Annotated in this window: 95 protein-coding genes and 1 pseudogene (2 of these 96 running past the window's edge); 66 read left to right on the forward strand and 30 right to left on the reverse strand. The window is 60.8% G+C overall.

Annotation, left to right across the window (positions count from 1 at the left end; translation table 11 throughout):
- From C8C94_RS22925 to tal, 3 genes are all read left to right on the forward strand, one after another.
- A protein-coding gene (locus tag C8C94_RS22925) for an ABC transporter permease (protein WP_370449771.1) crosses the window boundary here: on the forward strand, window positions 1–1,718 show its 3' portion. Its footprint begins 421 nt before the window's first position; the window shows 1,718 of its 2,139 coding nt (coding positions 422–2,139); its start codon lies beyond the left edge, outside the window; it ends in the stop codon at window positions 1,716–1,718.
- A gap of 132 nt (window positions 1,719–1,850) precedes the next feature.
- Entirely contained in the window at window positions 1,851–2,933 is a 1,083-nt protein-coding gene (locus C8C94_RS22930) for an ABC transporter ATP-binding protein (protein ID WP_121422351.1), read from the forward strand.
- A 7-nt stretch (window positions 2,934–2,940) separates the two neighbouring features.
- Window positions 2,941–3,888 (forward strand): transaldolase, encoded by a 948-nt coding sequence (gene tal / locus C8C94_RS22935; RefSeq protein WP_121422352.1) that lies wholly within the window; start codon window positions 2,941–2,943, stop codon window positions 3,886–3,888.
- Between the two features lie 926 nt (window positions 3,889–4,814).
- Here tal and C8C94_RS22945 read toward each other — a convergent pair.
- Both C8C94_RS22945 and C8C94_RS22955 read right to left on the reverse strand, forming a co-directional pair.
- A complete protein-coding gene (locus C8C94_RS22945; protein ID WP_121422354.1) occupies window positions 4,815–6,209 on the reverse strand; it encodes a sensor histidine kinase in 1,395 nt (464 codons plus the stop codon).
- 280 nt (window positions 6,210–6,489) lie between these two features.
- Window positions 6,490–7,209 (reverse strand): response regulator transcription factor, encoded by a 720-nt coding sequence (locus tag C8C94_RS22955; RefSeq protein ID WP_055395176.1) that lies wholly within the window; start codon window positions 7,207–7,209, stop codon window positions 6,490–6,492.
- A 224-nt stretch (window positions 7,210–7,433) separates the two neighbouring features.
- On the opposite strand from C8C94_RS22955, the gene C8C94_RS22960 reads away from it, so the two are divergent.
- From C8C94_RS22960 to C8C94_RS22990, 7 genes are all read left to right on the forward strand, one after another.
- Window positions 7,434–8,684: an ABC transporter substrate-binding protein gene (locus tag C8C94_RS22960; RefSeq protein ID WP_121422355.1), complete on the forward strand. Its 1,251-nt coding sequence runs from the start codon at window positions 7,434–7,436 to the stop codon at window positions 8,682–8,684.
- 123 nt (window positions 8,685–8,807) lie between these two features.
- Window positions 8,808–9,926: a carbohydrate porin gene (locus C8C94_RS22965; protein ID WP_121422356.1), complete on the forward strand. Its 1,119-nt coding sequence runs from the start codon at window positions 8,808–8,810 to the stop codon at window positions 9,924–9,926.
- A 129-nt stretch (window positions 9,927–10,055) separates the two neighbouring features.
- Window positions 10,056–10,937, forward strand: coding sequence for a carbohydrate ABC transporter permease (locus tag C8C94_RS22970; RefSeq protein WP_121422357.1), 882 nt, complete (start codon window positions 10,056–10,058; stop codon window positions 10,935–10,937).
- On the forward strand, window positions 10,927–11,796 hold the full coding sequence (locus C8C94_RS22975; RefSeq protein ID WP_121422358.1) for a carbohydrate ABC transporter permease: 870 nt from the start codon (window positions 10,927–10,929) through the stop codon (window positions 11,794–11,796). Before C8C94_RS22970 ends, C8C94_RS22975 begins: the two co-directional genes overlap by 11 nt.
- 12 nt (window positions 11,797–11,808) lie before the next feature.
- Window positions 11,809–12,885: an ABC transporter ATP-binding protein gene (locus C8C94_RS22980; RefSeq protein ID WP_121422359.1), complete on the forward strand. Its 1,077-nt coding sequence runs from the start codon at window positions 11,809–11,811 to the stop codon at window positions 12,883–12,885.
- A 201-nt stretch (window positions 12,886–13,086) separates the two neighbouring features.
- On the forward strand, window positions 13,087–14,064 hold the full coding sequence (glk, locus tag C8C94_RS22985) for a glucokinase (protein WP_121422360.1): 978 nt from the start codon (window positions 13,087–13,089) through the stop codon (window positions 14,062–14,064).
- The gene (locus C8C94_RS22990) at window positions 14,061–14,501 is read left to right on the forward strand and encodes a VOC family protein (protein WP_121422361.1); all 441 of its coding nucleotides are present in this window, start codon (window positions 14,061–14,063) and stop codon (window positions 14,499–14,501) included. The genes glk and C8C94_RS22990 overlap by 4 nt, the downstream gene beginning before the upstream one ends.
- A gap of 77 nt (window positions 14,502–14,578) precedes the next feature.
- Here C8C94_RS22990 and C8C94_RS22995 read toward each other — a convergent pair whose 3' ends face one another.
- The 6 genes from C8C94_RS22995 to C8C94_RS23020 all read right to left on the reverse strand — a co-directional run bounded on the left by C8C94_RS22995 (window position 14,579) and on the right by C8C94_RS23020 (window position 20,141).
- The gene (locus C8C94_RS22995; protein WP_121422362.1) at window positions 14,579–15,583 is read right to left on the reverse strand and encodes a transketolase family protein; all 1,005 of its coding nucleotides are present in this window, start codon (window positions 15,581–15,583) and stop codon (window positions 14,579–14,581) included.
- Window positions 15,580–16,434 (reverse strand): transketolase, encoded by an 855-nt coding sequence (locus C8C94_RS23000; RefSeq protein WP_121422363.1) that lies wholly within the window; start codon window positions 16,432–16,434, stop codon window positions 15,580–15,582. The genes C8C94_RS22995 and C8C94_RS23000 overlap by 4 nt, the downstream gene beginning before the upstream one ends.
- A gap of 37 nt (window positions 16,435–16,471) precedes the next feature.
- Entirely contained in the window at window positions 16,472–17,731 is a 1,260-nt protein-coding gene (locus C8C94_RS23005) for a TRAP transporter large permease (protein ID WP_121422364.1), read from the reverse strand.
- A 29-nt stretch (window positions 17,732–17,760) separates the two neighbouring features.
- The gene (locus tag C8C94_RS23010) at window positions 17,761–18,276 is read right to left on the reverse strand and encodes a TRAP transporter small permease (RefSeq protein WP_121422365.1); all 516 of its coding nucleotides are present in this window, start codon (window positions 18,274–18,276) and stop codon (window positions 17,761–17,763) included.
- Window positions 18,277–18,360: 84 nt separating this feature from the next.
- Entirely contained in the window at window positions 18,361–19,347 is a 987-nt protein-coding gene (locus C8C94_RS23015; protein WP_121422366.1) for a TRAP transporter substrate-binding protein, read from the reverse strand.
- Between the two features lie 44 nt (window positions 19,348–19,391).
- Entirely contained in the window at window positions 19,392–20,141 is a 750-nt protein-coding gene (locus tag C8C94_RS23020; RefSeq protein ID WP_121422367.1) for an SDR family NAD(P)-dependent oxidoreductase, read from the reverse strand.
- Between the two features lie 177 nt (window positions 20,142–20,318).
- Between C8C94_RS23020 and C8C94_RS23025 the strand changes: the two genes are divergently transcribed.
- The gene (locus C8C94_RS23025) at window positions 20,319–21,203 is read left to right on the forward strand and encodes a LysR substrate-binding domain-containing protein (protein ID WP_121422368.1); all 885 of its coding nucleotides are present in this window, start codon (window positions 20,319–20,321) and stop codon (window positions 21,201–21,203) included.
- 50 nt (window positions 21,204–21,253) lie between these two features.
- On the opposite strand, the gene zwf is transcribed toward C8C94_RS23025, so the two are convergent.
- Window positions 21,254–22,708 carry a glucose-6-phosphate dehydrogenase gene (zwf, locus tag C8C94_RS23030; protein ID WP_121422369.1) on the reverse strand — a complete coding sequence of 485 codons (1,455 nt, stop codon included), beginning with the start codon at window positions 22,706–22,708 and terminating at the stop codon, window positions 21,254–21,256.
- A gap of 186 nt (window positions 22,709–22,894) precedes the next feature.
- Here zwf and pgi point away from each other — a divergent pair, with 186 nt between their 5' ends.
- The 3 genes from pgi (at window position 22,895) to C8C94_RS23045 (ending at window position 26,231) form a co-directional block, all read left to right on the forward strand.
- A complete protein-coding gene (gene pgi, locus C8C94_RS23035) occupies window positions 22,895–24,460 on the forward strand; it encodes a glucose-6-phosphate isomerase (RefSeq protein ID WP_121422370.1) in 1,566 nt (521 codons plus the stop codon).
- A gap of 68 nt (window positions 24,461–24,528) precedes the next feature.
- On the forward strand, window positions 24,529–25,758 hold the full coding sequence (locus C8C94_RS23040; protein ID WP_121422371.1) for an AGE family epimerase/isomerase: 1,230 nt from the start codon (window positions 24,529–24,531) through the stop codon (window positions 25,756–25,758).
- A 41-nt stretch (window positions 25,759–25,799) separates the two neighbouring features.
- The gene (locus tag C8C94_RS23045) at window positions 25,800–26,231 is read left to right on the forward strand and encodes a GNAT family N-acetyltransferase (RefSeq protein WP_121423041.1); all 432 of its coding nucleotides are present in this window, start codon (window positions 25,800–25,802) and stop codon (window positions 26,229–26,231) included.
- Window positions 26,232–26,321: 90 nt separating this feature from the next.
- Here the strand turns inward: C8C94_RS23045 and C8C94_RS23050 are convergent, their stop codons facing one another.
- A complete protein-coding gene (locus C8C94_RS23050; RefSeq protein WP_121422372.1) occupies window positions 26,322–27,251 on the reverse strand; it encodes an SMP-30/gluconolactonase/LRE family protein in 930 nt (309 codons plus the stop codon).
- 99 nt (window positions 27,252–27,350) lie between these two features.
- Between C8C94_RS23050 and edd the strand changes: the two genes are divergently transcribed.
- The 4 genes from edd (at window position 27,351) to C8C94_RS23070 (ending at window position 32,860) form a co-directional block, all read left to right on the forward strand.
- Complete coding sequence (gene edd / locus C8C94_RS23055) at window positions 27,351–29,120, forward strand: phosphogluconate dehydratase (protein ID WP_121422373.1); 1,770 nt, start codon at window positions 27,351–27,353, stop codon at window positions 29,118–29,120.
- Between the two features lie 161 nt (window positions 29,121–29,281).
- Window positions 29,282–29,911 (forward strand): bifunctional 4-hydroxy-2-oxoglutarate aldolase/2-dehydro-3-deoxy-phosphogluconate aldolase, encoded by a 630-nt coding sequence (eda, locus tag C8C94_RS23060; RefSeq protein ID WP_121422374.1) that lies wholly within the window; start codon window positions 29,282–29,284, stop codon window positions 29,909–29,911.
- A 222-nt stretch (window positions 29,912–30,133) separates the two neighbouring features.
- On the forward strand, window positions 30,134–30,433 hold the full coding sequence (locus tag C8C94_RS23065) for a DUF805 domain-containing protein (RefSeq protein ID WP_121422375.1): 300 nt from the start codon (window positions 30,134–30,136) through the stop codon (window positions 30,431–30,433).
- Between the two features lie 321 nt (window positions 30,434–30,754).
- The gene (locus tag C8C94_RS23070; protein ID WP_233573551.1) at window positions 30,755–32,860 is read left to right on the forward strand and encodes a TonB-dependent siderophore receptor; all 2,106 of its coding nucleotides are present in this window, start codon (window positions 30,755–30,757) and stop codon (window positions 32,858–32,860) included.
- Between the two features lie 148 nt (window positions 32,861–33,008).
- Here C8C94_RS23070 and groL read toward each other — a convergent pair whose 3' ends face one another.
- Entirely contained in the window at window positions 33,009–34,661 is a 1,653-nt protein-coding gene (gene groL, locus C8C94_RS23075; RefSeq protein WP_055395159.1) for a chaperonin GroEL, read from the reverse strand.
- A 170-nt stretch (window positions 34,662–34,831) separates the two neighbouring features.
- A complete protein-coding gene (locus tag C8C94_RS23080; RefSeq protein ID WP_055395161.1) occupies window positions 34,832–35,122 on the reverse strand; it encodes a co-chaperone GroES in 291 nt (96 codons plus the stop codon).
- 395 nt (window positions 35,123–35,517) lie between these two features.
- Here C8C94_RS23080 and C8C94_RS23085 point away from each other — a divergent pair, with 395 nt between their 5' ends.
- The 17 genes and pseudogenes from C8C94_RS23085 to C8C94_RS23155 all read left to right on the forward strand — a co-directional run.
- Window positions 35,518–35,889, forward strand: coding sequence for a DUF2304 domain-containing protein (locus C8C94_RS23085; protein ID WP_121422376.1), 372 nt, complete (start codon window positions 35,518–35,520; stop codon window positions 35,887–35,889).
- Between the two features lie 4 nt (window positions 35,890–35,893).
- Complete coding sequence (locus C8C94_RS23090) at window positions 35,894–37,381, forward strand: mannose-1-phosphate guanylyltransferase/mannose-6-phosphate isomerase (RefSeq protein WP_121422377.1); 1,488 nt, start codon at window positions 35,894–35,896, stop codon at window positions 37,379–37,381.
- A gap of 5 nt (window positions 37,382–37,386) precedes the next feature.
- On the forward strand, window positions 37,387–38,184 hold the full coding sequence (locus tag C8C94_RS23095) for an ABC transporter permease (RefSeq protein WP_121422378.1): 798 nt from the start codon (window positions 37,387–37,389) through the stop codon (window positions 38,182–38,184).
- On the forward strand, window positions 38,184–39,398 hold the full coding sequence (locus C8C94_RS23100) for an ABC transporter ATP-binding protein (RefSeq protein WP_121422379.1): 1,215 nt from the start codon (window positions 38,184–38,186) through the stop codon (window positions 39,396–39,398). The genes C8C94_RS23095 and C8C94_RS23100 overlap by 1 nt, the downstream gene beginning before the upstream one ends.
- Window positions 39,395–41,011: a bifunctional 2-polyprenyl-6-hydroxyphenol methylase/3-demethylubiquinol 3-O-methyltransferase UbiG gene (locus C8C94_RS23105; RefSeq protein ID WP_158603841.1), complete on the forward strand. Its 1,617-nt coding sequence runs from the start codon at window positions 39,395–39,397 to the stop codon at window positions 41,009–41,011. The genes C8C94_RS23100 and C8C94_RS23105 overlap by 4 nt, the downstream gene beginning before the upstream one ends.
- The gene (locus C8C94_RS23110; protein WP_121422381.1) at window positions 41,011–44,700 is read left to right on the forward strand and encodes a glycosyltransferase family 1 protein; all 3,690 of its coding nucleotides are present in this window, start codon (window positions 41,011–41,013) and stop codon (window positions 44,698–44,700) included. The genes C8C94_RS23105 and C8C94_RS23110 overlap by 1 nt, the downstream gene beginning before the upstream one ends.
- Window positions 44,701–45,246, forward strand: a complete 546-nt coding sequence (locus C8C94_RS23115; RefSeq protein ID WP_121422382.1) for an FkbM family methyltransferase — start codon at window positions 44,701–44,703, stop codon at window positions 45,244–45,246.
- A complete protein-coding gene (locus C8C94_RS25520; RefSeq protein WP_147433299.1) occupies window positions 45,219–45,962 on the forward strand; it encodes a hypothetical protein in 744 nt (247 codons plus the stop codon). The genes C8C94_RS23115 and C8C94_RS25520 overlap by 28 nt, the downstream gene beginning before the upstream one ends.
- A 392-nt stretch (window positions 45,963–46,354) precedes the next feature.
- Window positions 46,355–47,302 (forward strand): IS5 family transposase, encoded by a 948-nt coding sequence (locus C8C94_RS23120; protein WP_121422383.1) that lies wholly within the window; start codon window positions 46,355–46,357, stop codon window positions 47,300–47,302.
- Window positions 47,303–47,470: 168 nt separating this feature from the next.
- A complete protein-coding gene (locus tag C8C94_RS23125) occupies window positions 47,471–48,448 on the forward strand; it encodes a glycosyltransferase family 2 protein (RefSeq protein WP_121422384.1) in 978 nt (325 codons plus the stop codon).
- A 66-nt stretch (window positions 48,449–48,514) separates the two neighbouring features.
- Window positions 48,515–48,931, forward strand: coding sequence for a GtrA family protein (locus tag C8C94_RS23130; protein ID WP_158603842.1), 417 nt, complete (start codon window positions 48,515–48,517; stop codon window positions 48,929–48,931).
- Window positions 48,928–49,644, forward strand: a complete 717-nt coding sequence (locus C8C94_RS23135; RefSeq protein WP_121422386.1) for a bifunctional 2-polyprenyl-6-hydroxyphenol methylase/3-demethylubiquinol 3-O-methyltransferase UbiG — start codon at window positions 48,928–48,930, stop codon at window positions 49,642–49,644. The genes C8C94_RS23130 and C8C94_RS23135 overlap by 4 nt, the downstream gene beginning before the upstream one ends.
- 4 nt (window positions 49,645–49,648) lie before the next feature.
- Window positions 49,649–51,694 (forward strand): hypothetical protein, encoded by a 2,046-nt coding sequence (locus tag C8C94_RS25525; RefSeq protein WP_147433300.1) that lies wholly within the window; start codon window positions 49,649–49,651, stop codon window positions 51,692–51,694.
- 137 nt (window positions 51,695–51,831) lie between these two features.
- Window positions 51,832–52,872: a GDP-mannose 4,6-dehydratase gene (gmd, locus tag C8C94_RS23140; RefSeq protein WP_121422387.1), complete on the forward strand. Its 1,041-nt coding sequence runs from the start codon at window positions 51,832–51,834 to the stop codon at window positions 52,870–52,872.
- The gene (locus C8C94_RS23145; protein WP_121422388.1) at window positions 52,869–53,759 is read left to right on the forward strand and encodes an NAD-dependent epimerase/dehydratase family protein; all 891 of its coding nucleotides are present in this window, start codon (window positions 52,869–52,871) and stop codon (window positions 53,757–53,759) included. The genes gmd and C8C94_RS23145 overlap by 4 nt, the downstream gene beginning before the upstream one ends.
- 13 nt (window positions 53,760–53,772) lie before the next feature.
- A complete protein-coding gene (locus tag C8C94_RS23150) occupies window positions 53,773–54,948 on the forward strand; it encodes a glycosyltransferase family 1 protein (protein ID WP_199731338.1) in 1,176 nt (391 codons plus the stop codon).
- 290 nt (window positions 54,949–55,238) lie between these two features.
- Window positions 55,239–55,353 (forward strand): annotated as a pseudogene (locus tag C8C94_RS23155) (IS5/IS1182 family transposase); the annotation flags it as partial.
- Window positions 55,354–55,411: 58 nt separating this feature from the next.
- Here C8C94_RS23155 and C8C94_RS25530 read toward each other — a convergent pair.
- Both C8C94_RS25530 and C8C94_RS23160 read right to left on the reverse strand, forming a co-directional pair.
- The gene (locus tag C8C94_RS25530) at window positions 55,412–55,747 is read right to left on the reverse strand and encodes a hypothetical protein (protein ID WP_147433301.1); all 336 of its coding nucleotides are present in this window, start codon (window positions 55,745–55,747) and stop codon (window positions 55,412–55,414) included.
- 14 nt (window positions 55,748–55,761) lie between these two features.
- Window positions 55,762–58,053 carry a M12 family metallo-peptidase gene (locus C8C94_RS23160; protein WP_121422389.1) on the reverse strand — a complete coding sequence of 764 codons (2,292 nt, stop codon included), beginning with the start codon at window positions 58,051–58,053 and terminating at the stop codon, window positions 55,762–55,764.
- 255 nt (window positions 58,054–58,308) lie between these two features.
- Between C8C94_RS23160 and C8C94_RS23165 the strand changes: the two genes are divergently transcribed.
- Window positions 58,309–59,328 (forward strand): IS30 family transposase, encoded by a 1,020-nt coding sequence (locus C8C94_RS23165; RefSeq protein ID WP_121422390.1) that lies wholly within the window; start codon window positions 58,309–58,311, stop codon window positions 59,326–59,328.
- A gap of 70 nt (window positions 59,329–59,398) precedes the next feature.
- Here the strand turns inward: C8C94_RS23165 and C8C94_RS23170 are convergent, their stop codons facing one another.
- From C8C94_RS23170 to argC, 3 genes are all read right to left on the reverse strand, one after another.
- Window positions 59,399–61,198, reverse strand: coding sequence for a glycosyltransferase (locus tag C8C94_RS23170; protein ID WP_121422391.1), 1,800 nt, complete (start codon window positions 61,196–61,198; stop codon window positions 59,399–59,401).
- A gap of 81 nt (window positions 61,199–61,279) precedes the next feature.
- Window positions 61,280–63,274, reverse strand: a complete 1,995-nt coding sequence (locus tag C8C94_RS23175; protein ID WP_121422392.1) for a tetratricopeptide repeat protein — start codon at window positions 63,272–63,274, stop codon at window positions 61,280–61,282.
- A gap of 213 nt (window positions 63,275–63,487) precedes the next feature.
- Window positions 63,488–64,426 (reverse strand): N-acetyl-gamma-glutamyl-phosphate reductase, encoded by a 939-nt coding sequence (argC, locus tag C8C94_RS23180; RefSeq protein WP_121422393.1) that lies wholly within the window; start codon window positions 64,424–64,426, stop codon window positions 63,488–63,490.
- Window positions 64,427–64,528: 102 nt separating this feature from the next.
- Between argC and C8C94_RS23185 the strand changes: the two genes are divergently transcribed.
- On the forward strand, window positions 64,529–65,416 hold the full coding sequence (locus tag C8C94_RS23185) for a LysR family transcriptional regulator (protein WP_121422394.1): 888 nt from the start codon (window positions 64,529–64,531) through the stop codon (window positions 65,414–65,416).
- Window positions 65,417–65,582: 166 nt separating this feature from the next.
- Window positions 65,583–66,566 (forward strand): IS5 family transposase, encoded by a 984-nt coding sequence (locus C8C94_RS23190; protein WP_121422395.1) that lies wholly within the window; start codon window positions 65,583–65,585, stop codon window positions 66,564–66,566.
- 185 nt (window positions 66,567–66,751) lie between these two features.
- On the opposite strand, the gene C8C94_RS23195 is transcribed toward C8C94_RS23190, so the two are convergent.
- A complete protein-coding gene (locus tag C8C94_RS23195) occupies window positions 66,752–67,459 on the reverse strand; it encodes a TetR/AcrR family transcriptional regulator (protein WP_121422396.1) in 708 nt (235 codons plus the stop codon).
- A gap of 203 nt (window positions 67,460–67,662) precedes the next feature.
- On the opposite strand from C8C94_RS23195, the gene C8C94_RS25665 reads away from it, so the two are divergent.
- The 6 genes from C8C94_RS25665 (at window position 67,663) to C8C94_RS23220 (ending at window position 75,008) form a co-directional block, all read left to right on the forward strand.
- A complete protein-coding gene (locus C8C94_RS25665; protein ID WP_158603843.1) occupies window positions 67,663–67,821 on the forward strand; it encodes a hypothetical protein in 159 nt (52 codons plus the stop codon).
- The gene (locus tag C8C94_RS23200) at window positions 67,821–69,170 is read left to right on the forward strand and encodes an NAD(P)-dependent oxidoreductase (protein ID WP_121423044.1); all 1,350 of its coding nucleotides are present in this window, start codon (window positions 67,821–67,823) and stop codon (window positions 69,168–69,170) included. Before C8C94_RS25665 ends, C8C94_RS23200 begins: the two co-directional genes overlap by 1 nt.
- A 32-nt stretch (window positions 69,171–69,202) precedes the next feature.
- Entirely contained in the window at window positions 69,203–70,516 is a 1,314-nt protein-coding gene (gene preA / locus C8C94_RS23205) for an NAD-dependent dihydropyrimidine dehydrogenase subunit PreA (RefSeq protein WP_121422397.1), read from the forward strand.
- Between the two features lie 222 nt (window positions 70,517–70,738).
- Entirely contained in the window at window positions 70,739–72,196 is a 1,458-nt protein-coding gene (locus C8C94_RS23210; RefSeq protein ID WP_121422398.1) for an NCS1 family nucleobase:cation symporter-1, read from the forward strand.
- A gap of 77 nt (window positions 72,197–72,273) precedes the next feature.
- Window positions 72,274–73,725, forward strand: a complete 1,452-nt coding sequence (gene hydA, locus C8C94_RS23215; protein WP_121422399.1) for a dihydropyrimidinase — start codon at window positions 72,274–72,276, stop codon at window positions 73,723–73,725.
- Between the two features lie 26 nt (window positions 73,726–73,751).
- Window positions 73,752–75,008 (forward strand): Zn-dependent hydrolase, encoded by a 1,257-nt coding sequence (locus tag C8C94_RS23220; RefSeq protein ID WP_121423045.1) that lies wholly within the window; start codon window positions 73,752–73,754, stop codon window positions 75,006–75,008.
- A gap of 79 nt (window positions 75,009–75,087) precedes the next feature.
- Here the strand turns inward: C8C94_RS23220 and C8C94_RS23225 are convergent, their stop codons facing one another.
- The 4 genes from C8C94_RS23225 to C8C94_RS23240 all read right to left on the reverse strand — a co-directional run bounded on the left by C8C94_RS23225 (window position 75,088) and on the right by C8C94_RS23240 (window position 80,180).
- Window positions 75,088–76,125, reverse strand: a complete 1,038-nt coding sequence (locus C8C94_RS23225; RefSeq protein WP_121422400.1) for a bifunctional nicotinamide-nucleotide adenylyltransferase/Nudix hydroxylase — start codon at window positions 76,123–76,125, stop codon at window positions 75,088–75,090.
- 108 nt (window positions 76,126–76,233) lie between these two features.
- Window positions 76,234–77,934, reverse strand: coding sequence for an NAD+ synthase (locus C8C94_RS23230; protein ID WP_121423046.1), 1,701 nt, complete (start codon window positions 77,932–77,934; stop codon window positions 76,234–76,236).
- Window positions 77,935–78,079: 145 nt separating this feature from the next.
- Window positions 78,080–79,276, reverse strand: coding sequence for a nicotinate phosphoribosyltransferase (gene pncB / locus C8C94_RS23235; protein WP_121422401.1), 1,197 nt, complete (start codon window positions 79,274–79,276; stop codon window positions 78,080–78,082).
- Between the two features lie 46 nt (window positions 79,277–79,322).
- On the reverse strand, window positions 79,323–80,180 hold the full coding sequence (locus C8C94_RS23240) for a cysteine hydrolase (RefSeq protein ID WP_121422402.1): 858 nt from the start codon (window positions 80,178–80,180) through the stop codon (window positions 79,323–79,325).
- Between the two features lie 164 nt (window positions 80,181–80,344).
- Between C8C94_RS23240 and C8C94_RS23245 the strand changes: the two genes are divergently transcribed.
- Complete coding sequence (locus tag C8C94_RS23245; protein WP_121422403.1) at window positions 80,345–81,016, forward strand: NUDIX domain-containing protein; 672 nt, start codon at window positions 80,345–80,347, stop codon at window positions 81,014–81,016.
- A gap of 159 nt (window positions 81,017–81,175) precedes the next feature.
- The gene (locus tag C8C94_RS23250; protein ID WP_055399306.1) at window positions 81,176–82,417 is read left to right on the forward strand and encodes a diguanylate cyclase; all 1,242 of its coding nucleotides are present in this window, start codon (window positions 81,176–81,178) and stop codon (window positions 82,415–82,417) included.
- Window positions 82,418–82,451: 34 nt separating this feature from the next.
- Here C8C94_RS23250 and C8C94_RS23255 read toward each other — a convergent pair whose 3' ends face one another.
- From C8C94_RS23255 to metK, 3 genes are all read right to left on the reverse strand, one after another.
- A complete protein-coding gene (locus C8C94_RS23255) occupies window positions 82,452–82,910 on the reverse strand; it encodes a hemerythrin domain-containing protein (protein WP_121422404.1) in 459 nt (152 codons plus the stop codon).
- A 47-nt stretch (window positions 82,911–82,957) separates the two neighbouring features.
- Window positions 82,958–83,143 (reverse strand): DUF1328 domain-containing protein, encoded by a 186-nt coding sequence (locus C8C94_RS23260; protein WP_121422405.1) that lies wholly within the window; start codon window positions 83,141–83,143, stop codon window positions 82,958–82,960.
- A gap of 285 nt (window positions 83,144–83,428) precedes the next feature.
- Window positions 83,429–84,610 (reverse strand): methionine adenosyltransferase, encoded by a 1,182-nt coding sequence (gene metK, locus C8C94_RS23265; protein WP_056060126.1) that lies wholly within the window; start codon window positions 84,608–84,610, stop codon window positions 83,429–83,431.
- Window positions 84,611–84,742: 132 nt separating this feature from the next.
- Between metK and C8C94_RS23270 the strand changes: the two genes are divergently transcribed.
- Together C8C94_RS23270 and C8C94_RS23275 are read left to right on the forward strand one after the other, a co-directional pair.
- Entirely contained in the window at window positions 84,743–85,597 is an 855-nt protein-coding gene (locus C8C94_RS23270) for a lysophospholipid acyltransferase family protein (protein ID WP_121422406.1), read from the forward strand.
- Window positions 85,594–86,463: a lysophospholipid acyltransferase family protein gene (locus tag C8C94_RS23275; RefSeq protein WP_121422407.1), complete on the forward strand. Its 870-nt coding sequence runs from the start codon at window positions 85,594–85,596 to the stop codon at window positions 86,461–86,463. The genes C8C94_RS23270 and C8C94_RS23275 overlap by 4 nt, the downstream gene beginning before the upstream one ends.
- A 52-nt stretch (window positions 86,464–86,515) precedes the next feature.
- On the opposite strand, the gene C8C94_RS23280 is transcribed toward C8C94_RS23275, so the two are convergent.
- Together C8C94_RS23280 and yihA are read right to left on the reverse strand one after the other, a co-directional pair.
- Window positions 86,516–87,421, reverse strand: coding sequence for an alpha/beta fold hydrolase (locus C8C94_RS23280; RefSeq protein ID WP_121422408.1), 906 nt, complete (start codon window positions 87,419–87,421; stop codon window positions 86,516–86,518).
- 50 nt (window positions 87,422–87,471) lie between these two features.
- Window positions 87,472–88,221, reverse strand: coding sequence for a ribosome biogenesis GTP-binding protein YihA/YsxC (yihA, locus tag C8C94_RS23285; protein ID WP_121422409.1), 750 nt, complete (start codon window positions 88,219–88,221; stop codon window positions 87,472–87,474).
- Between the two features lie 72 nt (window positions 88,222–88,293).
- On the opposite strand from yihA, the gene C8C94_RS23290 reads away from it, so the two are divergent.
- The 5 genes from C8C94_RS23290 (at window position 88,294) to C8C94_RS23310 (ending at window position 94,452) form a co-directional block, all read left to right on the forward strand.
- Window positions 88,294–88,923, forward strand: a complete 630-nt coding sequence (locus tag C8C94_RS23290) for a cytochrome c (protein WP_055399289.1) — start codon at window positions 88,294–88,296, stop codon at window positions 88,921–88,923.
- Window positions 88,924–89,082: 159 nt separating this feature from the next.
- The gene (locus C8C94_RS23295) at window positions 89,083–91,236 is read left to right on the forward strand and encodes a cytochrome c biogenesis protein ResB (RefSeq protein ID WP_121422410.1); all 2,154 of its coding nucleotides are present in this window, start codon (window positions 89,083–89,085) and stop codon (window positions 91,234–91,236) included.
- Window positions 91,233–92,582, forward strand: a complete 1,350-nt coding sequence (gene ccsB, locus C8C94_RS23300; RefSeq protein ID WP_121422411.1) for a c-type cytochrome biogenesis protein CcsB — start codon at window positions 91,233–91,235, stop codon at window positions 92,580–92,582. Before C8C94_RS23295 ends, ccsB begins: the two co-directional genes overlap by 4 nt.
- 145 nt (window positions 92,583–92,727) lie before the next feature.
- Window positions 92,728–93,732, forward strand: a complete 1,005-nt coding sequence (gene msrP / locus C8C94_RS23305; RefSeq protein WP_055399284.1) for a protein-methionine-sulfoxide reductase catalytic subunit MsrP — start codon at window positions 92,728–92,730, stop codon at window positions 93,730–93,732.
- 66 nt (window positions 93,733–93,798) lie between these two features.
- Window positions 93,799–94,452 carry a sulfite oxidase heme-binding subunit YedZ gene (locus C8C94_RS23310; protein WP_121422412.1) on the forward strand — a complete coding sequence of 218 codons (654 nt, stop codon included), beginning with the start codon at window positions 93,799–93,801 and terminating at the stop codon, window positions 94,450–94,452.
- Between the two features lie 100 nt (window positions 94,453–94,552).
- On the opposite strand, the gene C8C94_RS23315 is transcribed toward C8C94_RS23310, so the two are convergent.
- Both C8C94_RS23315 and C8C94_RS23320 read right to left on the reverse strand, forming a co-directional pair.
- Window positions 94,553–95,371, reverse strand: coding sequence for an MBL fold metallo-hydrolase (locus C8C94_RS23315; protein WP_121423047.1), 819 nt, complete (start codon window positions 95,369–95,371; stop codon window positions 94,553–94,555).
- A gap of 124 nt (window positions 95,372–95,495) precedes the next feature.
- A complete protein-coding gene (locus C8C94_RS23320; protein WP_121422413.1) occupies window positions 95,496–95,705 on the reverse strand; it encodes a lipoprotein in 210 nt (69 codons plus the stop codon).
- A 12-nt stretch (window positions 95,706–95,717) separates the two neighbouring features.
- Between C8C94_RS23320 and cyaY the strand changes: the two genes are divergently transcribed.
- On the forward strand, window positions 95,718–96,047 hold the full coding sequence (gene cyaY, locus C8C94_RS23325) for an iron donor protein CyaY (RefSeq protein WP_121422414.1): 330 nt from the start codon (window positions 95,718–95,720) through the stop codon (window positions 96,045–96,047).
- A gap of 58 nt (window positions 96,048–96,105) precedes the next feature.
- Here cyaY and C8C94_RS23330 read toward each other — a convergent pair whose 3' ends face one another.
- Entirely contained in the window at window positions 96,106–98,499 is a 2,394-nt protein-coding gene (locus C8C94_RS23330) for a penicillin-binding protein 1A (protein ID WP_055399278.1), read from the reverse strand.
- A 267-nt stretch (window positions 98,500–98,766) separates the two neighbouring features.
- Here C8C94_RS23330 and C8C94_RS23335 point away from each other — a divergent pair, with 267 nt between their 5' ends.
- The 12 genes from C8C94_RS23335 to C8C94_RS23390 all read left to right on the forward strand — a co-directional run.
- Window positions 98,767–99,846 (forward strand): pilus assembly protein PilM, encoded by a 1,080-nt coding sequence (locus C8C94_RS23335; protein WP_121422415.1) that lies wholly within the window; start codon window positions 98,767–98,769, stop codon window positions 99,844–99,846.
- Complete coding sequence (locus C8C94_RS23340; RefSeq protein ID WP_121422416.1) at window positions 99,843–100,451, forward strand: PilN domain-containing protein; 609 nt, start codon at window positions 99,843–99,845, stop codon at window positions 100,449–100,451. Before C8C94_RS23335 ends, C8C94_RS23340 begins: the two co-directional genes overlap by 4 nt.
- A gap of 2 nt (window positions 100,452–100,453) precedes the next feature.
- Window positions 100,454–101,134, forward strand: coding sequence for a type 4a pilus biogenesis protein PilO (locus C8C94_RS23345; protein ID WP_121422417.1), 681 nt, complete (start codon window positions 100,454–100,456; stop codon window positions 101,132–101,134).
- Complete coding sequence (locus C8C94_RS23350; protein ID WP_121422418.1) at window positions 101,131–101,673, forward strand: pilus assembly protein PilP; 543 nt, start codon at window positions 101,131–101,133, stop codon at window positions 101,671–101,673. Before C8C94_RS23345 ends, C8C94_RS23350 begins: the two co-directional genes overlap by 4 nt.
- The gene (pilQ, locus tag C8C94_RS23355) at window positions 101,670–103,811 is read left to right on the forward strand and encodes a type IV pilus secretin PilQ (protein ID WP_121422419.1); all 2,142 of its coding nucleotides are present in this window, start codon (window positions 101,670–101,672) and stop codon (window positions 103,809–103,811) included. Before C8C94_RS23350 ends, pilQ begins: the two co-directional genes overlap by 4 nt.
- Window positions 103,812–103,834: 23 nt before the next feature.
- Complete coding sequence (locus C8C94_RS23360; RefSeq protein ID WP_121422420.1) at window positions 103,835–105,367, forward strand: putative Ig domain-containing protein; 1,533 nt, start codon at window positions 103,835–103,837, stop codon at window positions 105,365–105,367.
- A gap of 438 nt (window positions 105,368–105,805) precedes the next feature.
- Complete coding sequence (gene aroB / locus C8C94_RS23365) at window positions 105,806–106,909, forward strand: 3-dehydroquinate synthase (protein WP_121422421.1); 1,104 nt, start codon at window positions 105,806–105,808, stop codon at window positions 106,907–106,909.
- A gap of 74 nt (window positions 106,910–106,983) precedes the next feature.
- The gene (locus C8C94_RS23370) at window positions 106,984–108,153 is read left to right on the forward strand and encodes a deoxyguanosinetriphosphate triphosphohydrolase (protein ID WP_121423048.1); all 1,170 of its coding nucleotides are present in this window, start codon (window positions 106,984–106,986) and stop codon (window positions 108,151–108,153) included.
- Between the two features lie 71 nt (window positions 108,154–108,224).
- Complete coding sequence (locus C8C94_RS23375) at window positions 108,225–108,854, forward strand: DUF1415 domain-containing protein (protein WP_121422422.1); 630 nt, start codon at window positions 108,225–108,227, stop codon at window positions 108,852–108,854.
- Entirely contained in the window at window positions 108,854–109,810 is a 957-nt protein-coding gene (locus tag C8C94_RS23380) for an SAM-dependent methyltransferase (protein WP_121422423.1), read from the forward strand. Before C8C94_RS23375 ends, C8C94_RS23380 begins: the two co-directional genes overlap by 1 nt.
- A gap of 84 nt (window positions 109,811–109,894) precedes the next feature.
- Window positions 109,895–110,593, forward strand: a complete 699-nt coding sequence (locus tag C8C94_RS23385) for a transposase (RefSeq protein WP_121422424.1) — start codon at window positions 109,895–109,897, stop codon at window positions 110,591–110,593.
- 180 nt (window positions 110,594–110,773) lie between these two features.
- On the forward strand, window positions 110,774–115,343 hold the 5' portion of the coding sequence (locus C8C94_RS23390; protein WP_121422425.1) for a glutamate synthase-related protein. The gene runs 164 nt beyond the window's last position; 4,570 of the gene's 4,734 nt are visible here — the first part of the coding sequence; the start codon lies at window positions 110,774–110,776; the stop codon falls past the right edge of the window.

The raw sequence follows: 115,343 nt of genomic DNA on the forward strand, positions 1-115,343 counted from the left end.
AAGGCGATCTGTTCGTAGCGGCTGCGGTGGTGGGCTGTGGCAGCCTGCTCGCGCTGTTCATCGTGTTCCCGGTGCTCAAGGCGTTGTCGGCTGCGTTTTTTCTGGAGGACGGCCCGTTCTCGCTGGCCGTGGTGTGGGAGCGCATTGCGCACGAGCGCAACTTTGGTCTCTCGTGCCTGGCGGGTGGCCAGCGCTGCGGCGTGGCCTGGAACACGCTGTTCCTGGGGCTGATGACCGCCACCAGCACCACGCTGCTGGGCACTTTCATGGCGCTGATGGCCGAGCGCGCGTCGCGCCGCTATGCGCGGCCGCTGAACATCGTGGCGCTGCTGCCCATCATCACGCCACCGTTTGTGGTGGGCCTGGGGCTCATCCTGCTGTTTGGCCGTGCCGGGGTGTTCAACCAGTTTCTGGAGTACGCGTTCGGCATCACACCCACGCGCTGGTTCTACGGCTGGCTGGGCATCTGGGTGGCGCAGACCTTTGCGTTCACGCCCATCGCCTTCATGATCATGCGCGGCGTGGTGCAGGGCGTGGCGCCCAGCCTGGAAGAGGCCGCACAAACCCTGCGCGCCAGCCCGCACCGCACTTTCATGACCGTGACCCTGCCGCTGCTCAAGCCCGGCCTGGCCAACGCGTTTTTGGTGGGCTTCATCGAAAGCATGGCGGACTTCGGCAATCCCATCGTGGTGGGCGGGCAGTTCTCGGTGCTCTCGACCGAAATCTTCTTTGCCATCGTCGGTGCGCAGTATGACCAGGGGCGTGCCGCGTCGCTGGCCTGGATCCTCACGTTCTTTGCGCTCACCGTATTTGCCATCCAGCGCGGGCTGCTGGGCAAGCAGAACTTCACCACCGTATCGGGCAAGGGCGATGCGGGCATTGCCATGCCGCTGCCCACCGGTGTGCGCCGCGTGGTGCATTCCATCGCGCTGCCCTGGATGGCCTTCACCCTCATCGTCTACCTGTTTGCGCTGGCGGGCGGTTTTGTGCAGACCTGGGGGCGCGACTACACCATCACGCTGGCGCACTTTCGCACGGCGTTCAGTGTGGAGTGGGGCGAATTTGGTGTGGTGTGGGCGGGCACCGCGTGGAACTCGTTTTTCACCACGCTCAAGCTCGCGGCCATCTCGGCGCCGCTCACGGCCACGCTGGGCATCGGCATTGCGTGGCTGCTGGCGCGCACCGAGTTCCGGGGGCAGGGCGCGTTCGAGTTTGCAGCGCTGCTGGCCTTCGCCATCCCGGGCACGGTGCTGGGCGTGAGCTACATCCTGGCCTTCAACGTTCCACCGTTCGAGCTGACAGGCACGGCGCTCATCATCGTGCTGTGCTTCATGTTCCGCAATCTGCCGGTGGGCGTGCGGGCGGGCACGGCGGCGTTCAAGCAGCTGGACCGGTCGCTGGATGAAGCGTCCGTCATGCTGCGCGCAGGCAGTGTGCAGACGCTGCGCCATGTGGTGCTGCCGCTGCTCAAGCCTGCGCTGGTGGCGGCGCTGGTCTACAGCTTTGTGCGCGCCATCACCACCGTGAGTGCGGTGATCTTCCTGGTCACCGCCGAGAACGAGCTGGCCACCACCTACATCATTGGCCGCGTGGGCAATGGCGACTATGGCGTGGCGCTGGCGTACTGCACGGTGCTCATCATCCTCATGTCGGCCTCCATCGGGCTCATTCAGCTGCTGGTGGGTGACCGCAAACTCGGTCGGCGCGGTGGCTTATGACCCCCCCCTGAGTCGCCTTCGGCGCCTTCCCCCCAGGGGGGCGACGCCCTCGCTGCGGGGCGGCCCTTGCTCGGCGTCCCACGCCTGGACCGCGCCAGTTGCCAGGCGCAATCGTCAATTGAAAAGACAACCATGAACAACAACGACGCGGGCATCGTGTTCCGCAACATCACCAAGCGCTACGGCAGCGACAGCAGTGCGGCCCTGGCCGTCAAGGGCATCAGTTTTGAGGTGCCGCGCGGCACGCTCACCACCATCCTCGGCCCCTCGGGCTGCGGCAAGACCACCACCTTGCGCATGATCGCGGGGCTGGAGTCGCCCACCTCGGGCGAGATCTTCATTGCCGGCAAGGACGTGACCACACTCGGCCCCGCGCAGCGCAACGTGAGCATGATGTTCCAGAGCTACGCGCTGTTCCCGCACATGAACGTGGTGGAAAACGTGATGTACGGCCTGCGCATGTCGGGCCAGCCCAAGGAGCAGGCACGCACCAAGGCCGTGGAGGCGCTGCGCGGCGTGGGCCTGGTGGGCTATGACGACCGCCTGCCCAGTGAACTCTCGGGCGGCCAGCAGCAGCGCGTGGCCCTGGCCCGTGCGCTGGTGCTGGAGCCCGAGGTGCTGCTGTTCGACGAGCCCTTGTCCAACCTCGACGCCCGCCTGCGCCGTGAGATGCGCGAAGAGATCCGCGCGCTGCAGCAGCGCCTGTCGCTCACGGTGGCTTACGTCACACACGACCAGGCCGAGGCCATGGCCGTGAGCGACCAGATCATCGTGATGAACCAGGGCTTGATTGCGCAGAAGGGCTCGCCGCGCGCGCTGTACGAAACCCCGCACAGCGAGTTCGTGGCCGGTTTCATGGGCGAGGCGATGCTGTTCCCCGCCGTGGCCGACGCTGACGGCACGGTGGCACTCGGCCCGCTGGTGCTGCGCCCCCGCATGGCGGTGAAGAGCGGCCCGGTAAAGGTGGCGGTGCGGCCGGAGGCCTGGCGTATTCACCGCCAGGGCGCGGGCCTGCTGCCCGCCCGGCTGGACAAGCGGGCCTACCTGGGCGCGGTGCACGAATACACCTTTGACACCACGCTCGGCCACATCTTTGTGGTGTCGTCCGACCTGGATGATGTGCTGGCCGTGGGTGATGACGTGCAGCTGAGCCTGGGTGTCCACGGCGTATCGGTGGTTGGTAGTACCGAAGGTGCCCAACGTGATGCGGAATAATGGCGCCATGAACCAACTCGACGCCCTCAAACAGTTCACCACCGTGGTTGCCGACACCGGCGACTTTCTGCAACTGGCCCAGTTCCGTCCGCAGGACGCCACGACCAACCCTTCGCTGATACTCAAGGCGGTGCAAAAGCCAGAATACGCGCCCCTGCTCAAGGACACCGTCGCCAAGTGGCAAGGGCGCGCCATGGACGAGGTGATCGACCGCCTGCTGGTGCGTTTTGGTTGCGAAATCCTGACCCACGTGCCCGGCCGCGTCTCCACCGAAGTGGATGCGCGTCTGAGCTTTGACACCAGCGCCACCGTCACGCGCGCCGAGCGCATCATCGAGCTGTACCAGGCCGAAGGCATCCACATCGACCGCGTGCTCATCAAGATCGCGGCCACGTGGGAGGGCATCCAGGCCGCTGCCCAGCTGGAGCGCAAGGGCATCCACACCAACCTCACGCTGCTGTTCTCGTTCGCCCAGGCCGTGGCTTGCGGCCAGGCCAAGGTGCAGCTGATTTCCCCGTTTGTGGGCCGCATTTACGACTGGTACAAGAAGCAGGCGGGCGCGAGCTGGGACGAGGCTGCGCGTGCCGGGGCCAACGACCCGGGCGTTCAGTCCGTCACGCAGATCTACAACCACTACAAGCGTTTTGGCATTGCCACCGAGGTGATGGGTGCAAGCTTCCGCAACGTGGGCCAGATCACGGCGCTGGCTGGGTGCGACCTGCTGACCATTGCGCCGGAGCTGCTGGCGCAGCTGGCGGCGAGCGATGCGCCGTTGCAGCGGGCGCTGGATGCTGGCGTTGCGAAGGGGATGGATCTGCCAGCGGTGAACTATGACGAGGCGGGGTTCCGTTATGCGCTGAACGAGGACGCGATGGCGACGGAGAAGCTGGCCGAGGGGATTCGGGCGTTTGCGGTGGATGCGGTGAAGCTGGAGAAGCTGATTCTGGCGGCTTGAGGTCGGAGTTTTTAGTGGTTTTGGCGGCTGGCGCTTGTTTAGTAAGCGCCAGCCGCTATTGTTTTTATAGCTCCTCAGTTTGCCCCATACCGTTCGGGCTGAGCTTGTCGAAGCCTTGGCGCGCTGGTTTGAAAAGCATGCTTGTGTTGAGGGCGGAGGCCGGGTTGTCGCCCCGGCGGGCGACTCACTTTTCTTTGCTTCGCCAAAGAAAAGTGAGCAAAAGAAAGGCGCCCCCCAGTCTGCGACCCCTGCGCTTCGCTACGGGGTAAACCTGCGTCGGGGCGGTTGCTGGGTGCGCCGTGGAACTCGCTTTGCGCTGGCGCGCGCCGCTCGGACAACCACGGCGAGTCAGTTAACGAGGCATGGGCGCTCCGACGCCCATGCTCACCCCCCAACCGCCCCGCCGCAGGCGCAGCCAACAGGGGGTTGGGCAGCCGAACATCCACACGGGCCATTGCTGCGCTCGGCCCAGGTTGCGCAGCAATGGCCCGTGTGGATGTTCTGGGTTCCCTTCTGGATGCGCCTGGGGCGCGCAGGGCGCGGGGTGGCGCGTGTGCCGAAGGACACACGCGCTTCGTGAACTGACTCACCGCAGTTGTTCGAGCGGAGCGCCGCAGGCGCGCAGCGAGTTCTGCGGTGCACCCCGTGACCGAGCACCCTAGGTTGCCCCGGAGCGAAGCGCAGGGGTCGCAGACAGCAGGGTCGCCCTTTCTTTGGTGACTTTCTTTCGGCGACGCGAAAGAAAGTTACTCGCATGCCGGGCGACTCCCGGCCTTCGCCCTTGACCCAAGCACGCTGCATAAACCAGAGAACGAGCTTGCCCTTGCTTTGACAGGCTCAGTCCGAATGGTACGTGCAAGATGCTATGAAAAAAGCAGCTTCCCGCGCTCGTAGGTCAAGCGCCAGACCCCAAAAAAACCAAAAATTCACCCCGCAGGCAGCCGCATCCCAACCCGCAACCCCCTAGGCACCACCCCCTCCGCCACCGTCCGGCCGCCATGCCGCAGCGCGATCTCTTCCACGATCGACAGCCCGAGCCCACACCCCCCCGCCTTGTCCGACCCGCGCCAGAAGCGCGCAAACAGATCGCCCAGGTGTTCGGCTGGCACGCCCGGTCCGTCGTCCTCCACCAGCAGCAAGGCCCAGCGCCCGGGCTCCTCGTGGCCAACACGCACTGTCACCGTGGCGCCGGGGCCTGCGTAGTGCAGTGCGTTGTCGATGAGGTTGTTGAGCGCCTCGCGCAGCAGCACCGGCTGGCCTTGCACGGGCAGGCTGTCGTCACCCTCGTAGCCCAGGTCCATGCCCTGCGCCAGGGCGCGGGCTGCCCATTCGCGAGCGACTTCGCGGGCCAGGCAGGCCAGGTCGATGGCCTGCATCTCCACGTTCGATTCGGAGCGCGCCAGCTGCAGCAGCTGGTGCACCAAGTGGGCGCTGCGCTGGGCGGCCGAAAGCACTTTCTGCAGCCGTTCCTGCACGGCGGGCTCATGGCTTTCGTGCAGGGCCAGCTCGGTCTGGCCGATGAGCCCGGCCAGCGGGGTGCGCAGTTGGTGCGCAGCGTCGTTGAGAAAGCGCTTTTCCTTTTGCTGGCCGCGCGCCACGGTCTCCAGCAGCCGGTTGATGGTGCTGGCCAGCGAATGCACCTCCTGCGGAGCCGAGGTCAGCTCGATGGGGGGCAGCGGTGTGGTGCCAGCCTGCGGCAGGGCGCCGGCGCGCTCGATCTGGGCCTCCAGGCGCTTCAAGGGCTGCAGGCCGCGCAGCACGCCCGCATACACCACGGCGCTCAGCGCCAGGCCCATCAGCCCCATGGGGAACACCATCTGCTCCAGCAGCTCCTGCGCGATGCGCTCGCGCACGGTGAGGCTCTGCGCCACCTGCACGCGCAGGGTCTGGCGCGTCTGGGGTGTGCCGTAGTCCACGTCCAGCAGCGCCACGCGCACGGGGCGGTCGTCCACGCGGGCGTGGTACAGGTAGGGGTCGCCTACGCGCACCTCCACGGGCGGCGGCGGGGGCAACTGGGCATTGCCCAGCAGAAAGCGGCCGGGCGGGGACGAGACCATGTAGGTGATGCGGTCGGCCGGGTCCTGCTCCAGGATGTCCTGCGCGGCCTTGGGAAAGTCCACCAGCAACCCGTCCCCGATCGGCTTGATCTGCCGCGCGAGCGCTCGCACCGACTGCGTCAGCGTCTGGTCAATGCCCTTCTCGCCGTTCTGCAGCGCAATACGCCACGCCAGAAACCCGCCCGACAGCCACAAGACCAGCTGCGGCAGCAACAGCCACAGCAGCAGCTTGCGTTGAAGAGAAACCCCCGGAACGTGGCGCATGAATTACCAATACAAGTTTGTCTGATGGAAGACTTGCCGCAGAGGGAGTATTCGCCCTGAGGTTGTCGAAGGGCTGTTTGCAAAAACACTCCCCGGCTTCGACAGGCTCAGCCCGAACGGTTGGGGGCAATTTGGGTGATGCAGCCAGTCAAGTGAGTTTGCGGCACAGCGGGCGAAACCGGTGCGGCCAGGCCAGGGCCGCCGCGCAAGGGCCGCCCCGCCGCGCTGGCGGCGTCCCCCTGGGGGGAAGGCGCGCAGCGACTCAGGGGGGCACTCCACTTCACGGCCTGTTCAGCATGTACCCCAGCCCCCGGATGTTGCGGATGGCCAGCGGCGAGGTGTCGAGCTTCTTGCGCAGGCGGTGCACATACACCTCCAGCGCGTTGGAGTTGAGCGGGGGCGCGGCGGTTTGTCCGGGCTCCGGGGGGCTGGCGCGCCAGGCGGCCAGCACATCGTCGCGCGTGACGACTTCGCCACAGCGGTTGACCAGCAACTCCAGCAGCTCCCATTCGCGCTGGGTCAGGTCGAGCAGGTCGCCATTGAGCGCCGCCGAATGGCTGGCGTGGTCCAGCACCAGCGGGCCGATGGTGGTGCTGGCGCCCCCTGCGGCGCTGCTGGCCTGGGTAAAGGCGGGCTGGCGCGCACGGCGCAGCATGGCCTGCAGGCGGGCCTGCAGCTCCTGCATGTTGAAGGGCTTGGTGATGTAGTCGTCAGCCCCGGCATTGAGACCCAGCACGCGGTCTTCCACGCCATCGCGCGCGGTCAGAATCAGCACGGGCAGGCCGGCAATGTGGGTGCGCGCCCAGGTCAGAAGCTCCATGCCGTCGGCGCCGGGCAGGCCCAGGTCCAGGATGATGCCGTCCACCGCCTGCGACTGCAGCAGCGTGGTGGCCTCGGCCACACTGGAGGCCGTGTGCACGCCGAATTCCAGCTGCTGGAGCTGGCCAGTCAGCGCGTCCAGCAGCAGGGCATCATCTTCAACAATCAGTATCGTGGCCATGGGATTGAGCATAACAAAGCACCCCGCCAGCGGCTCCTGCAGCACGGCAATGCTTGCACCCGCAGCGGTTGGTAATTCAATAACGGGCCAATGGCGTTGGTATGTAACCCACACCCGGGAAAGCCCTGATATGTTCATTAATTATTGTAATTAAAGTACCGACTGCGCTGAACAGCACCGGATTGCGGCGCACCAACGGATTCAAACATCGAGGAGACACGGGTATGTGGAAGATGACAAAAATCGCCGCAGTGGCGGTGGGCCTGGCGGCAGCGATGTCGGCCAGCGCGGGGGAGGTGGAGGTCCTGCACTACTGGACTTCGGGCGGCGAAGCCAAGTCGGTGGCCGAGCTCAAGAAGATCATGCAGGGCAAGGGCCACACCTGGCGCGACTTTGCCGTGGCCGGTGGCGGTGGCGACAGCGCCATGACCGTGCTCAAGAGCCGCGTGATCTCGGGCAACCCACCGTCGGCTGCGCAGACCAAGGGCCCGGCCATTCAGGAGTGGGCGTCCGAAGGCGTGCTGGCCAACATGGACACCCTGGCCAAGGCTGAAAAATGGGATGACCTGCTGCCCAAGGTGGTCGCCGATGTCATGAAGTACAAGGGCGCTTACGTGGCCGCCCCGGTCAACGTGCACCGTGTGAACTGGATGTGGGGCAGTTCCGAGGCCCTGAAGAAGGCTGGCGTGGCCGCCATGCCCAAGACCTGGGACGAGTTCTTTGCGGCAGCCGACAAGCTCAAGGCCGCCGGCCTGGTGCCCGTGGCCCACGGTGGCCAGAACTGGCAGGACTTCACCACGTTTGAATCGGTGGTGCTCGGCGTGGGTGGCCCCAAGTTCTACCAGGACGCCTTGGTCAAGCTTGACGACAAGGCCATCAACAGCGACACCATGAAGAAGTCGCTGGAGACCTTCCGCCGCATCAAGGGCTACACCGACCCCGGCGCCCCTGGCCGCGACTGGAACCTGGCGACGGCCATGCTGATCCAGGGCAAGGCAGGCTTTCAGCTGATGGGCGACTGGGCCAAGGGCGAGTTCCTGGCCGCAGGCAAGGCGCCGGGCAAAGACTTCCTGTGTGCTCCTGCACCGGGCTCGGCCAACGCGTTCACCTTCAACGTCGATTCGTTCATTCTGTTCAAGCTGAAGGATGCTGCCGCACAGAAGGCGCAGAGCGACCTGGCCAGCGCCATCATGAGCCCGGCTTTCCAGGAAGTGTTCAACCTGAACAAGGGCTCCATCCCCGTGCGCGCGGGCCAGCCCATGGACAAGTTTGACGACTGCGCGAAGGCCTCGGCCAAGGACTTTGTGGACACCGCCAAGAGCGGCGGCCTGGTGCCCAGTGCGGCCCACGGCATGGCAATTGCCCCGGCCACCGAAGGCGCCATCAAGGACGTGGTCAGCCAGTTCTGGAACGACGACAAGGTCAGCGTCGCCGATGCCATGAAGAAGATCGCGGCCGCCGCGAAAACCAAGTAAGCCGTGCAAGACACACGCGCACACACGCACTAAAACCAACCCCAGAGGGATCCCATCATGAAGACAAGAAACCGCCTTACGGCGGTGGCTTTGGCCGCCGCATGCGCGAATGGCGCCTTTGCTATGGATGTAGCAGGCTTTGAGTTCAACGGTTACTCGCGGGGCGGCCCGGTGTTCAACCACTCCGACGGCGTCAAGGGCAACCTTTCGCTGGGTGGCGAGCTGCAAAAATACCGCCTGGGCAACGAGGGTGACAACGGCATCGAAGTCAACTTTGCACGCGGTTTTGAAGCCGGCGGTGTCAAGTGGAAGGTCAACTACATGCCCGCCAAGTGGGGCAGTGGCGACATCAGCACCGAACAGGCATTTGTGGAAATGAGCGGCTTCTCGTTCTCACCCGAAGCCAAGTTCTGGGTCGGTCAGCGCCGCCTGCGGATCCAGGACGTGCACATCGTCGACTACTTCCTGCTGAACTACGGCGACAACATCGGCGCCGGTGTGACCGACGTGCCCGTCGGCGGCATGAAGCTGGGCCTGGGCGTGTTCACCGGCGACAAGTTCGACGGTGGCCTGCCCAACAATGTGAAGGCGCACCGCATCAACGCCGACCTGTCGGAGATCAACACCAACCCGGGCGGCAAGCTGCGGGTGCTGCTGACGGCGGTGGGGGGCAAGGGCCAGGTCAATGGCGGTTCGGGCTCGGGCATCTCCTTCATGCACACCCAAAAGGAATTCCTGCTGCCCAGCATCACCAATACGCTGTACCTGCAAACATCGCGGGGCCATGCGCGCATCGACGGAGAGTTCGAGGCCATCGAGGGCACCAGCGCTGGCAAGCGCGCCACCCGCATCGCCGACTCCATCAATTGGCAAAGCGGCCCGTTTGGTGGTCAGGCCCTCATTGGCTACCAGACCAACAAGGCTGATCTGACGGGCGTGGAGACCAAGGACTTCTCGCTGGGCGGCCGTGGCTCCTATGCGTTCACCAAGAACTTCAAGGGCCTGGTGGAAGTGTCCACCACCACCCGCAAGGGCACTGGTGCCGACCAGCGCCTGTCCAAGGTCACGCTGGCGGGCGCCTTGGCCCTGTCGGAAGACTTCTGGTCACGTCCCGAGTTGCGTCTGTACGTGACCAAAGCCAACTGGAACCAGGCGGCGGCACTGGCCAATGCCGCAACCTTTGGCGCCAATGGCAAGACCTCGCGCACGCTGGTGGGCGTGCAGTACGAGGTGTGGTGGTGATCCGTTGAGTAGGTAGTGAGTTAGCGAGTTAGCGAGTTAGTCAGAGGTTACTTTGTTCATTTGGGGGGCACTCCTGCGTGTCCCCCGCTTTTTTTACATGCAGGACGATGACAAACACATACCGTGGCCATGAGCAAAAACACCTTTGAAACATGGCTTCCCAAGCTGGTCGTGACACCGGCTTTTGTACTGGGCTTTGCCTTCATCTATGGCCTGATGGTCTGGAATGGCGTGCTGAGCCTCTCCGCATCGCGCATGCTCCCGAACTACGAGTGGGTGGGCCTCGCGCAGTACGAAAAACTCTGGGAGATGGACCGCTGGTGGGTCGCGCTCAAGAACCTCGGCATCTTCGGCGTGGGCTACGTGGGCGGGTCCCTGGCCATCGGCGTCGTGCTGGCCGTGCTGCTGGACCAGAAGATCCGCGCTGAGGGCGCGCTGCGCACCATTTACCTGTACCCCATGGCCCTGTCGTTTGTGGTCACGGGCACGGCCTGGAAGTGGCTGCTGAACCCGGGCCTGGGCATCGAAAAAATGGTGCGCGACTGGGGCTTTCCGAATTTTGAGTTTGGCTGGCTGGTGGACACCGAGATGGCCATCTACTGCGTGGTGATTGCAGGCATCTGGCAAAGCGCTGGTTTTGCGATGGCGCTGTTCCTGGCGGGCCTGCGGGGCATCGACGACAGCATCATCAAGGCCGCGCAGGTCGATGGTGCATCCTTGCCACGCATCTACTGGCGCATCGTGCTGCCCGCACTGCGGCCCGTGTTCTTCTCCACAGTCATGGTGCTGTCGCACCTGGCGATCAAGAGCTTTGACCTGGTGATGGCGCTCACCGCCGGTGGCCCTGGTTTTTCCACCGACGTGCCAGCAACGTTCATGTACACCATGTCGTTCTCGCGCGGCCAGATCGGCCTGGGCGCCGCCAGTGCCACCATGATGCTGGCCACCGTGGCGGCACTGGTCATCCCTTACCTTTACAGCGAACTGCGGACCAAGCCCCATGACCGCTAAGCCCTCCCTCTTTCCGTCGCTCGGCCGCTTGCTGGTCTATGCCGTGCTGGCCCTGGCCACCGCGTTCTTCCTGCTACCGCTGTACGCCATGCTGGTCACCTCGTTCAAGGATGCCGAGGAGATTCGCAGCACCTCGCTGCTGGCGCTGCCCGCTGCGCTGAACGGGGCCGCCTGGGGCACGGCCTGGTCCAGCGCCTGCACGGGCGTGGACTGCAATGGCCTGCGCCCATTCTTCTGGAATTCGGTGGCCATGGCCGTACCGGCCGTGATGATCTCCACCGTGTGGGGTGCGCTCAATGGTTATGTGCTGAGCCTGTGGAAGTTTCGCGGCAGCGATGCGCTGTTCGGCATGCTGCTGTTTGGTGTGTTCATGCCGTTCCAGGTGGTGCTGCTGCCCATGAGCCAGGTGCTGGGATGGCTAGGGCTTTCGAGTTCCATCACCGGGCTGGTGCTGGTGCACTGCCTGGCGGGGCTGGCGGGCACCACGCTGTTCTTTCGCAACTACTACGCGGCGATCCCGAAGGAGCTGGTGAACGCGGCGCGCATGGATGGCGCCAGCTTCTTCCAGATCTTCTGGCGCATCGTGCTGCCGCTGTCCACGCCCATCATCATGGTCACGCTGATCTGGCAGTTCACCAACATCTGGAACGACTTCCTGTTCGGTGTGGTGTTCTCGGGCACCGACTCCAAGCCGGTGACCGTGGGCCTGAACAACCTGGCCAACACCAGCAGCAGTGTGAAGGCCTACAACGTGGACATGGCGGCCGCCATCATCGCGGGCCTGCCCACCATGGTGATCTACGTTCTTGCAGGTAAGTTTTTTGTGCGCGGCCTCACGGCGGGCGCAGTCAAGGGTTAAAGGTTAGAAATCATGGCGTCATCACTCGACATCGCAGGCATCAACAAGCGCTTTGGCAAGGGCGACAAAAGCGTGGAGGTGCTGCGCAAGATCGACATCCACGTCGCACCGGGCGAGTTCCTGATCCTGGTAGGTCCTTCGGGCTGCGGCAAGTCCACGCTGCTCAACATCATCGCGGGCCTGGACGAACCCACCGAAGGCGAGATCCGCATCGGTGGCAAGAACGTGGTGGGCATGCCCCCGCGCGACCGCGACATCGCCATGGTGTTCCAGAGCTACGCGCTGTACCCCACGCTGTCCGTGGCCGACAACATTGGCTTTGCGCTGGAGATGCGCAAGATGCCCAAGCCAGAGCGGCAAAAGCGCATCGACGAAGTGGCCGCCATGCTGCAGATCAGCCACCTGCTCGACCGCCGACCCAGCCAGCTCTCGGGCGGCCAGCGCCAGCGTGTGGCCATGGGCCGGGCCCTGGCGCGCCAGCCGCAGCTCTTCTTGTTCGACGAACCGCTGTCCAACCTGGACGCCAAGCTGCGCGTGGAGATGCGCGCCGAGATCAAGCGCCTGCACCAGGCCAGCGGCATCACCAGCGTGTACGTGACGCATGACCAGGTCGAAGCCATGACCCTGGGTTCGCGCATCGCGGTGATGAAGGGCGGCGTGGTGCAGCAGCTGGGCACGCCCGACGAGATCTACAACCGCCCGGCCAATACCTACGTGGCCACCTTCATCGGCTCGCCCACCATGAACCTGCTGCGTGGCGCGGTCACGGGCGGGCAGTTTGGCATCCAGGGCGCGGCGTTGAACCTGGCACCTCCATCCCCCCCACAAAGCGGTTCCAACGAAGTGCTGCTGGGCGTGCGCCCTGAGCACCTGGTGATGCAGGAGACCGCCCCCTGGCGCGGGCGGGTCAGCGTGGTGGAGCCCACGGGCCCCGACACCTATGTGATGGTGGACACCGCCGCAGGCAGCGTCACGCTGCGCACCGATGCGCAGACCCGCGTGCAGCCCGGCGACGCCGTGGGCCTGGCGGTAGAGCCCGCCAACGCCCACTGGTTCGACGCCAAGTCCGAAGATCGATTGACAGGCTGAGCGGTTGGGAGCCCCGGCCCCTGGGTCGCAGCGAGAAGGGGCTTTGGTCTTTGCCTGAAGCGGTAATTCAGGTAAAAAGAGGCTCCAGCGCTTATCTATCAAGCGCCAGCAGCTATATAAATAATAGCGTTGGCGATCCGCAGGCCGCCGTCTGCCGCAGGGCAACGGGGGCGTGTGACCTTTGGTTTTCATATTTTTCCCATGCACCCTCAGCGCCTCCTTGCCGACATCGGCGGCACCAACATCCGACTGGCCTGGCAGAACGAACCGGGCGGCCCCTTGCATGACACGCGCGTGTTGCCCTGCGCGCAGTTCCCCACCGTGGATGCTGCGCTGGCGGCCTATCTGACAGAAGTGGGCGTACCCACCCCGCGCGAGGCTGCGTTTGGCATTGCCAACCCCGTCACGGGCGACGCCATCCGTATGACCAACCACAGCTGGAGCTTCTCGCAGCGCGCGGTGCGCGAGGCGTTTGGTTTTGAGCGCCTGGTGGTCATCAACGACTTCACCGCGCTGGCGCTGGCGCTGCCCCTGCTGACGCCCGACCTGCTGCGCCCCGTGGGCGGTGGAGAGGCCGTGCCGGGCGCCGCCATCGCGCTGCTGGGCCCGGGCACGGGCCTGGGCGTGTCGGGTCTGGTCTTCCCGCCGGGGTCCAGCAACGGTGTGCCGTTGTCGGGCGAGGGTGGGCACGTTTCGCTGGCCGCGCAGACGCAGCGCGAATTCGACGTGCTGGCCATCCTGCAAGAACGCTATGGCCATGTGTCCGCAGAGCGCGCGGTGTCGGGTGCGGGGCTGGTGGACCTGTACCACGCGCTGCGCAGGCTGGCCCAGCGCGGCGGCAAGGAGATCAGTTCGGCCGCCGAAGTGACCGAGCTGGCCCTGCAGTCCAACGACGCCTTGGCGCTGGAGGCGCTGGACCTGTTCTGCGGGTTTCTGGGCAGCGTGGCGGGTAACCTGGCCCTTACCCTGGGCGCGCGCGGCGGCGTGTTCATTGGCGGCGGCATGGTGCCGCGCCTGGGCACGTGGTTCGACAAATCCTCGTTCCGCGCACGGTTCGAGTCCAAGGGGCGCTTTCAGCCCTACCTCGCGTCCATCCCCTGCTGGATCATCGACCCGAGCGCCACGCCTGCGCTGTATGGCGCTTCGCGTGCGCTCGATATTGCCGGCTCTGAAGGATGAGCAGCGAAGTTGCCGCACCGCCCGCGCCGGGGCCTGCACTACAGGTCAGCGGTGTGCACCATGTGGCCATCATCGCCAGCGACTATGTCCGCTCGCGCCGCTTCTACACCGAGGTGCTCGGCCTGCGGGTGGTGCACGAAGTCTTTCGGGCGGAGCGGCAGTCGTACAAGCTGGACCTGCAGTTACCCGATGGAACGCAGGTGGAGCTTTTTTCCTTCCCCCATCCACCCGAGCGCCCGTCGTACCCCGAGGCCTGTGGCCTGCGCCATCTGGCGTTGCGCGTAGCCGATATGGAGGCCAGCGTGGGCACGCTGGTAGCGCACGGCGTGGCGGTGGAGCCGGTGCGGGTCGATCCGTTTACCGGCGCGTTGTTCACCTTTTTTGCCGACCCTGATGGGTTGCCGATCGAGCTGGTGGAAGAAGTCCGGGCGCGTTAAGCGGCACATTGCCGCGAGGCTGTGCGGCGCCTTGACCAGGCGCCGCGGGTGCGGACCTGCCCCCCTGAGATGCCGTCCTATTGCAACCACGCCTTGACGCGCGCCGACAGCGCCTCGGTGCTGATGCCGTAGCGGTCGTGCAATGTGGGCAAGGCGCCCGCATCGAGGTAGGCATCGGGCAGCCCCGCCAGGCGGAACCGTGTGGGCTGCACACCGTTTTGCAGCAGTGCGCTGGCCACGGCTTCACCCAGGCCGCCGACCACTGAGTGGTTCTCGGCCACCACCACCAGGCGCGGCTTGCGCTGCACCTCGGCCAGGATGGTCGCAACATCGAGTGGCTTGATGGTGGGGCAGTGCAGCACGCCCACGCCGATGCGGTCGGCCTGCAGCGCCTTGGCCACCTCCAGCGCGCGCATGGTCAGGAAGCCGTTGGAGATGATGAGCACCTCGTCGCCATCCACCAGGCGCTTGGCTTTGCCCAGTTCGAACTGGTAGTCGTACTCGTCCAGCACCAGAGGCACGTTGCCGCGCAGCAGGCGCATGTAGACGGGGCCGTTGTGGGCGGCCATCTGCGGCACGGCCTGCTCGATGTCGAGCGCATCGCAGGGGTCGATGATGGTCAGGCCCGGGATGCCACGCATCATGGCCAGGTCTTCGGTGGCCTGGTGGCTGGGGCCGTAGCCGGTGGTCAGGCCGGGCAGCGCGCAGCACATCTTCACGTTCAGGTTTTCTTCGGCGATCACCTGGTGAATGAAGTCGTACGCACGGCGCGTGCCGAACACGGCATAGGTGGTGGCAAAGGGAATCAGCCCTTCCTTGGCCATGCCGCCCGCCGCGCCCATCAGCAGCTGCTCGGCCATGCCCATCTGGTAGAAGCGCTCGGGGTAGGCCTGCGCAAACAGGTGCAGGTCGGTGTACTTGGCCAGGTCTGCGGTCATGCCCACGATCTCAGGGCGGGTGGCGGCCAGTTCGACCAGGGCCTTGCCAAACGGTGCGGCCTTGACGCGCTGCCCCTCACCCGCGATGGAGGCGATCATGGCGGAGGTGGTCAGGCGCGGTTTTTTCTCGGCGACGGTGTTCATACGGCGGCTCCTTCGGGTGCGTTCTGGTCGAGGATGGCGAGGGCCTGCTGCCACTCGGGCGGATCGACGCGGATGAAGTGGTTCTTGTCGCGCGTCTCCAGGAAGGGCACGCCCTTGCCCATGAGCGTGTTGAACAGGATCACGCGCGGCTTGGCTTCTTTCAGGTGGCGCGCGGTGTCGAAAGCGGCCAGCACGGCGGCCAAGTCGTTGCCGTCCACGCGCTGCACGTGCCAGCCGAACGCGGCCCACTTGTCGGCCAGCGGCTCGAAGCCCAGCACTTTGCTGCTGGGGCCGTCAGCTTGCTGGTTGTTGATGTCCACCAGGCAGATCAGGTTGTCGAGCTGGTGGTGGGCGGCCGACATGGCGGCCTCCCAGGTCGAGCCTTCGTCCAGCTCGCCGTCGCTCATAGAGTTGTAGACGAACGCGGGGTTCTTTTTCTGCTTCAGGCCCAGTGCCATGCCCACACCGATCACCAGGCCTTGGCCCAGCGAGCCACCCGAGATTTCCATGCCTGGCGTGTACGTGGCCATGCCGCTCATGGGCAGGCGGCTGTCGTCGCTGCCGTAGGTTTCGAGTTCGTCCTGCGGGATCACGCCCGCTTCGATCAGCGCCGCGTAGTGCGCGATGGCGTAGTGGCCGTGCGACAGCAGGAAGCGGTCGCGGCCCTCCCATTCAGGGTTCTGCGGCTGCAGGTGGAGGGCATGGCCGTAAGCCACGGCCAGCACGTCGGCCCAGCCCAGGGCCTGGCCGATGTAGCCCTGGCCCTGAACCTCACCCATGCGAACGGCGTAGCGGCGGATGCGATGGGCGCACCGGGCCAGCGCCTGCAGTTTGTCTGCGGCGGAAGTCATGGAGTTCTCCTGTGTGAAAGCGGGGGAAGAAAAGCGTTTAGCGAAGGATCGAGGCGGGCACGTAAGACACCAGCGCCAGCACCAGTAAGGCCACGAAGTAAAACGGCCCCAGCTCGCGCACCGTCTGGCCCACCTTGACCTTGGCCAGTGCACTGGTGATGAACAGCGTGGTGCCCACCGGCGGGGTGTAGAGGCCCACAGCCAGGTTGACCACCATCATGATTCCCAGCTGCACCGGGTCCATGCCAATGCTCTGGGCCAGGGGCAGGAACACCGGGGTCAGCAGCAGCACAGCGGCTGGCAGGTCGATGAACATACCGATGAACAGCATCAGCAGGTTCATGATCAGGATCACGATCCAGCCCTGGCTCACGTTCTGCTGGATCCAGTGGGCCACGCCCGTGGGCATCTGGTCGTAGGTGAGCAGCCAGCCGATGGCGGCGGACGCCATGATCACCAGCAGCACCACACCGGTGGCGAGGCCAGCGGACACCACGGCGTCGTTCAGGCGCTTGAACGAGAGGTCGCGGTACACCACCACCGACACGACCCCGGCGTACAGCGTGGACAGCACGGCCACCTCGGTCGGCGTTGCAATGCCAAAGCGCAGGAACAGCACGATCAGCACCGGCAGCAGCAGCGCGGGTGACGAGTACAGAAGGTGCACGCGGAATACGCGCCAGTCGATGGGCGTGAGATCCCGGGGGAAGTTGCGGCGCTTGCCGACCCACCAGCACATGAACATAAAGCCGCCGCACATCAGCATGCCGGGCAAGATGCCCGCGACAAACAGTGCCGCAATGGAGGCATTGGCCGTCAGCGCGAACAGGATCATCGGGATCGAGGGCGGGATCAGGATGTCAATGGTGGCGGCTGCGGCCAACGTGGCCGCTGAGAAGGCAGGCGGATAGCCCAGGCGCTTGTGCCAGGGAATCAGCAGCGAGCCGATGGCCGAGGCGTCGGCCACGGCCGAGCCCGACACACCGCCGAACAGCGTGGACGACAGCACGCCCACCTGCGCAGGCCCACCGTGAAAGCGGCCGATCAGCGTGCTGAGCACGCCCACCAGCGCGGCCCCGAGGCGACCGCCCATCATGAGCGAGCCGGTGAGCATGAAGAACGGGATCGCGATCAGCGGAAAGCTCTGCACCTGCGCCACCATCTGCTGCACCAGCAGGTCAAGCGGCACGCGGTCGGAGGTGGCGGCTGCGGCCATGGCCGCGACCAGCAGCGCATGGGCGATGGGCATGGCCAGCACGGCCGCACCGAGAAAGACGAAAAGAATGAGGGCGCTCATGGTGAGATCCTTGGCGTGGGTGGCGGGGCCTACCAGTGCGCCTCGGGCACGGCGGTCTCAGCATTGGGGGCACTGGGCACCGGCGGCGTGGCCCACGCATTCCAGGCCGACTTGAGTGCCAGCAGCGCCAGCATCACCAGCCCACCCATCACGCAGCCGTAGGTCAGCGACCCGGGCACCTGCAAGATGGGCGACTTCTCGTCGTGCACGATCTCCAGCATCTGGTACGTGGCCCGGGCAAGCGTGCCGTACAGCGCAGCCACCACCAGCCAGCTGCCAATGGACGCCCAGCGGCGCAGCGCGGGGGGCACAGCGTCCATCAGAAAGCTGGTGGTGATGTGGGCGCCGTGCGCAGCCGCCAGCACCACACCGGACATGACCTGCCAAGGGAATAGCAGCTCTGGCACCTCATTGGCCCATTGCAGGCTGGTGCCGGTGGCGTAGCGCAACACGGTGTTGGCCACCAGGATGATGAAGATGACGGACGTGCTGATCCACAGCAGCACTCGGCACACGCCGACAACGGCCCATTCGATGAAGTTCATCGGGAGACTCCTTTGGCTGCAAGGGCCGGGGCCCATGCAGCGGCTTCGGGGAAATGAGGACAGGCGCAGCAGCGGCCAGAACAATCAGCGCGCGGCGGCGATGACTTTCTTGAGGTAGGGTCCGATGGGCGTGGTCAGCCACTTGGCGTCCACCGCAGACGTGGCCTTGGCAAACGCGGCCTTGTCCACCGTGGTCACCTGCACGCCCTTGGCCTTGAGGTCGTCCAACAGCTTGTCGTCGGCCTCTTGCGACATCTTGCGCTGCAGCGCCGTGGCTTCGGCAGCGGCCTCGGTCACGGCCTTGCGGTCGGCGTCGGACAGGCGGTCCCAGGTGCGCTTGCTCATCAGGAACGGCGTCATCTGGAACATGTGGCTCGTCAGGGCCAGGTGCTTTTGCACTTCGTAGAGCTTGCTCGCATGGATGTTGACCAGCGGGTTCTCCTGCCCATCGACCACACCCTGCTGCAGCGCGACGTACAGCTCGGCAAACTTGATCTGCTGCGCCTCGGCGCCCAGCGCCTGCATGATGTCCACCAGCACCGCGTCGGGCGGAGTGCGCATCTTCAGGCCCTTCATGTCTTCGACCTTGGTGATGGGCCGCTTGCTGTTGGTCATGTGGCGGATGCCGTTGTCCCAATAGCCCAGCACCACCATGCCCTTCTCTGCGGATTTTTGCGCCAGCTCCTGGCCCAGCGGGCCGTCCAGCAGCTTGAAGGCCTGCGCGGGAGTGGAGAACATGAACGGCATGCCGTAGGCGGCGTACTCGGGCACGGCCACCGACACGGCGCCTTGCGAGTTCGCCGTCATGTCCAGCGCGCCGGTACGCACGGCCGTGACCATGGCAGCGTCGTCGCCCAACTGGGCGGAGGGCGCCACCTGCACTTCGATGCGACCCGCCGTCTTGGCCTTGAGGGTTTCGGCGAACTTGACGGCGGCCTCGTGGCGCGGATTGCCGGGCGCGGCGCCATGGCCCAGCGTGAGCTTCATGGTTTGCGCCTGCGCGAGCCCGGGCAGTGCCACCGCCAAGGCAGCGGCTGCCAACAGGGTGCGGGTGAAGGTTTTGCGTTGCATGGTTTGTCTCCTGGTTTATGTTTGTTGACAGGTCGTGAGGGCGGTCAGTGAATGAGCATGCCGCCGTTCACGTCCAGCGTGATACCGGTGCAGTAGGTGGATAGCGGGCTGGCGAGAAACACGCAGGCTCCGGCAATGTCATCGGCCCGGCCCAGGCGGGCGAGCGGAATCGTCTCTGCAATCTCCGCCTTCTTCTCTTCGGTCAGCTTGCCCTTGATGATGTCCGTGCCGATCAGGCCGGGCGTGATGCAGTTGACGCGAATGTTCTCAGGACCAAACTCGCGGGCCATGGCGCGGGCCAGGCCCAGCACACCTGCCTTGGCGGCCGAGTAGTGGGGCCCGCCCAGAATGCCGCCGCCGCGCTGGGCCGACACCGACGAGATGCAGATGATGGAGCCACTTTGCTGCGCGCGCAGCGTGGGCAGCACAGCCTGTGACATGTACAGCGTGCCACGCAGGCTGACGTTGAGAATGCGGTCGTAGTCGGCGCCGGTGATCTCCAGCGTCTTGACGGGCTGGGTGATGCCCGCGTTGTTGACCAGCGTGTCGATGCGGCCGAAATGGGCGCGCACTTGGGCCGCCGCCGCTTCGCACGACGCCTTGTCCGTCACATCGGCTACCAGGCCCAGATGACCCTCGCCCAGCCGAGCGGCGGCGCCCGCTGGGTCGGCATCTTCGAGGTCGAGGATCGCGACCTTGGCCCCTTGCTCGGCCATCAAACGGGCGGTGGCAAACCCGAGGCCATTGATACCCGCCCCTCCGGTAATGATGGCAACCTGGTTCTTGAGCAGCATGTGTCTTGTCTCCTGTGGTGTGAAGGCGTCAGGAGACGCGGACGCTGCCCGAGGGACGGCTGTCAACGCGATGTCTCCTGTTCTGGGAGCCGATTCTCAAAGCCGCTCAAGATGATGACAAGCGATGAATCATCAGCGTAAGATGACATTCCGTCATCTAACGTCAGGGTTCACCCCATGCCCACCTTGCCGCCCATTGCCAACCTGCAGGCCTTCGAGGCCGTGGCGCGCCGCCGCAGCTTTGCGCTGGCAGCGGCGGAGTTGAACCTCACGGCGTCGGCCATCAGCCACCAGGTTTCCAGACTGGAGGCCCAACTGGACATTCGCCTGTTCGAGCGCAGTGCCCACGGGGTGCGCCTGAGCCCTGCGGGCGAGCACTACCTGATGCATGTGGGCTCCGCGCTCAACGCCATTGCCACGGCCACGGACGATTTGCGGCATGGCATCCGCAACAGCCTGTATGTGCACTCGGCACCCAGCATTGCCAGTCTGTGGCTCATGCCGCGCCTGCACCACTTTGCGCAGGCCTACCCGGAGATATCGCTCAATCTCTCGGCCGCTCACACACCCAGCGATTTCGCGCTTGGCCAGGCCGACATCGACATCCGCTACGGCATTCCGCAGTGGGGCGATCTGGTGGTGGAGCCGTTGTTTGAGGAGGCGATCGTGCCGCTCGCCAGCCCGGCCTTCATCAAGGCGCACAAGCTCAAGCGTGCCGAGCAGCTGCTGGACCTGCCGTTGATCCAGAGCAACGTGAGCATCGTGCAGTGGTCCGACTGGTTTGGCCGGTTCACCAAACTGCGGGCGCCCGACCGTTTCTCCCTGCGGTTTGACCGCGCCCAGATGTCGCTGGATGCTGCCACGCAGGGCCTGGGCGTGGCGCTAGAGAGCGCCGTCAACGCAGGCGGTCACCTAGCCGATGGCAGGCTGAAGGCTCCGTTCGGCATGGAGCAGGCCGTGCGGGTGAAGGCGCATTTCGCGGTGTATCCAGAGCGGCACGCCAAGCGCCCGGCGGTGGAGGCGTTTCTGTCGTGGCTGCACAGCGAGGCTGCGCAGACCTAAAGGCCCAGCAACCAGGACTGCGATGGTCTGCAGCCCCGGTGGCGAGGCTCTCACATCTCCTCGCTCCAGCAATACCCATCCCTCGCAATCATCGCGCTGGCCGAGCTAGGCCCCCAACTGCCCGCCGTGTACGGGCGCGGCCCCACGGGGTCGTTCTTCCAGTGCTGCAGGATGGGCTCGACCCAGCGCCAGGCTTCTTCCTGCTCGTCGCTGCGCACGAACAGGTTCAGGCGGCCCGCAATCACGTCGAGCAGCAGGCGTTCGTAGGCGCCCACGCGCTCGGTGCCAAAACGCTGGTCAAAGTCCAGGTTCAGGTGCACCTGCGACAGCGCAGGTTCTGTTTGGTGCTGGGCCGCGCCTTGGGCCAGCAGGTGCAGCTCCAGCCCGTCCTTGGGCTGCAAGTTGATCACCAGGCGGTTGGCCGCGCCCACCGGGGTCTTGAAGATGGGGTGCGGAACGGGGCGGAAGTTGACGACGATGTGCGCGTCGCGCCCGGCGAGGCGCTTGCCGGTGCGGATGTAGAACGGCACTCCGGCCCAGCGCCAGTTGCTGATCTCGGTGCGCAGCGCGACAAAGGTTTCGGTGGTGCTGCCGGGGGCCACGCCTTTTTCCTGCGCGTAGCCGGGCACTTGCGCGCCGTGCACGTTGCCCGCCGCATACTGACCGCGAATCACGTGCTGGCCGATGGTCTCCATGCTCCAGGGCTTGAGCGACTGCAGCACCTTGAGCTTTTCATCGCGGATGGCGTTGGCGCTGGAGTTGATGGGCGGCTCCATCCCAATCGCGCACAGCAGTTGCAGCGCGTGGTTCTGCACCATGTCACGCAGGGCGCCGGTCTGGTCATAGAACGCGCCGCGCGTTTCCACGCCCAGTTCTTCGGCAATGGTGATCTGGATGTTGGCAATGGTTTCGCGCCGCCACAGGGGCTCGAACAGTGCGTTGCCAAAGCGCATGGCAAACAGGTTCTGCACCGAGGGCTTGCCCAGGTAGTGGTCGATGCGAAAGACCTGCTCTTCCTTGAGCACGCGGCGCAGCGTGTCGTTGATGGCCTGGTTCGATTGGAGGTCGTGGCCCAGCGGTTTTTCCAGCACCACGCGGGTGGTGGGGCCGTTCAGGCCCACGGCGGCGATCTGCTCGCACACGTTGGTGAACAGGCTGGGCGCGGTGGCCACATACATCACCACCGAGTCGGCGCCGCGTTCATGCAGCATGGCAGCCAGCTTGGTGTAGTCCTCGGTTTTGGACAGATCCATGCGCAGGTAGTGCAGCAGCGCGCCAAAGCGTTCGAACTCGTCCGGGGTGGGGCGCTTGGCCAGTTCCACGCTGTCAAACCGCGCCTTTATCAGGCTGCGGTATTGTTCGTGGCTCAGCTCGTCACGCGCCACGGCAATGATGCGCCCCCCCTCGGGCAGCGTTCCGTGCCGGAACGCCTGAAACAATGCGGGCATGAGCTTGCGCCAGGCCAGGTCACCTGTTCCACCAAACAGGACAAGGTCAAAACTCATGGGGTCTCCGTATCAGGGTGTTGTTGTGCGTCTGCGGCTGGAAATTGTAATCTCGTTACATCGAATTGTGTAGCTGTAGAGGCTGTAAAACGTTTTTTGACAGTTTGTGCGCAGAAATTATTAGATAAATTGTGTAATCAAGTTACTATCTCGCCGGTTTTCACCTCCCCACATCCTGAATCCACCATGTCCTCCCTCCGTTGCGACCAAACTCCGCAGTGGCCTCAGTTGCAGGCCGCGTTCTCCGCAGATGGCAGCCGTCTGGACCTGCGGAAGGCCTTTGCCAGCGATGCGCAGCGCTTTGAGCACTTCAGCCAGCATGCGCCCGAGGTGTTTGCGGACCTTTCCAAGAACCTGTGGGACGCCACCACCGAAGCTCTGCTGCTAGACATGGCCCGTGCCAGTGGACTCACCCGGCACCGCGACGCCATGTTCGGCGGCCAGCCCATCAACAGCACCGAAGGCCGCGCCGTGCTGCACACGCTGCTGCGCCGCCCCCGGGGCCTGGCGTTGCCCGGCGACGGGCCAGACATTGCACACAAGCTGGCCCAGGTGCACACCACGCTGGATGCCATGCTGGCCTATGCCGACACGGTGCGTGCTCATGAGTCCATCACCGATGTGGTGAACATCGGCATCGGCGGCTCGGACCTGGGCCCGCACATGGCCGTGCTGGCGCTGGAGCAGTTCCGCGCACCGGGCAAGCGGCTGCACTTTGTCTCCAACGTGGACGGGCATGAGCTGCACACCACACTGCGCACGCTCAAGCCCGAGAGCACGCTGTTCCTCATCGCCTCCAAGACCTTCACCACGGCAGAGACCATGACCAACGCGCGCTCGGCGCTGGCCTGGTTTGCAGCGCAAGGCGGTCAGGATGTGGGGCGTCACTTTGCAGCACTGACCACCAATGTCGATGCCGCGCAGGCGCTGGGCATCACCACCACCTTCGGCTTCTGGGACTGGGTGGGCGGGCGCTATTCGCTCTGGTCGGCCATTGGCCTGCCGATCGCGATTGCGATTGGCTCGGCAGGCTTTCGCGATCTGCTGGCCGGTGCCCATGCCATGGACGAGCATTTCCGCACAGCGCCGCTGGCGCAGAACCTGCCGGTGCGGCTGGGCCTGCTGGACATCTGGTACCGCAACTTCCATGGCTTCACCAGCCGCTGCATTGCGCCCTACCATGCCGCATTGCGCCGCCTGCCGGCCTATCTGCAGCAACTGGAGATGGAGAGCAACGGCAAGCGCGTGGGGCTGGACGGCCAGCCGCTGCCCTATGCCACGTCGCCCGTGCTGTGGGGCGAGCCGGGCACCAACGGCCAACACGCGTTCTTCCAGATGCTGCATCAGGGCACCGACGTGCTGCCGCTGGAACTCATCGCCGTGCGCCAGCCCACCCACCCACTGGAGGGCCACCACAACAAGCTGCTGGCCAATGCCCTGGCGCAGGCCCAGGCGCTGATGGTGGGCAAGGAAGGGGAAGATGGGCACCGCCACTTCCCGGGCAACCGGCCCAGCACCTTCTTGCTGCTGGATGCGCTCACCCCCGCATCGCTGGGCGCGCTGATTGCGCTGCAGGAACACCGCGTGTTCGTGAGCGGCAGCCTGTGGGGCATCAACAGCTTCGACCAATGGGGCGTGGAACTGGGCAAGGTGCTGGCCAAGGACATTGAGGCGCGGCTGGCCAGTGGCGACGCTGCGGGGCTGGATGGCTCCACCGCCGGGCTGCTTGCCCAGCTGCGCACCGGCGTCTGAAGAAGATCCGTGGCCACCGCCGTGAGGCGGCGCGACCACGGGCAGTGGCGATTTTTCGAGGAGACACCATGACTGCACCCCGGCCGAATTACCGCTCTGCCGACTTTCTGCGCGCGCACATCCGCCAGACCATGGCGTTCTACGACCCCGTGGCCACCGACGCGAGCGGCGGGCAGTACCACTTCTTCCTGGATGACGGCACGGTGTACGACACGCGCACCCGCCACTTGGTCAGCGCTACCCGTTTTGTGGTCACGCACGCCATGCTGTACCGCACCACGGGCGAGCAGCGCTACCAGGCCGGCATGTTGCACGCGCTGCAGTTTCTGCGCACCGCGTTCCTCGACCCCGCCACGGGCGGCTACGCCTGGCTGATCGACTGGAATGAAGGGCGAGCCACCGTACAAGACGCCACGCGCCACTGCTACGGCATGGCCTTTGTGATGCTGGCCTACGCCCGCGCCTTTGAAGCCGGAGTGCCCGAAGCCCGCCAGTGGCTGGCCCAGGCTTTTGACACCGCCGAACAGCACTTCTGGCAACCCCCCGCAGGCTTGTATGCCGACGAGGCCAGTCCTGATTGGCAGCTCACAGGCTACCGGGGCCAGAACGCCAACATGCACGCCTGCGAGGCCTTGATCTCTGCCTTCCGCGCCACGGGCGAGCGCCGCTACATCGAGCGTGCCGAGCAGCTGGCGCAAGGCATCTGCCAGCGGCAGGCGGCGTTATCCAGCCCTGCCAGCGCCCCGGCTGCCGAAGGCTGGGTGTGGGAGCATTTCCACGCCGACTGGTCGGTGGACTGGGACTACAACCGCCACGACCGCAGCAACATCTTCCGCCCCTGGGGCTACCAGATCGGCCACCAGACGGAGTGGGCCAAGCTGCTGCTGCAACTCGACGCCTTGCTGCCCGCCGACTGGCACCTGCCCTGCGCACAGCGTTTGTTTGACGCCGCCGTGCATCGCGGCTGGGATGCCGAGCACGGCGGTCTGTACTACGGCATGGCCCCCGACGGCAGTATTTGCGATGACGGCAAATACCACTGGGTGCAGGCCGAAAGCCTGGCCGCTGCTGCCGTGCTGGCTGCGCGAACAGGCGACGAACGCTACTGGCAGTGGTACCACCGCATCTGGGCCTACTGCTGGGCCCACTTTGTGGACCACGACCACGGCGCGTGGTTTCGCATCCTGCACCGCGACAACCGCAACACCACCCGCGAGAAGAGCAATGCGGGGAAGGTGGACTATCACAACATGGGGGCGTGTTATGACGTGTTGGGGGTGGTGGAGGGGTGTGAGTAAGAATGATGGCTATCGGCCAATTGCGTACAAGGGAGTCACAAGTGTCACTCGAATGGAAACACTCTACTGATGGGATTGACTGGGAAGAACTTTCTGCCCTTTATCGGGCCGCCCCTCTGGGCGAGAAGAGCCCGCTTCATCTGCAGAAGGTCTTCTCAAACAGCATGTTCAAGTGTTTCGTCTACGAGAATGCGAAGCTTGTAGCGGTGGGGCGTGCGCTCGCAGATGGTGCAGATTGCTCGTACATCTGCGACATTGCGGTATCGCCTAGTCATCAAGGTACAGGCCTCGGCAAACAGGTTGTCAGCAACTTGATGGAAAAGTCATGCGGACACAAGAAAATCATCTTGTATGCAGTTCCTGGCAAAGAGCCTTTCTATAGGAAGTTTGGCTTCTTGCGAATGAAGACTGCCATGGCCATTTTTGACAATCAGAAGCAGCAAGTTGAGAAGGGCTACCTCAGTGAAGCCTAGTTCTTCTGTCGTGAGGATAAGCGTAGGTGATAGGTGCCAACCTTCAGGGACGCCAAACGTCTGCAATCCGCCTTGAACCGCCCAGCGTCCTCAGCACATGAAGAGGTTCACCGGCAGTCCCGCAGCCTCCACCCGCACGCTGAACAGCGACCCCGCCGGAACCTCTGCCTCCTGCTCCTCCACCGGCCGCCCCACCCTTGCCGACGTAATGAACAACGTCCGCAGATCCTCCCCCCCAAAACACACCATGGTCGGGCACTGCACTGGCACTGCAATGCGCTGCAGCACCTCACCCGATGGCGAGAGTTGCAACACACAAGCGCCTTCGTACATCGCCACCCAGTAGTTGCTTTCCACATCCACCGCCGCGCCATCGGGCCTGCCGCCGTAAGGCTGGCCTTCCACCTTGCGGTCAAACTGCACCCAGGGGCGGCGGTTCGTGATCTCACCCGTGGCCACGTCAAAGTCAAACCGGTCAATGCGGTGCTCGGGCGTGTTGGACCAGTACAGCGTGCGGTTGTCGGGGCTGAAGGCCAGGCCGTTGGCGGTGAAGTTGTTGGCTGCCATCTGGCGCACGCTGTAGCCCGTGGCACTGGCCGCGTCGGCCTGCAGGCACCACAGCGCGGCATCCGGCGCGGTGCGAGGGCTGATGACCGAGCCCGCCCAGAACCGGCCTGCGGTGTCGCACCGGCCATCATTCAGGCGCAGCACAGCGGTGTCGTGCTGATCAGGTGGCAGCAGGGCCAGGCAGATGAGGGCGGTGGTGTCGGCACTGTCCTTCGCCGTATCCAGAAGGTAGAAACCGTTTCGTAACCCGATTACCAATCGCCCGCCCGCTGCAGGCGCGCAGCAGCCGGGCTCACTGGGCATGCGCCATTGCCGGTGGCGACCGCTTTCAGGATGCCATGCGTGTACTGCTTGTCCCTGAATGTCACACCAGTAAAGGGATTTTTCCGTGGGGTGCCAGAAGGGTGATTCGCCCAGTTCGGAGGGCGGCAGGGGCAGGGTTTGCAGGGACATGGGTTGAAGTGGGGTGGTTATCGAGTTACATTCTAGGGCCTCAGACAACGGGCTCCGGCGCCACGCACGGGGTCCTGCCACCCACCGATGGAGACTTCCATGCACCCAGTTGTAGCGCGCGTGACCGAGCGCATTGTCCAGCGCAGCGCAGACACCCGCGGCGCTTACCTCGCAGGCATCGACGCCATGATCGCCCGCAAGCCCGCACAAGACCGCATGGGCTGTGCCAATCTGGCCCATGCCTATGCGGCACTTCCGGGCTCTGACAAGTTCAAGGTTACGGTCGAAAAAGCGCCCAACATTGGCGTGGTCACGGCCTACAACGACATGCTGTCGGCCCACCAGCCGTACCAGAGTTACCCCGCTGTTTTGCGCGACGAAGCTGTACAGCACGGCGCGACGGTGCAGGTTGCAGGCGGTGTGCCCGCCATGTGCGATGGCGTCACGCAGGGCACGCCCGGCATGGAGCTGTCGCTGTTCTCCCGCGATGCCATTGCCATGGCTACTGCGGTAGCGCTGTCCCATGATGTGTTCGATGGCGCACTGCTGCTGGGCGTGTGCGACAAGATCGTGCCCGGCCTTTTGATCGGTGCGCTGCACTACGGGCACCTGCCCTGCGTGTTTGTGCCCGCAGGCCCCATGGGCACGGGCCTGTCGAACAAGGACAAATCCAAGGTGCGCGAACAGTACGCGCAGGGCCTCGTGGGGCGTGATGAATTGCTCAAGGCCGAATCGGCCGCGTACCACAGCCCCGGCACCTGCACGTTCTACGGTACGGCCAACAGCAACCAGATGCTGCTGGAAGCCATGGGCTTGCACGTGCCTGGCGCGGCCTTTGCACCGCCCGGCACTGAAGAGCGCGAAGCCTTCACGCGGCAGGCCGTGCGCACGGTGCTCGACATCGGCAAGCGCGGTGCGCGCTTCACGCCCATCGGACGCGTGGTGGACGAGCGCTGCATCGTCAATGCCATGGTGGCCTTGCTGGCCACGGGCGGCTCCACCAACCATCTGATCCACTGGGTGGCCATTGCGCGCAGCGCGGGCATCCTGATCGACTGGTCGGACTTTGACGAGCTGTCTTCCGCCGTGCCGCTACTGGCCCGCGTGTACCCCAATGGCGATGCCGACGTGAACCAGTTCCAGGCCGCAGGTGGCCCCGCGTGGATCCTGCGCGAGCTGCTGGCCGGCGGCTTCATGCACCCCGATGTGATGAGCGTGAACACCGGCGGCATTGCCGCAGGCGGGCAGGGCGCTCCGGCGGTGTCGGGCGATGAAACCGTGTTGCGCCCCGTGACCCGGCCGTTCTCGCCCACCGGCGGGTTGCGCCTGCTGCAAGGGCGCCTGGGTCGCGCGGTGATCAAGGTGTCGGCCGTGCCCGAAGACCGCCACATCATCGAAGCGCCTGCGCGCGTGTTCGATTCGCAAGAGGCTTTGCTCGCCGCCTTTGCTGCGGGCGAGGTGCAGCAGGACATGGTGGCCGTGGTGCGCTTTCAGGGCCCGCAGGCCAATGGCATGCCCGAGCTGCACAAGCTCACCCCTCCGCTGGCCGTGCTGCAGAACCAGGGCTTCAAAGTGGCGCTGGTCACCGACGGCCGCATGAGCGGCGCATCGGGCAAGGTGCCCGCCGCCATCCACGTCACGCCCGAGGCACTGGCCGGTGGCCCGCTGGCCAAGGTGCTGGACGGCGACATCGTGCGGGTGGACGCCGTTGCCGGCACGCTGGATGTGCTGGTCGATGAAGCCACCTGGGCGGCACGCCCCTTGGCGCCTTACACCGCCCCTCCCGCGACCGGCTTTGGCCGTGAGCTCTTCACCAACTTTCGCCGCCACGCTGGCGGCGCCGAACAAGGAGCCTGCACATGGTTGTAGCAGGATGCACCCCCTGAGTCGCTGCGCGCCTTCACCCTCTCTCGCTGCGCGGGAGGGGGACGCACCCAGTGGCCTGGCGAAGCCAGTTCCACGGGTGCACTGGTATGGGCCGCGCCCCTGTCATACGCCGCGTGCGGCATCCAACATCAAGGAGTATTTCCATGAATCCCATTGACATCGCCAGCCATGGCCCCGTCATCCCCGTCATCGTGATCGACCGCGTGGAAGACGCGCTGCCCCTGGCCGAGGCGCTGCTGGCCGGTGGCGTGAAGGTGCTGGAAGTCACACTGCGCACCGCTGCTGGCCTGCCCGCCATCGAAGCCATTGCGCGCAATTTGCCCGAGGCCGTGGTGGGCGTGGGCACGGTGCTCAACGCCGACGATGCGCGCCGCGCGAGCGAGGCCGGTGCACGTTTTGCGGTGAGTCCTGGCTACACCTCCGAAGTGGGCGGCGCCTGCAAGGGCCTGAATTTGCCGCTTCTGCCCGGTGTGGCCACGTCCAGCGAAATCATGGCCGCGCTGGCCGATGGGTTCTCGTTCCTCAAGCTCTTCCCGGCCGAGGCCGCGGGCGGCATCCCTCTGCTCAAGGCCTGGGCCAGTCCGTTTGGCCAGGTCAGCTTTTGCCCCACGGGTGGCATCAGCCTGGCCACTGCGCCCAACTACTTGGCGCTGCCCAATGTGCGCTGCGTGGGCGGTTCGTGGCTGACGCCCGCCGACGCCGTGCGTGCGGGCGACTGGGCGCGCATCACCCAGCTGGCGCGCGAGACGCATGCGCTGCGCAAGGCCGTTTGAGTTTTCCAGGATCTGAGGCGAAAAAATGGCTCTAGCGCTTGTCCTGTAAGCGCTGATAGCTATAAGAATAGAAGCATCCGTCGTTCCCTGGTCCGCCTGCAGAGTGAGGTGCAGTCGGTGGGGTGACTGGGCGTGTGGACTTGCTGCCCTGCGCGCCCCTATCATGGCGCGGGGCTTGGCCCTGCCACAACGGCTTTACGTTTCAAAGAGAGGGAGTTCAGTATGGATTTTGTTTCGGCTATCAAAAGCTGCCTGGGGCAGTACGCGGGTTTCTCGGGCCGCGCCGTGCGCTCCGAGTTCTGGTGGTTTTTCCTGTTCCAGATCATCGTCATGGTGATCGCCAGCTTCCTGGGTGACGTGGTCTCCGGCATCGTCTCCATTGCACTGCTGCTGCCCGCATTCGCCGTGGGCGCGAGGCGACTGCACGACATTGGCCGCTCGGGCTGGTGGCAACTGCTGACGCTGACCGGCATCGGCGTGCTGCTGCTGATCTACTGGTGGGTGCAGCCCAGCGAGGGCTGATCTTTGCGACGCCGCTGCGGGCTCTCTCTGAGTCCGCCCGCGCCAAGCCCGCTGGTCTTACGGTCAGCGGGCTTTTTTGTGGGGGTGTGGCGGGGGCTCCGGGGTACCAGAGAGGTACCGCAACCTTGTGCAGCCCGAATATTGGTCAAAAGTGGCTCTGGCGCTTTCTTGACAAGCGCAAATAGCTATAAAAATAGAAGCAATCTCACTGCGATCCGAGCGCAACTTGTTGCTGTTGTACGACATCTTCTGTCTGAAACGCGCACCTGTATGGTTTGATTTTTAGAATAGTAATCATTCTTATTTCTATTCTTGAAAATCATGAAACTCCAGCATCAGCGGACGGCAGTCTGCATTGGTATTGCGTTGGCTTTTGGAGGCGTCCCCGCCTGGGTCGCGGCCCAGGCCCAGGACGTGGGAGCCACCTTGTCCGAGGTGCGTGTGGACGCGAGCGCCGAGAAAGAATCGGCCACTGCGCCGGTGGTCGGCTACCGTGCCCGCAACGCGGCCACGGCCACCAAGACCGACACGCCCCTGGCCGAAACCCCCCAGTCCGTCACCGTGGTCACGCGCGACCAGATCGTGGACCAGGGCGCGACGACCTTCCAAGAGGCGCTGCTGTATGCCGCCGGGGTGCGCAGCGACGCCTATGGCCTGGACAGCCGCGCCGACAGTGTGCGGGTGCGCGGCAGCTCCCCCGACACGTACCTGGATGGTTTGCGCCAGAACTACAACTGGTACACCAGCACCACCCCCGCCGAACCCTACACGCTCGAGCGCATTGAAGTGCTGCGCGGCCCGTCGGGCATGCTGTTTGGCGCGGGCACGGTGGCGGGCGTGGTCAACATGGTCAGCAAGCGCCCGTTGCAGGAAGCGCAGCGCGAAGTGGGCGTGCAGCTGGGCAGCTGGAGCCGCAAGCAGCTGCAGGCCGACCTGACCGGCCCGCTCACGAAGGACGGCGAATGGTCGTACCGTCTTGTGGCCGTGGCGCGCGATGCGGACACGCAGACGGACCATGTGCAGAACGACCGGCGCCTGATCGCGCCATCGCTGGCCTGGCGCCCCAATGCCGCCACCTCGCTGGTCCTGCAGGCCCACTGGCAGCAGGACCGCACGGGCACCACGGCGCAGTTCCTGCCCTGGTCGGGCACGCTGTTGCCCAACCCCAATGGCCAGCTGCCCATCAACCGCTTCATCGGCGAGCAGGGCGACTATTACAACAGCGACCGCGAATCCATCGGCTACCTGTTCGAGCACCGCTTCAACGACGCATGGGCGGTGCGCCAGAACCTGCGCCTGGCACGCAATGAGAACCGCGGTGGCTACCACTATGCCGATTTCTTCACCATCCCGGGTGGCTGGGGCGCAGACCCTGTCAACCAGCGGCTGATTGACCGCGTCTACGGCAAGAACGTCACGCGCACCCGCATGGCGGCGGTGGACACCCACCTGCAGGGCAACCTCACCACCGGCGCCCTCAGCCACCAACTGCTGCTGGGTGTGGACTGGAACCGGCAGACCGAGAACAAGAACGAGGCCGACGATGCGTACAACACGCCCATCGATGCCTACGCCCCGGTGTACGGCAACGTTCTGAACCCGACGCTCATCGCACGGCCCGAGAATGTGCAGCGCCAAAGCGGCCTGTATGTGCAGGACCAGATGAAGTGGGGCAGCTGGATGTTCATCGCCGGCCTGCGCCACGACCGTGCTGTGAACAGCCTGGCGGGCCAGTCCGACGACCGCACCAGCGACACCACCAAACGCCTCGGTGTGATGTACCAGTTGGGGGGCGGCTGGACGCCCTACATCAGTTATGCCGAATCCTTCAGCCCTGTGAGCGGCACCAACGCCTCGGGCCAGCGCTTCAAGCCGCTGGAGGGCGAACAGATCGAGGTGGGCGTGAAATATGCCCCCTCAAGCGGCACCACCCAGTTCACGGCGGCGGTGTACGACCTCAAGGAAAAGAACCAGAAGGTGGCCGACCCGACCAACCCCGACAACTCGCTGCAGGTGGGCCAGACCCGCAACAAGGGCCTGGAGCTGGAATACAAGGCGCGCGTGGCCACGGCGTTTGACCTGACCGCTCACTACAACTACACGGACGTCGATCCGCTGCTGGAAAACCTGCCGCGCCACCAGGCGGCCGTGTGGGGCGTGTACCGGTTCTCCATTGGCGGCGTGCGCGGCTTCTCGGCCGGTGCGGGGTACCGCTGGCTGTCGTCGTTCCGCGACGGCACGGGGCCGAAGGTTCCGGCGGCCGGTGTGGTGGATGCGCTGCTAGCCTACGACAGCCAGGACTGGCGCTACGCGCTCAATATCAGCAACCTGGCCGACAAGAAGTACATGAGCACCTGTCTGGCGCGTGGTGACTGCTGGTGGGCGACACGGCGCAATGTGGTGCTGAGCGCGACCTACAGGTTCTGACCGACCCATCGGGGCGATCTGCTGCACCGGCGGCATTCACCCGTGGATGTCGGCCCGGCAAGGAAAAAACCCCGCAGGTTTTGCAACCTGCGGGGTTTCTTTTGGGGCTACCGGGCAGAACCTGGGTTCCACCCAGAGCGGCCGGCCATTACATGCCCATGCCGCCCATGCCGCCCATGCCACCCATGTCGGGCATGCCGCCGCCAGCACCGGCCTCGTCCTTGGGTGCTTCAGCAACCATGGCTTCGGTCGTCAGCAGCAGCGATGCTACGGAGGCAGCGTTTTGCAGGGCCGTACGGGTGACCTTCGTGGGGTCCAGAATGCCCAGTTCGAGCATGTCGCCGTAGGTGTCGTTCGAGGCATTGAAGCCGTAGTTGCCCTTGCCGGCCAACACAGCGTTCACCACCACCGAGGCTTCGCCACCAGCGTTGTTCACGATTTCGCGCAGAGGCGCTTCGATGGCCTTGAGCACCAGCTTGATGCCGGCTTCCTGGTCAGCGTTGTCGCCCTTGACCGAGTCGCCCACAGCTTGCTTGGCACGCAGCAGGGCCACGCCACCACCGGCCACAACGCCTTCTTCCACAGCGGCACGGGTAGCGTGCAGTGCGTCTTCCACGCGGGCCTTCTTTTCCTTCATTTCGACTTCGGTGGCAGCGCCGACCTTGATCACGGCCACGCCGCCAGCCAGCTTGGCCACGCGCTCTTGCAGCTTTTCGCGGTCGTAGTCGGACGTGGCTTCTTCGATCTGCACGCGCACTTGCTTGACGCGGGCTTCGATGTCAGCAGCAGCACCGGCGCCGTCGATGATGATGGTGTTTTCCTTGCCCACTTCGATGCGCTTGGCTTGACCCAGGTCGGCCAGCGTCACCTTTTCGAGCGTCAGGCCCACTTCTTCAGCGATGACCTTGCCGCCCGTCAGGATGGCGATGTCTTCCAGCATGGCCTTGCGACGGTCGCCAAAGCCTGGAGCCTTCACAGCCACAACCTTCAGGATGCCGCGGATCGTGTTGACCACCAGCGTAGCCAGGGCTTCGCCTTCGACTTCTTCGGCAATGATCAGCAGGGGACGGCCAGCCTTGGCAACTTGCTCCAGCGTGGGCAGCAGGTCGCGGATGTTGCTGATCTTCTTGTCGAACAGCAGCACGAAGGGGTTGTCCAGAATGGCGGATTGCTTTTCTGGGTTGTTGATGAAGTAGGGCGACAGGTAGCCGCGGTCAAACTGCATGCCTTCCACGACGTCCAGTTCGCTGTCCAGCGACTTGCCGTCTTCCACGGTGATCACGCCTTCCTTGCCAACCTTGTCCATGGCGTCAGCGATCAGCTTGCCGATGGTTTCGTCGGAGTTGGCGGAGATCGAACCCACTTGGGCGATTTCCTTGGAGGTGGTGGTGGGCTTGGAAGCCTTCTTCAGCTCGGCAACCAGGGCCGTCACAGCCTTGTCGATACCGCGCTTCAGGTCCATCGGGTTGATGCCAGCGGCCACGTACTTGAAGCCTTCGCGAACGATGGCTTGTGCCAGCACCGTAGCGGTGGTGGTGCCGTCACCAGCGTTGTCGCTGGTCTTGGAGGCCACTTCCTTCACGAGCTGGGCGCCCATGTTCTGCAGCTTGTCCTTGAGTTCGATTTCCTTGGCCACGGACACACCGTCCTTGGTCACGGTAGGGGCGCCGAACGAGCGCTCCAGCACCACATTGCGACCCTTGGGGCCCAGAGTCACCTTGACCGCGTTGGCCAGGATGTTCACGCCTTCAACCATGCGTGCGCGGGCTTCGCCGCCGAAAACTACGTCTTTTGCTGCCATGTTTGGCTCCTAAATTCTGAAAATCGTTAAACGGATAACGGGTTGTGGGGAAAGAAAGCGTAGCGAGCAGGTGTCAGGCTAGGCGCACGGAGTGCAGCAACCGGAACGTACTTCCTGTACGTGAGGATTGCGAGCACCGCGCAACGACGCCTGGCGCCTGCGCAGTAGCTTTATTTCTCCACAACTGCGAACAGATCGTCTTCCTTCATGACCAGCAGCTCATCGCCGTTGACCTTGACGGTCTGGCCCGAGTACTTGCCGAACAGAACGCGGTCACCGACCTTCACGTTCAGGGCGATCACGTCGCCCTTGTCGTTCTTCTTGCCGGGGCCAACGGCCAGCACTTCACCTTGATCGGGCTTTTCAGCGGCGTTGTCAGGGATCACGATGCCGGAGGCCGTCGTGGTTTCGCTTTCGATACGCTTGACGATCACGCGATCGTGCAGAGGGCGAAGGTTCATTGCAATGCTCCTGTTTTCAGTAAAAAGCTGACGTACTCAGCGCCTGGAGGCCCAGGCGCTACCAAACTTCCAGCAGCCGAGGCGGTGTTAGCACTCGTCTGCGGTGAGTGCTAATGATACGGGCATTCCGCCCCATTTCAAGAGACCAGATGCACGTCTAAGATATTTGCTTAAGGTTCGAACTGCGAAATGGGGGGAGCTTTGCAGAAGTGTGTAACGACCGAGCACCTACAATCTTGGGGATGTGTATTGGTGGGCAATTGTTTCAAGCGCGCGTGCGCAACTCCCGGGGGTGCAGTGGCCCAACCATCTCTTCTTGCTCTCAGCTCGCACACATATATGCACACATGTATATGTGATGTAGGTACGCAGAGCCTTACCGGTCCAGGAATCTGATAGTGTCTTTGCAATTCACAACCGCGCTGATGGGCATTGGCCTTGCTGCGCTGATTCTGTATCTGATCCGCAGAGATCATCTTTATGTCATGCACGGCCTGTTCTGGGTGACTGTAGCTGGGGCTGCGGCTGTGCTGGGCGCATCGCCCGGGCTCATCGACTGGCTTGCTCTACTGTTGAGCGTGAGCTATCCCCCCACGCTGTTGCTGTTGCTGGTGTGCATGGTATTGCTGATCAAGGCCCTGCACAGCGACATGATCAATACCCGCATTGAGCGCGATGTACGTCGGTTGAACCAGCGGTTGGCACTGTTGGAGGCCGACCTTCTTCAAAAGCCAACCGACGCCCCCCAAGATCAAGACTCGCTCTAGCCTTATGACTGAATCCCTGAATTTGTTGTTGCCCGTGGTTCTATGTGGTGGCTCCGGCACGCGCCTGTGGCCACTGTCTCGCGAAACCTATCCCAAACAGTTTCTGGCCTTGGCCGGTGCGCGCACCATGCTCCAAGACACGGCCCTGCGCCTGCAAGGGCTGAACCAAATCCCCGTGGCGAGGGCTCCTGTAATGGTCTGCAACGCAGAGCACCGCTTTCTGGCGGCTAGCCAGCTGATGGAGGCTGGCATACACGGCGCGCGCATCGTGCTGGAGCCTGCGGGCCGCAACACAGCGCCCGCGCTGACCCTGGCCGCCTTGCAGGCGCAGGCCGAAGGCGGCGACCCGGTGCTGCTGGCCATGCCCGCTGACCATGTGATAGCCAATCTGCCCGCGTTTCACAACGCCATCGAGCAAGCATTTGCCATTGCCAGCGGCGGCGCCATGGTGACCTTTGGCATCGTGGCCGACAAGCCAGAGACAGGGTATGGCTACATACAGTGCGGTGAATCAGTGCAGGGGGGCGGTGCACATCACATTGCCAGCTTTGCCGAAAAGCCCGATGCAGAGCGCGCCCAAAGCTACCTGGATGCTGGCAACTACCTGTGGAACAGTGGCCTGTTCATGGTGCGTACCAGTGCGTGGCTCAAGGCCATACAAAGCTGCCGGCCCGACATCTTTGCAGCGTGTGCGGCTGCCATGGCAAGCGCTCAAAAAGATGTGGACTTCATCCGCCCCGCTACCGACACCTTTAACGCATGCCCCGCAGACTCCATTGACTACGCGGTCATGGAGCGACTTCCGACCCGCCCCGACCTGGGCATCCCAGCCTGCGTGGTGCCGCTGCAGGCTGGATGGTCTGACCTGGGCGCGTGGGACGCCCTGTGGCAAGTGCGAGAGCAAGACGCACACGGCAACGCGCACGTGGGCGACACCATTCAGCACGGCTGCTCTAACTCGTTGCTGCTGTCCAGCAGCCGCCTGGTGGCTGGCGTGGGGCTGGACAACATCGTGGTGGTCGAAACCGCAGATGCCATCCTGGTGGCAGACAAACGCCAAACACAGGACGTCAAGCAGATCGTGGGCAAGCTGCGCGCAGCAGGCCACGCCCTGACACAAACGCATCGCAAGATCCACCGCCCCTGGGGCTGGTACGACAGCATCGATAGTGGCGACCGCTTTCAGGTCAAGCGCATTGTGGTCAACCCAGGTGCCAGCCTGAGCCTGCAAATGCACCACCACCGCGCTGAGCACTGGATTGTGGTGAAAGGAACGGCCGAGGTCACTAACGGTGAAAAGGTATTTTTGTTGAGCGAGAACGAATCCACGTTTATCCCGCTGGGCCATGTGCACCGCTTGACCAACCCTGGCAAAGTGCCGCTGGAGATTATTGAGGTGCAATCGGGCAGTTACCTGGGTGAAGACGACATCGTGCGGTTTGAAGATACCTATGGCCGTGTGGCAACCGCTGCGATAGAAAAGGCTGCGTAACCCCCATGCCCCCCATGCTCAAGGCCCTGTGGGCCTATCGCAGCTTTGTCTGGAGCAGCGTGCTGCGCGAATTCCAGGGTAAATACCGTGAGTCGCTGCTAGGCGCGTTTTGGTCCGTGGCCAACCCGCTGGCCATGATCGTCATCTACACCGTGGTGTTTGGCCAGCTCATGCGCCCCCAGCTTGCCGGGCATGAGCAAACGCCATTTGCCTTCAGCATTTACCTGTGCGCTGGGGTCATCACCTGGGGTCTGTTTGCAGAAATGCTGGGGCGACTGAACGGCGTTTTCCTGGAAAACGGCAATCTGATCAAAAAGTCGAACTTTCCGCGCATCTGCCTGCCGACCATTGCGTCGGTGTCGGCACTGGTCAACTTTGGCATTGTGTTTGGCTTGTACCTGGCCTTTTTGGCGCTGATTGGCCACTGGCCGGGCTGGCTGCTGCTGGCTGTGCTGCCGCTGCTGGCGCTGCAAGTGCTGTTCACATTAGGGCTGGGCATTTTTTTGGGCACCCTGAACGTGTTTTTCAGGGATGTGGGCCAATTCACCGGCATCGTGGTGCAGTTTTGGTTCTGGCTCACGCCCATCGTGTATGTGTTTGACTCGATGCCAGCCGCCGCGCGCAACCTATTGCAATACAACCCCTTGCAACCCCTGATGGTGGCCTACCAAGGCATTTTTTTGAACCAGCGCCTGCCCGACTTCGCCAGCCTGGCCCCGCTGGCCGTACTCGCGGCTTTTTTTCTGATTTTGGGCGCACGCTTCTTTCTGTCGCGCGTGGGCGAACTGGTGGATGAACTCTGATGGGCAAGCTTGTTGTTTCTAGTGTCAGTAAGGCCTACAAGCGCTACCCCGGCAAATGGGCCCGTGTGCGCGAATGGTTGACTGGCAAGCCCTGCCACGACAAAACCTGGGTGCTGCGCGACATCAACTTCACCATTAACCCGGGAGAGGCCGTCGGCATCGTCGGCGTCAACGGTGCAGGCAAAAGTACCCTGCTCAAAATCATCACCGGCACCACGCAGCCCAGCAGCGGCAGCGTACACACCGAAGGCCGCGTGGCCGCGCTGCTGGAACTGGGCATGGGTTTCCACCCCGACTTCACCGGGCGGCAAAATGTCTTCATGGCCGGGCAGCTGCTGGGCCTGCACAGCGACGAGATTGCCGCCTGCCTGCCTGCCATTGAGGCCTTTGCTGAAATCGGCGATTACATCGACCGCCCGGTCCGGACCTACTCTAGTGGCATGCAGATGCGCTTGGCCTTTAGTGTGGCCACCGCCGTGCGGCCAGCGGTACTTATCGTGGATGAGGCCTTGTCGGTGGGTGACGCGTACTTTCAACACAAAAGCTTCAGCAAAATACGCGAATTTCGCGAGCAGGGCACCACGCTGCTCATCGTTTCGCACGACCGTAGCGCCATCCAGAGCCTGTGCGACCGCGCCATCCTGCTAGAGCGCGGCTTTGTCATCAAAGACGGACCGCCCGAAGAAGTCATGGACTTCTACAACGCCCTCATTGCCGAGCGCGAGAACGCCACCGTCGAAGTCAAGCGCCTGGATGATGGCCGCGCGCAAACCACCTCCGGCACGGGCGAGGCGCGCGTTGCGTCCATCGATCTGCGCAATGAACAAGGCGAGACCGTTGAATACGTCAACGTGGGCGAACCGGTTCGCTTGGAAGTGAAAATCCGCCTTCATGCCGACCTGCCTGAACTGGTGTTTGGCTACATGATCAAAGATCGCTTGGGGCAGTCGGTGTTTGGCACCAACACCCACCACCTCAAGGTGAAAATGGCACAACTCAAAAAAGACGAGCTGCTGACGCTGGTGTTTTCCTTCCCCGCCAACATCGGCCTGGGCTCGTATTCCGTCTCAACCGCGCTGCATGTAGCCGATACCCACCTCGCCACCAACTACGAATGGCGCGACCAGGCGCTGATGTTCAACGTGGTCAACGTCAACCGCGACCAGTTTGTGGGCGTGAACTGGATTCCGCCGCTAGTCGAATACCAAAGATGAGCTCAACCGACTTTTACCGTGCATTTGAGGATCGCTATCGCGGCTCACGCGAACTGATTGGCCAGCGCCTTGAAGCGTACCTGCCCTTTATCCAACCACTGTCAGTTATATATCAGCCAGCCAATGCGGTTGATCTGGGCTGCGGCCGTGGCGAATGGCTAGAGCTACTGCAGGGCGCAGGCTTTGTGCCGCAAGGTATCGACCTCGATGCCGGCATGCTTGCTGCCTGCATGGAGCGTGGGCTCCCGGTCACGCAAGGTGATGCCATTGCGCATTTGAAATCACTGTCTGACCAGTCCCAGTGCATCGTGTCTGGGTTTCACATTGCGGAGCACATTGCTTTCGACGATCTTGAAACGCTGGTGATTCATTCGATGAGGGTGTTGAAGCCGGGCGGCTTGCTCATTCTAGAAACCCCTAATCCGGAGAATGTGGTGGTCGGCGCCTGCAACTTTTTTCTCGACCCTACGCATCTGCGGCCCATTCCGCCCCTGTCGCTCTCTTTCTTGCCTGAGCATCACGGCTTCGCGCGTGTACGCACCGTTCGGCTACAGGAGTCACCCGAACTCCGCACGCGCAGTGATGTCCGCATGATGGATGTGCTTGGCGGCGTTAGCCCCGACTATGCGGTGGTAGCACAGAAGGCAGCCGCCCCTGAAGTCATGGCGCATTTCGACACCGCGTTTGGTGCTCACTACGGCATAGAGCTAAACGAACTTGCCGACCGCTACGACGGCACACTGAACCGTCGGATGGATGCACTCGAGCAGCGACTTGCGACCTCCGAAGGCCAGTCAGTGGACTTGAACGACGCTTTGCGCCGAATCGCGTCATTGCAAGACCGCCTTCTGGAGGTAAACGCTCAATTTTTACGCAGCGAAACCGAACGCACCCAACTGCGACCTGAAACCGAAGGAACTTTGCAGCGTGCAGCTGCAGCCGAAGCATTAGCGCTGGAGCATGAGCAACGTGCAGCTGCAGCCGAGGCATTAGCGCTGGAGCATGAGCAACGTGCAGCTGCAGCCGAGGCATTAGCGCTGGAGCATGAGCAACGTGCAGCTGCAGCGGAGGCATTAGCGCTGGAGCATGAGCAACGTGCAGCTGCAGCGGAGGCGCTGGCCCAGAATCGGCAAAAGCGCATCGATGAACTTGGGGGCAGTTCCCACCACTGGTGGCAGCAGGCTTGCGCGTTGGAGAAAGAACGCAATGCCCTACGGCAAAGTGCCTCATGGCGCATCACCGCGCCGCTGCGCTGGGCCGGCAGTCTGGCCCTGCATCCGATGGCTACAGCGCGCACAGGCGCCAATCAGCTCATACGCCATTCCATAGACACGTTCCAGCAACCGCTATCGCGCCTCATGGCGGCAGTCTTGCGCAGGCCGCAATTGAGCCACCGCATTAATTTGTGGCTACTGCGTTATCCAGCGCTGTACCAGCAACTGATTGGCGTGGCTCGCCGGGGCGGGGTAGTGCCGGGCGCACCTGTGTATTCGCCGTCAGCGGGGCAGGGCGACGTGCATGCGTCGCTAGACCTCGCCAACCTCACGCCCCGCGCCCGCCAGATCTATGCCGACCTCCAGACAGCTATTGAAAACAACAAGGGGAAGCGTTGATGCGGATCGTCATTGATATGCAGGGTGCACAAACCGAGAGCCGCTTTCGTGGCATCGGGCGTTACACCCTTGCATTTGCCCAGGCGGTGGTTCGTAACCGTGGCGAACACGAAGTGCTGCTCGCCCTCAGCGGTCTGTTTCCTGACACCATTGAACCCATCCGTGCCGCCTTCGAAGGCCTGCTGCCCCAAGAAAACATCCGCGTCTGGCACGCCCCCGGCCCAGTCAGGGAGGTTGACTCCAACAATCACACCCGCCGTGAAGTGGCAGAACTGCTTCGTGAGACGTTTCTTGCCAGCTTGCAGCCCGATGTACTCCACATCACCAGCCTGATTGAGGGGTTTGATGACGACGCTGTGTCCAGCATCGGGCGCTTTGACCGCCAAACGCTGGTCAGCGTGAGCCTGTACGACCTGATTCCACTGCTAAACCCGGATCAGTATCTAAAGCCCAACCCGCCCTACGCCGCTTATTACGAGCGCAAGATTCAATGGCTCAGGCAAGCGGGGGCGTTACTTGCCATCTCGGCTTATGCCCGCCAGGAAGGGATCGATTGCCTGAGCGTCGAAGCTGCGCGCATCACCAATGTTTCTACTGCCATCGGCCCAGAGTTTCGGCCCATCGCAGTGAGTGAAGAACTTGCCCGCGCCCTATGCCGCAAAATCGGGCTCATCCGGTCCTTTGTTCTGTATACCGGTGGCGGCGACGAGCGCAAAAACCTGCCCCGCCTGATTGAAGCCTGGTCTGCCCTGCCGCCCGCGCTGCGCACCACGCACCAACTCTTGTTCGCCGGAAAAATACCCGAGGACGATATCGCTAAATTCCGCCGCATTGCCCGGTCGCACGGTTTGCAGCCAGACGAATTGCAGTTCAGCGGTTTTGTCAGCGACGAAGAGTTGGTGCAGCTCTACAACCTGTGCAAGCTTTACGTATTTCCATCGTGGCACGAAGGCTTTGGTCTGCCTGCCCTGGAGGCCATGGCCTGCGGCGCCCCAGTGATCGGTGCCAATACCACCAGCCTGCCCGAAGTGATTGGCTTGGAGGAAGCCCTGTTTGATCCGCTGGACGCCATGGCAATTCGCGACAAAATGGGCAAAGCGCTGACCGACCCGGCCTTTCTCACCCGGTTGCGCGACCATGGCTTGACTCAATGCAAACGCTTTACATGGGATGAAACGGCGCTACGCGCCATCGGCGCGTGGCAAAGCAACGTTAACCCGCCAGCAACCAAATCCGCAAATGCCCCGAGGCAGGCGAGCAATGCACGCCAAGACCTGCCTGGCGCCATCGCACCTTACCTCGCTGGTGCCGATGCCGAACAACTCATTCCTCTGGCCACCCACATTGCACAGAATGAAAACTCTGGCATCGAGCGTCAGTTGCTGCTGGATATTTCTGAGTTGTGCCAGCACGACGCAGCGACAGGGGTGCAGCGCGTGGTGCGCAGCTACTTTCGCCAATTGCTGCAAGCACCGCCGCCGGGTTTTCGCGTAGAACCCGTTTACGCCACGTTGTCGCACGGCTATCGCTATGCGCGCACTTACAAGGCTAAGTTTCTCGGGCTGCCAGTCACAGCGGCAGAAGACCCGCCCATGCACTGGCAGCGGGGCGACATATTTTTTGGTTTGGACATGCAGCACCATGTTCAACTAGCCCATGCGGCCTTTTATTCGCACTTACGCAGCGAAGGCGTGGTAATCAAGTTTTTGGTTTACGATCTGCTGCCCATTCAGTTGGCGAATTTTTTCAAAGACAGCAACGCCAAGGAACTACACGAACAATGGTTGCAGATGATCGCGGCTCAAGACGAGGCGATCTGCATTTCCAAATCCACTGCGGACGCCTACGAAGCTTGGATCAAGGTAAATAATGTTCAATTTACCACCGGTTTTTGCACCGACTGGGTACACATGGGCGCCGACCTTGAAGGTTCACACCCGTCCACGGGCTTGCCTGCTGATGCCTCGCAAGTTCTGCAATCTCTGCGTGCACGCCCCACATTTCTTGCCGTCTCTACGCTGGAGCCGCGCAAAGGCCAGGCGCAAATTCTTGATGCGTTAGACCTTCTCTGGGCGCAAGGTTTCGATGTCAATCTCGTTTTTGTGGGCCAACAAGGCTGGAAAGTCGAAACCCTCGCCCAGCGCATAGAAAACCATCCACAGCTCCACCAGCGCCTGTTTTGGCTGAAGGGCATTAGTGATGAATATCTTAATCAGGTGTATCAGGTCAGCGCTTGCCTCATCGCTGCATCCATTAATGAAGGCTTTGGTTTGCCACTCATCGAAGCCGCACGCCACAGGATACCGATAATCGCCAGAGATATTCCTGTTTTCAAGGAGGTAGCAGGGGATGCCGCTTTCTATTTCAGCGGAGATACAGCTGCTGATCTGGCTGATTCATTACATGACTGGCATATCCTGCATGAGCAAGGACAACACCCAAAATCTGAAGGAATGCGCTGGTTAACTTGGCAACAAAGCGCCGAAAAACTCAAGGCCGCACTGGTCGAGCGGCACTACCCACGCCGCCAACTTCTGGTAGATATTTCCGAATTGGTCCAACGCGACTCGCGCACCGGAATTCAGCGCGTTGTGCGCAGTGTGCTGAAAGAATGGCTGAAAAACCCGCCCGATGGATTTGCAGTAGAGCCCGTATATGCCAGCGTTGAAAAGCCCTACCACTACGCACGCCAATTTGCCGCGCAGTTTTTGGGGAAACCAACCAAAGACCAGGTCGATGAACCCATTACCTACATGCCTGGAGACATTTTTTTTGGGCTTGACCTAAACCATCACGCACCAAGAGTGCATCAGGCATTTCTGCAATCGATGTATTTGGCAGGCGTAGATGTCCGCTTCATGGTCTACGATTTATTGCCAGTGCAATTTCCCCAGTTTTGGGAGCCACAGCACCAAGTACATCTGGTTGTCGCCGAGTGGTTGACGGTAGTGGCAAAACTGGGCGGCGCAGTTTGCATTTCAAAAGCAGTGGCCGACGATTTCGCCGCCTGGATGCAGAAAAGTAACCTTGTTCGTTCTCGACCATTCAAACTGGACTGGTTTCATCTGGGAGCAGACACCGATAACTCAGTACCCAGCAAAGGCCTGCCAGACGATGCGAATGCTGTGCTCATGGCCATACAGCAACGCCCCGCCTTCTTGATGGTTGGCACGCTAGAGCCGCGTAAGGGCCATGAGCAAGTTCTCGACGCCTTCGAACAATTTTGGGCCGCCGGTGCCGACGTCAACCTCGTCATCGTTGGCAAGCACGGCTGGATGGTGGAGAGCTTGGTGGAGCGAATGCGCGGACATTGCGAACTCGGCAAACGCCTGTTCTGGCTTAAAGGCGTCAGCGACGAATATCTCGAAAAGGTTTACGCCGCCAGCACCTGCTTGATTGCTGCCAGCTATGGCGAAGGCTTTGGCCTACCGCTGATCGAAGCGGCGCAGTATAAGCTGCCCATCATCGCGCGCGACATACCGGTGTTCCGCGAAGTGGCTGGCGAGCACGCCTACTACTTCAACGCCGCGCAACCCGATGAATTGGCGCAAGCTTTGCGCGATTGGCTAACTTTGTACCAAACAAAAAAACACCCACGCTCGGACGCTATGCCGTGGCGTACCTGGCAACAGAGTGCGGCGGAGTTGATGCAGATATGCCTTGCTGAAAATATAAAGACGAGAAAGTAAATGATGGAAAAGATAATAAAAATTGACGGGGAAAATTATACCGTATCATCAGATGACAACTATTTAGATGCTATGGGAGATGAGTTCGAACCACATATGGTCGAGCTTTTTAAGTCGCTCATTGGGCCGCAAGATGTAGTTGCTGATATCGGAGCCAATATTGGACTGACAGCCTTGCTTTTTTCAAACCTGGCGCGCAAAGTGATTGCATTCGAACCCAGTCCAAGTACCTATAAAATCCTCAAACACAACCTCACCCGAGCAGGAAAATCCAATGTCGAGGCTGTAAATTTGGGCTTGGGTCAGCAGCCGGAAACACTAAACATCACCTTTGCTAAAAACAACCGTTCAGGTGGTTTTGTCAGCGAAAAAATAAGGCCGGAAAGTGGACATGTGACGGAGGAAATTTTTATCGACACATTAGATAATGTTTTTGCTACCGCCGAAAATTCCCCTCGGTTTCTAAAAATCGATGTCGAAGGTTTTGAGAAAAATGTGATCAAGGGGGGGCAGATTTCTTGCCCAAGCAGAAACCCACCGTGGTGATGGAAATGAATCACTTCTGTCTTGACGTGTTGCAACGCATCACCATTCCGGATTTCTTGGATTTTATGCGATCCGTATTTCCAAAACTCTACGCCATCGATGTCGATAATGCTACTATCATCGATTTGCATGATCCTCATATGGCTTATTTTGTGATGCATGAACATGTAGTACGGAATCGTTTTCCGAATATTGTGGGTGCATTCAATGCTGAGATAAAGTTAAAGCTTGATCGGCTATTAACAAGATCGACTGGCACTATCGCGCTTTCGAAGCGATTGCACGACGAGGCAAATGCCTTGAAAGCAAAACTGGTTGAGGGCAAGGTATTTAATACGCCAGCAGTGGCCAATCCCATTGGCAAAATTTCTTCGAAATCAATACCGCGATCCACCTTGGCAGGCGAAGCGCTGACTATCCCTATCACGTTAGCCAATAACAGTGGCGAAAATTGGTATGGCTATGGCACCCATCCTGTAATGCTCTCTTATCACTGGTGTGTTGCCGATGGCACTATGCATGTTTACGACGGACTGCGTACACCATTGGCCTGCGAAATGCTATCACCAGGCCGTACCACTGAGCAAATGATTAATGTCATGGCACCCAAAACAAGTGGCGACTATCGCCTGATCCTGACGCTTGTACAGGAAGGTATCTGCTGGTTTGAGAATAAAGGTTTTCATAGTACTGAGGTAGTCATTGAGGTTCAATAATGTAATAGCCGCACCCTAACAGGCTGTTGAAATACTGCTGGAGTACTCGAAAAATGACGAATTTTAGGGTGCCTCGCCCCTTACCAAGTTCGTAAAAATCGCTTGTAGCCCGCTTTTGATCGGTCGATGTTCTTGGCAGCCTATGGGCAAACCAGTATTTCAGCAGCCTGCTAATGGTGTATGGCCCAGGTGTGAATGAAATATTTTTTGCTGCAAAAAGAGATTTTCTAGCGCTTGCCTGATATAGCTTTCAATGGATTTATAGCCTGAAACCATTGTGCAGCAAACGTTAACAGCTATGATTTTAAGAGTAAATTCTATCTGTCAGGGATAGGGCAACTCTAAAACCTGCCCCTGACCAAGACCACCCCAGCCAACGCGATAATCACCCGATGAGCAAACTCCAAGCGCATGCGCGCAGCGCTATCAAGTTCGACCTCTTTGCCGATACAGCGCGCAAGCGCAAGATCGAGACCTTAGGCGATCCACGGCAGGTTATTGCTCGACGAATGCTTGACCGCATGAGTTACCAGCGCTTTTGCCTGTTGCAGGACAGCACCAGCGTCCCTGATCGCAACACCATCTGGCATTACCAGCCGCGCCTGGGCGTTGATGGCGTCACGGCCCTGTTTCAGTCAGTAGGCGGCCAACTGCTGCAGCGCGGCTATCCGGCGCGGTGCGGGCAAATCATCGACGCCACCCTGGTGTCTGCCCCCATCCAGCACTTCACCAAAGAAGACAGAGAGCAGCTTGAACATGGCGACATCCCCAGCGACTGGAACGAGGCCAAGCGTAGACAGAAAGACCTGGACGCCACCCATACCAAGAAGCACGGCAAGGGCTACTACGGCTACAAGCTGAGCATCAGCGTGGATGTGCTCCACAAGTTCATCCGCAAGATCACCACTGGCACGGCCAGCGAGCACGACAGCAGGCACTTTGATGAAGTGCTCAATGCGCACAACACCATGGGCGATGTCTATGCCGACCGGGGCTACCCCAGCGCACAGCGCAGCGAGATGCTAAAGGCCCTGGGTTATCGAGAGCACATCCAGCGCAAGGCCAAGCGGGGCAAACCCCTGAGCGAATGCCAGAAGGGGCGCAACAAGCGCATTGCCAAGACCCGGGCCCGGGTGGAGCACCCCTTTGCGCAGATGCGCCACATGGGTGGCAAGCTCGTTCGCACCATTGGCCAAGCCCGCGCCACATTGGCGATGACCATGATGGCGACTCGCTACAACCTCAAGCGCCTGGCCAAGTTCCTTGATGACGGAGTGGATGCGTTCAATAAGAAAAAGTCATCAAAGACCGAGGTGGGCATGCAGGGGGCGAATGCATGAGAAATGGAGCAAGAAACGCCCCAAAAAAAGGGGGGTCTGCTTAAAAATAAGCAGACCGCAGCATTCAAGCAGTCTGCGCCAGTGACGGGCTGAAAATGATGGTTTTTAGAGGTTCCTGGACGTTTGCGAACTTCTAAACGCCCTATCGTTATTTTATAATTAATAGATATGTTTAATGCATCGAAGAAAATTTTTCATGTTGCAGTGATTTTGCCGGCATACAACGAAGAGCAAACAATCGTAGCTACGATCGAAGATTTTCATCGGGCTCTTCCCGACGCAGCCATCTGGGTAATTAACAATCGATCAAACGATGCTACTCAAAAAAAGGCGCTGGATATGTTTTCACGCCTCGGTTGTAAGGGGGGGATTATCAATGAATGGCGACCTGGTAAGGGTAATGCTGTGAGGCGCGCATTTCTTGAAGTCGATGCCGATATTTATATTCTTGCGGATGCCGATCTAACATACCCCGCTGCGCAGGCGGAAGACTTGATGGCACCAATTATTGCCGGAGAGGCTGACATGGTTGTCGGTGATCGACATAGTTCCGGACATTACGCTGCCGAGAACAAGCGTGCCTTACACGGATTCGGAGATCGTCTCGTTCGTGACCTAGTAAACAAATTATTTCGCAGTGAACTCGCAGACATCATGAGCGGTTACCGAGTATTCAATCGTCGTTTCGTGAAAAGCTATCCTATTTTGGTCGAAGGCTTCGAAATTGAGACCGATATGACGCTCCATGCCTTAGATAAACGCTTTCGAATCATAGAAATCCCAACCGACTACCGTGACAGACCTGCGGGTAGTTTCTCGAAGCTAAATACGTTGCTCGATGGCGCTCGGGTTATTATTACGATATGGAATATCCTTCGTTATTACCGTCCATTGTTATTTTTCGGTGGCGCAGCGGTATTATTTGCCTTGCTTGGATTTGTGACTGGTATTCCCGTTATAGAGGAATGGATACGCGAGCGTTACATTCGTCATGTGCCCTTGGCAATTTTGGCAACCGGACTAGAGATCGTCGCGATGGTTTTTGCAGCCATCGGGCTTATTCTCGATTCGATTACATATCAAGACAAGCGAAAATTCGAACGAGAGCTTCTGGCGCTTGAAAAATTCAAAGAAAAAATTAAATAAATATGCTTTTGAATTTTACCTATCGATTTTTCAATTCTATCCAACTGCAACTAAAAATAAATGCATATGAATCTCCTGCGTAAATATCTAATTACGCGAGATTTTAGCCGCTTTGTAGTGGTCGGTGGTCTAGGGTTTTGTATTGATGCTGGGCTGCTAACTATTCTTATAGAAGATAATTTGGATGTAATGCTGGCACGCAGTTGTTCATTTTTTGTGGCTGTAAGTGCGACCTGGATGCTAAATCGTCTTTGGACCTTTAATTCGGGGGGCTTTTTAAGTATTCGGAGAGAGTACGCCTACTATTTTAGTGTCCAGATATTGGGTGCTGCAATTAATCTCTCAATTTTTTTCATATTAATTGATTTCTGCCCTGAATTTCTTGATATTCCTTTGATTCCTCTTGCATTTGGCGCAATAGCATCTTTGATGTTTAACTATGTAGTTTCGAAAAAAATAGTTTTTAAAAGTGAAAGTATATGAAATATATTGACTATTCCGGTCGAGACAATCTTGAAATTATGAAGGAGGCGGTAAACTATAACAAATATCTTTTCAATTTAATAGTTTCATCTGCAAAAAAAGAAGATTGCCTAGTCGATTTTGGTGCAGGCAATGGATTATTTTCTTATCCTGTTGCTTTCGCTGGATACCGTTTGATTTGTGTAGAGACCGATCCAGTCCTTTCTGCTATTTTAGTAAGCCATGGCATGACCGTTCTCAATGATCTTGCTGAAGCTGAAGATGGAAGTATTGACTACATTTACTCGCTGAATGTATTGGAGCACATCGAGGATGATACTGGTATTCTTGGGTTATGGTTTCGAAAATTGCGACCAGGGGGAAAGTTATTGGTATATGTTCCTGCTTTTCAAATATTGTTTAGTAGTATGGATCGAAAGGTTAAGCATATACGCCGTTATAATAAGCTGGAACTTCATGAAAAAATATCCAGCGCGGGATTTGATGTTGCAGAGTCTCGCTATGCCGATGGATTAGGATTCTTGGCTTCGCTTATATATAAAATTTTTGATAAAGGAGATGGCGCTGTGGATCCAGGAATGCTAAAAGTCTACGATCGTTGGGTTTTTCCTCTAAGCCGACGCCTTGATGTAGTTACACATCGCATCGGCGGCAAGAATGTTTATGTTCGAGCTGTCAAGCCTGGGAATTTTATAAATAAAGATCGTCACTGATTTTATGAATGGTGACTCACTCTTTGGTGCTAGATTTCGCTATTTTATTGAGCTGCGATCTGTGCTGGTGTTTATTGCAATTTATTATATTGCAGTATATTTTTTTATTCCCGCCACACCAGGGAACGCACCCAATGATCATCCTTTGGGATGGTGGGGATGGTTCGATCAGGGAAAATACCTCTTATCTGCGAATGCTCTGTCAGTTCTCGATCTGACTCCGGATAAGCATTTTTATCCGCCGCTTTATTCTGCACTTGGCGCAATATTCCTCAAGTGGTCAAGCGGTCATATGTATTTTGTTCTTAATCTTTTGAGTCTGTTGTGGTTTGCTTTTGTATTTCTGCGATTTGCAGATAGATATGTCCCACGGTGGGGGGGCGTTGCTCTTTTATTCGGAACAACAATCTTCAACTACACTTTGTTCGAAAACTATGTAATACCCTGGACTTCGACGCTTAGCGTGGCATTGCTTGCCAGCGGCTTCCTTGGATTGGTTTGGCTGGATGAAATAAAAAATGGTGCTCCCACTCGGGTTAGTGGGCTGCAAGTTTTTTTTGTTGCTACTTGTATTGGCCTGCTGGTCCCGACAAGACCAGCGGATGCACTAGTTGGCGGCGTAATTGGCATTGCCTTGCTGATTGGATATTGGACAACTCGCAGTGAATGTGCAGAAAGGGTTCCCAGACTTGGTGATTTTATTCTCCTGTCGATTGTTGGAGCGAGCATAGGCCCTTTATTATTTTTTGGTTTTAATGCGATAGTTTTTGACTCGCCAACCGGAGGGTACATTCAGGCTGCAGGTGCTAATGGTTACTTTCCTGCTGATCTTCTGGAAAAATTTATTTCGCTATGGCTAGATGGATTTGCGCTTTACGGTGAACCTAATGCTGGGTTGACTGAGCGATACCCTTGGCTTTTCTTGTCCTTGGCAGGGGTTGTGTGGGTGCTAATTCGAGGTGATAGTTTAATAAGAGCAGTTGCTTGCACAGTTGTTTTTTTGTTTATAATTTATCTACCTTATGGGGATTTATTGCCGAATGGTATTTGGCGTTATCTTAATGTGCACTATTTTAAATGGGCTTTCCCATTTATGGCGCTGTTTGCAGTTCTGCTCGTTAAGGATGTGTTGGTTTCCTGGCGGCGGAGTAGGGGTTGGGTAGTACCTTTAGTCTTGCTAATTGGGATGCCTATGCTTTTGCTTTCTTTGCATTTTTCTTTTAATCTGAAATCGATTCCGCTGAATATTGAAAAGGGAGAGTTAAATGTCTCGCTAAATTTGGCTGGCGAGCAAATTGATTTTATTGATTTTAAAGGGGTTTCGGGGGGGGCTGCAGATATATATTTTGGGGCCCATGATTTAATTTTGGATGGTAGGAAGCTTACTCGGGTGAAGGATTTTCGTTTGCTCCCGATGAGTTGGGGGGTCAGGCTGCTTTTCATTCGACCAATTATTGGTCATTCCCTGGAGTTTTATCCTGATCGAAAGCTGACTCGATTGTCGGACCGTTTGAGTGTGCACCTTGGCTCCTATCGCTTTGCATTGGGTGCATTGAAGCCTTTTAGGAAAGTGGCTCAGAACGAAATAAATACTGATTACAAAATTGGTGAAGTCATTGATTTTTCAGTGCATGGAAATGGGGGGCTTTATGCAACACAAGGATGGTCGGAGCCAGAGGCTTGGGGGCGTTGGTCGATTAATAAGGAAGCCGCAATTCAAATGCGTTTGAATGAGCCATCGAACCAGGTTTTGGAGCTTGAGTTAGTTATGGGTGCTTTTGTTGGTGATTCACATCCATGTCAAAAGATACATGTCATTTTTAATGCGAAAGAGATTTCGAATCAATCTCTATGTCTTGGGAATGGGGGTGAGCAGCAGTCTTCTTATAAGTATCTATTGACAAAAGAGTTGTTGCGTGTGGATGATGAAATTGACATTCGACTCATTACGCCAAATTCCGTATCTCCCGCCGCCTTAGGAATCAGTGCAGATGATCGTGTGCTTGGAGTCGGGGTTAGGTCGCTAAGAATATCTGCTGCTCAGAAATGAGGTTGACCTATTTTTTATTGGGCGGCCGCTTTTTCGGCAGCGATGCCATAGAACTACTAATTCCTTGCTTCAAGGCACCAGGTAGATATTTATCAGCAACTTTAAAACCGTAATTTTATATTTTGACGATATTTGAAATGGTAAAGAAAACTGCACTTATTACTGGCATTACAGGTCAAGACGGCGCCTACCTTGCAGAGCTACTGACCAATAAAGGCTACAAGGTCTACGGTACGTACCGCCGCACAAGTTCAGTGAATTTCTGGCGGATAGAGGAGTTGGGCATTGAAAACCACCCCAACCTGCATTTGGTTGAATACGATCTGACCGACTTGGGATCCAGCATTTCACTGGTGCAAAAAGTGCAGCCCGATGAAATCTATAACTTGGCCGCGCAAAGCTTTGTTGGTGTGAGCTTTGACCAGCCTAGCACCACGGCGCAGATTACTGGCATTGGCGCGCTGCATTTGCTCGAAGCCATTCGCTTGGTCAACCCAAAAATCCGCTTCTACCAGGCCAGCACGTCAGAAATGTTTGGCAAGGTGCAGGCGATTCCGCAGGTAGAAGAAACACCTTTTTACCCGCGCAGCCCCTATGGCGTGGCCAAGCTGTATGCGCATTGGATGACGGTAAATTACCGCGAGAGTTACAACATTTTTGGCAGTAGCGGCATTCTGTTCAACCACGAAAGCCCGCTGCGTGGCCGCGAGTTTGTCACCCGAAAAATCACCGACAGTGTGGCCAAAATCAAGCTGGGTCAGTTGGATGTGCTGGAGTTGGGCAACCTCGATGCCAAGCGGGACTGGGGTTTTGCGAAAGAATATGTCGAGGGCATGTGGCGCATGCTGCAGGCCGATGAGCCTGACACCTTTGTGCTAGCCACCAACCGCACCGAAACCGTGCGCGACTTTGTGTGCATGGCCTTCAAGGGCGCTGGCATTGCGGTGGACTTCCGTGGCGTGGCAGAGCAAGAAACGGCAGTAGACACCGCCACTGGCAAGACGGTGATGCGCATCAACCCCAAGTTTTACCGCCCAGCAGAGGTAGAGCTGCTGATTGGTAACCCAGCCAAGGCCAAGGCCAAGCTAGGCTGGGCGCCCACCACCACGCTAGAGCAGCTGTGCCAGATGATGGTGGAGGCAGATTTGCGCCGCAATCAAAACGGGGCATCGTTTTGAACATTCTGCTGACTGGCGCAAACGGCTTTACTGGGCTGCGTTTTGCTGAGCTGGCGCAGCAGGCGGGCCACGCCGTTACAGCACTGCAGGTTGACCTGACGCAGCCCCAGGCGGTGTCAGACGCGGTTGCCGCAGCGGTGGCGGCGCTGCCCCAGGCGCAGCCTTGGGCGGTGGTGCATTTGGCCGCGCTCAGTTTTGTGGGCCATGCGGACGAACTGGCGTTTTATGGCGTCAACGTGCAGGGCACGCTGAACTTGTTGGCAGCGCTGGCGGGGCAGGCCGTGCGCCCATCGTGTGTGCTGGTGGCCAGCAGCGCCAATGTGTATGGCAACTGCCCGCAATCGCCGATTGCCGAATCGCAGGCACCGGCGCCTGTCAACCATTACGCGGCTAGCAAACTGGCTATGGAGCACCTGGCCCGCACTTACGCCGACCGGTTGCCGCTGGTGCTGACCCGGCCCTTCAATTACACCGGGCCGGGCCAGGCGCCACAGTTTTTGATCCCCAAGCTGGTAGACCACTTTGCGCGCCGCGCCCCGGTGGTTGAGCTGGGCAACCTGTATGTAGAGCGGGAGTACAACGATGTCGATTTTGTATGCCACTCGTACCTGCACCTGCTGGCCCATGGCGAGCCACTGGGGCTCTACAACATTTGCACCAGCATGACCTACACGCTGGACGACGTGATTGTGCGGCTGCGCCGCCTGGCCGGGCACGACATCGAGGTGCGCGTTAATCCGGCATTTGTGCGCGCCAACGAGATCCAGCGCCTGTGCGGTGACCCCGCCCGCTTACAGGCGGTGTGGCGCGCAGCAGGCGATGCGTGGCCCACAGCGGTATCGCTGGATGCCACGCTGGCAAGTATGCTGGCTGCTGCTGCGGCCTGAGGAGGAAAAGAGCATGGGCTTGCGGCTGGTTCTGGCGACCGATGCCATCTTTCCACCACTGACCGGCATTGGCCGCTATGCCTATGAGCTGGCCACACGGTTGCCGTTGCGCGATGACGTGGAAGAGTTGCGCTACCTGGGCATGTGGGGCTGGGGGAATACGCCTGGCGCCTTGGGTGCCGGTAGGCTGCCGGCGGGAGGGGCTATTCCTGTGTCCCCAGCATGGTTAGTGCCTGTACGCCGCTATATGGCAGCCAAGCATTGGGCGGTGGAAGTATATGACCAGATATCAGAGGTTTGGCGCAGTCGGCTGTTGCGCCAGGGAAATGGCGCGATATACCACTCGCCCAACTATTTTCTTCCTGCCTATCACGGGCCCATGGTTGCTACGGTGCATGACTTGTCTATCGTCCGTTTCCCGCAGACCCATCCAGCCGCACGCAGGCGGTATTTTGATTTGGCATTCAGGCGATCGCTGGATCGTGCCGATGCCTTGATCACTGATTCTGAAACCGTGCGCCAGGAGCTGATTGCCGATTATTCTGTAGCACCGCAGCGGGTAACTGCCATTCATCTGGGGGTGGATGCATCCTTTCGCCCCCACGCCGAAGGGGAACTGCGACAGGTTCTGGCCCGCCATGGCTTGGAGGGGGGGCAGTATGTGCTCAGTGTGGGGACGCTGGAGCCACGCAAGCGGCTGGATCAGCTCATAACTGCTTATGCGGGCATGCCTGTACAGCTGCGGACACGTTTTCCGCTGGTTTTGACGGGTGCCCGTGGCTGGCTGAACGAGCGTGTGCGGCCACTGATAGAGCGTGGCCAAGCCGAGGGCTGGTTACGGTATCTGGGGTTTGTGCCCCAGGCAGACTTGCCCGCCATCTACTCCGGGGCGCACGCCTTTGCCATGATCTCGATTTATGAAGGTTTTGGCCTGCCATTGCTGGAGGCCATGGCATCGGGAGTGCCGGTGCTGACCTCTGATCGTTCATGCATGCCCGAGGTAACCGATGGTGCCGCGCTGCTGGTTGATCCTGATGATGTGGAGGTGATCCGGGTGCAACTGGCGCGTCTGATAGAAGACACGCCATGGCGGGCCGGTGCCACGGATCGTGGCTTGGCACGCGCTGGCGCGCTCACTTGGGAGCGCTGCCTTGAACAGACTACAGAGGTATATCGGTCTGTTGCCTGAGCAAGGATGTGCATTCAAGCAAGAATCACAATGCAAGAGGGATTTATGATCCCTCTAAAATGGCAGTCATTTGTATGGTTCTAAATATATGTTGCATTATATATTTTGAATATATAAAACATTGATTGTTATTTATTAAAAATCATTGAAAACAAATAGTTCACCCTGAAAAATTCGCCTCTCAGCAGCGGGCCTGTCGGTCATTGCATGCAGCGGCGAGCCGTGTCGCGGTGACCGCCTATATGTCACATCCCGGACAATTGCACAACTTTAAAAGCTATCCGCCCTTCCTGGCCAGCACGTTCGAGCGCCAGGTTACAGAGTTGCATGTGCGAGTGGCTTTGCTCAACCGCTTCACGCAGCTTGGGAGCACCGATGACGGTGCCTGTGGCTTCTGTGGTGTAGCTGCATTTGGGGCTGTGGGATTATATGGTCCCGATTGGTTTTTCGCAAGAAAGCCGATTCAATCTTGAATCACGATGTACGACGGAAGCTCACGATCGCTCCAATCACGGCAAGTATTACTGTAACCATGTACAGAAACTGATTTCCCCTGAGCCTGAGCTGAGAGCAAAATTGCAAGGAATCCCTTGCCTGCTGGATCGGATAATCTGATGGCCCATTGCTGTGTGCCTTGGGCGCAGGAAGCTGCTCCATTGATAGTGCCCGCGCCAAACATGACAATGTCCGGGCTGTGCATAAAAATATTAGTCACTTTTCCAGACGATGTGCCAGCTTGGGCTTGAATGCTAAATGTAGCAGATGCGAGAGATATAAGAATTACGGATAATTTTTTCATCATGAATTCCGATTTTAGTCAAGCAAAAGATTAAGAATGGGTGTAAGATCTACGGTCGTCGAATTTCTACTTTGGTAGCTAGCGGCAAGTGTCACTCCGTTAAATGATTCATAGCCATTGAGTAGAATGTGATAGGTGCCTGCGGAAGGGGTTGGAAATGAACATGTTTCATTATTTCCAACAAGATACGGCCTGCAGTCGTATGATGCTATGGTGGGTACCTGTCCAAACTTCACATAAAGATCAACGTCCCCTGTTCCGCCACTGATTCGAATAGCGAGGTTGGTAGCTCCGGTAGGGATCGTTACAGAGTAACTTCGCGTAGAACCAGCACTTCCAGACAGGTTATTTTGTAGCAGTGGCGTTAGCGTGGTACCACCTGAACTCAGGTTGAACTGGGCATTGACGGTGGTATTTGCATTGATAGTGAATGCGCAAGAGCCCGTACCGGTGCAAGTGCCACCGCTCCACCCTGCAAAAGTGCTGCCTGCAGATGGGCTGGCGGTCAGAGTAACTGTAGATCCTGGCGTCAACGATTCCGTGCAGGTCGCGCCGCAGTTGATGGCTCCTCCTGATCTGGTTACCGTGCCCGCCCCTGTGCCGATCTTGGCAATCGAAAGCACGCCTACGGGTGTTGTCGTAAATGTGGCGATTACATTTCTGTGGGCGCTCATCGTGACGGTACAAGTGCCAGTGCCGGAGCAATCTCCAGACCATCCAGAAAAACTGTAGCCTGTGCCAGGCGTTGCGGTGAGTGTGGCAACTGTGCCGCTGGCGAAGGATTCGTTGCAATCAATTCCGCAGTTAATCCCGGCTGGAGAACTGGTGACAGTGCCTGTGCCCGACTTGCTGACCGCCAAGTCGAAAGTGCCTGAAGTGTCCAGAGGCAGTTTTGACTGGGCCTGGTTAGACATGACCGTAGGCACACGATCTGGATTCACCCCGTAAGGGTGGTTGGTTCCAAAAGTCCAGCTCAAATTGCTCATGCCGCCAGTCAACAGGTGGCAGTAGCTCATGATGGTGCCGTTGCCTTGGCCTGCCCCCCCGCCCGTGGTGGACGATAGGCCGGGCAAATAGCCCAGGCGCCCGGCTCCGCCTAACGAAATGCCGCACTGCCCAGTGGAATTGCCTGAATAGCAGCAATCAATTGCACCGCCAGTGTTAGGCGATGGTGCGATAAAAGGGTTGTCATAGTCATGCGTGTGAGAGCTGCCAAACGCATGGCCAATTTCGTGGGCCACCACGATGGAGTCCCAGATGACTTGAGGGTTTGATGCGCTAAAGCTGCCAGAGAGGCCAGCGCTAACTCCGTAGGCAATGGTTGGGCTGGACAAACTCCCAACGTAGGCGATGCCGCCACCTATGTTCTTACCGCTCATTAGGTGCACGTGATGTCTGGAAACCGATGCATTGGCGCCAGCGTTCCAGAAAGCCTGGAGCTCATCCAGCATTGTGCTGGTAGACGTTTGGGTCCAAGGGTCGGCTGACGTCGTGCGGATTAGTATTTGCTTTAAATTAAAACGGGTAGCAACTTCTACTTGATACCTGCTGCTGATGTAAGTAAGAAGGTCTGTGATGTAGTTAAAAGTTGCTGCTTCAGAGCCCAATTTCTGAAAGAGTTCATAGTCGCTATCGATGATAATGTCCGCACGGCGTGGGCTGCCAGCCTTTTCAGCAAGAATTTTTTGAGAATTTGTCTTGCCAGTTTTTAAAAGCTCTTCGATGCCAATATTTCGTTGAACCGGATCACTCTGCAGGAAAGAAGGTGTTACACCGCAAGAGAACTCCCGGTTGACAAAATCTTTTTGATGGTCAATCAAGCGTGAAACAGCTCGCCCCCCGTCTGCGCTGCGTTCCGGCAGTAGTTCGTTAACGATAGTCTCATTGCCTCGGTGGATGATGGTCCGAATCTCACCATCAGAGGTAACCGTTACAAAAGCATAGCTGTCTGGTTTGTCTTCTAAGCCACCAATGAAATGGGCGCCAGTGGCAAGTGGAAATGCACGTACCCCCTTTTCATCTACCACAATATATTGTGTATCGCTGCCAATAACTTCCGAGCGGCGAAGTTCTAGATTAACGACTGCGGGGGCTATATCGTTAATTTTGAGATTCTCTATTCGTAGTGTTTCGCCCACCTTCGTGTTCAGTGCCGCCGTCGCCATTTTCTCTGAAGGGGGTTGTCCAGGTACCAGCTGTAATACCTGTTGGGCGCGGGCTGTGCCAAAAGAAATTGCAACTGCCGAGATCGATAAAATCAGTATCGATCTGCACACTGACCTGATTTGAATTGCTATATTTTTCATTTCACGGGGGCGTTGGGGCCAGCAAGGGGCAGCGCAGGTGGGGCGGGGGGCGCGACTTAGCGGCTTGAATGGCAATGTAAATTCAATGTAAATTTCAGACAAAATCTAATGCAGATTGTCACTTGTGGCAAGCGTACTTGGCCTTAAGCTGGGTGTGAGCTGCCAGCAACCTCATGCGCGCACCAGTTTGCGGGCAAGTGCATTGGCGATCTCAAATCTGAAGTGCAACACCCTCACCGAGGGTAATGTACGCAAATGGGAACGAGATACGAACACTTGCAGCCAGAAGAGAGGGTGACGTTGGCATCGCTGCGCCAGCAGGGCTGGAGCATCAGGGCCATAGCCCGCCTTCAAGGCCGCAGCCCCAGCACCATCAGCCGTGAGTTGCAGCGCAACGCCTGCAATGGCTGTTATGCCAGTGAGTCTGCGCAGCGCAGGTGCCAGCAGCGGCGCATTCAGGCCAGGCCACACCCCAAGCTGCACAGCGGCGGGGCTTTGTGGACTCTTGTCACCACCATGCTGTGCTGGCTGTGGTCGCCCCAGCAGATTGCACGCACACTCCAGCGCATGTATCCCCAGGAGCCGAGCATGCATGCCTCGCACGAGAGCATCTACACCGCTATCTATGCATACCCACGCGGTGAGTTGCGCCGCCAGCTCATCGCACTGCTGCGCCAGGGCAAGAGTACACGCCGCCCGCGTTCAGCAGGCTCTGATCGGCGTGGTCAGATTCCAGACATGGTCTCTATCCATGTTCGCCCACCCAAGGTCAATGATCGCGTGATGCCGGGGCATTGGGAGGGAGATTTGATCAAGGGCGCTGGCAACAAGTCGGCGGTGGGTGTGCTGGTAGAGCGCTCAACGCGCCTGGTGCTGCTGTGCAAGATGCCTGACGCATCCGCAGAGAGTGCGCTGGCCGCGTTCACCAACAAGCTGCGCCAGATTGCACAGCCGATGCGCCAGACACTCACCTACGACCAGGGCAAGGAGATGGCCCGGCACAAGGAACTCGCACAAGCTCTTGGCATGCGGGTGTACTTTTGTGATCCGCACAGCCCTTGGCAAAAAGGCAGTTGTGAGAATACGAATGGGCTGCTGCGCCAGTTCATGCCCAAGGGCACAGACCTGAGCGTTCATGACCAGGATGCGCTGGACTCCATGGCCGATCTAATGAACAACCGTCCTCGTCAGACGCTCGGCTGGGATTCTCCCTATCAGGCTTTCCAGCAATTCATGACGACTATCGCCGAGAAGAGCTCCGCTACCATTCATTGAATATAAACCAGCGGTGTTGCACTTCAGATTTGAGATCGCCATTCCATTAAGCAAACCTACCGTGGGAGTGCTACTTGCTCGCTGACTCTCTGCGCACTTTCCACTGCGCGAGGCAGAGCAGGGTGGTGGCAATCATGTATTTGCCCACGTTGAACCACGAATTGAAAATCCGTGATGTCCCCACAGCCCGCAAATTCATGGACACGGGAACCTCGGCGATCGTGAGGCCAGCGCGGCGTACCAGCAACAGCGCGCCCAGGTCCTGGTAGTCGAGCAACGTGGCTTCACGCGACGCAAGTGTCTTCATGGCTTTGTGGTTGTACAGCCGAAAGCCGGAGGTCAGGTCGCGCAGATCAAAGCCCGCCAGTTGCTGAAACCACCGCCACGCAAGCTGGCGCATGCGGCTGGCCCGTTCGGGGAAGGCGCCGACAACAAGGTCGGCTTGATCGCGCGCCTTGAGCAGCGTCGGGATTTCGTCCACTTCGTGCTGGCCGTCGGCGTCCATGGTGATTACGGCTTGGTATCCATGCCGGATCGCATAGCAAATGCCTGCCTGCATTCCGCCCCAGGCGCCCATGGGTAATGTCGGGTTGAGCACCCGTGCCCCGGCTGCACGCGCGATGGCGCCCGTATCGTCAGTGCTTTGGTCGTTGATGACAACGATGTCGTGCCAGCCTTTTGCCCTGAGGGCTGCCAGCAATGTGCCGATCGTGGCTGCTTCATTGCGGGCGGGGATGACGATGAGCATGTCTTTTCGGCTACCACGGTAATGGTCGGTCTCGGGCGCTGCCAGTGCATATTGGTCGGAAACGCGTTGCTCACAAGTCGCAATGGAGAAATGTGTCTGCAAGGCGCGTTGCCCTGCCATGCCCCAGTGCGAGCGTTGGGTGGGGCTGCTTTGCATCTGCTGAATTGCATTTGCCCAGGCCGCAACGTCTTCGACCGGGGCTTGCAGGCCAGCGCCAGCGGTCTCCAATACCCAAGGCATGCCTGAACCTGGCAGCGCCGATACGATGCACGGCTTGGCATGCTGCATGGCTTCAAGCAGCACCATGCCAAACGCTTCGGTCCGTTCGCGTGAGGCAAGGCAAAACACGTCGCAGCTGTGGAGCAGGCTGTTCTTTTGCACATCATCCACATTGCCCAGCAACCGCACGTTGGCTGGCTTGCCAGCAGCCGTGAGCGCGTCGATCAAGGCTTGCAGTTCTTTGCGACGCTCTCCGTCACCCACAATCAACAGCTCCACGCCGCTCAGGCTCATGGCCGCTTTGATCAGCGTTTCAAATCCCTTGTAGTAGGTCAGTCTGCCAATGGATAACAGGCGCAGGGTGTTGCTGCTCCAAGGGGACTCCGCTTCGACGGCACGGTCTGGTTCAACATCCAGATGGCTGGTGTCCAGGCCCAGGGGGATGATTGCGCATTTCTGCCGCCATGCTTTCAGGGGCTCACTCGCTTCAAGATAGGGTGGGGATGTCGCAATGATGCGCTGGGCACGATAGAGCACCGCTTGCTCAAAGGGGCGATACAGCCGGTAAGCCAGTGCGATGGTGGTTCGGATGCGCGATACCACCACGTCGGATTGCCAGTGCACAACCCATGGTATGGCGCGTGCGCTGGGCAGAGTCAGGGCCCAAAGAGCGGAATTGTTGGGCATGTGCAGGTGTAAAACATCCGGCCTGTGCGTTGCGATGGCTTCGGACACGGCGGCGCGGAATCCCATCGCAATCGGGGCATAAACCAGTTGCAACTGCACAGGCACCCGCGTGAGCCAGGGCGGGTCTCCCGCCTCGGGATCACCATGGACTACTGCTGCAGCATCAATGCCTGCTGCGCGCTGCGCCTTGATCAGGTCGGCAAGAAACACTTCCATCCCCCCTCGGTGTGGGGGATAAAACTTGCCAATGTGTAATACGCGCAAAGTCACAGCCTGCTTGTCTGGTCGCTACTTATGCTACTTCTTTGGGGCAGCGATGATGGCGCGCATCTGGTTGTACTGCGGGTTCCGAGGGTCCAGCTTGATGGCCTGATCGATGTCGCTCAAGCTTGCTGCCTGCTGGCCCGCCTGGTGGTGGGCGATGGCGCGGCCGTAGTAGACCGGGGCGCCGGGGTTGGTGGCAATGAGTTGATCAAACACCTCAATGGCTGCCTTGGTCTCGCCTTTGCCCACCCGCGCCATGCCAAGGCCCAGCAGCAGGCGTGGATCTTTGGGGCTTGTCTGCAGCAGTACCTTGAAACCGCCGATGGCCTCGTCGTAACGTTGTGCGGCCATGGCTGTTTCGACCAGTCGAATGCGAATGGTGGGCACCACGTCCTGCTGCTTGCTGTCTTTTTCCGTTCTGGACAAAGCCACGCGGAAGCTCTCCAATGCGGGTACCAACTGCCCCAGGGCTGCTTGAGATTCGCCCTTGTGAAAGTGCAAAGCTGGCTCGGCGTAGCCCTGCGCTTCGGCTGCAGAAAACGCTTGCAGTGCTTCTGCGTGCTTCTTCTTGAATTGCAGAACCACGCCAGAGTTGAAAAGGGCGCCATTGCCCAGTTCGCCTCGGTCGCGCAGGGCAACCGCCTTGCCAATGTTCCGCTCTGCCTGCTCTGTCATCCCTTTGCGGATGTAGTAAGCCCCCAGATTCAAGAAGGGGCGGCTGCGTCCGACCGCATTGGCCGGTGCGGTAAGGTCGGTCTTCTCTGCCGCGTCTGTCCAGGCGGCCACTTCGTCGGTCAAGGAGAGTTGGCGCTCCAGGGCCAAGGCTCCAAACACCATCCCAAGCACCACGCCCCAGGTGTAGATGGTTCGAGGCTTGAACCCGGTCAGCGCAACCGCCAGCAATCCCGGCAGCGCAACGGCCCAGAGGTAGCTGCGATAAAGCACAAACGGGTCTTGTACCCACACGGTGGAAAACTCCGTGGCAAACCACACCAGCGGGAAAAGCACCAGCAGGGCCGCCAGACTGAGCGCTCCGGTTCGCCTCAGCAGCAGCCAGGCCGCGCCGATCAGCAGCGCCACATACCCAAACGCACCCAGTACATGCCATGAAGACGCCAAACCCAATGGGAAGGCTGGCCGAATGTCGATAGACATCCACCCCACGTAAGGCACGATCCACAGCAATCCGTATGCAAAGAAGAGCGCAGCCTGGTTGATGATGCTCAGCGGGAACATGCGTTGTGTGATCCCCGGTTGCAAGGCTTCAAGCTGCTGCGCAAATGCTACTGACTGCGCATCAAACAGCCTGCCCATGACTGCGCCATAAAAGTGCAGAAGTACCGCTGCCACTAGCGCCAGCAACAGCAGCGTGCCGCCCGTCAGTGCCAAGGCTTTTTTCCAGCTGGGCCGCCGTACGTGTATATAGAGGGGTACGGTCAGGGCAATGGTCATGACCGCATGTTCCTTGGACAGCACCGCGAGCAAATAACTCAACAGCGCGCCTGCATACCAAGCCATGCGTTGCGTTTGCAATCCGCGCACGAACGCCCAGCAAGCCAGCACCGCGAACAGGGTGGCCATGAGGATGGATCGCTGAATCAGGTAGCCCACGGCATAGACTGCCACGGGATGCAGAGCGAACAATGCCACGCCAACCCGCAGCGCAGCACGTTGGGAAGATGCAAAGTGCGCCTGCTCTTCCATGTCCTGCGGGAAGCGGGTACTGGCCAGCAGCGCCTTGAAGAACACGTACACCGCTGCCACCACGCCCAGGTGCAGTACAAGGTTGACGATGCGCTGCTTCCACCAGCCAGCGCCCACGAAGTGTTCCACCCAAACGAAGCTGCCGTAAGAAATCATGCGCTGCTTGACGTCCAGCAAGTTTCCATAGACGCCAAAAATGGAGCCTTCCGTTAGGCGCAGGTCATCAAACAGCAGTTCGTTGTTCAATCCGGGGAGATACACCCCCAACACGGCCAACAACAAAATCAGGGCGAAAAGGTAGGGTGCTTTGCCGGATTCAGCCATGAAAGGGCTTCAGAGGGAGAAAGAGGGAAGCGCCAACCCGAGCGGGAGGCGGCGTGCGGAGGCAGTGTAGCAGAGCAAAAAATGCGCCCAAACGTGAAAAAGTGTTCAAAAACAGCGAATTTGTTTGGGACGGCGGCCGCGCGCGGCGGCCTGCCGCTGCATTTGACCTTCTTCCCTGTAAGTTCGAATCTGGCAACGGCTGGGTTGCCCGGTTCAGCGCCGAGATGCGAGCAGCATCAAATCCAGGTTCTGAACAGCCGCCCCCGATGCCCCCTTGCCCAGGTTGTCGAACACGGCAGTCAGCAGCACCTGGCCATGGCGGGCGTTGCTGAAAACGCCCAACTGCAGCTGGTTGGTGCCGTTGAGGGCCTGCGGGTCCAGGTGCTGGGTGTCTTGCGCTTGCGCCAGGCCCAGGACTTCAACATGGTCCGCACCGAGAAAGTGCTGGGCCAGGCAAGCGTGCAAACGCTCACCGGTGGTGCCTGCGGGCAGCTGGCGCAGATGCAGCGCAATGGTGAGCGCAATCCCCTGGCGGAACGAACCATAGGCCGGAAGAAAAAACGGGCGTTGCGACAGCCCGGCATGCAGGGCGATTTCCGGGGTGTGTTTGTGTTCCAGACCCAGGCCGTAGAGCTGGAAGGCCGGGGCGTTGGCTGCGTTGGGGCCTTCATGTTCGTCCACGCGAGCCCGTCCGCCGCCCGAATACCCCGACACCGCGTGGATGGTGATGGGAAGGTCAGCGGGCACGAGCCCCGCCTGCACCAGGGGCCGCAGCAGGGCGATGGCGCCCGTGGGGTAGCAGCCTGGGTTGCTGACCCGCTTGGCGCCAGCAATGCGCGCGGCCTGGGCAGCGCCCATCTCTGGAAAGCCATACACCCACTGCGGGTCCGTGCGGTGCGCCGAGCTGGCGTCGATCACGCGCACGGCGGGGTTGACGATGGAGGCGGCTGCTTCGCGGGCAGGGGCATCGGGCAGGCACAGGATGGCGATATCGCAGCTGTTGATGGCCTCGGCGCGGCGGGTGGCGTTCTTGCGTTCGGCCTCGGGCAGGGTCAGCAGCTGCAGATCCGTGCGGCCACGCAGGCGTTCGTGGATCTGCAAACCGGTGGTGCCTTGGTCGCCATCGATGAAGACAAGGGGTGGGGTGGTCATGGGGCGGGTTCCTGCAATGGAGGGGATGTGGAATCTTCGGTCCCGGTCTAAACTTTGAAAAGTTGAATTTCACAAACATCAGGATCAGGTTTACTGAACGTCATGCGTGAACTCAATCTCGACCGGCTGCGCACCCTGGTCACCATTGCCGACCTGGGCTCCTTCGCAGAAGCCGCGCGCACGCTGCACCTGGCGCCGCCCACGGTGAGCCTGCACATCGCGGACCTGGAGGCCTACATCGGTGCGCCATTGCTGGTGCGCAAGCGGGGCGAGGTGCGTCCGTCCGCCGTGGGTGAGGTGCTGGTCGAACGTGCCCGGCGCTTGCTGGCGGACGCGGATGAAGCGATGGACCTGGTGCAACGCCAGGTGCAGGGGCTGGCGGGGCGTGTGCGCCTGGGCGCCTCCACGGGGGCCATTGCGCACCTGCTGCCCCAGGCCCTGGAGGCGCTGGGCCAGCACCACCCCGGCATCGACGTGCAGGTGGCCGTGCTCACTTCGCACGAAACCATGTCGCGGCTGGCCAATGGTGTGCTGGATGTGGGCCTGGTGGCCCTGCCACAGGCAGCCCTGCGCGGTGTGGCGGTGCTGCCGTGGCGGCGCGACCCAGTCATGGCGTTTGTGCCGTCCACCTGGCCTTCGCCCGCGCGGGTCACTCCCGGCTGGCTGGCGAGCCAGCCGCTGATCCTCAACGACGATGGCACCAGCCTGTCACGGCTGACGGGCGAGTGGTTTGCGCAAGCCGGCGAACACCCCAAGGCGCGCATCCAGCTGAACTACAACGACGCCATCAAGAGCCTAGTGGCGGCAGGCTATGGTGCAACGCTGCTGCCGCAAGAGGCTTCCACCTCCGTGCCACGGGACCCCCGCATCCGCATGCTGCCGCTGCAGCCCCGCCTGTGGCGGCCGCTGGGTATCGCGCACCGTGCGGGGCCAGTCGAGCGGGCCACCCAGCATGTGCTGGATGTGCTGTGGCAGCAAAAGCAGGGGTAGGGCAGTGGCAAGGCGGGGGCGGTACCGCCCATGCCCATCGTGTTGCTCACCATGCGGCGCAAGATCGGATGCGCAAATTACAGATAAAAATCGGCTCTAGGGATTCTCTGCACGAATCCCCAAGCGATGCGATTGCGCGGAGGGCTGAAGCCCAGACAATACGAGCATGAAGCAAAGCAGCCTGGGCCTGAGCAACACAGTCAAGCGCACCCGCAAGCGCGAGTTCCTGGACGCCATGGAACTGGTGGTGCCCTGGACTGAACTGGTCTCGCTCATAGAGCCTTACGCGCCCGAAGCCGGACGCCGGGGTCAGCAGCCCTTTGCAGTGCAGACCCTGCTGCGCATCCACTTTATGCAGCAATGGTTCAAGCTCAGCGATCCCGCCATGGAAGATGCGCTGCACGACGTGCCAGCCTTTCGGGACTTTGCGGGCCTGACCCACTGGGACGAACAGATTCCCAGTGAATCGAGCATCCTGCGGTTTAGACACCTTCTGGAACGCCACAAGCTGGCCGATCAGATCCTGGCCACGGTCAATGCGCTGCTGCAGGCCAAAGGGCTGCAGCTCAAAGCAGGCACGATGGTGGATGCCACGCTGATTGCCGCACCCACTTCCACCAAGAACCAAAGCGGCGAGCGCGACCCCGAGATGCACCAAAGCAAGAAGGGCAACCAGTGGTACTTCGGTATGAAAGCCCACATTGGCGTGGATGCGGACTCGGGCCTGGTGCACACGGTGCGAGGCACTAGCGGCAACGTGGGTGACGTGATCGAAGCCAACAGCCTATTGCACGGGCAGGAGACAGACGCATTTGGAGATGCGGGCTACCAAGGCGTGCACAAACGGCCTGATGCCAAGCCAACCGTGCGCTGGCACGTAGCCATGCGTCCAGGATTGCGCCGGGAGTTGGACAAGGACAAGCCTCTTGAGGCGCTGATCGATCAACTGGAGCGCACCAAGGCCAGCATCCGGGCCAAGGTGGAGCACCCGTTCCGCGTGCTCAAGCAGCAGTTCGGGTACGTGAAGGTGCGCTACCGAGGGCTCAAGAAGAACACGGCGCAGCTCGTCACTCTATTTGCGCTGTCAAACCTGTGGATGGCAAGGCAAAAGCTGCTGGAATTCGGACAGGTGCGTGTGCAAGGGGCGTAAGGCCCCCGCGAAGCCGGGCAATTGCCCTCGCGCAGCGCCTGCTGGGCGTGCCCAATCGCCCAAAGCGGGTGTTGTTTTAGTTCGGGCGTCGCTACGGCACAGCCAGAACCGATTCGTGAAGAGCTTCCCTAGCGCTTATCTATAAGGCGCAATTAGCTATCAATATAGTAGCGTTGGTGGCTGCTTCAGAGGGGGGTCTCGGGCGCCAGCGCGCTGAGCACCATGCGCACGATCAGCTCCTCGGCCTTTTCGTAGTCGCGTTCTGTCAGTGCCGGTTTGCCCAGCAGCAGGGCGAACTGGGCCTCCTGCTCCGCATAGGCCTGCGTGACCGACCAGATGATGAACATCAGGTGCGTGAAGTTGACCTTGGCGATGCGGCCTTCTCGGGCCCAGCGTTCGAAGGTGCGCACCTCGGTCTTGAGCAGCGGCGCCACGCGCTCGATGATGGCGTTGCCATAACGTGGTGCACCGGCAATCACCTCTTTGGTGAAGACCTTGGCGCCCTGGGGGCGCGTGCGCGAATACTGCAGCTTGGCGCGGATATAGCGCCGCAGCGCCTGCTGGGGGTCGTCGCTGTGCGACAAGTCTTCCATCCCGGCCAGCCACTGGGTGAGCACGTCGTCGAGCACGCGTTGGTACAGCGCCTCTTTGCTCGGAAAGTAATACAGCAGGTTGTGGCGGCTGATGCCGATGGCGGCAGCGATGTTTTCCAGCGAGGCGCCCTCAAAGCCGAACTGCGCAAAGTGGTTCTCGGCCTCAGTGAGGATGCCCTGTTCCTTGAGCAAGCGCGAGGCGGTGGGCGCGCGGGGCGTTGTCTCGTCGCTGGAGGTGGCGCGCGTTGTCCTGGGAGCGCGGGGGGCGGTGTCTGCGGGGGACGGGCGGGCGTCGGTCATCGCACCATTGTGGAACAAGCCAGGGGCCAAAAACTGGCATTTCGCTGGCGTGAGACGGAGATTTGTGGCGATTTGGCTGGCACGGGGTTTGCTCTAGGGATTTTACCAATTGGTAAATTTTTACGGGTTGGTAAATTGACCCACCACACAGGGCACCGCTGCGCCAAAGCAGCGGGCACCTGAATCCTACAGCGAGGCCCACGATGAAACCTCCGAAGTTTGCAAGCACAGGCGCCTGCGCCTGCGCTGCATTGGCTGGCCCCAGCCGCATGCGCAGCCAGCGCTGCGTGGCACGGGCGCATTGGAGCGCCTGCATGGCCTGCGCCCAGACCCCCACCCTGACCCTCTCGGAGGAAACCTGATGGACACACCCGCAAGCCGTGCCTGCGGCATTCATGCCGCACGCCTGAACCTGGCCGACTACGCCGCCAACTTCAGCGACGCGCACCCGCCGCTCACCAAACCCCAGGCCCTGATCGAGGCCGAGCGCTGCTACTACTGCCACGATGCGCCCTGCGCCACCGCCTGTCCCACGGGCATCGACATCCCTTCGTTCATCCACCGCATTGCGCAGGACAACAACCGGGGTGCTGCCCGCGCCATCCTGGAGGCGAACCCGCTGGGCGGCATGTGCGCCCGCGTGTGCCCCACCGAGGTGCTGTGCGAGCAGGCCTGCGTGCGCAACACCAACGAAGACAAGCCGGTGGAGATCGGCTCACTGCAGCGCTACGCCACCGACGCCTTCTTTGCCCAGCCCGGTGCACCGCTGTTCCAGCGCGCAGCCGCCACCGGCAAGCGCGTGGCCGTGGTGGGCGCTGGGCCTGCGGGCCTGGCCTGTGCGCATGGCCTGGCCGTGCGCGGCCATGACGTGGTGTTGTTCGAGGCGCGCCCCAAGCTGGGCGGCGTCAATGAATATGGCCTGGCCAGCTACAAGACCACCAACAACTTTGCGCAGAAGGAGGTGGAGTGGCTGCTGTCCATCGGCGGCATCGAGGTGCGCACGGGCCAGCAACTGGGCCGTGACATCACGCTCGACAGCCTTCTGGGCGCGTACGACGCGGTGTTCCTGGGCCTGGGCCTGCAGGGCGTGAACGCGCTGGGCGTGGCCGAGCCCACCGCCACCGGACTGCGCAATGCGGTGGATTTCATTGCCGAGCTGCGCCAGAGCACTGACCTCTCGACCCTGCCCGTGGGCCGCCGCGTGGTGGTGATTGGCGGCGGCATGACGGCGGTGGATGCCGCCGTGCAGTCGCGCAAGCTGGGCGCCGAAGAAGTGACCATCGTCTACCGCCGGGGCGCCGAGGCCATGTCGGCATCGGCCGTGGAACAGCAATGGGCGCAGACGAACGGCGTGACCATCCGCCACTGGGCTGCACCGAAAGAGGTGCTGAGCGAAGGCGGCGCTGTCAAGGGCGTGCGTTTTGCCGCCACGGCGCTGAGCGGCGGCAAGCTGGTGGAAACCGGCGAAACCTTCACGCTCGATGCCGACATGGTGCTCAAGGCCATCGGCCAGACCTTTGTGGCCGAGCCTGTGGGCAAAAGCATTGCGCTGGAGGGCGGGCGCATCGCCACCGATGCCGAAGGCCAGACCAGCCTGGCGCGTGTGTGGGCCGGTGGCGACTGCCGCGTGGGCGGCCGCGACCTCACGGTGGAAGCGGTGGAGCACGGCAAGGTGGCCGCTGTCTCCATCCACGCCGCACTGATGGCCTGAACCCCTTCACCCAGTTTTCACGGGAGCACCCCATGGCAGACATTCGCAGCAATTTTCTGGGCATCCAAAGTCCCAACCCCTTCTGGCTCGCGTCCGCACCCCCCACCGACAAAGAGATCAACGTCACCCGCGCCTTTGAGGCGGGCTGGGGCGGCGTAGTGTGGAAGACGCTGGGCGAAGACCCACCTGTGGTCAACGTCAACGGTCCGCGCTATTCCACGCTGATGTCGCAAGACCGCCGCGTGATCGGCCTGAACAACATCGAGCTGATCACCGACCGGCCGCTGCAGACCAACCTCGAAGAGATCAAACGCGTCAAACGCAACTGGCCGGACCGCGCCATGATCGTCTCACTCATGGTGCCGTGCGAGGAGCAGAGCTGGAAGAGCATCCTGCCGCTCGTCGAAGACACCGGCGCCGATGGCATTGAACTCAACTTCGGCTGCCCCCACGGCATGAGCGAGCGCGGCATGGGCGCGGCCGTGGGCCAGGTGCCTGAATACATCCAGATGGTCACGGCCTGGTGCAAGCACTACAGCAAGCTGCCCGTGATCGTGAAGCTCACCCCCAACATCACCGACGTGCGCCACCCCGCACGCGCCGCCAAGGCGGGCGGGGCGGATGCCGTGTCGCTCATCAATACCATCAACTCCATCATGGGCGTGGACCTGGACCGCATGGTGATGAGTCCGAGCACGGACGGCTGGGGCTCGCACGGCGGCTACTGCGGCCCGGCCGTCAAGCCCATTGCGCTGAACATGGTGGCCGAGATCGCGCGCGACGCGCAGACCGCGGGCCTGCCCATCAGCGGCATCGGCGGCATCACCACCTGGCGCGATGCGGCCGAATACATTGCGCTGGGCTGCGGCACGGTGCAGGTGTGCACGGCGGCCATGGTGTACGGCTTCAAGATCGTGCAGGACATGTGTGATGGCCTGTCCAACTTCATGGACCAGCACGGCTACGCCACGCTGGACGACTTCAAGGGCCAGGCCGTGCCCACTGTGAAGGACTGGAAGAACCTCAACCTCAACCACATCGAAAAAGCCGTCATCAACCAAGATGCCTGCATCCAGTGCGGCCGCTGCCATGTGGTGTGCGAAGACACCTCGCACCAGGCCATTACCTTCACCAAAGAGGGTGGCGTGCGCAAGTTCGAGATCAACGAGGCCGAGTGCGTGGGCTGCAACCTGTGCGTGTCGATCTGCCCCGTGCCCGAGTGCATCACCATGCGCGCGCTGGAGCCGGGCGAAGTCGATGTCCGCACGGGCAAGAAGGTGACGGGCGAATACGCCAACTGGACCACGCACCCCAACAACCCGCAGCGCGTGTCTGCCGCAGCTTGATATGCGCCTCCTGCGTGCATGTGCCACAGACCCTGCAAGGCGTTGTGACAGCACCCGTTGTGGTGCTGATTTGCAACGCATGCTGCACTGCATCTGGTGCAGTTCTTGCGTGATCTCTAGCATCGCTCGCTTCCCTTTGCCCGCCATCTGCCAGCGTGAGGGCGCTGAAACAGACGGTGGGTTGTGTGCAACCCCAACGACGTCTTTGACAGGAGTACAGGCATGACCAACAGTACCGGCAGCGCTGCCCACGTGGCGGGGCTAATGCCCGGCGGAGCCTCCAACACGCTCGCCAATGAAGATCTGCTCCCCACCACCGCCGCGCAGCGACACTGGACCTGGAAAGACTTCTCCGCACTCTGGGTGGGCATGGTCGTGTGTGTGCCCACCTACACCATGGCGAGCTCCATGCTGGACCAGGGCTTCACCTGGCAGATGGCGGTGTGGCTGGTGTTCCTGGCCAACTGCATCGTGCTCGTGCCCATGGTGCTGATCGGCCGCGTGGGGCCCAAATATGGTGTGCCGTTCCCCGTGCTGGCACGTGCTTCGTTCGGCGTCAAAGGCGCCAACCTGCCCGCTGTGCTGCGGGGCCTGGTGGCGTGTGGCTGGTTCTCCATCAACTGCTATTTCGGCGCGCTGGCGCTGCATGGCTTCCTGAACATCCTGGGCATGGGGCTCGCGGGTCCGGCGGAGGGGCAGACCATCAGCACCTCGCAGTTCATGTGTTTCCTCGCGTTCTGGGCAGTGCACATCTACTTCATCTGGAAGGGCCCAGAGTCCATCCGCAAGCTCGAAGTGATCGCCGCGCCGCTGATGATCATTGCGTCCATCGTGCTCGTCGTGGTGCTGATGATGAAGGTGCCTTCGGGCCAGCTCTTCAACCTGCCTGCCAAGGTGGTCGAGGGTGGCCCCAAGACCTGGGCGGCGCTGACGGGCCTTGTCGGCTTCTGGGCTACGCTTGCGCTCAACATCCCGGACTTCACGCGCTTTGCCAAGTCGCAGAAGGACCAGGTCATGGGCCAGGCCATTGGCCTGCCAATCCCCATGGCGCTGTTCTCCATGGTGGGTGTGATTGGCTTCTCGGCATCGGCCATCCTGTATGGCAAGGCACAGTTGTTCCCCGACGGCTTGCTCACGCAAATGGGCAGCGTGGCTGCGGGCGTGGGCCTGCTGGTGATCCTGCTGGCCAACCTGACCACCAACGTCGCCGCCAACCTGGTGTCGCCGTCGTATGACTTCAGCCAGGTCGCGCCGTCCAAGATCAGCTTCCGCATGGGCGGCCTGATCGCTGCGCTGATTGGCCTGGTGTTCATGCCCTGGAAGCTGCTGGCCACCTCGGGCGGCTACCTGTTCACCTGGCTGGGCGGCTACGGCACGCTGCTGGGCGCCATCGCGGGCATCCTGCTGGTGGACTACTACCTGGTGCGCAAGAGCGAGCTGAAGGTGGACGACCTGTACCGCCGTGGCGGCGAATACGAGTACAGCAATGGCTGGAACGTGCAGGCGCTGATTGCCTTTGCGCTGGGCGTGCTGCCCTGCCTGCCGGGCTACCTAGCCGTGTCGGGCGTGATCGACAAAGAGGATGTGCCCGGCCTGCTGCTCGCGCTGTTTGACTTTGGCTGGTTCTTCAGCCTGGCCGTGGCCGGCACCTACTACTACCTGACTGCCAAGAAAAAGTGACCCCTTGGCCCTGCCTGGGCCTGGTGCCAGTGCAGGGCCTTTTTTTGATCTGATCCGCATCCTTGAAGGAGACCCCCATGACCCAAGCCCTTGTGATCCGCGGTGGTACCGTGGTCAACGCCGACCGTGAACAGCGCGCCGATGTGTTGTGCGTCGATGGCCGCATCGTGGCTGTGGGGGATGGGGCTGCGGCGCAAGCCCCGGCGGGCGCAGAGACGCTGGACGCCAGCGGACAGTACGTGCTGCCCGGCGGCATCGACCCGCACACGCACATGCAATTGCCGTTCATGGGCACCGTCACCATGGACGACTTTTTCACTGGCACGGCCGCCGCGCTGGCCGGCGGCACCACGAGCATCATCGACTTCGTGATCCCCGATCCGCAAGAGCCCATCCTGGATGCTTATCGCAAGTGGCGCGGCTGGGCGGAGAAATCGGCCGCCGACTATTCCTTCCACGTCGCCATCACCTGGTGGAGCGAGCAGGTGCGCGCCGACATGGGCACGCTGGTGCAGGAAGAGGGCGTGAACAGCTTCAAGCACTTCATGGCCTACAAGAACGCCATCATGTGCGACGACGAAACCCTGGTGAACAGCTTCAAGCGCGCGCTCGAACTCGGGGCCATGCCCACGGTGCATGCTGAGAACGGCGAGCTGGTGTACCTGCTGCAGCAGGAGGTCGCCAAGATGGGCATCACCGGCCCCGAGGGCCACCCGCTGTCGCGCCCGCCCATGGTCGAGGCCGAGGCCGCCAACCGCGCCATTGCCATTGCCGATGTGCTGGGCGTGCCGATCTACGTGGTCCACGTGAGCTGCATGGAATCGGCCGACGCCATTGCCCGCGCCCGCGCGCGCGGCCAGCGCGTGTACGGCGAGGTGCTGGCCGGCCACCTGCTGGTGGATGACAGCGTCTACCGCGACCCCGACTTTGCCAAGGCCGCCGCCTATGTGATGAGCCCGCCCTTCCGCCCCAAGGGCCACCAGGAGGCGCTGTGGCGCGGCCTGCAATCGGGCCAGCTGCACACCACGGCCACAGACCATTGCACTTTCTGCGCCGCGCAAAAGGCCATGGGCAAGGAGAACTTCGCCAAGATCCCCAACGGCACCGGCGGCGTGGAAGAGCGCATGGCCGCGCTGTGGGATGGTGGCGTGAACACTGGGCGCCTCACGCCCAGCGAGTTCGTGGCCATCACCTCGGCCAACGCGGCCAAGCTGTTCAATATCTATCCGCGCAAGGGCTACATCGGCGAAGGTGCCGATGCTGATTTGGTGCTGTGGGACCCGCAAGGCACCAAGACCTTCTCGGCCAAGACGCAGTTCAGCAAGGGCGACTTCAACATCTTTGAAGGCCGCACCGTGCGCGGCATCCCCAGCCACACCATCAGCCAGGGCCGTGTGGTGTTTGCCAACGGTGACCTTCGGGCTGAACAAGGCAAGGGCCGCTACATCAAGCGCCCGGCGTTTGGCGCCAACTTCCAGGCCGTGCAAAAGCGTGCACAGGACCTGGCCCCTACCGCCGTTGCGCGCTGACCGCCGCAATGCATCCGGAGAACACCATGGACACCAAAGTGAAGACCGACATCGAGAACCTGCGCATCAACGGCGATCGCCTGTGGGCGTCACTCATGGAGCTGGCGCAGATCGGCGCCACGCCCAAGGGCGGCGTCTGCCGCCTTACCCTCACCGACCTGGACAAGCAGGGTCGTGATTTGGTCACCCGCTGGGCACGAGAAGCTGGCATGACCGTCACCATCGACAAGATCGGCAACGGCTTCATGCGCCGCCCCGGGCGCAACAACAGCCTGCCACCCATCATGACCGGCAGCCACATCGACACCCAGCCCACCGGCGGCAAGTTCGACGGCAACTACGGCGTGCTGGCTGGCATCGAGGTGGTGCGCACGCTCAACGACCACGGCATCGAGACCGAGGCCCCCATCGAAGTCGCGTTCTGGACCAATGAAGAAGGCAGCCGCTTTGTGCCCGTGATGATGGGCTCGGGCGTGTTCGCCAAGGCCTTCACGCTGGAGCACGCCTACGCCGCCACCGACACCGAAGGCAAGACGGTGAAGGGCGAGCTGGAGCGCATCGGCTACATCGGAGACCAGGAACCGGGAGACCACCCCATCGGCGCCTACTTCGAAACCCACATCGAACAAGGCCCCGTGCTGGAAGACAACGACAAGACCATCGGCGTGGTCAGCGGCGTGCTGGGCATCCGCTGGTTTGACTGCACCGTGACCGGCATGGAAGCCCACGCAGGCCCCACGCCCATGGCCCTGCGCAAGGACGCGATGCTGGCCGCCACACGCATCATGCAAGACGTAGTCGCTGCCGCCCACCGCCACCCGCCGCACGGGCGCGGCACCGTGGGCATGGTGCAGGTGTTCCCCAACAGCCGCAACGTCATCCCCGGCCGGGTCAAGTTCAGCATCGACCTGCGCAACAGCACCGACGCACTGGTGGATGCCATGGCCGCTGAGGTCAAGGCCTTTGCCGACCAGGTGGCCCAAGAGCACGGTGTGCAGGTTCATATCGAAATGGTGTCCAGCTATCCCGCGCAACTCTTCCAGCCCGAGTGTGTGGAGGCCGTAGGCCGCGCAGCCGCCAAGCTGGGCTACAGCCACATGCCCGCTGTCTCGGGTGCGGGGCACGATGCGGTGTACATGGCCAAGCTCGCACCCAGCGGCATGATCTTCATCCCCTGCAAGGACGGTATCAGCCATAACGAGATCGAGGACGCCAAGCCCGAGCACATCGAGGCGGGCTGCAACGTGCTGCTGCATGCCATGCTGGAGAGGGCTGGGACTTGATGCTATTCAAATAATAGCTTTATGCGCTTATTGGATAAGCGCTAGAGGCTGTTCTGGCTTGAAGTCTGGCTGCACGTTGTCAGTGCAGCTCCGTCAACCCCAGGAAGTGGTCCAGCATGTGGAAGTGGTCTTCAAAGAATTCCTCTTCCATCCCCGCCAGCTGGTCGATGCGTGTCCACTGCACCTGCAGCGCGTCGTCGTCTGCTTGCACGTTTGGAAACTGCGCATCTCCCAAATCAAAGTAGTGCGCATGCGTGATGGTGCGGCCACGCTGGCTGCGGTCGGGGTGGTCGAACACGGCCACGGACTGCAGCGCGGCGCGCATGGTGGCCTCGGGCAGGTGGCAGTGGGTTTCTTCCACCAGTTCGCGCAGGCAGGACTGCCACACCGTTTCGCGCTGTTCGATGAAGCCACCGGGCACGGCCAGCTGGCCCTTGCCGGGTGCGTGTGCGCGGCGGATCAGCAGCACATGGTCCTGGCAGCGCAGCACCGCGTCCACCGTCACGAAGACGGGTGGGTAGGGCGCGGCGGCCCAGGCCTGGCGGTAGCCGCGCAGCATCTGCCACTCCTGCTGCAGCGCCAGGTAGTGCGGGGTCTGCGCAAACTCGGTCAGCGTGGCCAGGGTGCTGGCAGGCATCTGGTCGGCCAGGGGGGCGAGAGCAGACTGCACCGTGTCGGGTGTGGCGCCAAACCAGGCGTCGCGGATGGCGGTGGCGTCGATGGGGCCCTGGCGCTCCACATGGATCAGCTCCCAGCCCGGGAACGCGCTCAGGTAGCCGCTGGTGGCGTCCTTGAAGTGGCCCACCAGACCGATCCGCGCACCGGGTGTCGTCAGCCGCGCCACGCCCTGGCGCACGGCCTGCACCCAGACCGCCTCGTTGTAGTAGTCGCGCATGGGTAGGACCACCATGCGGCTGCGGTCGGCCTCGGGCAACGCATTGCGCAGCATGGCCTCGCGCTCTGGCCAGGTGAAGGGGTTCTTGGGCGAGCGCGCCTGCCAGGCCGAGCCCACCACCACGATGACCTGCTGCGCGCTGTCGAGCGCGCGCTGCAGCAGCGCCATGTGGCCGTTGTGCACGGGTTCAAAACGCCCGATGTAGATGGCGGTATCGACCATGTGTCTCCAGTCGTTATCGGGTGATTTTTAAGTGTTTTTGGCTTCTAGCGCTTATCTGTAAAGCGCTAGAAGCTATCTTTTTGGTAGTAATTTTACCCTGGAGCCGTATTACACATACCGCGCAGCAATCGGCATCTGCCGCCCACTGCCAAAGGCCCGTGCCCGCACGCGCACGATGGGCGGGGCCTGACGGCGCTTGTATTCGTTGCGCGCCACCATCATGCGCACGCGCTGCACCAGGGCGCGGCCCGCGTCGTCGGTTTGCAGCTGGGCCACAAAATTCTGCGCCGCCTGGTGCTCCGCGGCAGAAAGGCGGTCGCCTTCGATCAGCAGCTTGAGCACTTCGTCGAGCACGGGGTAGGGCGGCAGGCTGTCCACATCGCGCTGGCCGGGTGCCAGCTCGGCAGAGGGTTCCTTGTCGATGATGGCCTGCGGAATCAGCGCGCGCCCGGCGTGTTCGTTGACGTGGCGCGACAGGGCAAACACCTCCGTCTTGTAGAGGTCGCCAATCAGGCCCAGGCCGCCATTGGTGTCGCCATACAGCGTGCAATAGCCTACCGAGATTTCACTCTTGTTGCCCGTGGTGAGCAGCAGGTGGCCGAAGGCGTTGGAGTATTCCATCAGCACCGTTCCGCGAATGCGCGCCTGCAGATTCTCGAGCGGCAGGCCCACCAACGGTTTGCCAAAGCTGGCCTCGAACTGCTGCGCGTAGCCCGCCACCAGCTCGGCAATCGGGTGTGTGAAGAGCTGCACGCCCAGGTTGTCGCACAGCGCCACCGAGTCATCGACCGAGCCGCTGCTGGAGTAGCGCGAGGGCATGGTGATGCCGACCACGTTGTCCGCACCCAGCGCTTCCACGGCCAAGGCGAGCGTCAGCGCGCTGTCGATGCCGCCCGAGCTGCCCACCACCACCTGCGTAAAGCCGCAGCGCCGTGCGTAGTCACGCAGGCCCAGCACGATCTGCTGGCGGTAGAAGTCCATGGTGGGCAGACCCTGTGCGGGCACGGGGGCGGGGCGTGCGCCTTCAGCGCTCAGAAAATGCCCGTTGGCGAACTGGAGCGTGCACACGTCTTCCACAAACCGCTGCGCTTCAAAGACGACACCCGCATCGGGCTCGGCCGCGAACGATGCGCCGTCGTACACCACCTGGTCATGCCCACCGATTTGGTTCACGTACAGGATCGGCAGGCCGTGGCGGCGCGCGGCGTCGGCAAAGATCTGGTGACGCTGCTCGCGTTTGCCGGTGTGGCTGGGACTGGCGTTGATGCTCACCACCAGGTCGGGCGCGGCGTCGCGCATGCGCTCGAAAGGGTTGGTGGCGTAGTCGGCGCCGTGGTCGTTCCAGCCGTCTTCGCAGATCAGCAGGCCCACCTGCGTGCTGCCGATGCGCAGCACCTTGGCCACGTCTGGTCCGGGCTCGAAGTGGCGGCGCTCGTCAAAGATGTTGTACGTGGGCAGCAGCTGCTTGGCGTATTGCAGGCGCACGGCCCCGCCTTGCAGCACCAGCAGGCTGTTGTGCAAGCGCTTGCCGGGGCCGCGCGCGGGTGTGGGTGCGCCCAACACCCAGTGCAGCTGGGGTAATTCAGCAGAGGCCTGTTGTAACGCGGAGATGCCGGCCTCGATGCGTTGCTGAAAGCCGGTTTCCTCCAGCATGTCGCCGGGGTAGTAGCCGCACAGCGACAGCTCGCTGAACACGACGAGGTCGGCCTGTTCGCGCGCCGCCTGCTGCGCGGCGGCCACCATGCGGGCCACGTTGCCTTCGATGTCACCGACGGTGAAGTTGAGTTGGGCGATGGTGATGCGGAGCATGGTGTCATTCATCCTAAGGTTCAAGTTCGTCGGTAGCCGCCGACACTGGCGCAGCCTACGTCAGGGACGCCGAGCAAGGGCCGCCCCGCAGCGAGGGCGTCGTCCCCCTGGGGGGAAGGCGCGAAGCGACTCAGGGGGGGGCTTCTTATGCAACGTTGAAAACCTGACGCAGGTAGGCCAGGTAGGTTTCATCGTCGCACAGCGTCTTGCCGGGCGTGTCTGAGAGTTTCGCCACAGGTTGTCCGTTGGCGCGCACCAGCTTCATCACGATGTTGAGCGGTCGCATCTCCGGTGCGTCGCCCATGTCGTTGGTGAGATTCGTTCCAATGCCAAAGCCGAGCTGTGTGCGGTCGCCAAAGTGGCGGTACAGCATGAGGGCGCGTTCCAGGTCGAGTCCGTCCGAGAACACCAGCCGCTTGGTGTGTGCGTCGATGCGCAGCCGGGTGTAGTGCGCGAGGGCTTTTTCGCCCCAGGCCACCGGGTCGCCGGAGTCGTGGCGCAGGCCGTCGAACAGCTTGGCGAAGTACAGGTCAAAGTCAGCGAGAAAGGCGTCCATGCCCACGGTGTCGGTCAGCGCAATGCCCAGGTCGCCCCGGTATTCCTGCACCCAGTCTTCGAGTGCGGCCTTTTGGAAGTCGCGCAGCCGCACGCCCAGGGCCTGGTAGGTCTGCAAATACTCGTGCGCCATGGTGCCGATGGGCACGAGGTTCAAATCGCGCGCCAGCAGCACGTTGCTGGTGCCCTTGAACCACTGCGGAGCTTGCTGCGCAACGGTCTGCACCACCTCGCGCTGCCAGGCGCCGCTGTAGCGGCGGCGCAGGCCAAAGTCGAACAGCTCGAAAGGGTGGCGCAGCGTGGCCTGCCGGGCCAGGTCCTGCAGCTGATGCACTTTGGCGGCCAGCCGTGCACGGCCGCTGGTGAGGGCCTGGGCCGCGTCAAAACGGCGAAAGTACAGCTCATTCACGATGGCCAGCACGAAGATCTCAAACCCCATCACATGCACCTGTGGGCCTTGCGCCACGATGTGCAGTTGCTCGCCCTCGGCCCAGGCGCTGATGAAACTGCGCTGGAACTGGAAGATGCGCAGGAAGTCCACAAAGTCGCTCTTGATGTAGCGCAGGCTGCCCACATAGGCCAGCTCTTCGGGCGTGAAGCGCAGGCTGCACAGGTGGTCCAGCGCGGCGTTCACCTCGGGCAGCAGCTCGGCCAGCGGGTAGGCCGGGGTGTTGCGGCACACAAAGCGGTATTCGCTTTGTGTTTGTGGGTGGCGGTGCAGCAGCGCCTGCCACATCGTGAACTTGTAGAGGTCGGTGTCGAGCAGGCTGGTGATGACGGGGTTCATGGTGTTGCTCCAAAATTGGTAGCTAATAGCGCTTTATGGATAAGCGCTAGAGCCTGATTTCATTCATATTGGCGAGCTGTGCACCGGCTGTGCGCATGGCGTCCAGAAACGCCCGGTGTTGCGCCTCGAAGCCGCCCACGGGGCTCATCCCGTCGGTCAGCAGCACGATGCGGCTGGCTTGCCAGCCGGGCGACAGGCGGGGCAGGTGCCGCACGATGTGTTCGGTGGTCGAGCGCACGCAGTGGCTGCTGGCCTCGCCCGCAATCAGCAGCACATCGGCCTGGCCCAGTGACTGCAGCAGGGCGGTGTTCAGCGCGGTGCTTTCGTCGTCCGCGTCGGGCACCTCGGCCTCGATGGCGCTGTAGTGTTCCGTCCAGGGGTTGGTGCCCTTGAACACATTGCGCACCGCGCGCTGGCGCTGGAGCTGCCAGGCCCCGCAGGCGGCCAGTACATCGGCGTGCACGCCATGGCCCCAGCTGCCCACCTCGCAGTGCACCGGCCACACCATCAGCGTATAGCGACCCTGGGCTTCGAGTGCGTCCAGATACCGCAGGGTGCGGGGCAGGGCCGTGGTATTGCGCGGTGTGTAGTCGCCTGCGCGCACCTGGGCGGCGGTGATGGGGGTGAAGGGCGCCACATCGGCACCCGCGCCGGTCTGCCAGAAGCCAGGGTGGGCGATATCAAAGTGCTGGTGCGAATCGAGCGTAACGGTGATCCCATCAAGCTGGTCGCCCTGGTTGCGGATGAACTGGGCCAGGCGCTGCATGTCGGCATGGGCACCGGCCACGGGCAGGGCGGGTGCGGTGCGTTGGCCGGTCAGTACATCGGTGGGTTGCCAGGCCATGGGCAGGTCGCAAAAGTCGTTTTGCGGGTCAATCACCAGCAGCTGGATGTTGCGGGGCATGGTCTTCTCCTGGGTTGTTGGATGCAGTGTAATCTTGTTAGTAAAAAAAATGAACTAACTAAGTTGAAAGCACTTGTTTCGTAGTGGTCTCAAAGAATTTGCGCCAGGGAATGTGGTTCTCGATCTGGGTGCCGGTTTGTTCATGCTTGTGACAAACTCGGCGCATGACCGAATCCGCTTTGCCCACTGTGATCTGTACCGTCGATGTGGTGTTGCTGACCTTGCAGCAAGGGGCGTTGCAAGTGGCCCTGTTGCGCCGTGAGCGCGCGCCGTTTGCCGGGGCTCTGGCGCTGCCGGGTGGCTACATCCATGCGCAAGAAGATGCCGATGCCCAGGCCAGCGCGGCCCGGGTGCTGCGCGACAAGGCGGGCTTGCAGAGCCCGTACCTGGAGCAGTTGGCCACCTTCTCCGGCCCGGTGCGCGACCCCCGGGGCTGGTCGCTGGCCGTCGCTTACTGTGCCCTGGTGCCGCCTGAGGTGCTGGAGCAGGCACCGCTCACGCTGGTACCCGTGGCCGAATTGCCTGCGCTGCCTTTTGACCACCGTGCCATGGTCGATGCCGCCGTGGCCCGCGTGCGCAGCAAAAGCCAGTATTCGTCCATGCCGGTGCACCTGTGCGCCGAGCCGTTCACGCTGCCGCAGCTGCAGGCTGTGTACGAGGCGGTGCTGGGCGAGCCGGTCAACAAGGTGAGTTTTCGCCGCAAGATGGACGAGTTGGCCATGCTGGAGCCGGTGCCGGGAGCGCTGCAAGGCGGCGGCGCCCACCGGCCCGCGCAGCTGTACCGGGTGCGCCCGGCCTACCGGCGCAATCTGTCGCTGAGCGCGCGCGGGCTGTAGCGCGGGCTTAGCGCACAAACTATTGGACCGCCGCACGGAAATCTGGCACAAACGCAAACTTTGTGTCCCACGAACGGTGGGTGCGTCGCGCGGGCCAGGGTGGCTGCCGTTGCACCACCAACAACAAGCCGGCACAACGCTGGCACCTGAGGGAAATCCATGTCTTTGCGGCTCAAATTCAACCTGGTGCTGGCGGCCGTGCTGCTGGTGGCAGCGGCGGGGGCGGGAGTTTATGTGCACCGCTTTCTGCAGCAGTCGGCCATCGAGGAGGTGCAGCACAACTCGCAGATCATGATGCACGCGGCCATGGCGATCCGCGACTACACGACAGAGCTGGTCAAGCCCCACCTGGACGTGACGCTGGCCGAGAAATTCCTGCCGCAGACGGTGCCTGCCTATGCGGCCACCGAAACCCTGCGCCGCCTGCAGAACCGGTTTCCGGGCTATGAGTACAAGGAGGCGGTGCTCAACCCCACCAACCTGCGCGACCGTGCCAACGAGTGGGAGGAGCGCATCATCAGCGACTTCCGCGAAGGCCGGGCCGACCTCAAGAAAGAGGTCACCGGCGAGGTGGGCGAGGGCATGCACCGCGCCATGTACGTGGCCCGCCCCATCACCATCAAGCAGGCGCAATGCATGGCCTGTCACAGCACACCGGCCGTGGCGCCGCCCACCATGCTCAAGGTCTATGGCGACAAGAACGGCTTTGGCTGGGGCATGAACGAGACGGTGGGCATCCAGGTGGTGAAGGTGCCGATGTACTTCCCGCTGGAGAAGGCGCGTCAGACCTTCAACACGGTGATGGCGGCGCTGGTGGGTAGTTTTGTGCTGCTTTTCGTCGGGCTCAACCTGTCGCTGTCGTCGCTGGTGATCGAGCCCATGGCGCGGCTCAACCGCAAGCTGGAAGACCTGGCCACCAAGGACTTCCTGACGGACCTGGTCAACCGCCGCCGCTTCTTTGAGAGGCTGGAGACCGAGATGGCCGACACCCGCATCAAGAAGGGCAGTCTGTCGGTGGTGATGTTTGACATCGACTTTTTCAAACGCATCAACGATACCTTTGGGCATGATTCGGGCGATGTGGTGCTCAAGAGCACGGCGCTGCGCGTGCGCGAACTTCTGCGGTCGTCCGACTGCGCTGCGCGTTTCGGGGGCGAGGAGTTCATCATCCTGCTCAAGGAAACCCCGGTGGATGCCGCCATGGCCATGGCCGAGGCGGTGCGCGCGCGCATTGCAGGCGTGCCGTTCGACGCGGTGGGCCATGTCAGCGCCAGTTTTGGCGTGGCCACCTGGGACCACAAGGAAGACAGCCACGCCCTGATCAAGCGCGCGGACACGGCGCTGTACAAGGCCAAGTCCAGCGGTCGCAACTGCGTGGTGCAGGCCGAAGAGTCCGTATGACCCCTTGCGTGTCTCCGGGCCGAGCCAGGCACGCTCAGGCCATGGCGGCCTTGGCCTCCTCATAGTCAGCCCGATAGTCCGCCGCCAGCGCGGTTTTTTGCTTCTCCGTCAGCAGCTTGCCGGCCATCTGGAAGAAGCGGTGTTCTTCTTCCTTGAGGTGGTGCTCCACCTTCTCCGCCAGTTTCTTGGCCAGCGGCAGCCAGCTGGGGCTCGCCGGGTCGGCCTCTTCCAGCGACTCCAGCAGTTCATCGAGCTGGTGGTGCTCTGAAATGGCGTGGCGGGACAGGTCGATGCCCGCGTCGTGCGCCATCAGCGGAATATAAAAATGCCGTTCCTCAGCCCGCTCATGGGCCGTCAGTTCCTGCTTGAGCTGGTCAAACAGCTCGCGCCGCTCGGGGGTGTCTCCGCTGGTGTCGGTGAGTGCGGCGTACAGCGCTCGTTGGCGTTCGTGGCTCTCGCGCAGGGCTTCAAAGATATTGGTGGTGTCGGTCATGATGCGGTGGTGTGGGGAATGTGGGGCTGTGACAAAGGTGCGGTGGGCTACTCGAGTACCTTGCGCGCGGCACCCACGCCGATGACGGCCAGCACCACAAACACCACGGCAATCACCAGGAACAGCACAAACAGCACCTTGGCGATGCCCGCCGCGCCTGCGGCGACTCCGCTGAATCCCAGGGCACCGGCGACCAGGGAGATCAGGGCAAAAATGATGGCGTACTTCAGCATGGTGGTCGCTCCTTGCAGTGGATGTTCAGGCAGCGCGGGGCTGCGAAAGGGTGTGCAGGAACGATACCGAGGGGCCGTCGGCAGCGCCGTCAGTGCGGGCGGGCGGTGGGTGTAGGAGAGGGCCGCTGGCGGGCAGTGGTGAAGCGTCAAAAGAAAAGCCGCAACGCGGAGCGTTGCGGCTTTGGAGGTGGGACGGCTCTGACGGTCTTTTGGTCTGCGCTCACATCGCTGACGCGATATGAGCTTCTCGTCCACGTACGGAAAGCCGTGCGATGCGCGTAGGGCTTACAGCCCTGCTGCTGCGCGCAGCGCAGCAGCCTTGTCCGTCTTTTCCCAGCTGAATTCGGGCTCTTCGCGGCCGAAGTGGCCGTAGGCTGCGGTCTTCTCATAGATGGGACGCAGCAGGTCCAGCATCTGGATGATGCCCTTGGGGCGCAGGTCGAAATGCTCACGCACCAGCGCTGCAAGACGCTCGTCCGACACCACGCCCGTGCCTTCTGTGTAGACCGTGATGTTCATGGGCTCGGCCACGCCGATGGCATACGCCACCTGGATCTGGCACTGGCGCGCCAGGCCTGCGGCCACGATGTTCTTGGCCACGTAGCGGGCTGCGTAAGCGGCGGAGCGGTCCACCTTCGTTGGGTCCTTGCCGCTGAACGCGCCGCCACCGTGGGGGCAGGCACCGCCGTAGGTGTCCACGATGATCTTGCGGCCGGTCAGGCCACAGTCACCTTGTGGACCGCCGATGACAAAGCGGCCCGTGGGGTTGATCAGGTAGCGCGTGTTCTGCAGCCATTCCTTGGGCAGCACGGGCTTGATGATCTCTTCGATGATGGCTTCGGTGAACGAGGCCTTCATCTTGGTTTGCGTTTCGCTCTGGTCGGGGTGGTGCTGGGTGGAGAGCACCACGGTGTCGATGCTGTGGGGCTTGCCGTCCACGTAGCGCATCGTCACTTGCGACTTGGCATCGGGGCGCAGGAACGGCAGGCGGCCGTCCTTGCGCAGCTGGGCCTGGCGCTCGACGAGGCGGTGCGCGTAGTAGATGGGCGCGGGCATCAGCTCGGGCGTTTCGTCGCAGGCGTAGCCGAACATCAGGCCCTGGTCGCCAGCGCCGGTGTTCAGGTGGTCGTCGCTCGCGTGGTCCACGCCCTGGGCGATGTCGTTGGACTGCTTGTCATAGGCCACCAGCACGGCGCAGCCTTTGTAGTCGATGCCGTAGTCGGTGTTGTCGTATCCGATGCGCTTGATGGTGTCGCGCGCCACCTGGATGTAGTCCACGTGGGCGTTGGTGGTGATCTCGCCCGCCAGCACGACGAGGCCAGTGTTGGTCAGCGTTTCCGCGGCAACGCGGCTGCGGGGGTCTTGCTTGAAGATCGCATCGAGAATCGCGTCCGAGATCTGATCGGCCACCTTGTCGGGGTGACCTTCAGAGACGGATTCCGAGGTAAAGAGAAAGTCGTTCGCCATTTGAATAAACTCCTGTGTTCCGGCATTTTGGGCGTTGCCCTCACCCCGAAGGAGATCTGGCGAACGCTTTAGCAGATTTTTTTAACGTCGCCCTGCAAGTTGCTCATTTAACTCAGCGACCCCGTCATTTTAATGCCAGTCGTCTTTCGATTCTTTTCCGTATTTCCACTGTGGTTGCTGCACATCATGGGCGCGGCCATGGGGTGGATTGCGTTTTGTGCGTCGCCCACGTACCGGCGTCGCTTTCTGGCCAATTCGGCCCTGGCAGGGTATTCGTTGGGCGACGTGCGTGCCGCTGTGGCCCATGCCGGCCGTATGGTGGCCGAGCTGCCGCGCCTGTGGCTGGGGGCGCCGCTGCCCTGCCGCATCGAAGGCGAGGCCTGTGTGGAGCAGGCGTATGCGGCCGGGCGCGGCATTTTGTACCTCACGCCGCACCAGGGGTGTTTCGAGCTGTCGGCCCAGGCAGCGGCCCGGCGCTGGAGCGCGGAGCGCGGCCCCATCACCGTGCTGTACCGCCCCGCGCGCCAGGCTTGGCTGGCCAAGGTGATGGAGACCGCACGCAACCGGCCCGGCATGCTGGCCGTGCCCACCACGCTGGCGGGTGTGCGCCAGATGATCAAGGCCCTGCGCCGGGGTGAGGCCGTGGGCCTGCTGCCCGACCAGGTCCCGCCGGACGGGCAGGGCCTTTGGGCTCCGTTTTTTGGCCGCGATGCCTACACCATGACCCTGGCCGTGCGCCTGGCGCAGCAGACGGGTGCCGCCGTGGTGCTGGTGCGCTGCGAGCGGCTGTCCTGGGGCCGTGGTTTTGTCACCCATTTCGAGCCGCTGGCGCAACCGCTGTCGGACCAGTTGGACGTTGCCGTTGTGCAGATCAACCAGGCCATGGAACACCTTATCCGCCAGTGCCCCGAGCAATACCTGTGGGGCTATGCCCGCTACAAGCAGCCGCGCGCCGAGGCAGCGCCTGCTGCGGGAGCTGCCGTATGACCGGCCGCCTGGGTGTGTGGTTCATGCGGGTGCTTGCGCACCTGCCGCTGCCCGTGCTGCGCGGCATGGGTTGGCTGCTGGGGCAGGTGGCCTTTGTGCTGGTGGCGCCCCGGCGCAAGGTGGCGCTGCGCAACCTGGAGTTGTGTTTTCCGGACTGGACCGAGGCGCGCCGCCGCGCCGTGGCGCGCGCCAGTTTTGTGGTGTTCTGCCAGACCTGGCTGGACCGCAGCTGGCTCTGGGCAGCGCCCCGCGAGGTGGTCGAGCGGCGCGTGCAACTCAAAGGCGCCGTGCACGAGCTCGACGGCGACACCCCCACCATCCTGTTTGCGCCGCACTTCTACGGCATGGATGCGGGTGGCCTGGCGCTGCCGCTGCATTCGGGCCGAGCGTTCACGTCCATTTTTGCCACCCACCCCGATCCGGCGGTGGATGGCTGGTTCATGGCCGGGCGCCAGCGTTTTGGTGACGTGCGCATGCTCAACCGCTCGGACGGCGTCAAACCCATCATCGCCAACCTGCGCAAGGGCGGCCTGCTGTACCTGCTGCCCGACATGGACTACGGGCGCAATGATTCGGTGTTTGTGCCGTTCTACGGCGTGACGGCGGCCACCATCCCGTCGCTGTCGCGGTTTGCGCGGCTGGGGCGCGCCAAGGTGGTGGGCGTGTATTCGCGCATGACGCCCACAGGCTACGTGGCCGAGGTCTCGCCCGCCTGGGCCAACTACCCCACAGACGACGCCGAGGCCGACACCCTGCGCATGAACCACGAGCTGCAGGCCGTCATCAACACCATGCCCGAGCAGTACTACTGGGTGCACAAGCGTTTCAAGACACGGCCCGAAGGCGAACCGTCTTTTTACGCCTGAAAATTTGAGTCAAATCAGCATCTAGCGCTTATCTGTCAAGCGCTGGCAGCTATCATTTTGATTGCAAAAATCGCTGCAATTCCAGGGCCACGCGCTCGGGATGCTCGTGCACTATCCAGTGCGAGGCTTTCTCCACCTGCCGCAGCTGCAGCTGCGGCACCCAGCCCGGCAGGCCGTCGAGCAGGCCGGGCAGCAGGGCCGGGTCGTCCATGCCCCACAGGACCAGCGTGGGCACCGTCACCGTCAACATGGATTCGGGCAGGGTGATGGCCTGCGCGCCCGGGTCACCATCGCGGGGTGGGCGCAGGGGGCTGGCGCGGTAGTAGTTGCAGGCACCCGTCAGGCCCTGCTGCCACAGCGCGCGGTACTGGGCGCGCACGCTCTCGGTCAGCCACGTGGGTGCGCTGCCGTCTGGGGCGTTGAAAAATGCGAACAGGCGGCGAAAGTCGTCCTCGGCCAGCAGGGCCTCGGCATCAGGCCTGCACAGGAAGTGCATGTACTGGCTGCCCGCCTGCTGCGCAGTGTTGTGTGCCAGCTCCCGCACAAAGGCGCCAGGGTGGGGGGAGTTGATGATGGCCAGCCGCTTCATGAGCTGCGGCTGCTGGTTGGCCAGGTTCCAGGCCACGGCGCCACCCCAGTCGTGCGCCACCAGGCATTCCAGCGCGCCGCCGGGGCATTCGTGGGCAATCAGCGCCATCAGGTCCTGCACCAGATGCTTGGCACGGTAGGCATCCACTTCGGCGGGGCTGCTGGAGGGGCCAAACCCGCGCAGGTAGGGCGCCACGCAGTGGTAGCCACCGTTTTCGGGGCGGGAAAAGTGCAGCAGCAGCTCATCCCAGATGAAGGCGCCCTCGGGGAAGCCGTGCAAAAACAGCAGCACTGGGCGGCCCGCCACGCCGCTTACGCGGCAGTGCAGGGTGGTTCCGTGGGGCAGGGGAGCGGAGACGGTCTGGATCATGGCGCTATGCATTTAATAGCTGGTAGCGCTTGATGGATAAGCGCTAGGGCCTAATTTGACTGAATATCCTCAGAATCACCGAGCTCTGGGGGCTCAACGGCGGGGGCAGGGGCTGCGTCGCCCGAGGCTTGCACCGGGTGCGCCCACTGCCACAGCAGCTGTGCCACCTCGTCCACGCCTTGTTTCTTGAGGGCCGAGAACATCATCACCTCTCCGCCGGCCGCGTTCAGTCGCGTAATCGACAGGATCTTGGCTTGCTCCGAGCGTGTGAGCTTGTCCGCCTTGGTCAGCACGATCAGGAATTTCAGGCCTTCTTCGACCCGTGGTCGCAGCACTTCAAGCAAGGCCTCGTCCAGCTCGGTCAATCCGAGCCGGGGGTCACACAGCAAGACGATGCCGGTGAGCCCAGGGCGGCTCACCAGGTAATTGACCATTACCTGCTGCCAACGCACCTTGTCGGACCGCGACACCTTGGCGTAGCCGTAGCCGGGCAGATCCGCCAGCACCGCATCGGTCGCGCCGTGCTTGCCCAGCGAGAAAAGGTTGATGTGCTGTGTGCGCCCGGGCCGTTTGGAGGCGAAGGCCAGCTGCTTTTGCTGCGTGAGCGTGTTGATGCAGGTGGATTTGCCCGCGTTGGAGCGGCCCACAAAAGCGATCTCGGGCACATGGATGGGCGGCAGGTGGTGCAGCTGGGCGGCAGTGGTCAGGAACCTGGCGGTGTGCATCCAGCCCATGGCGATCTTGGCGTCGGGAGCGGGCGGAAGGGAGCCAGCAACTGGCGCGGTGGAAGAGGTCGTCATGGAATATTGGGAGGCTTGGGAGCCTCATTGTAGAATCGCGAGGTTTTGCGCACATAAACACAGACCCTCGATATGAAGTTGCTCGCCTCTTTGCTGACGGCTGCCGCACTGGCAGCACCTGTTTTTTCGGCCTATGCGGCGGGCGATGCCCCCAAAGCGGCCAAGCCGGATCTCGTCAAAGGCGAGGCCAGCTACACCGCAGTGTGTGCTGCCTGCCACGGCGCCGATGGCAATTCGGCCATTGCGGCCAACCCCAAGCTGTCGCAGCAACACCCCGAATACCTGGTCAAGCAGTTGCAGGAATTCAAGTCCGGCAAGCGCAACAACGCCATCATGAAGGGTTTCGCCACCGCGCTGTCGGACGAGGACATGAAGAACATTTCGTACTGGGTGGCTTCCAAGGCGGCCAAACCCGGTTTCGCCAAGGACAAGAACCTGGTCTCCCTGGGGGAGCGCATCTACCGTGGCGGCATCGCCGACCGCCAGATCGCTGCCTGCGCTGGCTGCCACAGCCCCAATGGCGCAGGCATCCCTGCCCAGTACCCCCGCCTGTCGGGTCAGCACGCTGACTACACCGTGGCCCAGCTCAACACCTTCCGCGATGGCTCGCGTGCCAACAGCACCCAGATGACGCAGGTGGCGGCCAAGCTGAACGACAAGGAAATCAAGGCCGTGGCGGACTACATCGCTGGCCTGCGCTGATTGACTTGATTTTCGTCAATCTTGTGGCCCGCTAGACCGGGTTGCACGGAACCTACCGCCAATAACAATCCCAAAACGGGCGGGCCCATCGCACAGATGGTCCCGCCCTTTTTCTTTCCTTCTCTCGCGCCTCCTCGCCGTCTCCTTTCTTTTTCATCCATGTCCGATAACACCCAAGGCCTTCGCATCCAGTCTGGTTCCCAGGCCTGGCGCGCCGGGATCGAGCTGCTGTCCTCTATGCGGTTCGCGATCTCGCTGCTGACGGTGATCTGCATTGCCTCGGTGATCGGCACGGTGCTCAAGCAGCACGAGCCGGCGGTCAACTACGTCAACCAGTTCGGTCCTTTCTGGGCGGAGTTGTTTGGCGCCATCCAGCTCAATGCGGTCTACAGCGCCTGGTGGTTCTTGCTGATCCTGGCGTTTCTGGTGATCAGCACATCGCTGTGCATCGCCCGCAATACACCCAAGATCCTCATCGACCTCAAGGTCTACAAGGAAAACATCCGCGAACAAAGCCTGAAGGCTTTTCACCACAAGGCCGAGGCAACGCTTAGCGGCTCTGCCGAGGTCGAGGCGCGCCGCATTGGCACCCTGCTGGCCGGTGGCGGATGGAAGGTGCGCCTGCAGCAGCGCGACACCACCTCTGGCCCCGGCACTGGCTGGATGGTGGCGGCCAAGGCGGGTGCTGCCAACAAGCTGGGCTACATCGCCGCGCACAGCGCCATCGTGCTGGTGTGTGTGGGCGGTCTGCTGGACGGAGATCTCATCGTGCGCGCCCAGATGTTGCTGGGGGGCAAGACACCGTACCAGGGCGGCGGCCTGATTGCCGATGTGAAGCCCGAGCACCGGCTTTCCGAGCGCAACCCCACCTTTCGGGGCAACCTGCTGGTGGCTGAGGGCACACAGTCGAGTACAGCCATCCTGAATCAGTCCGACGGCGTGCTGCTGCAGGACCTGCCGTTTGCCATCGAGCTCAAGAAGTTCATCGTGGAGCACTACTCCACCGGCATGCCCAAGCTGTTTGCCAGCGAGATCATCATCCACGACAAGGCCACGGGCGAGAAGACGCCCGCGCGTGTGGAGGTGAACCACCCGGCCAGCTACAAAGGCATCGAGATCTACCAGTCGAGTTTTGACGACGGCGGCTCGCACCTCAAGCTGCGCGGCGTGCCCATGGTGGCAGGCGCCAAGCCCATTGAGGTCGAAGGAGTGGTCGGCAATTCCACCCAGCTGACCAACAACGGTGGCGGCCCGGGCAGCGAGACGCTGACGCTGGAGTTCACAGCACTGCGTACCATCAATGTCGAGAACTTCGGGGGTGCAGGCCCCGGTGGCAGTGGTGTGGATGTGCGCAAGGTGGACCTGCGCGAGTCGGTGGAATCCCGCCTGGGCGCTGCCAACAAGACCGTCACCAAAAAAGAACTGCGCAACGTGGGCCCGAGCGTGAGTTACAAGCTTCGGGACGCAGCGGGCCAGGCGCGTGAGTTCCACAACTACATGCTGCCTGTGGACACGGGCGACGGCGTGCCGGTGTTTCTGCTGGGCGTGCGCGAAACCCCTGCAGAGCCATTCCGGTACCTGCGGGTGCCAGCCGATGACAAGGGCAGCATGGACGGCTTCGTTCGCATGAAGGCCACCCTGGCCGACCCCTCAGCGCGCGAGCAGGCCGTGCGCCGCTATGTGGCGCAGGCGATCGACACCTCGCGCCCGGATCTGGCCGAGCAGCTGCAGCAGTCTGCACTGCGGGCCTTGGCCCTGTTCGCGGGCCAGGGCATGGTCGATGGCAAGCCCACTGGTGGCCTGCAGGCTGTGTCCGACTTCATGGAGGCCAACGTGCCCGAGGCCGAGCGCGCGCGGGCGGGTGAGGTGCTGGTGCGCATTTTGAACGGCACGCTGTTCGAGGTGGCGCAGTTGTCGCGCCAGCGTGCGGGCCTGCCGCCGCTTCCGCAGGACGATCAGACGCAGGGTTTCATGACGCAGGCCGTGCTCTCGCTCAGTGACGCGCAGATCTACCCCGCACCGCTGGCGTTTGAACTCAAGGACTTCACCCAGGTACAGGCCAGTGTTTTCCAGGTGGCGCGAGCCCCTGGCAAGAATGTTGTCTATCTGGGATGTGCCTTGCTGATCCTGGGCGTTTTTGCCATGCTCTACGTGCGCGAACGGCGCGTCTGGGTCTGGGTGGCGCCACAGGACGGGCGTACCCACGCCACCATGGCCCTGTCCACCAACCGCAAGACCATGGACGGCGACCAGGAGTTTGTCCAGCTCGCACAAAAACTGATCGGGGCATCGCCCCGCGAAGGCACCGCATGAATACCGCGACTTCTTCCTCCACGGCCACCACGATCACCCTGAACGAGGGTTTTTTTGCCCGCCGCAACTGGTTCGACTGGCTGTTTGCCGCCATCGTGGCCGTGGGCGGGCTGTATGCGTTGCAGCGCTACGGCGCCTTCATGGACGTCTACGAGAAAGGTATTTTGCTGGGTGCCATTCCGTGCACGATCTGGCTGGGCTGGTTCTGGCGCCCCTTGCGCGCGCTGATGCTGATCGTGGCTGCGGTGGCGCTGTTGGCCATCGGCCTGTACCAGCAAGACGGTGCGGGTAGTCTGGCGCGGGCCGATACGGTGTTCGGCCTCAAGTATTTCCTGTCGAGCCAGTCCGCCATCCTGTGGATGAGCATGCTGTTTTTCATCAGCACGGCGTTTTACTGGGTGGGCATGTTCTCGCGCGGCGAGGGCCGCACCATGAGCATGCTGGGCTCGCGCATCGCCTGGGTGGCCGTTGCCATGGCGCTCATCGGCACGCTGGTGCGTTGGTACGAGAGCTACCTCATCGGCCCAGACATCGGGCACATCCCGGTGAGCAATCTGTACGAAGTGTTCGTGCTGTTCTGCTGGATGACGGCGGCGTTCTACCTGTATTACGAACAGCAATACGACACGCGCGCGTTGGGCGGCTTTGTGATGCTGGTGGTCAGTGCCGCCGTGGGCTTCCTGCTCTGGTACACCGTGGTGCGCGAGGCGCACGAGATCCAACCCCTGGTGCCCGCTCTCAAAAGCTGGTGGATGAAGCTGCATGTGCCCGCCAACTTCATCGGCTACGGCACGTTTGCGCTGGCCGCCATGGTGGCCTTTGCCTACCTGATCAAGCAGCAGGCCACTGAAACGCGCTGGTACAAGCTGGCGCCGCTCTGGCTGCTGGGCGTGGTGCTGTGTTTCGAACCCATCGTGTTCCGCCAGGGCGCGACCGAGAACGGTGGCAGCTACTGGATGGTGTACTTCGGCATTTCGGCTTTCATCGTGGCTGGCATCCTGCTGGGCCGCAAGCGCATCGCGGCGCGCCTCCCCTCGTTTGAGATCCTGGACGACGTGATGTACAAGTCCATCGCCGTGGGCTTTGCGTTCTTCACCATTGCTACCGTGCTCGGCGCGCTGTGGGCGGCCGAGGCCTGGGGCGGCTACTGGAGCTGGGACCCGAAGGAAACCTGGGCGCTGATTGTCTGGCTCAACTACGCCGCCTGGCTGCACATGCGACTGATGAAGGGGCTGCGCGGCACCGTGTCGGCCTGGTGGGCGCTGGTGGGCCTGGCGGTGACCACGTTCGCGTTTCTGGGGGTGAACATGTTCCTGAGCGGTTTGCACAGCTACGGCACGCTGTGATGGGGTGAGGGCTCAGTCGGGCATCGGGGTGGGGCCGACAACTATTGCGTCTTCGGTGTAACCTGCGCGGTCTAGGGAACGAACTAACAGTTGTGCTGCTCTACTGCTGCAGCTGTTTCCACCAGACCATGACCGGAGCCTCTCCATGCTGATCCCTTCGCGCGATTCGGGTTTCAACCACCCCCACTCCTCCGAAATCACACCCCGCGCGGTCTACGAAGACCGGCGCCAGATGCTCAAGCTCATGGCGGGCGGCGCTGCAGGTGCCGCGATGGCGGCCTGGGCAGGCCGCGAGGCGCTGGCGCAGCAGGCGCAGGTGGTGCGGCCCAACAAGCTGGCTGCGCTGGCGGGTGCCAAGTCCACCGTGGCGGGTGCGGTCACGATGGAAAAGCTCACTGACTACAAAGACGCGAGCACCTACAACAACTTCTACGAATTCGGCACCGACAAGGCCGACCCCGCGCGCAACGCCCACACACTCAAGACCACGCCCTGGACGGTGGAAGTGGAAGGCCTGGTCAAGAAGCCGGGTAAATACGGCATCGAAGACCTGATCAAGCTCAGCGCGCAGGAGGAGCGCATCTACCGCCTGCGCTGCGTGGAAGGCTGGTCCATGGTCATCCCCTGGGTGGGTTATTCGCTGGCCGAACTGATCAAGCGCGTGGAGCCCCAGGGCAGCGCCAAGTATGTGGAATTTGTGACGCTGGCCGACAAGGCAACCATGCCTTTTGTCGGATCGCGCGTGCTCGACTGGCCCTATGTGGAAGGCCTGCGCATGGACGAGGCAATGAACCCTCTCACACTGCTGGCTTTTGGCATGTATGGCGAAGTGCTGCCCAACCAGAACGGGGCGCCTGTTCGCCTGGTGGTGCCGTGGAAGTACGGCTTCAAGAGCGCCAAAAGCATTGTCAAGATTCGCTTTGTCGAGAAAGAACCCGGCACGGCATGGAACAAGGCGGCCAAGCAGGAATACGGCTTTTACTCAAACGTGAACCCTGAGGTGGACCACCCTCGCTGGAGCCAGGCCACCGAGCGACGCATTGGCGAAGATGGCCTGTTTGCCAAAAAGCGCAAGACGCTCATGTTCAACGGCTATGAAGCCCAGGTGGGGCAGCTGTACGCGGGCATGGACCTCAAGAAGTTCTACTGATCTTCATTCGCCTTTTTTCTCCGCTTGACGTGTAGGTAAAGCGGCAGAAGAGGGGCGCGGATCACCATGCGCAAACTCTTCCTCCATTCTGCCGCCAAGCCCGTGGTCTTCGCACTGTGCCTGCTTCCGTTGGCGTGGCTGGTCTACGCTGCGGCGGCCAATCAGCTGGGCGCCAATCCGGCCGAGGCCCTGATCCGCGCCACGGGTGACTGGACGCTGCGCGCGCTCTGTCTGGTGCTGGCCGTTACGCCGCTGCGCGTGGTGACTTCCACGCCCCAGCTTGCGCGCTTTCGGCGCATGCTGGGCCTGTTCGTGTTTTTCTACGGCCTGCTGCACCTGCTGAGCTACGCCTGGTTCGACATGGGTTTTGATGGGACCGACATCGTGCGCGACATCATCAAGCGGCCGTTCATCCTGGTCGGGTCTCTGGCGCTGCTGGTGCTCACGCTGCTTGCCGCCACATCGTTCAACCGCGCGATCAAGGCATTGGGCGCAAAGCGCTGGCAGGCGCTGCACCGCAGCGTATACGCAGTTGCGGGCCTGGCCATCCTGCACTTCTTCTGGATGCGCGCTGGCAAGAATGATTTTGGCGAGGTGGCGGTGTATGCGGCGGTTTTGTCAGCTTTGCTGGGCTGGCGGCTGTGGCACTGGCTGCGCAAGCGCCGGCCGACCCAGGGTACGGCGGGGGCCAAGGCATCCCAAGCCGCCCGCACGTCGTAGCGCTGTGCTTGTAGAATTATTTGCTATATAAATAATAGCTTCTAGCGCTTGATGGTAAAGCGCCAGAAGCAAATTTAGCCTGAAATTCCAAGACCTGTGGCTACCGCGCCGGTGCCGCGCGCATCTGCCGGGTCACAGGATCGATGTAACCGGTGGGAATCTGGTAGGCCCGATCGTCAAACAGGTCGATGCCACACATGAGGTTCTCGATCCAGCTGAAGAAATCGCTGATCGCCTGCTTGCCCATGATGGGCGCGCCATGCTGTGGCACCAGCATGGCGATATCCAGTTGCCGTGCCATGCGGACCCACAGCCGCAGGATCTTGTTGGACACCATATAGCGGCGGTGAAATCCCTCCATGCGCGGGATGTGGGCCTTGAGGTCGGTCACTGGCACACGAGCCTCGGAGCCCGACATCATCGACACCCCCAGGTCGCCGGTGAACAGGATGCGGCTGACCGGGTCGTAGAAGTGAAAGTTGCCCTCGGAGTGCATGAAGTGCGCAGGCAGCAGCACCAGTTCATGGCGGCCCAGGGGCAGATGCCCCCCACTGTCGGGCACACCGATGACGCGATTTTCCGTCTTGCCTACCTTGGTGAAGTGGGGCGCAAAACGTTCCCAAACGCGTGAGATCACCAGGTCGGCCTTGGTGCTGGTCATCCAGCGATCCAGCGAGGCAATGATGTCTGGGTCTGCATGCGAAGCGATCAGGTACGACAGCTTGTGCGGTGGGAAGTGCTTGGTCATCCCCATGAACAGCTCGTTGAAGGCCAGGTTGCCACCGGGGTCGATGATGGCGCCGGTGTCGTCGTCCACGATCAGAAACTGGTTGGCCTGAACGGCCTGACCGTCTTCTTCGATGAGGTCGGTGAACATCAGACAAGCATGGTTCTTGTCGCGGTAGAGTTCGAGGGCCATGGCCATCCTGCGGTGCAATAAAGCACGAACTGTACGATTGACCCTCTGAGGCGTCCTTGATAGAAATCAAGTGCCTTGGTGGTATTGGTGGCCAGAACCGTTGTCCCGGTCCTTCTGCCGCTTTTCAGCGCGGCGCTGACGCTGCACCTGCGGGGGGCTGCGCAGGACTGGCGGTACCGACGCCGGGGGTCAAGGTCTGGGGCAGGGTCGCACGCTGCGCAGCTGCCGGACTGCTGGGCAAATACAGGGGGCCCCGTTGACCGCAACCTGCAAGGGCTGCCGCACTGGCAGCAAGGACAAGCGTCCTGACTAGAATTTGGGAAGCTTTCAACATGCGCAAATTGTAATGACCGACCTCGAATTCATGGACCACGCCGAAAAACTGCTGCTTGCCGTCGAGCGCAGCTGCGATCGCATCAACGATGCGACCGATGCCGATGTGGACGCCCAGCGCTCCGGGGGCATGGTGACATTGACGTTCCCCAACCGCAGCCAGATCGTGATCAATCTGCAAAAACCTCTGCACGAGGTGTGGATGGCCGCGCGGTCCGGTGGTTACCACTACCGGTTTGACGGCCAAGCCTGGCAGGACACCAAAGGAGCAGGCGAGTTCTTTGAGTGCCTGAGCCGCGACGCAGCCGCCCAAGCGGGTTTGCCACTGCAGTTTTCAGCGTGAGCCACCCTCCCGGGTGGCGCACGTCTCTCAGGTAGATGGAAGAGCGTCCGCAACGCCATCAGTTGCGGAACAGGTCCAGGATGCGGTTCCGCTCTTCGGTGGGCGGTGGCGCTTGTGGAGCCACAGCAGGTGATGCGGATCGGTCATCGAGACCCACACTTGGAATGCCGCTGTTGCGCGCGTACTCGTCGTAGAACCATTCCCCACCGACATTGACCACGCCAGCGGGCACTGTGGGCTCCATGACGGGAACACCCTTGAGTGCACGCTCCATGAAATTGATCCATACCGGCAGGCTGAGGCCTCCCCCTGTTTCGCGGCTTCCCAGGTTACGCGGCGTGTCGTAGCCAATCCAGGTCACTGCAGCGATCGTGGGCTGGTATCCGGCAAACCATGCGTCCACAGAATCGTTGGTGGTCCCGGTTTTTCCGTAGAGGTCTGGCCGCTTCAGAGTTGCTTGCGCCCGCGCTGCGGTACCGGAGCGCGTGACCTCTTGCAGCAAGCTGTTCATCACGAAGGCGTTGCGGGCATCAATGGCGCGCGGTTGTTCGCTGGTGACCGGCGGAGTCGTTTCAGAGATGACGCGACCCTTGTGGTCGGTGACCTTGGTGATCAGCCAGGGGTTCACGCGGTATCCGCCGTTGGCAAAGACGGAATAGGCCGTAGCCATTTGCAGGGGTGTGACGGAGCCCGCGCCCAACGCCATGGTGAGGTAGGCCGGGTGCTTTTCAGCATCGAAGCCAAAGCGGGATACCCACTCCTGCGCGGTCTTCGGCCCGACGGCCTGCAAGATGCGGATCGAGATCATGTTCTTGGACTTGGCCAGTCCCGTGCGCATGCTCATGGGACCGTCGTACTTGCCATCGTAGTTCTTGGGCTCCCATGGTTGGCCACCGGTCACCCCTGCATCAAAGAACAGAGGGGCGTCGTTGATGACCGTTGCGGGCGTGAACCCTTTCTCCAGTGCCGCTGAGTAGATGAAGGGTTTGAAGCTCGACCCGGGTTGGCGCCATGCCTGTGCGGCGTGGTTGAACTTGTTCTTGTCGAAATCAAATCCGCCGACCAGCGCCCGGATGGCTCCAGTGCGCGGGTCCAGTGCCACCAGGGCGCCTTCGACTTCGGGAAGCTGTGTAATTTCCCAGGCGTTCTTGGGTGTTTTCACCACCCGGATCACTGCTCCACGGCGGATCTTGATGTTGGGCGCGGCCTTGTCACTCAGGCCGGACTGTGCGGGCTTCAGTCCATCGCCGGTGATTTCCAGTGTGTCGCCGTTCGCGCGGGCCGCAACGATCTTGCGCGGCGAGGCCTCCAGAACCACGGCAGAAAGGACGTCGCCGTTGTCCGGGTGGTTGGCCAGCGCGTCGTCAATGGCGTCTTCCACCTCCTGGGCCGCCGTCGGCAACACCACGAACTTTTCCGGGCCGCGGTACTGCTGGCGTCGTTCGTAGTCCATGATGCCCCGGCGCAGCGCCGCATACGCAGCCTCTTGTTCCGCAGCGTTAAGTGTCGTGTAGACGTTGAGCCCGCGTGTGTAGGCCTCGTTGCCATACTGCGTGAAGATCAGCTGGCGCGCCATCTCGGCCACGTACTCTGCATGAATCCGGGTACTGTCCGGGCCGGTACGGATCTTGAGTTCTTCTTTCTTGGCATCTGTCGCCTGCTCGGCGGTGATGAAGCCGTTTTCCTCCATGCGCTCAATGATGTAAAGCTGCCTGGAGCGAGCCCGCTTGGGGTTGCTGATGGGGTTGTACGCAGAGGGCGCTTTGGGCAGACCCGCAAGCATGGCCGCCTCAGCCACGGACACTGATTTCAGGGGCTTGCCAAAATAGGCTTCTGACGCCGCAGCAAATCCATAGGCACGATTGCCCAAATAAATCTGATTCATGTAAATCTCAAGAATCTGATCTTTGGTCAGTAAATGCTCGAGTTTGAATGTCAGTAAGATTTCGTAAATTTTGCGTGTAAATGTTTTCTCTGAAGAGAGGTAAACATTCCTTGCCACCTGCATTGTGATAGTCGAGGCGCCCTGGCTTTTTACCCGGCCAAGATTAGCCAAGGCTGCGCGAATTACGCCTTTGTAGTCAACGCCGCCATGCTGGAAGAAGCGGGCATCTTCGATGGCCAATACCGCGTCCTTCATGACTTTGGGGATTTCACCAATGGGGGTGAGATTGCGGCGCTCCTCGCCGAATTCGCCCAGCAAAGCGCCTTCGGCAGAGTAAACGCGCAAAGGCAACTTGGGGCGATAGTCAGCGAGATCAGAGATGTCCGGCAGGTTCGGATAGGCCACCGCCAGCGCCACTGCAATGGTCAGAGCCAATCCCACGGCGGCCGCAGTCGCCAGGCCCACCATCCAAAGCGTGGCGCGCACCAGCCAACGGAGCCAGGTGGGACGGGTGGGAGCGGAAGGAGAGTCCTGCTTGTCAGAGGACTTCGATGAAGAGGGCGGCATATCGCTCCGGAGGGGTAAGACGGCCCATTATAAAAATGTCCGCTGCACCCCACTGAAAATCACAATCCCGGCCCGTGCCCGTCTGCCCAAAGGTGCGTCATCGTTGCCAAACGGTGTTGCAAGGGCGGCTAAATTCGTCTGCTTTTGGCAACGCTCCGCAAGTGTTACGCGGGGAAAAATCTTTGCTGGAGAACTATCTTACTGATAGCATTCATGTGAAGTGTTAAGTTTTGTTGCCTCATTTTGGCAAGTTACAGGGGACCAATCTTGAGCTCAATGGGGTCTTTGTTCAGTCGCCAGTCTCCGCCGCTGCTGGGAATCGACATCAGTTCCTCCAGTGTCAAACTGGTGGAGCTTGGGCGCGATAAGGCAGGCGGCTTGGTTCTGGAGCGTTGCGCGATCGAACCGCTGGAGCGTGGCTGGATCACGGATGGCAACATCGAAAAATTCGACGAGGTTGCGGACGCACTGCGCCGCTTGGTCAAAAAAAGTGGAACGCGCACGAAGAACGTCGCTTTGGCACTGCCGCCATCGGCCGTCATCACCAAGAAGATCACGCTGCCAGGGGGCATGACAGAACAAGAGCTTGAGGTTCAAGTCGAGTCGGAGGCCAATCAGTACATTCCTTTCTCGCTCGACGAAGTGAGTTTGGACTTCTGCGTCATCGGCCCCAGCAAAAATGCGCCGGGAGACGTCGATGTTCTCATTGCTGCATCTCGACGAGAGAAGGTCCAAGACCGCCAGGGTTTGGCAGAGGCCGCGGGCCTCAAGCCGGTGGTGGTGGACATTGAATCCCATGCCTCCCGATTGGCTGCGGGGCGTCTCATTGAGGCCTTGCCCAAGAAAGGCGTCGACGCAATGGTTGCGCTTTTTGAGGTGGGAGCACTTACCACCAGCATGCAGGTTATCCGCAACGAAGAAGTTCTTTATGACCGAGACCAAGCTTTTGGAGGAGCGCAGCTGACCCAATTGATCGTCCGTCAATACGGTTTCTCAGTGGAAGAGGCGGAAAGTAAAAAGCGAAATGGCGACCTCCCAGAAGACTACCAAGCGGCTGTGCTGCGGCCGTTTGTAGACAGCATGGCCCAGGAGATCGGCCGAGCTTTGCAGTTTTTCTTCACCAGTACACCCCATAACCGTGTTGATCACATCATGCTTGCGGGTGGCTCCGCGCCACTGCCAGGCCTGACAGAGGCTGTTACCCAGCAGACCGGCTTTGCGTGCAGCGCAGTCAATCCTTTTGATGGTATGGAAATCGGAAGTTCCGTTCGTTTGAAAAAAATGGTGCGTGAGGCGCCGTCCTATCTGACCTCGTGCGGTCTGGCCATGCGGAGGTTCCTGCAGTGATTCTGATCAATTTACTTCCGCACCGGGAAGCTGCGCGCAAACGTCGGAAGGAAGCCTTTCAGGCGACGATGTTTGCATCATTTCTGATTGGCCTGGCAATCGCTGGGGCAGTGTATTGGTGGTTTCAAATGATGATCACCGCCCAGCAAGAGCGAAACGCTTTTCTTCAAAGTGAAATTAAGGTCCTTGAAGAACAAATCAAGGAAATTGCCACCATAGAAGACGAAATTGCGGCTTTGCGGGCTAGGCAGAAGGCTGTGGAAGATCTTCAGTCAGATCGAAATCTCCCTGTTCACTTGCTCAATGAGCTTGTGCGTCAGATACCAGAAGGCGCGTATGTGACAAGCATTAAGCAAACTGAACAAGTAATCGCTATGCAGGGGGTTGCCCAATCTAACGAGCGTGTTTCTGAGATGCTTCGGAATTTGACTGATAACACTCCTTGGCTGTCAAAGCCGGAGTTGGTAGAAATTGTGGCGAGCAATATTGCTTTGTCGTCCAGAGACCAGCGTCGAGTTTCCACGTTCAATTTGCGGTTCCGGCTGATGCGTACCGGTGAAGCGCAAAAGGCCAAAGACTCGGCTAGCGCCGCGATTGGGAAATAAACATGGCAAAAAAATCAAAAAAAGATATTGATTTCTCTGCCTTGAAGGAGAGTATTTCCCGACAGTTTCGGAATCTAGATCCCAAAGATCCCTCTTTGTGGCCAGTGGCTCCGAAAATTCTGGTATGTCTTTTTATTTCCATTGCGGTGGCTGTTGTTCTCTGGTTTGCCAAGATCAATGAGTATGAAGTCGAACTTGAAACCGAGATCGCTACAGAGCAAACCTTACGCCAAGACTATCAAGCGAAATTGATTAAAGCGGTGAGTTTGGAGGCTTTAAAGCGTCAACGAGAACAGGTCCAACAATACGTGATTCAGCTGGAAAAGCAACTGCCAAGCAAGGCCGAGATGGCTGCGTTGCTCTCCGACATCAATCAGGCTGGGCTTGGTAGAAGTTTGCAGTTTGATTTGTTCCGGCCAGGGCAAGTGGTTGTTAAAGAGTACTATGCTGAGCTACCTATTCAAGTTCGTGTAACTGGAAAATACCACGACATGGGATCGTTTGCATCTGATATTGCACATCTGTCGCGAATTGTTACTTTGAACGATATTTCCATTGCTCCACTAGGGAAAGAAAAAGATGGGGCAGCGTTGACTATGGAGGCTACAGCCCGTACGTTTAGATACCTTGATCCTGAGGAGATTCAGGCTCAAAAGCAGGTGGCGAAAGGCGAAAAAAAATGACGTCACATAGACTGATTCTATTAATAGTGATTGCTCTTGGTTTACCCGGTTGTGGTTCTTCGGGAGATGATGAATTGCGTCAGTGGATGTCGGAGCTGCGGGCAACAACCAAACCTAAAGTTACCCCTTTGACTGAGCCCAAGCAATTTTTACCTCAAACCTATGCAATGGATTCAGGGGTCGAGCCATTCAACTCGATAAAGCTCACACAGGCGTTGAGACGAGAGTCTACCCAGTCTGCCTCTAATGCCGCTTTAATCGCCCCAGAAATGGCCAGACGAAAGGAACCTCTGGAGGCTTATCCGCTGGATGTAATGGCAATGGTAGGTAGTCTTGATAAAAAGGGTGCGCCGACTGCACTATTAAAAGTTGATAATTTACTTTATCAAGTGCGAGTTGGGAATTATATTGGTCAAAACTACGGGCGAATAACGAAAATTACTGAGAATTCGATTCAGTTGCGCGAAATTGCTCAAGATGCGACTGGTGATTGGATTGAACGTGCGGCCTCCCTCGATCTGCAAGAGGACAAAAAATGAAATACCTGAAAATTTATCCATCAAAGTTTTGTCAAATTGCAGCGGGATTCACATTTGCTGTATTGATGCCCATTGGTGTGTTTGCACAGGTTGTGGTCCAATCTGTAGTAGGGAGTGTGCAAAACGGTGTAGACGTGGTTCGTATTGATTTTTCTGAACCGCTAAAATCTGTGCCCACAGGATTTTCCATCCAATCGCCTCCTCGCATTGCCTTAGACTTTCCTGATGCATCCAATGCGACTGGAAAAAATATTTTTGAAGTGAATCAGGGCAACGTTAAGTCAGTCAATGTGGTGCAGGCCGGTGACCGGTCCCGAGTTGTCTTGAATCTTAAGCAATCCACTTCGTACCAGGCTGAAATTCAAGGGAAATCACTCCTGATTTCTTTGGGGACGGTGCAGTCTGCTAATTCAGCAACTCAGGCGGTGTCGGCTCCAGTGTTTGCTGATCCTGCTAATTCTGATGTTCAGACACTGAAAGATGTTGACTTTAGACGAGGCGCGGATGGCTCTGGGCGTGTGGTGGTGATGTTGCCCTCAAGCCAAGTGGGCGTTGATATTCGTCAACAGGGAAAAGGTTTGGTGGTTGATTTTCTAAAATCTTCATTGCCGGAAGGACTGCGTCGGCGTTTGGATGTGGGTGATTTTGGCACGCCAGTGCAAGCTATTACCACCGTTCAGCAAGGTGAGCGGGTTCGCATGACCATCGATCCTGTTGGTGATTGGGAGCACAGCGCGTACCAAAGTGATAGCCAATTCGTGGTTGAAATCCGGCAGAAGAAGGTCGACCTGAATAAGTTAACACAAGGCCCTGGATATAGCGGGGAGAAGTTATCGTTGAATTTTCAGAATATTGAGGTTCGGTCACTTTTGCAAGTCATTGCTGATTTTACCAATTTCAATATTGTGACCTCGGATACCGTCACTGGTTCGCTGACATTGCGTCTCAAAGATGTGCCTTGGGACCAAGCGCTTCAAATCATAATGGAGGCCAAAGGCTTGGGGATGCGAAAATCTGGCACTGTGTTGTGGATTGCACCTAAAGATGAAATTGATGACAGGACGAAGAAAGACTACGAGGCTGCGTTAGCTATTCAAAAGCTGGAGCCGCTTCGAACGCAAGCGTTCCAAATGAATTATGCAAAAGCGGTTGATATGGTTGCTCAACTGACGGCCACGAGCGGTGGTGCATCTGGGGCTACCTCAAATAGATTCCTGTCGGAGCGAGGCAGCGCTATTGCAGAACCTAGAACCAATCAGCTTTTTGTGACTGACACTGCAAGTAAACTGGAAGAAGTGCGTCAGTTGCTTTCGACCCTAGATGTCGCTGTTCGGCAAGTGATGATTGAAGCGAGAATTGTTGAGGCATCTGATACTTTCGGGCGCTCTTTGGGCGTTCGATTGGGTGGGACGGACTTGCGTGCTAATCGTGGTGGTACTGGGGGGTATAACATCGGCGGTGGGAATAGCATGGCGTTCGGCACTAGTTATAACAATGCGGTAGCTTCGTCTGGCGCTGGTGGAGCCACTAACACTTCGGGTACCTTTGTTAACCTTCCTGCGAGCGCTCAAGGTGGATTCGATCCGGCTAGTTTTGCCATATCAATCTTTAACTCAGCCGCCAACCGATTCTTGAATCTTGAAATATCTGCGATGGAAGCAGACGGCAAAGGTAAGATTGTGTCCAGCCCCCGTGTTGTGACAGCCGATCAAACCAAAGCATCTATCGAGCAAGGAACCGAGTTTCCATATCCCGTAACGGCTCCAAACGGCGGAACGGTTATCGCGTTTAAGAAAGCAGTTTTGAAACTAGAGGTGCTGCCCCAAATAACACCAGAGGGTAATATCATTTTGGATCTTGATGTAAACAAAGATAGTCCAGGTGAAATTCTTCAGAATGTGCGAGCTATTAATACTAAGCATATTAAAACCCAGGTGCTGGTTGAAAATGGCGGCACGGTCGTAATTGGTGGAATTTTTGAATTGTTCGAGGATGATGCTGAGGCAAAGGTGCCATTTTTGGGTGACATTCCCGGTGTTGGTAATTTGTTTAAAACAAAAACCAAGCAAGCCAATAAGCAAGAAATGTTGATTTTCATTACCCCGAAGGTTCTCACTGAGCGTGCTGCGGTTCGCTAATTTTTATATTGAATGGATGAGCAATGTTGAAAAATTCTAAATTTTTAACCCTTGCGCTAGCGGCAATTTTGTCGGCATGTGGTGGTGGCGGTAGTGGTGGGGCGGGCGAGACGCAGGAAAATTACACCATCACTCTGCGGGCTGAAAAAACTCTGTTGCCTCTGAATATCGCAGGTGTCGGGCCTGGGAAAGGTGCGTATCGGCCGTATACCACAACGCTATATGTTGAGGCACGAAAGGGTAGTGTGCTGATACCGGGTGGGGAAGATATTTTCGGTTGCAATGTGGCTGGTGGGTTGGATTCGGGATCGCTGTACTATCTGGATGGGGATCCGGAGCACGAAGTTGAAGTCGATGACGGAAACGGTGGGAAAATTAAGGTTCCCGCCGCCTACCGCAGCATCACGTTGGGTGCGAACTCTGGTGGAAATTCTTTCCATTTTCATGCCGGGAATCAAGCCGGAACTGCGCGTATTACGTGTTCTGTGACTGATCCGCGTGACAATCAGCAGAAGTCAGCCAGCGTCACAATTGCTGTGGGTGGTACTACCGGCAAACCGGCTAATGTAAGCATGGAGGCTCAGATCCCAGGCTATTTGGGTACCAAAAATAATGCGAATGGTCTTCGGAATCAGATGGGGGTGCAGGCATTTGTGATGGATGATGCTAATCAGCCTACTGCGAGTGCTTCCGGGGCCAATGTGCAGGTTCGCATTCTGTCTGGTACAGATGCAGCTCAGGGAGCGCGTTTGGTCTCTGGAGCACAGAGTGGCAGCATATTGCAATTGCCGTCTATTGGCGGAGTTGCCACATTTTCCCTTCTTAGTGGCACCGAAACCGGGGCAATTTTCCTGGAGTTGACGGCTGATCGTTTTGACAACAACGTGAGCAATGGCATCATCGACCCGATCACGACAATTCAACCGATTTCAGTGTTGGAGGCGCTGACGAGTGCACCAGTGCTCGCTGACGCGGATTTGGGTACCGTAACCAAGGGAGTCCCATTTACAGCGCTGTTAACCGTCAGTGGTGGGTTGCCTCCCTATGTTTGGTCCGCCACTGGACTACCGGCCGGTTTGGCTATTGACGCAAGTACGGGCATGCTAAGTGGCACTGTGAGCGCAAGTGCAGAAGAACGTGACTACCGTGCAACAGTTACTGTGGTTGACAAGAACAAGCTTTCTGCGACCGCTGTAGTCAAACTTAAAGTGGTAAACGGGTTGCCGGAAGACTTTGCAATCGGTGATTGCAACTCGACTGCTGTTTGCTCGTTGGGAACAATTCCTGTTGGGAATAGTTTTACCTACTCGTTTGTTGCTTCGGTAAGCGATGTGACTTGGAGTTTCACTAGTCTGCCGTCTTGGCTGACCAGTGGCACGACCGGTGCCGCCGGGGTTCTCAATGGAACACCCAAGGTGGCTAACTGTGGCGAACAAAGATTCTTGGTGACTGCCACAAAGGGTGCGTCGAAAGTGACGCGGACGTTTAGCATCACTGTGGTGAGCGCTGGGTCTGTTCCTCCTGGTGGGGAACCTGTCGACTACATCTGCCCGTAGCCGCCAAGTTGCTGCATCGTGCTTAGAGAGTGCACCTGACAATGCCTTATTGCTAGGTGCATTTGATTTTTAACCCCGGCTTGCCGGGGTTTTTTGTTGTGGAAACTGGCGCGCGTCTATGTCCGCAGAGTCAATCGGCAACGGCACAAGCGCTTTGCTGTGGCCGGCGCGCTGGGTCAGTGCCTACGTTCAAAGAAGCCCCATGCGCAACGTCGAGCATTTTGCATTTCCTGGCACTTTGAAAGAGTCCTTCGGTATGGGAATTGGGCTTACCCTTCGCCAACCAAGCTGGCGACCAATAGCTTGCGGTGTGGCGTGGTATGCACCTTAACTGCCTCAGTCTTCAGTTTGCTGGGTAGGCAGGTGAAGCAGGCAAAATTGGGATAGTGTGGCGTTGGCGCCGCTGCTTTTTTATTACTTAACGTGTAACAACACTTCATGTCCCAGATTGATCAAGCAGTCACCATTGAACTGGCTGAGCGCAGCTATCACATCCTCATTGGGGGGGGAGTTTTGGCCAATGCCGATTCCTATGCAGATTTGCCCCGGGCCAGCGCAGCGCTGATTGTGAGTAACACCACGGTAGCCCCTTTGTATGTAGATGCTTTGAGGATTGCGCTTGCTGGGCGCTATCCACAAATTCATGAGCTGCGACTGCCGGATGGTGAGGAATACAAAAACTGGCAAACATTGCAGTGGATCTTTGATTCGCTGCTGTCCAACGCGTGCGACCGCAAGACAACCATCTTTGCGCTGGGCGGCGGGGTCGTTGGTGACATGACGGGTTTTGCCGCAGCCAGTTACATGCGGGGAGTGCCTTTTGTGCAAGTACCTACCACGCTACTGGCCCAAGTGGACTCTTCGGTGGGCGGCAAAACGGCCATCAACCACCCTTTGGGCAAGAACATGATTGGCGCGTTCTACCAGCCGCAGTTGGTGGTGTGCGACCTTGCGGTGCTCGATACGTTGCCAGCGCGTGAGTTCAGTGCCGGTCTTGCAGAGGTCATCAAATACGGACCAATCTCGGACATGGCCTTCTTTGATTGGCTGGAACGGAATATGGATGCCCTGATCGCGCACGACCGCGACGCCCTGGCGCACGCTGTACGGCGCAGTTGCGAGATCAAGGCCTGGGTTGTCGGCCAGGATGAAAAAGAGACGGGCCTTCGTGCCATCCTCAATTTTGGCCATACCTTTGGGCACGCCATTGAAGCTGGCATGGGTTATGGCGTGTGGCTGCATGGTGAGGGCGTTGGTGCCGGCATGGTGATGGCGGCAGAGCTTTCTCGCAGGCTTGGCTTGGTGGACGGCGAGTTTGTGGCCCGCCTGAATCTGCTGATCCAGCGCGCGGGGTTGCCCACCAAGGGGCCCATTCTGGACGCCGCAGACAATGCCGGCCGTTATTTGGAACTGATGCGCATCGATAAGAAATCCGAAGCCGGTGAGATCCGATTTGTCGTGATCGATGGCCCGGGCAAGGCGGCAGTGCGCGCTGCACCGGACAGCCTGGTGCGCGAAGTGATTGATGCCTGTTGTGCCTAGAAGGTGCTTGTCACCAATTGCTATAAATAGTATAGCTATTTGCGCTTTATAGATAAGCGCTGGCGGCAATTTTGATTCCGATCTCTGACCTGGCCCCGTACGCCTGCCACCCTGCTGCGACCAGGGGGCGGCGCTACCCTGAAACACCGGCACCGACACGGACCGAATACCAGCGTGATCGGGACCGGATCGTGCACTCCACTGCATTTCGGCGATTGGTCTACAAGACGCAGGTCTTTCTCAACCATGAAGGGGACCTGTTTCGCACACGCCTGACGCACTCGCTGGAGGTCGCCCAATTGGGGCGGTCCATCGCTCGCTCCTTGCGCATCAACGAAGACCTGGTGGAAGCGATCTCGTTGGCCCACGATCTTGGGCACACGCCGTTTGGACATGCCGGCCAGGATGCGCTACATGGGTGCATGGCGGAGCACGGGGGCTTTGAGCACAACCTGCAGAGTTTGCGGGTGGTGGACAAGCTGGAGGAGCGTTATCCACAGTACGATGGACTGAACTTGACCTTCGAGACGCGTGAAGGCGTGCTCAAGCACTGTTCCAGGCAACACGCACAGCAGTTGGAGCGGGAAGAGCCCGGTGGCGTCGGTGCAAGGTTTTTGCGCCGGGAGCAGCCCAGCCTGGAGGCGCAGCTGTGCAACCTAGCCGATGAAATCGCCTACAACGCGCACGACATCGATGACGGCGTGCGCTCTGGGCTGATCACGCTGGCGCAATTGCAGGACGTGCCCCTGTTCGACCAGTACCGCGCTGCGGCCCAGGCCGAGTACCCGGATCTTGTGCAGCCGATCCTGCAGCGGCGCCTGTTGTTTGAAGCCATACGGCGCATGCTCAGCGCGCAGGTTTATGACGTGATTGATGCCACGCAGGCAGCGCTGGCCAGGCACGCGCCCACTGATGTGCAGGCCGTGCGCCAATCGCCGTCGCTCGTGATGTTTGGCGATGCCATGCGTGCGCGCTCGCTGGAACTCAAGCAGTTCCTCTTTAAAAACCTGTACCGCCATCCACGCGTCATGGAGACCACGGGACGTGCGCAGGAGGTCGTGCGCGACCTGTTTGCAGCGTACACGGCCTCCCCCCAAGAAATGAAGGCGGCGTTTGCCGAGCAGGCCTCTGTGGATTGCGGCCCGCTGCGGGCAAGGGCTGTGGCGGATTTCATTGCGGGCATGACAGACCGGTTTGCAGCGCGGGAGCATGAGCGCCTGACGGGACGGCGGCTTTTCGACTAGCGGCTGTGGGGGCGGGCAGGGCGCCCGGTAAAATCAACCCCGCACTTCTTCGCGCCCCGTGCGCCCGTTTCATGACTTCCTCCCCCCCCTTTACGGCCTCGGCGGCCTCTTCGGAGCCTGCCGATTTGTTCGTTCGCAACACCGTCCGTTGGCTGGAGCGAGCTGTGATCGGGCTCAACCTGTGCCCTTTTGCCAAGGGTGTTCATGTCAAAGGGCAGATTCACTACGTGGTCGCGCTGACCGAAGACTTGACGGACGTGCTGGCTCTTCTGCGCAGTGAGCTGTCCGCCCTGGTGGCGACCCCTGCCGAAACGCGGGACACCACCTTGCTGATACTCCCTCACTGCCTCCAGGATTTTCTTGATTTCAACGATTTTCTGGGAGATGCGGAGGCACTGCTGGAGGCCATGGAGCTCGACGGCACGCTGCAGATCGCGAGTTTTCACCCCCAGTTTCAGTTTGCGGGCACCGATGTGGATGACGTGACCAACTGCACCAACCGTTCGCCTTACCCCACACTGCATCTGCTGCGGGAGGAGAGCATCGACCGCGCCGTGGAGGTGTTTCCGGAGGCGGAAACAATTTTTGAGCGAAATATCGAGGTGCTGCAGGCATTGGGCATGCAGGGCTGGTCTGCGCTGGATGTGGGCCCCAGCGCTGGCACGCCATCGCTGCCGGAAGCGAACCAGGACGTTCGATGATGAGAAAGACCAAAGACCTCTCTGCAGCCCGCGTGCAGCAGCCACATGCTTCCCGCCCGAAGGCGGCCGCCTCCAAGGCCGAGTCTGCGGAGCTTTCCGAACTGCGGCCGGGCCAGTCGATAGAACTGCTCAAGGAACTGCACATCCTCACGCGCGATGGACGCCTGAATCAGGACTCGCGGCGCAAGCTCAAGCAGGTCTACCACCTGTTCAACTTCATCGAGCCGCTGCTCACGGAGCTTGCCACCACCGACCAGGGGCCGACGCTCGCAGACCATGGGGCGGGCAAGTCGTATCTGGGTTTTATCCTGTACGACCTGTACTTCAAGGCCCTGGGGCACGGGCACATCTACGGGGTGGAAACGCGCGCCGAGCTGGTGGACAAATCCCGCCTGCTGGCGCAGAAGCTGGGCTTTGAACGCATGTCGTTCCTGAATGTGTCGGTGGCGGAATCCACCGGTGCAGATGAATTGCCAGCCAGGATCGATGTGGTCACCGCCCTGCATGCCTGTGACACCGCCACGGACGATGCCATTGCTTTCGGCCTGCAGAAACAGGCCCGGGCGATGGTGCTGGTGCCGTGCTGCCAGGCTGAGATGGCCGCCTGCCTGCGGCAGGGCAAGGCCTTGCAGCTGTCGCGCACGCCCTTGGCCGAGCTGTGGCGCCACCCGCTGCACACGCGCGAACTGGGCAGCCAGGTCACCAATGTGCTGCGCTGCCTGTACCTCGAGGCGAGTGGCTACCAGGTCACCGTGACGGAGCTGGTAGGCTGGGAGCACAGCATGAAGAATGAGCTGATCATTGCCCGCTACACGGGACAGAAAAAGCGCAGCGCCTCGGAGCGCCTGCGCGCCATTCTCGAAGAGTTTGGCCTCGACAAGGCGCTGGGGGCTCGCTTTGGTCTGAAGCCGGAGGCTCGCGATACCCAGGTTGCCCTGGAATTGGTGCCGGACTGACGTCGCGCCGTACGTTGTTGCCGGGGTGAGAAGAAATCGGGGACGGATTTATGATCATCCTCCCCCTAGCTCCCATCCACATCCATGGCCCGCCTGCCGCGCCTGACCCTGCCGGGTCATCTGCACCACGTCATCCAGCGCGGAAACAACCGCCAAAGCATCTTCGCGGACCGCGAAGACTTCGAGACCATGCTTTCGCTGCTGGCAGACAATGCACAGAAATTTGGTGTTGCTGTGCATGCCTATGTGCTGATGGACAACCACTTTCACCTGCTGGCCACGCCCACTACTGCTGACGGCCTTCCGCAGATGATGCAGGCGGTAGGGCGGCGCTACGTGCAGTATTTCAACCGGCGCCACGCCCGTACGGGCACCCTGTGGGAGGGGCGCTATCGTTCCACTGTGCTGCAGCCCGAGCGGTATCTCCTGCCTTGCATGGTCTACCTTGATCTGAACCCGGTGCGGGCCGGGCAGGTGGCGCAGCCTGGCGACTACCCGTGGTCCAGCCATGCCCATTGGCTGGGACTGCGCCATGACCGTTTGCTCACACCGCATGCTTTGTACTGGGCGCTGGGCAACACGCCGTTTGCGCGCGAGGCGGCGTATGCCGCGCTGGTGCAGGCGGGCATCGGCTCGCAGGAGCAGACTGTGCTGACGTCATCCGCACTCAGTGGTTGGGCGCTGGGCGACGCTGAATTTGTTCAAGAGTTGCAAAAGCACACAACGCGCCGGGTAACCCAGGGACAAGCCGGTAGGCCGGCGCTTCGCAAAACGTCTGAATAAATATGGCATTAGCGCTTTCTGTTGTTGGGTTGATTGCTATTAAATTTGATATGTCCCCAATATAAAATGAAATTCAATTTTTATTCGTAAATTAAGAATCTGACCCTAATTAATTTTCTTGCCAAAAGATGTTGCAATGCACTAATCTTCCACTCCCTGCGAAAAATATAGGAGTGCGCCATGACCACGGCTGCCGAGATCCAGCATCTGCAACAACACGGTTTGTATTCATCGGGTAACGAACACGACGCCTGCGGCCTCGGGTTTGTGGCCCACATCAAGGGCATCAAGCGCCACGACATCGTGACGCAGGCTCTGAAGATTCTGGAAAACATCGACCACCGTGGCGCGGTGGGTGCCGACCCGCTGATGGGCGACGGCGCCGGCATCCTGATCCAGATCCCTGACGCGCTGTACCGCGAAGAGATGGCCAAGCAAGGCGTAACCTTGCCAGCAGCGGGCGAATACGGCGTGGGCATGATTTTCCTGCCCAAGGAGCACGCCTCGCGACTGGCTTGTGAGCAAGAGATGGAGCGCGCCATCAAGGCCGAAGGCCAGGTACTGCTGGGCTGGCGCGATGTGCCGGTCAATGTGGACATGCCCATGTCCCCCACTGTGCGCAAGAAGGAGCCCATCCTGCGCCAGGTATTCATCGGCCGCGGCAACGACGTGATCGTGCAGGACGCGCTGGAGCGCAAGCTGTACGTGATCCGCAAGACGGCCAGCGCCAACATCCAGGCCCTGAAACTCAAGCACAGCAAGGAATACTACGTTCCCTCCATGTCCAGCCGCACCGTGGTCTACAAGGGCCTGCTGCTGGCCGACCAGGTGGGCGTGTACTACAAGGACCTGTCCGACGAGCGCTGCGTCTCGGCCATCGGTCTGGTGCACCAGCGTTTCTCCACCAACACCTTCCCCGAGTGGCCGCTGGCCCACCCCTACCGCTATGTGGCGCACAACGGTGAAATCAACACCGTCAAGGGCAACTACAACTGGATGAAGGCGCGCGAAGGCGTAATGGCCTCGCCTGTGCTCGCGGCCGACCTGCAAAAGCTCTACCCCATCAGCTTCGCCGACCAGTCCGACACCGCCACGTTCGACAACTGCCTCGAACTGCTGACCATGGCTGGCTACCCCATCAGCCAGGCCGTGATGATGATGATCCCCGAGCCCTGGGAGCAGCACACCACCATGGACGAGCGCCGCCGCGCCTTCTATGAATACCACGCCGCCATGCTGGAGCCGTGGGATGGCCCGGCCTCCATCGTGTTCACCGACGGACGCCAAATCGGCGCCACGCTGGACCGCAATGGCCTGCGCCCCTCGCGTTACTGCATCACCGATGACGATCTGGTCATCATGGGCTCCGAGTCGGGCGTGCTGCCGGTGCCCGAGAACAAGATCGTGCGCAAGTGGCGCCTGCAGCCCGGCAAGATGTTCCTGATCGACCTGGAACAAGGCCGCATGATCGACGACGACGAACTAAAAGCCAACATCGTCAACACCAAGCCCTACAAGCAGTGGATCGAAAACCTGCGGATCAAGCTCGACAGCATTGACGCGGGCGCGCAAGTGGCCGCACCGCAGCCTGCCGATCTGCCGCTGCTCGACCGCCAGCAGGCCTTCGGTTACACGCAGGAAGACATCAAGTTCCTGATGGCGCCCATGGCCAAGAATGGTGAAGAAGGCATTGGCTCGATGGGCAACGACAGTCCGCTGGCTGTGCTGTCGGGCAAGAACAAGCCGCTGTACAACTACTTCAAGCAGCTGTTCGCCCAGGTGACGAACCCGCCGATCGATCCGATCCGCGAAGCCATCGTGATGTCGCTCAACAGCTTCATTGGACCCAAGCCGAACCTGCTGGACATCAACCAGGTCAACCCGCCGATGCGGCTCGAAGTGAGCCAGCCCGTGCTCGACTTTGCCGGCATGGCCAAGCTGCGCGACATCGAAAAGTACACGCAAGGCAAGTTCAAGAGCGTGACCATCGACATCACTTACCCACTGAACTGGGGCCGTGAGGGGGTGGAAGCCAAGCTCGCCTCGTTGTGCGCGCAGGCTGTGGATGCCATCAAGGGCGGCGCCAACATCCTGATCGTGAGCGACCGCGCCGTGAGCGCTACCCAGGTGGCAATCCCTGCGCTGCTGGCGCTGTCCGCCATCCACCAGCACCTGGTGGGAGCGGGCCTGCGCACCACGGCCGGCCTGGTGGTCGAGACGGGCACCGCGCGCGAAGTGCACCACTTTGCCGTGCTGGCGGGCTACGGCGCCGAGGCCGTGCACCCCTACCTGGCCATGGAAACCCTGGCCGAGATGCACAAGGACCTGGGCGGCGACCTGTCGGCCGACAAGGCCATCTACAACTACGTCAAGGCGATCGGCAAGGGCCTGTCCAAGATCATGTCCAAGATGGGTGTAAGCACCTACATGAGCTACTGCGGCGCGCAGCTGTTCGAGGCCATCGGCCTGAACACCGAAACCGTGGGCAAGTACTTCACCGGCACCGCCAGCCGCGTGGAAGGCATCGGCGTGTTCGAGATCGCCGAAGAGGCCATCCGCATGCACAAGGCGGCGTTTGGTGACGACCCCGTGCTTGAGACCATGCTGGACGCCGGTGGCGAATACGCCTGGCGCGCCCGGGGCGAAGACCACATGTGGACGCCCGATGCGATTGCCAAGCTGCAGCACAGCACGCGCGCCAACAACTGGAACACGTACAAGGAATACGCCCAGCTGATCAACGACCAGAGCAAGCGCCACATGACGCTGCGCGGCCTGTTCGAGTTCAAGATCGACCCCGCCAAGGCGATCCCGGTCGACGAAGTCGAGCCCGCCAAGGAAATCGTCAAGCGCTTCGCCACGGGCGCCATGTCGTTGGGTTCCATCTCCACCGAGGCCCACGCCACGCTCGCCGTGGCCATGAACCGCATCGGCGGCAAGAGCAACACCGGCGAAGGTGGTGAGGACGCCGCACGCTACCGCAACGAACTCAAGGGCATTCCGATCAAGAAGGGCGATACGCTCAAGAGCGTGATTGGTGCCGAGAACGTTGAGGTCGACCTGCCCCTGCAGGACGGCGACTCGCTGCGCAGCCGCATCAAGCAGGTGGCGTCGGGCCGCTTTGGTGTCACGGCCGAATACCTGTCGTCGGCCGACCAGATCCAGATCAAGATGGCCCAGGGTGCCAAGCCCGGCGAGGGTGGTCAGCTGCCGGGTGGCAAGGTCTCCAATTACATCGGCAAGCTGCGCCACAGCGTGCCCGGCGTGGGCCTGATCTCGCCCCCGCCGCACCACGACATCTACTCCATTGAGGATCTGGCCCAGCTGATCCACGATCTGAAGAACGTGGCACCGCACGCAGGCATCAGCGTCAAGCTGGTCTCTGAAGTGGGCGTGGGCACCATCGCCGCAGGCGTGGCCAAGTGCAAGAGCGACCACGTGGTGATCGCGGGGCATGACGGCGGCACGGGCGCTTCGCCCTGGTCGTCCATCAAGCACGCGGGCGGTCCGTGGGAAATCGGCCTGGCCGAAACCCAGCAGACCCTGGTGCTGAACCGCCTGCGTGGCCGTATCCGCGTGCAGGCCGACGGCCAGATGAAGACGGGCCGCGACGTTGCCATTGGTGCGCTGCTGGGCGCGGACGAGTTCGGCTTTGCCACGGCTCCGCTGGTGGTGGAAGGCTGCATCATGATGCGCAAGTGCCACCTGAACACCTGCCCCGTGGGCGTGGCCACCCAGGACCCCGAACTGCGCAAGAAGTTCTCGGGCAAGCCCGAGCACGTGGTGAACTATTTCTTCTTCATCGCCGAAGAAGTGCGCCAGATCATGGCCCAACTGGGCATTCGCAAGTTCGACGACCTGATCGGCCGCACCGATCTGCTCGACATGCGCCAGGGACTGGAACACTGGAAGGCACGGGGCCTGGACTTCAGCCGCCTGTTCGCCCAGCCCAACGTGCCCGCCGATGTGCCGCGCTTCCATGTGGATGTGCAGGACCACAACATCGAGCACACGCTGGACCGCAAGCTCATCGAGCGCAGCAAGCCCGCCATTGAAAAGGGCGAGCGCGTGCAGTTCATCGAGGTGGCGCGCAACGTGAACCGCTCGGTCGGCGCCATGCTGTCCGGCGCTGTCACCCGCGTGCACCCCGAAGGCCTGCCCGACGACAGCATCCGTATCCAGCTCGAAGGCACGGGCGGCCAGTCGTTCGGTGCGTTCCTCACGCGCGGCATCACGCTGTACCTGATCGGCGACGCCAACGACTACACGGGCAAGGGTCTGTCGGGAGGCCGCGTGGTCGTGCGCCCCAGCATCGATTTCCGCGGTGACGCCGTGCGCAACACCATCGTGGGCAACACCGTGATGTACGGTGCCACCACGGGCGAAGCCTTCTTCAGCGGCGTTGCCGGTGAGCGTTTCGCCGTGCGCCTGTCGGGCGCCACCGCAGTGGTGGAGGGCACGGGCGACCACGGTTGCGAATACATGACCGGGGGCACCGTGGTGGTGCTGGGCAAGACCGGCCGCAACTTCGCGGCGGGCATGAGCGGCGGCGTGGCGTACGTGTACGACGAAGACGGTCAGTTCGACACCCGCTGCAACATGTCCATGGTGACGCTGGAGCGCATCCTGCCCGCCACCGAGCAGGAAGCCACGGTGCCACGCTCGATCTGGCACAACGGACAGACCGACGAAGCCCAGCTCAAGAAGCTGCTGGAAGACCACAACCGCTGGACTGGCAGCAAGCGCGCAC

It is taken from the genome of Acidovorax sp. 94 (genome assembly GCF_003634645.1).
Classification (GTDB): Bacteria; Pseudomonadota; Gammaproteobacteria; order Burkholderiales; family Burkholderiaceae_C; genus Acidovorax; species Acidovorax facilis.

Excerpts from the sequence above, each read along its gene's own strand:
- C8C94_RS22930 (WP_121422351.1), top strand. The coding sequence starts at position 1,851 with ATGAACAACAACGACGCGGGCATCGTGTTCCGCAACATCACCAAGCGC.
- tal (WP_121422352.1), top strand. The coding sequence starts at position 2,941 with ATGAACCAACTCGACGCCCTCAAACAGTTCACCACCGTGGTTGCCGAC.
- C8C94_RS22945 (WP_121422354.1), bottom strand. The coding sequence starts at position 6,209 with ATGCGCCACGTTCCGGGGGTTTCTCTTCAACGCAAGCTGCTGCTGTGG.
- C8C94_RS22955 (WP_055395176.1), bottom strand. The coding sequence starts at position 7,209 with ATGGCCACGATACTGATTGTTGAAGATGATGCCCTGCTGCTGGACGCG.
- C8C94_RS22960 (WP_121422355.1), top strand. The coding sequence starts at position 7,434 with ATGTGGAAGATGACAAAAATCGCCGCAGTGGCGGTGGGCCTGGCGGCA.
- C8C94_RS22965 (WP_121422356.1), top strand. The coding sequence starts at position 8,808 with ATGGATGTAGCAGGCTTTGAGTTCAACGGTTACTCGCGGGGCGGCCCG.
- C8C94_RS22970 (WP_121422357.1), top strand. The coding sequence starts at position 10,056 with ATGAGCAAAAACACCTTTGAAACATGGCTTCCCAAGCTGGTCGTGACA.
- C8C94_RS22975 (WP_121422358.1), top strand. The coding sequence starts at position 10,927 with ATGACCGCTAAGCCCTCCCTCTTTCCGTCGCTCGGCCGCTTGCTGGTC.
- C8C94_RS22980 (WP_121422359.1), top strand. The coding sequence starts at position 11,809 with ATGGCGTCATCACTCGACATCGCAGGCATCAACAAGCGCTTTGGCAAG.
- glk (WP_121422360.1), top strand. The coding sequence starts at position 13,087 with ATGCACCCTCAGCGCCTCCTTGCCGACATCGGCGGCACCAACATCCGA.
- C8C94_RS22990 (WP_121422361.1), top strand. The coding sequence starts at position 14,061 with ATGAGCAGCGAAGTTGCCGCACCGCCCGCGCCGGGGCCTGCACTACAG.
- C8C94_RS22995 (WP_121422362.1), bottom strand. The coding sequence starts at position 15,583 with ATGAACACCGTCGCCGAGAAAAAACCGCGCCTGACCACCTCCGCCATG.
- C8C94_RS23000 (WP_121422363.1), bottom strand. The coding sequence starts at position 16,434 with ATGACTTCCGCCGCAGACAAACTGCAGGCGCTGGCCCGGTGCGCCCAT.
- C8C94_RS23005 (WP_121422364.1), bottom strand. The coding sequence starts at position 17,731 with ATGAGCGCCCTCATTCTTTTCGTCTTTCTCGGTGCGGCCGTGCTGGCC.
- C8C94_RS23010 (WP_121422365.1), bottom strand. The coding sequence starts at position 18,276 with ATGAACTTCATCGAATGGGCCGTTGTCGGCGTGTGCCGAGTGCTGCTG.
- C8C94_RS23015 (WP_121422366.1), bottom strand. The coding sequence starts at position 19,347 with ATGCAACGCAAAACCTTCACCCGCACCCTGTTGGCAGCCGCTGCCTTG.
- C8C94_RS23020 (WP_121422367.1), bottom strand. The coding sequence starts at position 20,141 with ATGCTGCTCAAGAACCAGGTTGCCATCATTACCGGAGGGGCGGGTATC.
- C8C94_RS23025 (WP_121422368.1), top strand. The coding sequence starts at position 20,319 with ATGCCCACCTTGCCGCCCATTGCCAACCTGCAGGCCTTCGAGGCCGTG.
- zwf (WP_121422369.1), bottom strand. The coding sequence starts at position 22,708 with ATGAGTTTTGACCTTGTCCTGTTTGGTGGAACAGGTGACCTGGCCTGG.
- pgi (WP_121422370.1), top strand. The coding sequence starts at position 22,895 with ATGTCCTCCCTCCGTTGCGACCAAACTCCGCAGTGGCCTCAGTTGCAG.
- C8C94_RS23040 (WP_121422371.1), top strand. The coding sequence starts at position 24,529 with ATGACTGCACCCCGGCCGAATTACCGCTCTGCCGACTTTCTGCGCGCG.
- C8C94_RS23050 (WP_121422372.1), bottom strand. The coding sequence starts at position 27,251 with ATGTCCCTGCAAACCCTGCCCCTGCCGCCCTCCGAACTGGGCGAATCA.
- edd (WP_121422373.1), top strand. The coding sequence starts at position 27,351 with ATGCACCCAGTTGTAGCGCGCGTGACCGAGCGCATTGTCCAGCGCAGC.
- eda (WP_121422374.1), top strand. The coding sequence starts at position 29,282 with ATGAATCCCATTGACATCGCCAGCCATGGCCCCGTCATCCCCGTCATC.
- C8C94_RS23065 (WP_121422375.1), top strand. The coding sequence starts at position 30,134 with ATGGATTTTGTTTCGGCTATCAAAAGCTGCCTGGGGCAGTACGCGGGT.
- C8C94_RS23070 (WP_233573551.1), top strand. The coding sequence starts at position 30,755 with ATGAAACTCCAGCATCAGCGGACGGCAGTCTGCATTGGTATTGCGTTG.
- groL (WP_055395159.1), bottom strand. The coding sequence starts at position 34,661 with ATGGCAGCAAAAGACGTAGTTTTCGGCGGCGAAGCCCGCGCACGCATG.
- C8C94_RS23080 (WP_055395161.1), bottom strand. The coding sequence starts at position 35,122 with ATGAACCTTCGCCCTCTGCACGATCGCGTGATCGTCAAGCGTATCGAA.
- C8C94_RS23090 (WP_121422377.1), top strand. The coding sequence starts at position 35,894 with ATGACTGAATCCCTGAATTTGTTGTTGCCCGTGGTTCTATGTGGTGGC.
- C8C94_RS23095 (WP_121422378.1), top strand. The coding sequence starts at position 37,387 with ATGCCCCCCATGCTCAAGGCCCTGTGGGCCTATCGCAGCTTTGTCTGG.
- C8C94_RS23100 (WP_121422379.1), top strand. The coding sequence starts at position 38,184 with ATGGGCAAGCTTGTTGTTTCTAGTGTCAGTAAGGCCTACAAGCGCTAC.
- C8C94_RS23105 (WP_158603841.1), top strand. The coding sequence starts at position 39,395 with ATGAGCTCAACCGACTTTTACCGTGCATTTGAGGATCGCTATCGCGGC.
- C8C94_RS23110 (WP_121422381.1), top strand. The coding sequence starts at position 41,011 with ATGCGGATCGTCATTGATATGCAGGGTGCACAAACCGAGAGCCGCTTT.
- C8C94_RS23115 (WP_121422382.1), top strand. The coding sequence starts at position 44,701 with ATGATGGAAAAGATAATAAAAATTGACGGGGAAAATTATACCGTATCA.
- C8C94_RS23120 (WP_121422383.1), top strand. The coding sequence starts at position 46,355 with ATGAGCAAACTCCAAGCGCATGCGCGCAGCGCTATCAAGTTCGACCTC.
- C8C94_RS23125 (WP_121422384.1), top strand. The coding sequence starts at position 47,471 with ATGTTTAATGCATCGAAGAAAATTTTTCATGTTGCAGTGATTTTGCCG.
- C8C94_RS23130 (WP_158603842.1), top strand. The coding sequence starts at position 48,515 with ATGAATCTCCTGCGTAAATATCTAATTACGCGAGATTTTAGCCGCTTT.
- C8C94_RS23135 (WP_121422386.1), top strand. The coding sequence starts at position 48,928 with ATGAAATATATTGACTATTCCGGTCGAGACAATCTTGAAATTATGAAG.
- C8C94_RS25525 (WP_147433300.1), top strand. The coding sequence starts at position 49,649 with ATGAATGGTGACTCACTCTTTGGTGCTAGATTTCGCTATTTTATTGAG.
- gmd (WP_121422387.1), top strand. The coding sequence starts at position 51,832 with ATGGTAAAGAAAACTGCACTTATTACTGGCATTACAGGTCAAGACGGC.
- C8C94_RS23150 (WP_199731338.1), top strand. The coding sequence starts at position 53,773 with ATGGGCTTGCGGCTGGTTCTGGCGACCGATGCCATCTTTCCACCACTG.
- C8C94_RS25530 (WP_147433301.1), bottom strand. The coding sequence starts at position 55,747 with ATGAAAAAATTATCCGTAATTCTTATATCTCTCGCATCTGCTACATTT.
- C8C94_RS23160 (WP_121422389.1), bottom strand. The coding sequence starts at position 58,053 with ATGAAAAATATAGCAATTCAAATCAGGTCAGTGTGCAGATCGATACTG.
- C8C94_RS23165 (WP_121422390.1), top strand. The coding sequence starts at position 58,309 with ATGGGAACGAGATACGAACACTTGCAGCCAGAAGAGAGGGTGACGTTG.
- C8C94_RS23170 (WP_121422391.1), bottom strand. The coding sequence starts at position 61,198 with ATGGAAGTGTTTCTTGCCGACCTGATCAAGGCGCAGCGCGCAGCAGGC.
- C8C94_RS23175 (WP_121422392.1), bottom strand. The coding sequence starts at position 63,274 with ATGGCTGAATCCGGCAAAGCACCCTACCTTTTCGCCCTGATTTTGTTG.
- argC (WP_121422393.1), bottom strand. The coding sequence starts at position 64,426 with ATGACCACCCCACCCCTTGTCTTCATCGATGGCGACCAAGGCACCACC.
- C8C94_RS23185 (WP_121422394.1), top strand. The coding sequence starts at position 64,529 with ATGCGTGAACTCAATCTCGACCGGCTGCGCACCCTGGTCACCATTGCC.
- C8C94_RS23190 (WP_121422395.1), top strand. The coding sequence starts at position 65,583 with ATGAAGCAAAGCAGCCTGGGCCTGAGCAACACAGTCAAGCGCACCCGC.
- C8C94_RS23195 (WP_121422396.1), bottom strand. The coding sequence starts at position 67,459 with ATGACCGACGCCCGCCCGTCCCCCGCAGACACCGCCCCCCGCGCTCCC.
- C8C94_RS25665 (WP_158603843.1), top strand. The coding sequence starts at position 67,663 with ATGAAACCTCCGAAGTTTGCAAGCACAGGCGCCTGCGCCTGCGCTGCA.
- C8C94_RS23200 (WP_121423044.1), top strand. The coding sequence starts at position 67,821 with ATGGACACACCCGCAAGCCGTGCCTGCGGCATTCATGCCGCACGCCTG.
- preA (WP_121422397.1), top strand. The coding sequence starts at position 69,203 with ATGGCAGACATTCGCAGCAATTTTCTGGGCATCCAAAGTCCCAACCCC.
- C8C94_RS23210 (WP_121422398.1), top strand. The coding sequence starts at position 70,739 with ATGACCAACAGTACCGGCAGCGCTGCCCACGTGGCGGGGCTAATGCCC.
- hydA (WP_121422399.1), top strand. The coding sequence starts at position 72,274 with ATGACCCAAGCCCTTGTGATCCGCGGTGGTACCGTGGTCAACGCCGAC.
- C8C94_RS23220 (WP_121423045.1), top strand. The coding sequence starts at position 73,752 with ATGGACACCAAAGTGAAGACCGACATCGAGAACCTGCGCATCAACGGC.
- C8C94_RS23225 (WP_121422400.1), bottom strand. The coding sequence starts at position 76,125 with ATGGTCGATACCGCCATCTACATCGGGCGTTTTGAACCCGTGCACAAC.
- C8C94_RS23230 (WP_121423046.1), bottom strand. The coding sequence starts at position 77,934 with ATGCTCCGCATCACCATCGCCCAACTCAACTTCACCGTCGGTGACATC.
- pncB (WP_121422401.1), bottom strand. The coding sequence starts at position 79,276 with ATGAACCCCGTCATCACCAGCCTGCTCGACACCGACCTCTACAAGTTC.
- C8C94_RS23240 (WP_121422402.1), bottom strand. The coding sequence starts at position 80,180 with ATGCCCCGCAACATCCAGCTGCTGGTGATTGACCCGCAAAACGACTTT.
- C8C94_RS23245 (WP_121422403.1), top strand. The coding sequence starts at position 80,345 with ATGACCGAATCCGCTTTGCCCACTGTGATCTGTACCGTCGATGTGGTG.
- C8C94_RS23250 (WP_055399306.1), top strand. The coding sequence starts at position 81,176 with ATGTCTTTGCGGCTCAAATTCAACCTGGTGCTGGCGGCCGTGCTGCTG.
- C8C94_RS23255 (WP_121422404.1), bottom strand. The coding sequence starts at position 82,910 with ATGACCGACACCACCAATATCTTTGAAGCCCTGCGCGAGAGCCACGAA.
- C8C94_RS23260 (WP_121422405.1), bottom strand. The coding sequence starts at position 83,143 with ATGCTGAAGTACGCCATCATTTTTGCCCTGATCTCCCTGGTCGCCGGT.
- metK (WP_056060126.1), bottom strand. The coding sequence starts at position 84,610 with ATGGCGAACGACTTTCTCTTTACCTCGGAATCCGTCTCTGAAGGTCAC.
- C8C94_RS23270 (WP_121422406.1), top strand. The coding sequence starts at position 84,743 with ATGCCAGTCGTCTTTCGATTCTTTTCCGTATTTCCACTGTGGTTGCTG.
- C8C94_RS23275 (WP_121422407.1), top strand. The coding sequence starts at position 85,594 with ATGACCGGCCGCCTGGGTGTGTGGTTCATGCGGGTGCTTGCGCACCTG.
- C8C94_RS23280 (WP_121422408.1), bottom strand. The coding sequence starts at position 87,421 with ATGATCCAGACCGTCTCCGCTCCCCTGCCCCACGGAACCACCCTGCAC.
- yihA (WP_121422409.1), bottom strand. The coding sequence starts at position 88,221 with ATGACGACCTCTTCCACCGCGCCAGTTGCTGGCTCCCTTCCGCCCGCT.
- C8C94_RS23290 (WP_055399289.1), top strand. The coding sequence starts at position 88,294 with ATGAAGTTGCTCGCCTCTTTGCTGACGGCTGCCGCACTGGCAGCACCT.
- C8C94_RS23295 (WP_121422410.1), top strand. The coding sequence starts at position 89,083 with ATGTCCGATAACACCCAAGGCCTTCGCATCCAGTCTGGTTCCCAGGCC.
- ccsB (WP_121422411.1), top strand. The coding sequence starts at position 91,233 with ATGAATACCGCGACTTCTTCCTCCACGGCCACCACGATCACCCTGAAC.
- msrP (WP_055399284.1), top strand. The coding sequence starts at position 92,728 with ATGCTGATCCCTTCGCGCGATTCGGGTTTCAACCACCCCCACTCCTCC.
- C8C94_RS23310 (WP_121422412.1), top strand. The coding sequence starts at position 93,799 with ATGCGCAAACTCTTCCTCCATTCTGCCGCCAAGCCCGTGGTCTTCGCA.
- C8C94_RS23315 (WP_121423047.1), bottom strand. The coding sequence starts at position 95,371 with ATGGCCCTCGAACTCTACCGCGACAAGAACCATGCTTGTCTGATGTTC.
- C8C94_RS23320 (WP_121422413.1), bottom strand. The coding sequence starts at position 95,705 with ATGTTGAAAGCTTCCCAAATTCTAGTCAGGACGCTTGTCCTTGCTGCC.
- cyaY (WP_121422414.1), top strand. The coding sequence starts at position 95,718 with ATGACCGACCTCGAATTCATGGACCACGCCGAAAAACTGCTGCTTGCC.
- C8C94_RS23330 (WP_055399278.1), bottom strand. The coding sequence starts at position 98,499 with ATGCCGCCCTCTTCATCGAAGTCCTCTGACAAGCAGGACTCTCCTTCC.
- C8C94_RS23345 (WP_121422417.1), top strand. The coding sequence starts at position 100,454 with ATGGCAAAAAAATCAAAAAAAGATATTGATTTCTCTGCCTTGAAGGAG.
- C8C94_RS23350 (WP_121422418.1), top strand. The coding sequence starts at position 101,131 with ATGACGTCACATAGACTGATTCTATTAATAGTGATTGCTCTTGGTTTA.
- pilQ (WP_121422419.1), top strand. The coding sequence starts at position 101,670 with ATGAAATACCTGAAAATTTATCCATCAAAGTTTTGTCAAATTGCAGCG.
- C8C94_RS23360 (WP_121422420.1), top strand. The coding sequence starts at position 103,835 with ATGTTGAAAAATTCTAAATTTTTAACCCTTGCGCTAGCGGCAATTTTG.
- aroB (WP_121422421.1), top strand. The coding sequence starts at position 105,806 with ATGTCCCAGATTGATCAAGCAGTCACCATTGAACTGGCTGAGCGCAGC.
- C8C94_RS23375 (WP_121422422.1), top strand. The coding sequence starts at position 108,225 with ATGACTTCCTCCCCCCCCTTTACGGCCTCGGCGGCCTCTTCGGAGCCT.
- C8C94_RS23380 (WP_121422423.1), top strand. The coding sequence starts at position 108,854 with ATGAGAAAGACCAAAGACCTCTCTGCAGCCCGCGTGCAGCAGCCACAT.
- C8C94_RS23385 (WP_121422424.1), top strand. The coding sequence starts at position 109,895 with ATGGCCCGCCTGCCGCGCCTGACCCTGCCGGGTCATCTGCACCACGTC.